General features: G+C 67.0%; 109 protein-coding genes, 2 tRNA genes and 1 pseudogene (1 of these 112 running past the window's edge). 69 read left to right on the top strand and 43 right to left on the bottom strand.

Going from position 1 to position 113,210, the window contains the following annotated elements:
- The 15 genes from OMP43_RS14040 to OMP43_RS13970 all read left to right on the top strand — a co-directional run.
- Nucleotides 1-377 carry the 3' portion of a hypothetical protein gene (locus tag OMP43_RS14040; RefSeq protein ID WP_280280156.1) on the top strand. It extends 208 nt beyond the left edge of the window, so 377 of the gene's 585 nt are visible here — the last part of the coding sequence; its start codon lies off the left edge, out of view; the stop codon is at nt 375-377.
- A gap of 80 nt (nt 378-457) precedes the next feature.
- Nucleotides 458-1,030 (top strand): hypothetical protein, encoded by a 573-nt coding sequence (locus tag OMP43_RS14035; RefSeq protein WP_280280155.1) that lies wholly within the window; start codon nt 458-460, stop codon nt 1,028-1,030.
- 1 nt (nt 1,031) lies between these two features.
- On the top strand, nt 1,032-3,050 hold the full coding sequence (nuoG, locus tag OMP43_RS14030; RefSeq protein WP_280280154.1) for an NADH-quinone oxidoreductase subunit NuoG: 2,019 nt from the start codon (nt 1,032-1,034) through the stop codon (nt 3,048-3,050).
- Nucleotides 3,047-4,102 (top strand): NADH-quinone oxidoreductase subunit NuoH, encoded by a 1,056-nt coding sequence (gene nuoH / locus OMP43_RS14025; protein WP_280280153.1) that lies wholly within the window; start codon nt 3,047-3,049, stop codon nt 4,100-4,102. The genes nuoG and nuoH overlap by 4 nt, the downstream gene beginning before the upstream one ends.
- A 445-nt stretch (nt 4,103-4,547) precedes the next feature.
- Nucleotides 4,548-5,033 carry an NADH-quinone oxidoreductase subunit NuoI gene (gene nuoI / locus OMP43_RS14020; RefSeq protein ID WP_086129650.1) on the top strand — a complete coding sequence of 162 codons (486 nt, stop codon included), beginning with the start codon at nt 4,548-4,550 and terminating at the stop codon, nt 5,031-5,033.
- Nucleotides 5,034-5,066: 33 nt separating this feature from the next.
- Nucleotides 5,067-5,678, top strand: coding sequence for an NADH-quinone oxidoreductase subunit J (locus tag OMP43_RS14015; RefSeq protein ID WP_280280152.1), 612 nt, complete (start codon nt 5,067-5,069; stop codon nt 5,676-5,678).
- On the top strand, nt 5,675-5,980 hold the full coding sequence (gene nuoK / locus OMP43_RS14010) for an NADH-quinone oxidoreductase subunit NuoK (RefSeq protein WP_280280151.1): 306 nt from the start codon (nt 5,675-5,677) through the stop codon (nt 5,978-5,980). Before OMP43_RS14015 ends, nuoK begins: the two co-directional genes overlap by 4 nt.
- Nucleotides 5,981-6,089: 109 nt before the next feature.
- A complete protein-coding gene (gene nuoL / locus OMP43_RS14005) occupies nt 6,090-8,216 on the top strand; it encodes an NADH-quinone oxidoreductase subunit L (protein WP_280280150.1) in 2,127 nt (708 codons plus the stop codon).
- The gene (locus tag OMP43_RS14000; RefSeq protein WP_280280149.1) at nt 8,213-9,790 is read left to right on the top strand and encodes an NADH-quinone oxidoreductase subunit M; all 1,578 of its coding nucleotides are present in this window, start codon (nt 8,213-8,215) and stop codon (nt 9,788-9,790) included. The genes nuoL and OMP43_RS14000 overlap by 4 nt, the downstream gene beginning before the upstream one ends.
- On the top strand, nt 9,790-11,238 hold the full coding sequence (gene nuoN / locus OMP43_RS13995; RefSeq protein ID WP_280280148.1) for an NADH-quinone oxidoreductase subunit NuoN: 1,449 nt from the start codon (nt 9,790-9,792) through the stop codon (nt 11,236-11,238). Before OMP43_RS14000 ends, nuoN begins: the two co-directional genes overlap by 1 nt.
- 47 nt (nt 11,239-11,285) lie before the next feature.
- Complete coding sequence (locus OMP43_RS13990) at nt 11,286-11,993, top strand: biotin--[acetyl-CoA-carboxylase] ligase (protein ID WP_280280147.1); 708 nt, start codon at nt 11,286-11,288, stop codon at nt 11,991-11,993.
- A gap of 11 nt (nt 11,994-12,004) precedes the next feature.
- On the top strand, nt 12,005-12,781 hold the full coding sequence (locus OMP43_RS13985; RefSeq protein ID WP_280280146.1) for a type III pantothenate kinase: 777 nt from the start codon (nt 12,005-12,007) through the stop codon (nt 12,779-12,781).
- Nucleotides 12,782-12,883: 102 nt separating this feature from the next.
- Nucleotides 12,884-14,521 carry a ribonuclease J gene (locus OMP43_RS13980; protein ID WP_280280145.1) on the top strand — a complete coding sequence of 546 codons (1,638 nt, stop codon included), beginning with the start codon at nt 12,884-12,886 and terminating at the stop codon, nt 14,519-14,521.
- A gap of 59 nt (nt 14,522-14,580) precedes the next feature.
- The gene (locus OMP43_RS13975) at nt 14,581-14,865 is read left to right on the top strand and encodes a DUF1467 family protein (protein WP_280280144.1); all 285 of its coding nucleotides are present in this window, start codon (nt 14,581-14,583) and stop codon (nt 14,863-14,865) included.
- A gap of 163 nt (nt 14,866-15,028) precedes the next feature.
- Complete coding sequence (locus OMP43_RS13970; RefSeq protein WP_280280143.1) at nt 15,029-15,319, top strand: hypothetical protein; 291 nt, start codon at nt 15,029-15,031, stop codon at nt 15,317-15,319.
- Between the two features lie 50 nt (nt 15,320-15,369).
- Here the strand turns inward: OMP43_RS13970 and OMP43_RS13965 are convergent, their stop codons facing one another.
- Both OMP43_RS13965 and OMP43_RS13960 read right to left on the bottom strand, forming a co-directional pair.
- Nucleotides 15,370-15,894, bottom strand: a complete 525-nt coding sequence (locus OMP43_RS13965; protein WP_280280142.1) for a hypothetical protein — start codon at nt 15,892-15,894, stop codon at nt 15,370-15,372.
- A 12-nt stretch (nt 15,895-15,906) separates the two neighbouring features.
- Nucleotides 15,907-18,225 (bottom strand): hypothetical protein, encoded by a 2,319-nt coding sequence (locus OMP43_RS13960; protein ID WP_280280141.1) that lies wholly within the window; start codon nt 18,223-18,225, stop codon nt 15,907-15,909.
- A gap of 73 nt (nt 18,226-18,298) precedes the next feature.
- Here OMP43_RS13960 and OMP43_RS13955 point away from each other — a divergent pair, with 73 nt between their 5' ends.
- The 3 genes from OMP43_RS13955 to OMP43_RS13945 all read left to right on the top strand — a co-directional run bounded on the left by OMP43_RS13955 (nt 18,299) and on the right by OMP43_RS13945 (nt 20,448).
- Nucleotides 18,299-18,592, top strand: coding sequence for an Hpt domain-containing protein (locus tag OMP43_RS13955; protein ID WP_167298882.1), 294 nt, complete (start codon nt 18,299-18,301; stop codon nt 18,590-18,592).
- A gap of 49 nt (nt 18,593-18,641) precedes the next feature.
- Nucleotides 18,642-19,499, top strand: coding sequence for a hypothetical protein (locus OMP43_RS13950; RefSeq protein WP_280280140.1), 858 nt, complete (start codon nt 18,642-18,644; stop codon nt 19,497-19,499).
- 76 nt (nt 19,500-19,575) lie between these two features.
- Nucleotides 19,576-20,448: a hypothetical protein gene (locus OMP43_RS13945; protein ID WP_280280139.1), complete on the top strand. Its 873-nt coding sequence runs from the start codon at nt 19,576-19,578 to the stop codon at nt 20,446-20,448.
- 12 nt (nt 20,449-20,460) lie between these two features.
- On the opposite strand, the gene OMP43_RS13940 is transcribed toward OMP43_RS13945, so the two are convergent.
- From OMP43_RS13940 to OMP43_RS13895, 10 genes are all read right to left on the bottom strand, one after another.
- The gene (locus OMP43_RS13940) at nt 20,461-21,639 is read right to left on the bottom strand and encodes a VWA domain-containing protein (RefSeq protein ID WP_280280138.1); all 1,179 of its coding nucleotides are present in this window, start codon (nt 21,637-21,639) and stop codon (nt 20,461-20,463) included.
- A 9-nt stretch (nt 21,640-21,648) separates the two neighbouring features.
- Nucleotides 21,649-23,061, bottom strand: coding sequence for a hypothetical protein (locus OMP43_RS13935; RefSeq protein ID WP_280280137.1), 1,413 nt, complete (start codon nt 23,059-23,061; stop codon nt 21,649-21,651).
- 38 nt (nt 23,062-23,099) lie between these two features.
- The gene (locus OMP43_RS13930; protein WP_280280136.1) at nt 23,100-23,678 is read right to left on the bottom strand and encodes a CHAP domain-containing protein; all 579 of its coding nucleotides are present in this window, start codon (nt 23,676-23,678) and stop codon (nt 23,100-23,102) included.
- 425 nt (nt 23,679-24,103) lie between these two features.
- Nucleotides 24,104-24,526 carry a GFA family protein gene (locus OMP43_RS13925; protein WP_280280135.1) on the bottom strand — a complete coding sequence of 141 codons (423 nt, stop codon included), beginning with the start codon at nt 24,524-24,526 and terminating at the stop codon, nt 24,104-24,106.
- Nucleotides 24,526-25,377 (bottom strand): MoxR family ATPase, encoded by an 852-nt coding sequence (locus OMP43_RS13920; RefSeq protein ID WP_280280232.1) that lies wholly within the window; start codon nt 25,375-25,377, stop codon nt 24,526-24,528. The genes OMP43_RS13925 and OMP43_RS13920 overlap by 1 nt, the downstream gene beginning before the upstream one ends.
- Before the next feature lie 70 nt (nt 25,378-25,447).
- A complete protein-coding gene (locus OMP43_RS13915) occupies nt 25,448-26,062 on the bottom strand; it encodes a hypothetical protein (protein WP_280280134.1) in 615 nt (204 codons plus the stop codon).
- A gap of 446 nt (nt 26,063-26,508) precedes the next feature.
- Entirely contained in the window at nt 26,509-26,826 is a 318-nt protein-coding gene (locus tag OMP43_RS13910; RefSeq protein ID WP_280280133.1) for a hypothetical protein, read from the bottom strand.
- Between the two features lie 246 nt (nt 26,827-27,072).
- Nucleotides 27,073-29,100, bottom strand: a complete 2,028-nt coding sequence (gene rpoD / locus OMP43_RS13905) for an RNA polymerase sigma factor RpoD (protein ID WP_280280132.1) — start codon at nt 29,098-29,100, stop codon at nt 27,073-27,075.
- 41 nt (nt 29,101-29,141) lie between these two features.
- Entirely contained in the window at nt 29,142-31,025 is a 1,884-nt protein-coding gene (gene dnaG / locus OMP43_RS13900; RefSeq protein WP_280280131.1) for a DNA primase, read from the bottom strand.
- A 1-nt stretch (nt 31,026) separates the two neighbouring features.
- Entirely contained in the window at nt 31,027-31,479 is a 453-nt protein-coding gene (locus tag OMP43_RS13895; protein WP_280280130.1) for a GatB/YqeY domain-containing protein, read from the bottom strand.
- Nucleotides 31,480-31,604: 125 nt separating this feature from the next.
- Between OMP43_RS13895 and carA the strand changes: the two genes are divergently transcribed.
- From carA to OMP43_RS13870, 5 genes are all read left to right on the top strand, one after another.
- A complete protein-coding gene (carA, locus tag OMP43_RS13890) occupies nt 31,605-32,768 on the top strand; it encodes a glutamine-hydrolyzing carbamoyl-phosphate synthase small subunit (RefSeq protein WP_280280129.1) in 1,164 nt (387 codons plus the stop codon).
- Complete coding sequence (locus tag OMP43_RS13885; RefSeq protein ID WP_280280128.1) at nt 32,765-33,013, top strand: hypothetical protein; 249 nt, start codon at nt 32,765-32,767, stop codon at nt 33,011-33,013. Before carA ends, OMP43_RS13885 begins: the two co-directional genes overlap by 4 nt.
- Nucleotide 33,014: 1 nt before the next feature.
- Complete coding sequence (carB, locus tag OMP43_RS13880) at nt 33,015-36,344, top strand: carbamoyl-phosphate synthase large subunit (RefSeq protein WP_280280127.1); 3,330 nt, start codon at nt 33,015-33,017, stop codon at nt 36,342-36,344.
- Nucleotides 36,345-36,551: 207 nt separating this feature from the next.
- Nucleotides 36,552-37,028, top strand: a complete 477-nt coding sequence (gene greA, locus OMP43_RS13875; protein ID WP_187476922.1) for a transcription elongation factor GreA — start codon at nt 36,552-36,554, stop codon at nt 37,026-37,028.
- 2 nt (nt 37,029-37,030) lie between these two features.
- Nucleotides 37,031-37,687, top strand: coding sequence for a rhomboid family intramembrane serine protease (locus OMP43_RS13870; RefSeq protein WP_280280126.1), 657 nt, complete (start codon nt 37,031-37,033; stop codon nt 37,685-37,687).
- A 106-nt stretch (nt 37,688-37,793) separates the two neighbouring features.
- Here the strand turns inward: OMP43_RS13870 and OMP43_RS13865 are convergent, their stop codons facing one another.
- The 5 genes from OMP43_RS13865 to OMP43_RS13845 are packed head-to-tail and all read right to left on the bottom strand — an operon-like array spanning nt 37,794 to nt 39,518.
- Nucleotides 37,794-38,012 carry a DUF4170 domain-containing protein gene (locus tag OMP43_RS13865; protein ID WP_137861039.1) on the bottom strand — a complete coding sequence of 73 codons (219 nt, stop codon included), beginning with the start codon at nt 38,010-38,012 and terminating at the stop codon, nt 37,794-37,796.
- Nucleotides 38,013-38,071: 59 nt separating this feature from the next.
- Nucleotides 38,072-38,383, bottom strand: coding sequence for a hypothetical protein (locus tag OMP43_RS13860; RefSeq protein ID WP_280280125.1), 312 nt, complete (start codon nt 38,381-38,383; stop codon nt 38,072-38,074).
- Nucleotides 38,383-38,715: a DUF3618 domain-containing protein gene (locus tag OMP43_RS13855; protein WP_280280124.1), complete on the bottom strand. Its 333-nt coding sequence runs from the start codon at nt 38,713-38,715 to the stop codon at nt 38,383-38,385. The genes OMP43_RS13860 and OMP43_RS13855 overlap by 1 nt, the downstream gene beginning before the upstream one ends.
- The gene (locus OMP43_RS13850; RefSeq protein WP_280280123.1) at nt 38,712-39,053 is read right to left on the bottom strand and encodes a phage holin family protein; all 342 of its coding nucleotides are present in this window, start codon (nt 39,051-39,053) and stop codon (nt 38,712-38,714) included. The genes OMP43_RS13855 and OMP43_RS13850 overlap by 4 nt, the downstream gene beginning before the upstream one ends.
- Nucleotides 39,054-39,068: 15 nt before the next feature.
- Nucleotides 39,069-39,518 carry a hypothetical protein gene (locus OMP43_RS13845; RefSeq protein ID WP_280280122.1) on the bottom strand — a complete coding sequence of 150 codons (450 nt, stop codon included), beginning with the start codon at nt 39,516-39,518 and terminating at the stop codon, nt 39,069-39,071.
- A 114-nt stretch (nt 39,519-39,632) separates the two neighbouring features.
- Here OMP43_RS13845 and eno point away from each other — a divergent pair, with 114 nt between their 5' ends.
- From eno to OMP43_RS13810, 7 genes are all read left to right on the top strand, one after another.
- Nucleotides 39,633-40,910 carry a phosphopyruvate hydratase gene (gene eno / locus OMP43_RS13840; RefSeq protein WP_280280121.1) on the top strand — a complete coding sequence of 426 codons (1,278 nt, stop codon included), beginning with the start codon at nt 39,633-39,635 and terminating at the stop codon, nt 40,908-40,910.
- A gap of 158 nt (nt 40,911-41,068) precedes the next feature.
- Nucleotides 41,069-41,332, top strand: a complete 264-nt coding sequence (locus OMP43_RS13835; protein WP_280280120.1) for a hypothetical protein — start codon at nt 41,069-41,071, stop codon at nt 41,330-41,332.
- A 173-nt stretch (nt 41,333-41,505) separates the two neighbouring features.
- A complete protein-coding gene (locus OMP43_RS13830; RefSeq protein WP_280280119.1) occupies nt 41,506-41,949 on the top strand; it encodes a hypothetical protein in 444 nt (147 codons plus the stop codon).
- Complete coding sequence (locus tag OMP43_RS13825; protein WP_280280118.1) at nt 41,946-42,686, top strand: TorF family putative porin; 741 nt, start codon at nt 41,946-41,948, stop codon at nt 42,684-42,686. Before OMP43_RS13830 ends, OMP43_RS13825 begins: the two co-directional genes overlap by 4 nt.
- A gap of 91 nt (nt 42,687-42,777) precedes the next feature.
- Nucleotides 42,778-43,125, top strand: coding sequence for a septum formation initiator family protein (locus OMP43_RS13820; protein ID WP_280280117.1), 348 nt, complete (start codon nt 42,778-42,780; stop codon nt 43,123-43,125).
- Nucleotides 43,126-43,295: 170 nt separating this feature from the next.
- Nucleotides 43,296-44,342, top strand: coding sequence for a pyruvate dehydrogenase (acetyl-transferring) E1 component subunit alpha (gene pdhA / locus OMP43_RS13815; RefSeq protein WP_280280116.1), 1,047 nt, complete (start codon nt 43,296-43,298; stop codon nt 44,340-44,342).
- 1 nt (nt 44,343) lies between these two features.
- A complete protein-coding gene (locus OMP43_RS13810) occupies nt 44,344-45,747 on the top strand; it encodes a pyruvate dehydrogenase complex E1 component subunit beta (protein WP_280280115.1) in 1,404 nt (467 codons plus the stop codon).
- Nucleotides 45,748-45,821: 74 nt separating this feature from the next.
- On the opposite strand, the gene OMP43_RS13805 is transcribed toward OMP43_RS13810, so the two are convergent.
- The 3 genes from OMP43_RS13805 to OMP43_RS13795 are packed head-to-tail and all read right to left on the bottom strand — an operon-like array spanning nt 45,822 to nt 48,909.
- Nucleotides 45,822-46,490: a pilus assembly protein gene (locus OMP43_RS13805; RefSeq protein ID WP_280280114.1), complete on the bottom strand. Its 669-nt coding sequence runs from the start codon at nt 46,488-46,490 to the stop codon at nt 45,822-45,824.
- A complete protein-coding gene (locus OMP43_RS13800) occupies nt 46,487-47,053 on the bottom strand; it encodes a TadE/TadG family type IV pilus assembly protein (protein WP_280280113.1) in 567 nt (188 codons plus the stop codon). The genes OMP43_RS13805 and OMP43_RS13800 overlap by 4 nt, the downstream gene beginning before the upstream one ends.
- A gap of 56 nt (nt 47,054-47,109) precedes the next feature.
- Nucleotides 47,110-48,909 (bottom strand): TadE/TadG family type IV pilus assembly protein, encoded by a 1,800-nt coding sequence (locus OMP43_RS13795; RefSeq protein ID WP_280280112.1) that lies wholly within the window; start codon nt 48,907-48,909, stop codon nt 47,110-47,112.
- Between the two features lie 126 nt (nt 48,910-49,035).
- Between OMP43_RS13795 and OMP43_RS13790 the strand changes: the two genes are divergently transcribed.
- On the top strand, nt 49,036-49,695 hold the full coding sequence (locus tag OMP43_RS13790) for a squalene/phytoene synthase family protein (RefSeq protein ID WP_280280111.1): 660 nt from the start codon (nt 49,036-49,038) through the stop codon (nt 49,693-49,695).
- 52 nt (nt 49,696-49,747) lie between these two features.
- Entirely contained in the window at nt 49,748-50,248 is a 501-nt protein-coding gene (locus OMP43_RS13785; RefSeq protein ID WP_280280110.1) for an EF-hand domain-containing protein, read from the top strand.
- Here OMP43_RS13785 and trmFO read toward each other — a convergent pair.
- The gene (gene trmFO, locus OMP43_RS13780; protein WP_280280109.1) at nt 50,221-51,564 is read right to left on the bottom strand and encodes a methylenetetrahydrofolate--tRNA-(uracil(54)-C(5))-methyltransferase (FADH(2)-oxidizing) TrmFO; all 1,344 of its coding nucleotides are present in this window, start codon (nt 51,562-51,564) and stop codon (nt 50,221-50,223) included. The two genes, OMP43_RS13785 and trmFO, sit on opposite strands and share 28 nt — an antisense overlap.
- Before the next feature lie 56 nt (nt 51,565-51,620).
- Here trmFO and OMP43_RS13775 point away from each other — a divergent pair, with 56 nt between their 5' ends.
- Genes OMP43_RS13775 through OMP43_RS13765 form a run of 3 tightly spaced genes read left to right on the top strand, consistent with a single transcriptional unit; the run spans nt 51,621 to nt 53,097 of the window.
- Nucleotides 51,621-52,265 carry a lysoplasmalogenase gene (locus OMP43_RS13775; RefSeq protein ID WP_280280108.1) on the top strand — a complete coding sequence of 215 codons (645 nt, stop codon included), beginning with the start codon at nt 51,621-51,623 and terminating at the stop codon, nt 52,263-52,265.
- Complete coding sequence (locus OMP43_RS13770; RefSeq protein ID WP_280280107.1) at nt 52,262-52,693, top strand: DUF488 domain-containing protein; 432 nt, start codon at nt 52,262-52,264, stop codon at nt 52,691-52,693. Before OMP43_RS13775 ends, OMP43_RS13770 begins: the two co-directional genes overlap by 4 nt.
- A 14-nt stretch (nt 52,694-52,707) precedes the next feature.
- On the top strand, nt 52,708-53,097 hold the full coding sequence (locus tag OMP43_RS13765) for a VOC family protein (RefSeq protein ID WP_280280106.1): 390 nt from the start codon (nt 52,708-52,710) through the stop codon (nt 53,095-53,097).
- A 120-nt stretch (nt 53,098-53,217) separates the two neighbouring features.
- Here OMP43_RS13765 and OMP43_RS13760 read toward each other — a convergent pair whose 3' ends face one another.
- The 9 genes from OMP43_RS13760 to OMP43_RS13720 form a co-directional block, all read right to left on the bottom strand.
- Complete coding sequence (locus OMP43_RS13760; RefSeq protein ID WP_280280231.1) at nt 53,218-55,941, bottom strand: PAS domain S-box protein; 2,724 nt, start codon at nt 55,939-55,941, stop codon at nt 53,218-53,220.
- A gap of 147 nt (nt 55,942-56,088) precedes the next feature.
- Nucleotides 56,089-57,462 (bottom strand): 3-deoxy-7-phosphoheptulonate synthase class II, encoded by a 1,374-nt coding sequence (locus OMP43_RS13755; RefSeq protein WP_280280230.1) that lies wholly within the window; start codon nt 57,460-57,462, stop codon nt 56,089-56,091.
- Between the two features lie 288 nt (nt 57,463-57,750).
- Complete coding sequence (locus OMP43_RS13750; protein WP_280280105.1) at nt 57,751-58,707, bottom strand: hypothetical protein; 957 nt, start codon at nt 58,705-58,707, stop codon at nt 57,751-57,753.
- Nucleotides 58,708-58,812: 105 nt separating this feature from the next.
- Nucleotides 58,813-59,268, bottom strand: a complete 456-nt coding sequence (locus OMP43_RS13745) for an SRPBCC family protein (protein WP_280280104.1) — start codon at nt 59,266-59,268, stop codon at nt 58,813-58,815.
- Nucleotides 59,261-59,596, bottom strand: a complete 336-nt coding sequence (locus OMP43_RS13740) for a metalloregulator ArsR/SmtB family transcription factor (RefSeq protein ID WP_280280103.1) — start codon at nt 59,594-59,596, stop codon at nt 59,261-59,263. The genes OMP43_RS13745 and OMP43_RS13740 overlap by 8 nt, the downstream gene beginning before the upstream one ends.
- Before the next feature lie 61 nt (nt 59,597-59,657).
- The gene (locus OMP43_RS13735; protein ID WP_280280102.1) at nt 59,658-60,593 is read right to left on the bottom strand and encodes an NAD(P)-dependent oxidoreductase; all 936 of its coding nucleotides are present in this window, start codon (nt 60,591-60,593) and stop codon (nt 59,658-59,660) included.
- Between the two features lie 97 nt (nt 60,594-60,690).
- A complete protein-coding gene (cysS, locus tag OMP43_RS13730) occupies nt 60,691-62,139 on the bottom strand; it encodes a cysteine--tRNA ligase (RefSeq protein ID WP_280280101.1) in 1,449 nt (482 codons plus the stop codon).
- An 83-nt stretch (nt 62,140-62,222) separates the two neighbouring features.
- The gene (locus OMP43_RS13725) at nt 62,223-62,441 is read right to left on the bottom strand and encodes a hypothetical protein (RefSeq protein WP_280280100.1); all 219 of its coding nucleotides are present in this window, start codon (nt 62,439-62,441) and stop codon (nt 62,223-62,225) included.
- Nucleotides 62,442-62,614: 173 nt separating this feature from the next.
- Nucleotides 62,615-62,688 (bottom strand) — tRNA-Cys (locus OMP43_RS13720).
- Nucleotides 62,689-62,856: 168 nt separating this feature from the next.
- Here OMP43_RS13720 and OMP43_RS13715 point away from each other — a divergent pair.
- From OMP43_RS13715 to OMP43_RS13660, 12 genes are all read left to right on the top strand, one after another.
- Nucleotides 62,857-63,537, top strand: coding sequence for an rRNA adenine N-6-methyltransferase family protein (locus OMP43_RS13715; protein WP_280280099.1), 681 nt, complete (start codon nt 62,857-62,859; stop codon nt 63,535-63,537).
- Between the two features lie 14 nt (nt 63,538-63,551).
- Nucleotides 63,552-65,141: a TolC family outer membrane protein gene (locus OMP43_RS13710; protein WP_280280098.1), complete on the top strand. Its 1,590-nt coding sequence runs from the start codon at nt 63,552-63,554 to the stop codon at nt 65,139-65,141.
- A gap of 36 nt (nt 65,142-65,177) precedes the next feature.
- Nucleotides 65,178-65,669, top strand: coding sequence for a DUF2497 domain-containing protein (locus tag OMP43_RS13705; protein ID WP_280280229.1), 492 nt, complete (start codon nt 65,178-65,180; stop codon nt 65,667-65,669).
- Between the two features lie 523 nt (nt 65,670-66,192).
- Nucleotides 66,193-68,262, top strand: a complete 2,070-nt coding sequence (locus OMP43_RS13700; RefSeq protein WP_280280097.1) for a S9 family peptidase — start codon at nt 66,193-66,195, stop codon at nt 68,260-68,262.
- Between the two features lie 163 nt (nt 68,263-68,425).
- Entirely contained in the window at nt 68,426-71,203 is a 2,778-nt protein-coding gene (locus OMP43_RS13695) for a valine--tRNA ligase (RefSeq protein WP_280280096.1), read from the top strand.
- 201 nt (nt 71,204-71,404) lie between these two features.
- Entirely contained in the window at nt 71,405-72,445 is a 1,041-nt protein-coding gene (locus OMP43_RS13690; protein WP_280280095.1) for a choice-of-anchor A family protein, read from the top strand.
- A 72-nt stretch (nt 72,446-72,517) separates the two neighbouring features.
- Nucleotides 72,518-73,966: an MATE family efflux transporter gene (locus tag OMP43_RS13685; RefSeq protein WP_280280094.1), complete on the top strand. Its 1,449-nt coding sequence runs from the start codon at nt 72,518-72,520 to the stop codon at nt 73,964-73,966.
- Nucleotides 73,967-73,984: 18 nt separating this feature from the next.
- Nucleotides 73,985-74,971, top strand: coding sequence for a porphobilinogen synthase (hemB, locus tag OMP43_RS13680; RefSeq protein ID WP_280280093.1), 987 nt, complete (start codon nt 73,985-73,987; stop codon nt 74,969-74,971).
- Complete coding sequence (locus tag OMP43_RS13675) at nt 74,968-75,504, top strand: GNAT family N-acetyltransferase (protein ID WP_280280092.1); 537 nt, start codon at nt 74,968-74,970, stop codon at nt 75,502-75,504. Before hemB ends, OMP43_RS13675 begins: the two co-directional genes overlap by 4 nt.
- Nucleotides 75,501-76,043 (top strand): GNAT family N-acetyltransferase, encoded by a 543-nt coding sequence (locus OMP43_RS13670; RefSeq protein ID WP_280280091.1) that lies wholly within the window; start codon nt 75,501-75,503, stop codon nt 76,041-76,043. The genes OMP43_RS13675 and OMP43_RS13670 overlap by 4 nt, the downstream gene beginning before the upstream one ends.
- On the top strand, nt 76,040-76,570 hold the full coding sequence (locus OMP43_RS13665) for a GNAT family N-acetyltransferase (protein ID WP_280280090.1): 531 nt from the start codon (nt 76,040-76,042) through the stop codon (nt 76,568-76,570). The genes OMP43_RS13670 and OMP43_RS13665 overlap by 4 nt, the downstream gene beginning before the upstream one ends.
- A 596-nt stretch (nt 76,571-77,166) precedes the next feature.
- Nucleotides 77,167-79,449 carry a fused MFS/spermidine synthase gene (locus OMP43_RS13660; RefSeq protein ID WP_280280089.1) on the top strand — a complete coding sequence of 761 codons (2,283 nt, stop codon included), beginning with the start codon at nt 77,167-77,169 and terminating at the stop codon, nt 79,447-79,449.
- Here OMP43_RS13660 and OMP43_RS13655 read toward each other — a convergent pair whose 3' ends face one another.
- Entirely contained in the window at nt 79,450-79,947 is a 498-nt protein-coding gene (locus OMP43_RS13655; RefSeq protein WP_280280088.1) for a hypothetical protein, read from the bottom strand. It abuts the gene before it with no gap.
- Between the two features lie 82 nt (nt 79,948-80,029).
- Between OMP43_RS13655 and OMP43_RS13650 the strand changes: the two genes are divergently transcribed.
- Nucleotides 80,030-80,106: transfer RNA gene (locus OMP43_RS13650), tRNA-Arg, on the top strand.
- Between the two features lie 61 nt (nt 80,107-80,167).
- On the opposite strand, the gene OMP43_RS13645 is transcribed toward OMP43_RS13650, so the two are convergent.
- From OMP43_RS13645 to OMP43_RS13610, 8 genes are all read right to left on the bottom strand, one after another.
- Nucleotides 80,168-80,650 carry a hypothetical protein gene (locus OMP43_RS13645; protein ID WP_280280087.1) on the bottom strand — a complete coding sequence of 161 codons (483 nt, stop codon included), beginning with the start codon at nt 80,648-80,650 and terminating at the stop codon, nt 80,168-80,170.
- 97 nt (nt 80,651-80,747) lie between these two features.
- The gene (locus OMP43_RS13640) at nt 80,748-81,989 is read right to left on the bottom strand and encodes an ATP-binding protein (protein WP_280280086.1); all 1,242 of its coding nucleotides are present in this window, start codon (nt 81,987-81,989) and stop codon (nt 80,748-80,750) included.
- 130 nt (nt 81,990-82,119) lie between these two features.
- Nucleotides 82,120-82,332, bottom strand: coding sequence for a hypothetical protein (locus OMP43_RS13635; protein WP_280280085.1), 213 nt, complete (start codon nt 82,330-82,332; stop codon nt 82,120-82,122).
- A gap of 104 nt (nt 82,333-82,436) precedes the next feature.
- Nucleotides 82,437-83,678 carry an N-succinylarginine dihydrolase gene (locus OMP43_RS13630; protein ID WP_280280084.1) on the bottom strand — a complete coding sequence of 414 codons (1,242 nt, stop codon included), beginning with the start codon at nt 83,676-83,678 and terminating at the stop codon, nt 82,437-82,439.
- On the bottom strand, nt 83,678-84,688 hold the full coding sequence (locus tag OMP43_RS13625) for an arginine N-succinyltransferase (RefSeq protein ID WP_280280083.1): 1,011 nt from the start codon (nt 84,686-84,688) through the stop codon (nt 83,678-83,680). The genes OMP43_RS13630 and OMP43_RS13625 overlap by 1 nt, the downstream gene beginning before the upstream one ends.
- The gene (locus tag OMP43_RS13620) at nt 84,685-85,893 is read right to left on the bottom strand and encodes a hydrolase (RefSeq protein WP_280280082.1); all 1,209 of its coding nucleotides are present in this window, start codon (nt 85,891-85,893) and stop codon (nt 84,685-84,687) included. Before OMP43_RS13620 ends, OMP43_RS13625 begins: the two co-directional genes overlap by 4 nt.
- Nucleotides 85,894-86,013: 120 nt before the next feature.
- Nucleotides 86,014-86,925, bottom strand: coding sequence for a DUF481 domain-containing protein (locus OMP43_RS13615; protein ID WP_280280081.1), 912 nt, complete (start codon nt 86,923-86,925; stop codon nt 86,014-86,016).
- 44 nt (nt 86,926-86,969) lie between these two features.
- Entirely contained in the window at nt 86,970-87,449 is a 480-nt protein-coding gene (locus OMP43_RS13610; RefSeq protein ID WP_280280080.1) for an RNA pyrophosphohydrolase, read from the bottom strand.
- 63 nt (nt 87,450-87,512) lie between these two features.
- Here OMP43_RS13610 and OMP43_RS13605 point away from each other — a divergent pair, with 63 nt between their 5' ends.
- The 9 genes and pseudogenes from OMP43_RS13605 to OMP43_RS13565 all read left to right on the top strand — a co-directional run.
- Nucleotides 87,513-88,565, top strand: coding sequence for a cupin-like domain-containing protein (locus OMP43_RS13605; protein WP_280280079.1), 1,053 nt, complete (start codon nt 87,513-87,515; stop codon nt 88,563-88,565).
- A gap of 8 nt (nt 88,566-88,573) precedes the next feature.
- A complete protein-coding gene (locus OMP43_RS13600; protein ID WP_280280078.1) occupies nt 88,574-89,482 on the top strand; it encodes a histone deacetylase in 909 nt (302 codons plus the stop codon).
- Between the two features lie 78 nt (nt 89,483-89,560).
- Entirely contained in the window at nt 89,561-91,504 is a 1,944-nt protein-coding gene (locus OMP43_RS13595; RefSeq protein ID WP_280280077.1) for a 2-oxoacid:acceptor oxidoreductase subunit alpha, read from the top strand.
- A complete protein-coding gene (locus tag OMP43_RS13590; protein ID WP_280280076.1) occupies nt 91,501-91,683 on the top strand; it encodes a CPCC family cysteine-rich protein in 183 nt (60 codons plus the stop codon). The genes OMP43_RS13595 and OMP43_RS13590 overlap by 4 nt, the downstream gene beginning before the upstream one ends.
- A complete protein-coding gene (locus tag OMP43_RS13585) occupies nt 91,680-92,714 on the top strand; it encodes a 2-oxoacid:ferredoxin oxidoreductase subunit beta (RefSeq protein ID WP_280280075.1) in 1,035 nt (344 codons plus the stop codon). Before OMP43_RS13590 ends, OMP43_RS13585 begins: the two co-directional genes overlap by 4 nt.
- 165 nt (nt 92,715-92,879) lie before the next feature.
- Nucleotides 92,880-94,007, top strand: a complete 1,128-nt coding sequence (locus OMP43_RS13580; protein ID WP_280280074.1) for an acyltransferase family protein — start codon at nt 92,880-92,882, stop codon at nt 94,005-94,007.
- A 274-nt stretch (nt 94,008-94,281) separates the two neighbouring features.
- A complete protein-coding gene (locus OMP43_RS13575) occupies nt 94,282-95,523 on the top strand; it encodes a cyclopropane-fatty-acyl-phospholipid synthase family protein (protein WP_280280073.1) in 1,242 nt (413 codons plus the stop codon).
- Entirely contained in the window at nt 95,520-96,701 is a 1,182-nt protein-coding gene (locus OMP43_RS13570; protein WP_280280072.1) for a serine hydrolase domain-containing protein, read from the top strand. The genes OMP43_RS13575 and OMP43_RS13570 overlap by 4 nt, the downstream gene beginning before the upstream one ends.
- A 145-nt stretch (nt 96,702-96,846) precedes the next feature.
- Nucleotides 96,847-97,080 (top strand): annotated as a pseudogene (locus OMP43_RS13565) (type II toxin-antitoxin system RelE/ParE family toxin); the annotation flags it as partial.
- A gap of 82 nt (nt 97,081-97,162) precedes the next feature.
- Here the strand turns inward: OMP43_RS13565 and OMP43_RS13560 are convergent.
- On the bottom strand, nt 97,163-97,876 hold the full coding sequence (locus OMP43_RS13560; protein WP_280280071.1) for an SDR family NAD(P)-dependent oxidoreductase: 714 nt from the start codon (nt 97,874-97,876) through the stop codon (nt 97,163-97,165).
- A gap of 7 nt (nt 97,877-97,883) precedes the next feature.
- Nucleotides 97,884-99,344: an amidophosphoribosyltransferase gene (gene purF, locus OMP43_RS13555; protein ID WP_280280070.1), complete on the bottom strand. Its 1,461-nt coding sequence runs from the start codon at nt 99,342-99,344 to the stop codon at nt 97,884-97,886.
- A 131-nt stretch (nt 99,345-99,475) separates the two neighbouring features.
- On the opposite strand from purF, the gene OMP43_RS13550 reads away from it, so the two are divergent.
- From OMP43_RS13550 to OMP43_RS13525, 6 genes are all read left to right on the top strand, one after another.
- Entirely contained in the window at nt 99,476-99,730 is a 255-nt protein-coding gene (locus tag OMP43_RS13550) for a Rho termination factor (protein WP_280280069.1), read from the top strand.
- Between the two features lie 110 nt (nt 99,731-99,840).
- Nucleotides 99,841-100,197 (top strand): phosphoribosyl-AMP cyclohydrolase, encoded by a 357-nt coding sequence (gene hisI, locus OMP43_RS13545; protein ID WP_280280068.1) that lies wholly within the window; start codon nt 99,841-99,843, stop codon nt 100,195-100,197.
- Nucleotides 100,194-100,700: a hypothetical protein gene (locus OMP43_RS13540; protein WP_280280067.1), complete on the top strand. Its 507-nt coding sequence runs from the start codon at nt 100,194-100,196 to the stop codon at nt 100,698-100,700. Before hisI ends, OMP43_RS13540 begins: the two co-directional genes overlap by 4 nt.
- A 586-nt stretch (nt 100,701-101,286) precedes the next feature.
- Nucleotides 101,287-101,706: a MerR family DNA-binding transcriptional regulator gene (locus tag OMP43_RS13535; protein ID WP_280280228.1), complete on the top strand. Its 420-nt coding sequence runs from the start codon at nt 101,287-101,289 to the stop codon at nt 101,704-101,706.
- A gap of 17 nt (nt 101,707-101,723) precedes the next feature.
- Nucleotides 101,724-103,526: an acyl-CoA dehydrogenase C-terminal domain-containing protein gene (locus tag OMP43_RS13530; protein WP_280280066.1), complete on the top strand. Its 1,803-nt coding sequence runs from the start codon at nt 101,724-101,726 to the stop codon at nt 103,524-103,526.
- A gap of 407 nt (nt 103,527-103,933) precedes the next feature.
- Nucleotides 103,934-104,290, top strand: a complete 357-nt coding sequence (locus tag OMP43_RS13525) for a UrcA family protein (protein WP_280280065.1) — start codon at nt 103,934-103,936, stop codon at nt 104,288-104,290.
- Between the two features lie 40 nt (nt 104,291-104,330).
- Here OMP43_RS13525 and OMP43_RS13520 read toward each other — a convergent pair whose 3' ends face one another.
- Nucleotides 104,331-105,071, bottom strand: a complete 741-nt coding sequence (locus tag OMP43_RS13520; protein WP_280280064.1) for a LytTR family DNA-binding domain-containing protein — start codon at nt 105,069-105,071, stop codon at nt 104,331-104,333.
- Entirely contained in the window at nt 105,061-106,248 is a 1,188-nt protein-coding gene (locus OMP43_RS13515; protein ID WP_280280063.1) for a histidine kinase, read from the bottom strand. Before OMP43_RS13515 ends, OMP43_RS13520 begins: the two co-directional genes overlap by 11 nt.
- 196 nt (nt 106,249-106,444) lie before the next feature.
- On the opposite strand from OMP43_RS13515, the gene OMP43_RS13510 reads away from it, so the two are divergent.
- The 6 genes from OMP43_RS13510 to OMP43_RS13485 form a co-directional block, all read left to right on the top strand.
- Complete coding sequence (locus OMP43_RS13510; RefSeq protein WP_280280062.1) at nt 106,445-107,155, top strand: methyltransferase; 711 nt, start codon at nt 106,445-106,447, stop codon at nt 107,153-107,155.
- 88 nt (nt 107,156-107,243) lie between these two features.
- A complete protein-coding gene (locus OMP43_RS13505) occupies nt 107,244-107,852 on the top strand; it encodes a sigma-70 family RNA polymerase sigma factor (RefSeq protein WP_280280061.1) in 609 nt (202 codons plus the stop codon).
- Between the two features lie 40 nt (nt 107,853-107,892).
- A complete protein-coding gene (locus OMP43_RS13500) occupies nt 107,893-108,768 on the top strand; it encodes a FecR domain-containing protein (protein WP_280280060.1) in 876 nt (291 codons plus the stop codon).
- A gap of 123 nt (nt 108,769-108,891) precedes the next feature.
- The gene (locus OMP43_RS13495) at nt 108,892-112,254 is read left to right on the top strand and encodes a TonB-dependent receptor (protein ID WP_280280059.1); all 3,363 of its coding nucleotides are present in this window, start codon (nt 108,892-108,894) and stop codon (nt 112,252-112,254) included.
- Nucleotides 112,255-112,355: 101 nt separating this feature from the next.
- On the top strand, nt 112,356-112,850 hold the full coding sequence (locus tag OMP43_RS13490) for a hypothetical protein (RefSeq protein WP_280280058.1): 495 nt from the start codon (nt 112,356-112,358) through the stop codon (nt 112,848-112,850).
- Between the two features lie 68 nt (nt 112,851-112,918).
- A partial coding sequence (locus OMP43_RS13485) for a hypothetical protein (RefSeq protein WP_280280057.1) occupies nt 112,919-113,210 on the top strand: 292 nt, incomplete at its 3' end.

Raw genomic sequence — 113,210 nt, 5'->3', positions numbered from 1 at the left:
GTGGCGCGATCATCGGCCGCGATCGCGGCGAGGAGATCGTTCGCGGCGCGATCGCCCGGCAGGTCTATACCGAGACCTATGCGGCTGCTCCGGCGGCGCTGGCCGGTGATCCGGCGCCTTTCCAGGGCAGCGGCGATCCGAACCTGGTCCAATATGATCTCGCCCGCTGCGCGGTGACGCGCGATCCGGTCGCGGCCGATGCGCTCGTCCGCACCGGCGAGGGCTCGGCGGAAGAGCGCGCGGCGCTCCCGGCCGTGGTCAACGCGGTTGGCCGCTGCACGCCGGGCAGCGCCAAGGTGGGCTTCAGCAAGGCGCAGCTCCGCGCCGGCGTCGCCGAGGGCCTGTGGGTCTATCGCAAGGGCAGCGCCGCGCAATGAGGCAATGCTTCGCCCTGGCTGCGGCCCTTTGCGTCTTTGCGGGCGCGAGCGCGCACGCCCAGACGCCCTGGGGCGTCGACATGGGCCAGATGTCCGCTCAGGGCAATGCGCGCCTCGATCGGCCCGTGGAAGATACCGACTGGGCCGTCAGCACGGCGGGCGAGGCGCGGCTGCACGCGCTTGCCGCCTGTGCGGTGGCGAAGGAGCCGGGCGACGCGGGCAAGGTGGTCGAGCTGGGCTTTCCGGGCGAGCGCCCTTCCGCGGATGTGCTGGGCCTGTTCGCCGAAGCGCATTGCGGCGCGCGCGCCGATGAGGTCAGCGCGGGCGGCCGCTTCGTGCGCTGGGCGCTGATCGAGCAGCTCTATCTTGCCAGCCCGGCCGTGCCGGTGCCGGCCAATGCCGTGGCGGACGGCGCGACCGGCAGCCGCGCGCTCGGCGCCTGTGTGGCGGGGCGCGATCCGGTCGCGAGCGATGCATTCGTGCGCAGCGCGCGGCGCTCGCCTGCCGAGGCCGCGGCCTTCAAGCGGATCGTGCCGGCGATCAATGCCTGTGCGGGCAGGAAGAAGCTGAACCTGAGCGGTGCCGAGATCCACGGCGTGCTCGCCGAGGGACTCTACAAGATGCGCGGTTCGGCCGCGCGGGGAACGAACTAGAATGCCGAAGCTAACCGTCGACGGAATCGAAGTGGAGGTGCCCGCGGGCGCCACCGTGCTCCAGGCCTGCGAGGCCGCGGGCAAGGAGATCCCGCGCTTCTGCTATCATGAGCGGCTGTCGATCGCCGGCAATTGCCGCATGTGCCTGGTCGAGGTGAAGCCCGGGCCGCCCAAGCCCCAGGCCTCGTGCGCGCTGCCCGCCGCCGACAATCAGGAGATCCGCACGGACTCGCCGATGGTGAAGGCCGCGCGCGAAGGCGTGATGGAATTCCTGCTGATCAACCACCCGCTCGATTGCCCGATCTGCGATCAGGGCGGCGAGTGCGACCTGCAGGACCAGTCGATCGCCTATGGTCGCGGCCACTCGCGCTACACCGAGAACAAGCGCGCGGTGACCGAGAAATACATGGGTCCGATCATCAAGACGATCATGACCCGCTGCATCCAGTGCACCCGCTGCGTCCGCTTCGGCGAGGAAGTGGCCGGCGTGGAGGATATCGGCGCGATCTATCGCGGCGAGAACATGCAGATCACCACTTATCTGGAAAAGGCGTTCAAGAGCGAGCTTTCGGGCAACGCCGTCGACCTTTGCCCGGTGGGCGCGCTGACCCACAAGCCGGTGGCCTTCGAATATCGCTCGTGGGAGCTGAAGAAGAACCTGTCGATCGACGTGATGGACGCGGTCGGCACCAATATCCGCCTCGACAGCCGCGGCCGCCAGGTGATGCGCGTGCTTCCGCGGATCAACGAAGACGTGAATGAAGAGTGGGCGCACGACAAGACCCGCTACCATGTCGATGCGCTGGTCCGCCGCCGTCTCGACAAGCCCTATGTCCGCAAGGGCGGCAAGCTGGTCGAAGCGAGCTGGGACGAAGCGTTTGACGCGATTGCCGCGGCGGCCAAGGGCGCCGGCTCGAGCGTCGCGGCGATCGCCGGCGACCTGGTCGACTGCGAGACGATGTACGCGGCCAAGGCGCTGGTGAAGGCGCTTGGTTCGGATCTGCTCGAAGGCCGCCAGACCGGCCTGGCCTATGACGTGTCGAACCTCGGTTCGGTGGCGTTCAACACCACGATCGCCGGCGTCGAGGATGCCGACGCGATCCTGCTGGTCGGCTCGAACCTCCGCTTCGAGGCGCCGCTGATCAACACCCGCGTCCGCAAGGCGATCAAGAAGGGCGCCAAGGTCTTCGCGATCGGGCCCGAGACCGACCTGACCTACAAGGTCGAGTGGCTGGGCAACGACCTGTCGATCCTCGGCAAGCTGCCCGACAATGCGGCCGAGGCGATCGACGCGGCGAAGAAGCCGGTGCTGATCGTCGGCCCGGGCGCGCTCAAGGAAGGGCAGGGCGCCACGCTGGCGATGGCCCAGGCTTTCCAGCGCCCCGCTACCGAAACGGAAGGCGCCTGGAACGGCTTCAATGTCGTCCACACCGCTGCCGCGCGCATGGGCGGGCTGATGCTCGGCTATGCCCGGAAGGGCGGCATCGCCGACATCGTCGCCGCCGCGCCCAAGCTCACTTTCTTCCTCGGCGCCGACGAAGTGAATTTCGAGAGCTTCAAGGACAGCTTCAAGGTCTATATCGGCCATCACGGCGACCAGGGCGCGCATCATGCGGACGTGATCCTGCCGGGCGCGACCTATGCCGAGAAGCCGGGCACGTATGTGAACCTGGAAGGCCGGGTGCAGCGCGCCGACCGCGCGGTGTTCGCCCCCGGCGACGCCCGCGAGGACTGGACGATCCTGCGCGCGCTCTCCGATCGCCTCGGCCACACGCTGCCGTTCGACAATTTCGAGCAGCTGCGCGCCGAGATGGCGGGCGACGTGCCGGCGCTGGGCCGCGAAGGCCTGGCCGGCTATGACTTCTCGCCGCCCAAGCTGGCCGCCAAGGCCAAGGGCGAGCTCGGCTATCCGATCGCCGACTTCTATCTCACCAACGCCATTTGCCGTGCGTCGCCGACGATGCAGCGCTGCTCGGCCGAGCTGATCCACGGCGAAGACTTCGCAGAGGCCGCAGAATGACTCCGTTTTTCCAATGGCTCGGCCTGCCCTTCGAATGGGCGTGGTTCGTGGCGACGATCGTCGGCATCCTGGTCATCGCGCTGCCGCTGATGCTCGCCGTGGCGATGATCATCTATGTCGACCGCAAGATCTGGGCGGCGATGGCGCTGCGCCGCGGCCCGAACGTGGTCGGCCCGCTCGGCCTGCTCCAGTCCTTCGCGGACGGCCTGAAGGTCTTCCTGCAGGAAACGATCATTCCGTCGGGCGCCAACAAGACGCTGTTCCTGCTCGCGCCGATCATCACCTTCACGGTGGCGCTCATCGTGTGGGCGGTGGTGCCGTTCCAGGCCGGGGTGGTGCTGTCGAACATCAATGTCGGCCTGCTTTACGTGCTCGCGGCCTCGTCGCTCGGCGTCTATGGCATCATCCTCGCGGGCTGGGCGTCCAACTCGAAATACCCGTTCTACTCGGCAATCCGCGCCGCGGCGCAGATGGTGAGCTATGAAGTCTCGATCGGCTTCGTGCTGATCTCGGTCGTGCTGTGGGCCGGCACCTTCAATGTCGGCGGCATCGTCGAGGCGCAGCGGGGCTCGGCGATCTTCGGCTGGGTCAACGGCTATTTCGCCAACCCGCTGCTCTTCCCGATGGCGGTGGTGTTCTTCATCTCGTCGCTGGCCGAGACGCAGCGCGCGCCGTTCGACCTGACCGAGGCCGAGAGCGAGCTCGTCGCGGGCTATCAGACCGAATATTCGTCGATGGCCTTCGCGCTCTACTGGCTGGGCGAATATGCCAACGTCATCCTGATGTGCGCGCTGAACGCCACCCTCTTCTGGGGCGGCTACCTGCCGCCGTTGGACTGGGCGCCGCTCTATTATGTGCCGGGCATCATCTGGCTGCTCGCCAAGATGTGCTTCTTCTTCTTCTGCTTCAGCTGGGTGAAGGCCACGGTGCCCAGGTACCGCTACGACCAGCTGATGCGCCTGGGCTGGAAGATCTTCCTGCCGCTGTCGCTGCTGTTCGTCTTCCTGGTCTCGGGCTGGCTGATGATCCAGCGGGTGGGGCTGCCGGTATGATGCTGATGCTCGCCTTGGCGATTTTCATGCCCTTGCCCCAGGAAGCTACGACACGTTTCGGCGCAGAGCAGGTGACATACAACCAGCCCGTGTTCTTTCTGTGCAAAGACAAGGGTGCTGCGACTAGCGCCGATGTACGCTTGATGCGGTTCAGCGTGAACAAGGGTAGGGGCGTCCTTCGCGTAGTTATGCCCCAGGGGATGGGCGCCCCCCGGAGTTTCGAACTTACCGATCCGGTCCGCTACGCTGATCAGCGGCTGGCCGGTGACGTTCGAACGACGGTTGTTGTCGTTGAGGGCGTATACCGGGGCGCCAGCTATAAGGGTGAGTTGACTTTCCGCGCGGTGGGGGAAGAACCACCGGAGGCGGCACTCGTAATGAATCATAGGACCGCATCAGAAAACCTTGAGTGCGGTCCCCCCATTTTGCTTCCGGAGACGACTAAGTGAACGTCGCCCATTTCATCCGCACCTGGACTCTCTGGGAATTCGTCAAGGCGCACGCGCTGACCTTGAAGTATTTCTTCAAGCCCAAGGCGACGATCAACTATCCGTACGAGAAGAACCCGATCTCGCCCCGCTTCCGCGGCGAGCATGCGCTGCGCCGCTATCCCAATGGCGAAGAGCGTTGCATCGCGTGCAAGCTGTGCGAGGCGGTGTGCCCGGCGCTGGCGATCACGATCGAGGCCGAGCCGCGCGAAGACGGCAGCCGCCGCACCACGCGCTACGACATCGACATGACCAAGTGCATCTATTGCGGCCTGTGCCAGGAGGCCTGCCCGGTCGATGCCATCGTCGAGGGGCCGAACTTCGAGTTCGCCACCGAGAGCCGCGAGGAGCTGATCTACCAGAAGGAGAAGCTGCTCGAGAACGGCGATCGCTGGGAGCGCGCGATCGCCGCGAACCTTGCCGCCGATGCACCGTACCGTTAAGCGCACGCCAATCTACAGGGGCTGTTCGATTCCGTGATCCAGATCCTCGCCTTTTACCTGTTTGCGTTCGTCGTGTGTGCCTCCGGCCTCATGACGATCCTGTCGCGCAACCCGGTCCATTCCGTCCTGTGGCTCATCCTGGCGTTCTTCAACGCCGCCGGGCTGATGGTGCTCGCCCATGCCGAGTTCATCGCGATGCTGCTCGTCATCGTCTATGTCGGTGCCGTCGCCGTGCTGTTCCTGTTCGTGGTGATGATGCTCAACATCGACTTCGCGGAGTTGCGCGCCGGCGTGATGAAGTACGCGGCCGTTGGGTTTGCGCTCGCCATTGCACTGGTCGCCGAGATACTGATTGCCGCCGGTGCCTATAGCGCCGGCGCGCTGCAACTCGGCCGTCGGGTCGCGCCCGTCGATGCCAAGGTGCCCAATATCGAGGCGATCGGCCAGCTTCTCTATTCCCGCTACCTGTTCGTGTTCGAGGGCGCCGGCCTGGTGCTGCTCGTCGCGATGATCGGCGCGATCGTGCTGACGCTGCGTCCGCGCACCGACGTCAAGCCGCAGAAGATCAGCCGCCAGGTCCAACGCCGCGCCAAGGACGCGACCCGCAACGTGAACCATCCCGTGGGGCAGGGGGTCGAGCTGTGATCGGTCTCTTCCATTATCTCGTCGTCAGCGCGATCCTGTTCACGCTCGGCGTGCTCGGCATCTTCATGAACCGCAAGAACCTGATCGTCATCCTGATGGCGATCGAGCTGATCCTGCTGTCCGTGAACCTCAACCTGGTGGCGTTCTCGAACGCGCTCGGCGACCTGGTCGGCCAGGTCTTCGCGATGTTCGTGCTCACCGTCGCTGCCGGCGAGGCCGCGATCGGTCTCGCCATTCTCGTTATCTACTTCCGCGGCCGCGGCACGATCTCGGTCGAAGACGTCAATCGGATGAAGGGGTGATGCGCGTGCCCAATTCCGTCATCCCGGCGACAGCCGGGATCTCGTGCGGCTCCTGTCCCGCGCTCTCGCCTGAGGCCCCGGCGTTCGCCGGGGGGACGAGGTTCTTCTGATGTCGTCGATCCATTTCATCGTATTCCTGCCGCTGCTCGCGGCAGCCGTGGCCGGGCTTTCGAACAAGTCCTTCGGCAACACGTTCCCCAAGGTGATCACCACGGGTTCGCTGTTCCTTGCCTGCGGGCTCAGCTGGCCGATCTTCCTCCAGTTCCTGACCGGTAATTTCGGTTCCGGAACGATGATATTCGATGCCAATGCGATCCCGGGCGGAGGATGGGTCGAGCCTGTCTTTACCTGGATGACCAGCGGCTCGATGCAGGTCGACTGGGCGCTGCGCGTCGACAGCCTGACCGCGGTGATGCTCGTGGTGGTGACCAGCGTCTCGGCGCTCGTCCACCTCTATAGCTGGGGCTATATGAGCGAGGAGCCGGACCAGCCGCGCTTCTTCGCCTATCTGTCGCTCTTCACCTTCGCGATGCTGATGCTCGTGACGGCCAACAACCTGGTCCAGATGTTCTTCGGCTGGGAAGGCGTGGGCCTCGCCTCCTACCTGCTGATCGGCTTCTGGTTCCGCAAGCCGAGCGCCAACGCCGCCGCGATCAAGGCGTTCGTGGTCAACCGGGTCGGCGACCTGGGCTTCATGCTCGGTATCTTCGGCACCTTCCTGGTGTTCGGCACGATCGACATTCCGACGATCCTCGCCGCCGCGCCGAACATGCACGGCTCGACCATCGGCTTTCTCGGCCACCGTTTCGACACGATGACGGTGCTCTGCCTGCTGCTGTTCGTCGGCGCGATGGGCAAGTCGGCGCAGCTTGGTCTGCACACCTGGCTTCCGGACGCGATGGAAGGCCCGACCCCGGTGTCGGCGCTGATCCACGCCGCGACCATGGTGACCGCCGGCGTGTTCATGGTGTGCCGCATGTCGCCGATGTTCGAGCAGAGCGCCGTCGCGCTCGGCGTGGTGACCTTTGTCGGCGCCGCGACCTGCTTCTTCGCCGCCACCGTCGGCACGACGCAGACCGACATCAAGCGCGTGATCGCCTATTCGACCTGCTCGCAGCTCGGCTACATGTTCTTCGCCGCCGGTGTCGGCGCCTATGGTGCGGCGATGTTCCACCTGTTCACGCACGCCTTCTTCAAGGCGCTGCTGTTCCTGGGTGCCGGCTCGGTGATCCATGCGATGCACCATGAGCAGGACATGCGCTTCTATGGCGGCCTGCGTAAGCACATCCCGGTCACCTTCTGGACGATGCTGTTCGGCACGCTGGCGATCACCGGCGTGGGCATCCCCGCGCTGTTCGGCAATCCGGTCGCCTTCGGCTTTGCTGGCTTCCACTCGAAGGACGCGATCATCGAGGCGAGCTATGCCGCGGGGCAGACCAGCGCCTTCTGGGTCGGCGTGCTCGTGGCGCTGCTCACCAGCTTCTACAGCTGGCGCCTGGTGTTCCTCACCTTCTACGGCAAGCCGCGCTGGGCGGGCTCGGAGCATATCCAGCACGCCGTCCATGATCATCACGGCCATGGCCATGACGAGCATCATGACAGCGAGGCGGAAGTCAGCGACCACGCGCCGACCGCGGACGAGATCCTGCACGGCCATCATGCCGAGGGCACGGCGGGCTATCATCCGCACGAGAGCCCGGTGGTGATGCTGATCCCGCTGGTGCTGCTCACGCTGGGCGCGATCTTTGCCGGCTTCGTCTTCCACGGCGCGTTCATCGAGCCGAGCGCAGGCGAGAGCTATTGGCGCGGCGCCATCGCCTTCAACGAGCATCTGATGCACGCGATGCACGAGGTGCCGGTGTGGGTGAAGCTCAGCGCGACGATCGCGATGCTGAGCGGCCTGGCCATTGCCTATGGCGCGTACATCGTGTCGCCGGGCTTCCCCGCGAAGTTCGCCGAGGCGTTCCGCCCGCTCTACCTCTTCTCGCTCAACAAATGGTATTTCGACGAGCTCTACAACTTCCTGTTCGTGCGCCCCGCCTTCGCGATCGGCCGCCTGTTCTGGAAGCAGGGTGACGAAGCCACGATCGACCGGTTCGGCCCGAACGGTGCCGCCAAGGTCGTCCAGCTCGGCAGCTTCGGCGCTGCCCGGCTGCAATCCGGATATGTCTACGCCTATGCCTTCATCATGCTGATCGGCCTCACTGCCGCGCTGACCTGGGTGATCGCGCGATGAGCGGCTTCCCGATCCTCACCGTCATGCTGGCGGTGCCCGCGTTCGCCGCGGTCGCCTGCCTGTTCCTCAACGCCCAATCGGCGCGCTGGCTGGCGCTTGCCGCCACCTTTGTCGACCTGGCGCTCGGCATCCTGCTCTGGGCCAATTTCCAGAGCGGCGACGGCGCTGCCCAGTGGCAGTTCGTCGAGCATGTCCGCCTGTTCGGCATCGGCGGCGCCGAGTTCGCCTGGGCGCTGGGCATCGACGGCTTCGCGCTGCTGCTGATCGCCCTCTCGGTCTTCCTGATGCCGGTCTGCATCGGGGCGAGCTGGCTCTCGATCGAGAAGCGCGTGCCCGAATATATGGCCGCGTTCCTCGCCACCGAAGTGCTGATGATCGGCACCTTCGCGGCGCAGGACCTGATGCTGTTCTACGTCTTCTTCGAAGGCGGCCTGATCCCGATGTTCCTGATCATCGGCATCTGGGGCGGCGCCAACCGCATCTACGCGTCGTACAAGTTCTTCCTGTACACGCTGCTCGGCTCGCTGCTGATGCTGATCGCGATCATCTACATGATCCTGACCACGGGCACGACGTCGATCCCGGCGCTGATGCAGCACGACTTCCCGCCGCAGATACAGACATGGCTATGGCTGGCCTTCTTCGCCTCGTTCGCGGTGAAGATGCCGATGTGGCCGGTCCATACCTGGCTTCCCGACGCGCACGTGCAGGCGCCGACCGCGGGTTCGGTGATCCTGGCGGGCGTGCTGCTGAAGCTCGGCGGCTATGGCTTCCTGCGCTTCTCGCTGCCGATGTTCCCGGAGGCGTCCGCCCAGTTCATCTGGCTGGTCTTCGCCCTGTCGGCCGTCGCGGTGATCTACACCTCGCTCGTCGCGCTGGTGCAGAGCGACATGAAGAAGCTGATCGCCTATTCGTCGGTGGCGCACATGGCGATCGTTACCTTCGGCCTGTTCGCGTTCAACGCGCAGGGCATCGAGGGCGCGATGATGGTGATGCTCGGCCACGGCGTGGTCTCGGGCGCGCTCTTCCTCTGCGTCGGCGTGATCTACGACCGCCTGCACACGCGCGAGATCGACCGCTATGGCGGCCTGGCGATCAACATGCCGCGCTACGCGGTGCTGTTCCTGCTGTTCACCATGGCCTCGGTCGGCCTGCCGGGCACCAGCAACTTCATCGGCGAGTTCCTGAGCCTTGCCGGCCTGTACCAGGTCTCGACGCTCTATGCGCTGCTCGGCACCACCGGCATCATCCTGGGCGCGGCATATATGCTGTACCTGTATCGCCGGGTGGCCTTTGGCGACCTGACCAAGGACGATGTGAAGGCGATGCCGGATCTCGACCTGCGCGAGTTCGCGATGCTCGGCGCGCTGGCCGCGGTGACGCTCTGGATGGGCGTCTATCCGGAGAGCTTCATGAAGCCGATGCGCGGCGACGTGCAGAAGCTGGTCGCCCGGATCGAGCGCGCCGCGCCCGCCGGTGACTCGGCTCCGACCGCCGGCAGGCCCGCGCCCGCCGCCGCTGAACATGGCGCATCCCACGCCGCTGCCCCTGTTGCGCACGGGGAGGCGCACTGATGAACTATTCGCTGCAACTGATGATGGCGCTGCCCGAGCTCGTGCTCGCCCTGGGCGCGATCCTCCTCCTGCTCGTCGCCGCATGGGGCGGCGCTCAGTCGACCAGGTTGGTCAGCTGGGCCGCGATCGCGGTGCTGATCGGCGCCGGCATCGCCCTGGCCGGCCCGGCTTCGGCCGGCGGCGAGGCCTTTGGCGGCCTCTATCGCCCGGACATGTTCGCCGCCTTCGCCAAGGCGCTGATCTTCCTGGCCGCCGGCGTCTCGATCCTGATCGCGCCGCGCTTCTTCCAGCAGACCTCGGGCGACGATCTGCGCCCGGAATATCCGGTGCTGATCCTGCTCGCGGTGACGGGCATGGGCATGATGGTCTCCGCGGGCGACCTGATGAGCCTCTATGTCGGCCTCGAGCTGCAGAGCCTCTCGGCCTATATTCTCGCCAGCTTCATGCGGCGCGACACGCGCTCGGCCGAAGCGGGCCTGAAGTATTTCGTCCTCGGCGCGTTGGCCTCGGGCATCCTGCTCTACGGCATCTCGCTGGTCTATGGCTTCTCGGGCACGACGCTCTTCTCGGGCATCGCCGACGCCTATGCCTCGGGCGACCAGAAGATCGGGCTGCTGTTCGGCCTGGTGTTCGTCTTCTCGGGCCTGGCCTTCAAGATGTCGGCCGTGCCGTTCCATATGTGGACGCCGGACGTCTATGAGGGCGCGCCGACCCCGGTGACCGCCTTCTTCGCCTCGGCGCCGAAGGTGGCCGCGATCGCGCTCGCCACGCGCGTGGCGATCGACGCGATGGGCCCGGCGATCGCCGACTGGCGCCAGATCGTGGTCTTCGCGGCACTCGCCTCGATCATCTTCGGTTCGGTCGCCGCGATCCGCCAGGAGAATATCAAGCGGCTGCTCGCCTATTCGTCGATCGCCAATGTCGGCTTCGCGCTGGTCGGCCTCGCCGCCGGTGGCGAGGCGGGCGTGTCGAGCGTGCTCTATTATGTCGCGATCTATGTGGTGATGACGCTGGGCAGCTTCCTGGTGGTGCTGCAGATGCGCGATCATGAGGGTCGCCCGGTCGAGACGATCTCGAGCCTGGCCGGCATGTCGCGCACGCGGCCCGGCCTCGCCGTGGCGCTGGCGATCTTCATGTTCAGCCTGGCCGGTATCCCGCCGCTGCTCGGCTTCTTCGCCAAGCTGCAGGTGTTCCTGGCGGCGGTGCATGCGGGCCTCTATGTCTTCGCCGCGGTGGCCGCCGCCGCCTCGACGATCGGCGCTTATTATTACCTCCGCATCATCAAGGTGATGTATTTCGACGAGCCGGCGCCCGCCTTTGGCGGCCGCACCGACCCGGTCGAGGGCGTGCTGCTGACGGTTGCCGCCGCGGTGATCTCGCCGCTGGGCTGGCCGCTGCTCGGCTATCTCGAGATCTGGACCGGCGTCGCCGCGAAGGCGCTGTTCTGACCGCGACGGTCCGGACCGTCGCGGAGACGGGATCGACCAATGCCGACATGGCCGAGCTCGCCCGCAGCGGGGCGAGCGAAGGCCTGTGGCTGCGGGCCGAGCGGCAGCGCGCGGGCAAGGGCCGTCAGGGTCGCGCGTGGCAGTCGCCGCCCGGCAACCTCTATGTGTCCACGCTGGTGCGGACGCGCCTCGGGGAGCCGGCGCCCGCGACGCTGGCGCTCGTGGCCGCGGTGGCGCTGGAAGAGACGGTCTCGACCTTCCTGTTCCCCGGCGGTGGCCCGAGCCCGGTCCCGGCGTTCCGGACTGCCGGTCCGGCCCCCGGCCAGCCGATGCTGAAATGGCCCAACGATGTCCTTATCGACGGCGCCAAGCTCTCCGGCATCCTGCTCGAGCGGGTAGGGGACGCCGTGATCCTGGGCTTCGGCGTCAACCTGGCGCATCACCCGGAGGATATCGACCGCAAGGCCACCAGCCTGGCCGCGCACGGCGTTGCCCCCGATCCGCAGCTCTTCGCGGAGACGCTGGCGGAGAGCTTCGCCCGCTGGGTCTCGCGCTGGCGGGAAGGAATCGCGCCGGTCCGCGAGCGCTGGCTCGCGCGGGCGCACCCGATCGACACCGCGCTGACCGCCCGGCTCGCCGACGGCACCAGCATGGACGGGCTGTTCGGCGGGCTCGACGGCGAAGGCGCGCTCATCCTGCGCTTGGCCGACGGCACCAGCCATGTCATTCACGCCGCAGACGTGTTCCTGCTCTGAGAGGCCCCGCCATGCTGCTCGCGATCGATGCCGGCAACACCAATGTCGTCTTCGCCCTGCTCGAAGGCGGCGAGGTTCGCGCGCGCTGGCGGATCGCCACCGATCCGCGGCGCACGGCCGACGAATATGCGGTGTGGCTCAGCCAGCTGCTCAGTCTGGAAGGCTATGACCGCGCCGACGTCTCCGGCGTGATCATCGGCACGGTGGTGCCCCGCGCGCTGCACAATCTGCAGGTGCTCAGCAGCAAATATTTCAAGACCGAGGCGGTGATCGCCGGGCAGGGCAAGGCCGAATGGGGCTTCCCGCTCGACGTGGAGGAGCCGCAGGGCCTGGGCGCGGACCGCGCGCTCAACATGATCGCCGGCCATGCCCGCCATCCCGGCGACCTGATCATCATCGATTTCGGCACCGCCACCACGTTCGAGCTGGTCGATTATCGCGGCGCCTATAAGGGCGGGATCATCGCGCCCGGCATCAACCTGTCGCTGGATGCGCTGGTCACCGCCGCGGCCAAGCTGCCGCGCATCGCGATCACCGCGCCGCAAAGCGCCAGCGTGATCGGCCGCAACACGGTGGACCAGATGCATATCGGCATCTATTGGGGCTATGTCGCGATGATCGAGGGGCTGGTCGCGCGGATGAAGGCCGAGATCGGTCGCCCCGTGAAGGTGATCGCCACCGGCGGTCTCGCGGTGCTGTTCGAGAAGCATACGGATGTGTTCGATGCGCTCGAGGCGGATCTCACCATCCAGGGGCTGGCGATGCTGTGGGAACGCGCCAGCAGATAGCCGTCATCCCGGCGGGAGGCCGGGGTCACGTGCCGCCGGCGGTGCGTTTGCCGCCTCAGATCCCGGCTTCCGCCGGGACGACGAACAGAGCATAGGATCATCGTGACTCCAGAAAACGAACTCCTCTTCCTCGCGCTGGGCGGCTCCGGCGAGATCGGCATGAACGTCAATCTCTATGGCTGCCAGGGCAAATGGCTGATGGTCGATTGCGGCATCACCTTCGGCAGCCCCGATTATCCGGGGATCGACGTGATCCTGCCCGACCTGCAGTTCATCGAGGAGCGGATCGACGACCTGCTCGGCATCGTCCTCACGCACGGCCATGAGGATCATATCGGCGCGCTGCCCTATCTCGCCGCCGATCTCGGCGTGCCGCTCTATGCCACGCCGTTCACTGCCGGCCTGATCCGCGGCAAGCTCGAAGAGGAAGGCATCGAGGAGAAGGTCGAGCTCAACGTCGTCGACGAGGAGGGGCCGTTCAATCTCGGGCCGTTCCGCATCACCTATACCCCGCTCGCCCATTCGATCCCCGAGGGCAATGCCGTCCTCATAGAGACGCCCCATGGCCGGGTCTTCCACACCGGCGACTGGAAGCTGGACGACGCGCCCGCGCTGGGCGGCGCCTCGACCGCGGAGGAGCTGACCGCGATCGGGGACAAGGGCGTGCTCGCGCTGGTCTGCGACAGCACCAATGTCTTCAATCCCGAAGCCTCGGGTTCGGAGGGGGATGTCCGCAAGGGGCTGGACGAAGTGATCGGCGCCGCGAAGGGCCGGGTGCTGGTCACCACCTTCGCCTCCAACGCCGCGCGCCTCCAGACGCTGGGCGAAGTGGCGCAGGACACGGGCCGGGCGCTGTGCGTCGCCGGGCGCTCGCTCGATCGCATCCTGCGCGTCGCCAAACAGACCGGCTATCTGCGCGACTTTCCCGAGACGGTCGATTTCGACACGGCGATGACGATGCCGCGCGACAAGGTGCTGATCGTCGCCACGGGCGGGCAGGGCGAGCCGCGCGCCGCGCTCAACCGCATCGCCGAGGGCTCGCATCCGCTCAAGCTCACCGAGGGTGATCTGGTCGTCTTCTCCTCGCGCCAGATCCCCGGCAACGAGATCGCGATCGGCCGCATCATGAACACGCTGGCCGCCGCCGGCGTCGACATCATCACCGATCGCCAGGCATTCATCCATGTCTCCGGCCATCCCGGGCGCCCCGAGCTGGCCGAGATGTACAAGTGGATCCGGCCCGAGATCATCCTGCCCGTGCACGGCGAAGTCCGCCACATGCACGAGCAGTCGCGCTTCGCGCTGTCGCTGGGCGTGCCCAGGGCAATCAACCAGGTGAATGGCGAGATCTGGCGGCTCGCCCCGGACGGCCCCGAGCGCGTGGGCCAGGCGCCGGCAGGCCGGCTCGTGCTCGACGGCGACATCATCCTGCCGGCGGACGGCACCACGATCAACGAGCGCCGCCGCATCTCCTTCCACGGCCAGATCAGCGCCGCGGTGGCGATCCGCCAGGGCCGGCTGCTCGGCGAGCCGCAGATCCGCCTCCAGGGCGTGCCGGTGGAGGAAGACCGCGAGGACTTCATCGCCGAGGCCGGCGAGGCCGCCGCGGAAGCGGTGAAGAAGGAAGGGCGGGGCGATATCGAGAAGCTGCGCGAGGCCGTGCGCCTGGCGGTGCGCCGCGCCGCCTTCCGCTACACCGGCAAGAAGCCGATCGTCGACGTGCTGATCATCGAGGCCTGATCGCCTCCCGGCGACGATGATGGCTTTCGCTCGCGCTTCCAGGGCCCTATTACCGCGCCATGCCCTGGAAATCCGCGCTCGCCATCTATTTCCTGTTCTGGGCCTTCTCGGTGTTCCTCGTCCTGCCGTTCGGCGTGAAGACGAGCGAGGAGGCGGGGGTGGCGCTGGTCCCCGGCCAGGCGCCGAGCGCGCCGCACGAGTTCAACGCGAGGCGGATCGCGTTCCGCACCACGATCGTGGCGACGATCCTCTTCGCGATCTTCTATCTCAACTACATCAATGGCTGGGTCACCACCGACATGCTCGACTGGTGGGCGCATGTGCAGCCGGGGAACGCTTCGTAGCGGCTCCCGCAGCGCGGTGCGGGGGATGAAGGATTCGCTGATGCAGTCTCGCCCTTAGGGTGTGAACCCATAAACGACAGCTTTCGGTATATCCGATTAATCGGCCGGTCTTGGGTGGGAAGCGGTCGTAGCGCGACCAGAGTTTCGCGCCTAAGGGATGTTTATGGATACAAATCTGAGCGAGCGGCTTCAGCAGATTTTTGGCGCTTATGTCCGCCAAGAGACGTTGGAAGCGGCCGCGGCGGAAATGGCAGATTTAGGGCGGGCCTATCCCGATCTAGATAATGATTTTCGGATGACTTTGGCCGAGGGCATCGAGGCGGCGCGAACCGGCGATACTGCGGCGCGCGCTGTGGTCGAAAAGAGCGGGTATCGTGCGCCGAGTCCAGCAGACGCGGAACTCACAATGACGGAGCTTCTTCGCCTATACGAAGCTGAGTTCGACAAACCGTAACGTCCGCACTTGGGGCGTTTGCCGACGGGCCGCTTCTATGAGTCTACGGCCTAGTCGAACTCGCCGCGGTTGATCTTGCCGATCCAGTCGGCATCGAGGTTGAGCAGCGCCTCCGCCGCCGCGATGTGGCCCTTGGCCACGGCCTGCGCTGCGGCGGCCGACAGCAGCAGGTCCTCGTCCCAGGGATCGTCGCGGTGAAGGCTGACCGCTTCCATCAACTGCGCGATCGCCACGTGATAGGCATCGGCGAGTTCCGGCGGAATCTCGGGCCCGCGCCCGGTGCGACGCGCGACCTCGATCGCCGCGGGCAGCTGAAAGCAGGAGAAATCGACCGGGCCCATGGCCGTGCGTGCGATCTCCACGACATGCGGGAGCGCGGCATAGGAAGCCGCATAGACATCGCCCTGATGGCACAGCGCCGACCACAGGCCGAACCAGGGCTCGGCGCGCGAACCGCCCGGGCCGCCCCTGGGCCGCGGCGATGCGGCCAGTGCCCGCAGCGGCACCGGAATATCGCCGGCATCGCCATAGGCATGCTGCAATTCTCTCCGGCGCGGATCGTCGAGCGCGAGCATGCCCGGCCGATCCTAGGTCCGCAGCCGCTCGATCGCCTGGGCGAGCGCGACATAGAGCTTGCCCATGTCCGACGAGAGCAGGGTCACCCCCATCGGCGATCCGTCGCGCAGCGCCAGGATCTGGCGGAGCATCGCCTCGAAATCATGGATGTAGCGATTGACGTTGTCGCGGAAATCCGCGTCGTCCTCATAGAGCCGGTGGATGTCGCGCGTCTCGGAGGGATCGAGCAGGCGCACGGCACGGCGAGTGAAGACGCCGCGATCGCCCTTCAGATAGGCCGACCAGGCGCTGTCGGTCACATCGGCCGAGAAGGCCTTGGTGATGTCGATCGAGGCCGAATTGAGCGCCTCGATCAGCAGCGAGACGCGGCGGGCGAAATTGTCGCTGTCCGAATCCTCGCGCTCCTTGCGCCCTTCGGCGATCCGCGCCTCGACCTGGGCAGTGGTGTCGGCGAGCGCCACCATCTGCTGGGTGAGTCGTTCGGAAGCGCGTGTGGCCGCGACCATGGCGGCCTCGGTCGTCTCGGCGAGGTCGGCGAGCTGGCGGCGGATCGCGACATCGATCGCCCGGCGCAGCGCATCGCCCGCGGCTTCCTCGATCGCGCGCTCGGCATGCGGCACGATGCTCGACAAAGTTTCGCGGGCATGGCTGGCGGCGGCGCTGGAGGTCTCGCGGACGCTCACCAGCGCCTCGACCAGCTGCGGCGCGGCGCTCTCGGCGAAGCGGCGCGTGGTGGCGATCGTCTCGTCGACCATCGCGCCCAGCTGCTCGGCCTGCTCGCCGCCGGTGGCCAGCGTCTCGAGCAGGGAAGCCTGGGTCTTGGCCAGCGTGTCGCGCTGCTGGCCGACCACATCGGCAATGGCCTCGATCGCGTCGTGCGTACTCTCGGCGGCAGTGACCAGCGCGAGCAGCTCGGGCTTGGAAGCGGCGACCACCTGGCGGCTCGCATTGATCCGGGCATCGAGCCGGGCGAGCGCCTCGGGCAGGGTCTCGTCGATCTCGCGGGCCGAAGCGTCGAGCGCGGTGAGCAGATCCTCGGAAGTGCCGATCACCCGGCGCGCCGTCTCGTCGCCGGTGTCGAGCGCCACGGTCATCGCTGAGACTGAGCCGTGCAGCGCGCTCATCGACGCGGCCAGGCTGCCGGTGCGCTCGGTGCCGGCCGCATGCAGGTCCCCCATCGCGCGGTCGAGCCTGTCGACGCCCGACGCCAGCCCCTCGAACAGCATGTCGCCGCGGCCCTGCTCCTCGGCGAGGCGGCTGCCGATGCGACCGATCGCTTCCTCGATGGCGGCCATGCGCGCGCCCATCGCCTCGGCGCTGTCGCGGCCCGCGCGGTCGAGCGCGGCCTGGTTGGCGGAAAGCATCGCGAGGATCGCCTCGCCCTGGGTGGCGATGCCCTTGCGCGCCTCGTCCACGGCATTGGCGGCACGATCGAGCACGGCATCGACCTGAGTCGACATCTCGCCGGTGACCTTTTCGAGCCGGGCGCTGGCGGTCTGGCTGGTCGCTTCCATGCGGGCGATGTGTGCGGCGAGCCGGTCGGCGGCGCCGCCGGCGATCTGGTCGGCCTCGCGGCCGCGCTCGGCAAGCGCGGAAAGCTGGGTGTCGAGGGCGGCGGCCCGCTCGCCGGCGAGCAGCCCGGCGGCGTCGACCCGGTCGGACAGGCCGCGCATCTCCTCATGCGCCTTGGGCAGCGAGGCGAGGACGACGGCGACGCGGTGCTCGGCATCGGCGGCGGATTCGCCCAGATGGCGCGTGCTGGCGTCGATCGAGCGGGCGTGCTGCGCGGCGCTGCCGGCGGCGCTCTCCAGCTTCTCGGAAGCGCGCTCGCCCATGGCGATCAGGATGTTGGTCTGTTCGGCAAGAGCGGCGCGATTCTCCTCGATCTTGCGCGAGAGCGTGGCGACGACCCGCTCGAGGCTGGCCGCCTCGGCGCGCATCGCGCGGGCGCTGGCGCCGAAGCGCTGGGCCTCGGCGCGGCTCGTGCGCAGGGCGAGGAGATAGAGGATGCCGACCAGGACCGGGGGAACGCAGAGCGCGGCGATCAGCTGGACGAGCCCGGCGGGCGCCATCGGCGCGGCGAAGGTGCCGCGCAGCAGCCAGCCCATCGCGCCGAACCAGCCCAGCACCGCGAGGATCGCGAGCGCGGGCAGGATCCGGGCGGTGCGGCGGGGCGCTTCGTCGGCCTCCTCCGCTTCCTCGATCGCTTCATCGGCGGCGGGCGCCGGCGCGATCCGCGCGGGTGCCACGGTTTCGGACAGGACCAGCTCCTCCGCGTCTTCGTTCGCGGGCAGCGGTTCGGCAGGTTTTCCCCCAATCATGACGCGCATTTACCACATTTCGGCGTCGTACCAACAGCGGCATGGAAACGCGCTATTAACGATATGCGGCTAGGGACGGATCATGGCGTACGATCCGGGTGCAATCGATGCGACGCTGGCGGCGGCGGTGGGCGACGAGCCCGCGCTGATCGCCGAGCTGCGCGAAGCCTTTCACGATGGGGTGCAGCGGTGCCTCGAGACGATGAAGACCGCCGAGAGCCCCGATGGCTGGGCGGCGGCGGCGCTGCGTCTCAAGGGCCTTTCGGCCAGTTTCGGCGCGGTCCGGCTGATGGCGCTCGCCACCGAGGCGGCCAATGGACAGGCGCATGACGGCGCGATACTCCGGCGTCTCCATCGGGCGGTCGACCGACTCTGAGAAGACGGCGCATGCGGGGTCCCGATCAGCGAGAGGGATCGACATGCGCATGCGCCACTGCCTGGCTTCACTTTTCCTGTGGTCCTTCGCCGCCGTGCCGGCCGCTCATGGGCAGGAAGCGACTCCGAACGTCGCCCACGCCCCGCAGGACGGCGGCATCGTCGTCACCGGCAAGGGGCCCGAGCCGATCCGGAAGGCCCGGCGCTATCTGCATGAGGTCCTCGAGAGCGACAGCGGCCAGCTGGCCCGCTTCGTCGATCCGGTCTGCCCGCTCGTCCTAGGCTTGCCGGAGCGGTTCCGGGCGCCGATCGAGGAGCGTTTCCGCATCGTCGCCACGGCCAGCTCGGTCCGCTTCGCCAAGGCGAAATGCCAGCCGAACCTGATGATCGTGTTCGCCGACAATGCCGATGCGCTGATCGAGACGATGCGCAAGCGCCGCAACGCGGCCTTCGCCAATCTGGACGAAGGCGCGCTGCGCGACGCGTTCACGGCAGGGCCGATCCATGCCTGGCGGCTGATCGTGACGCGCGACGACAGGGGCAACATCGCCACCGGGGACGAGGACCCCGATTTCCCGACGATCTTCGAGAGCGAGACCCAGACGGTCACGATCAATTCGGTGATCGTGATGGACAAGCGGGCCGCGCAGGGCAAATCGGTGCGCCAGATCGCCGATTATGCCGCGATGCGCACTTTGGTGGGCGCGCGGCCGCCCGCCAAGGGGTCGATCGCCGCCGCTTCGATCCTGTCGCTCTTCGATCCCGCCGTGGCACCGCCGCCGGCCGAGATCACCGACATGGACCTGGGCCTGCTCGCCGGCCTCTACCGGCTGCGGGATCCCTATGCACAGGGCGGGGACCATGCCTATCGGATCTCGCGCGCGATGGTGACGGGCAGGCAGCGCTAGCGGGCTTCACCGGCGGGGCAGCGGTGTGGTAAATTGATAGCACGCCGGGTTGGACGGGAGTGGATTGGGAGTGAATATGGTGCGCATGGTCCTGATCGGTTTCGCCCTGGCGATCGCCGCCGCCGCCGGCACGGCGCAGGCGCAGGACAGGCCCGCCGACGATCCCGGCATCGTGGTCCGCGGGCAGAAGGGGGTTCCGCCGCGCGAGGCTCGCAAGTTCGTCCGCCAGGTAGTGACCAGCACCGAGGGGCAGCTCGCCCGCTTCGTCGATCCGGTCTGCCCGTTCGTGCTCGGCCTGCCGCGGCAATATGCCTCGATCGTCGAGGATCGCATTCGCGCGGATGCCCGGCAGGCGGGGATCGAGGCGGCGGACGCGGGCAAGTGCCAGCCCAACCTGGTGGTGATGGTCGCCGACGATGCCGATGCGGTGGTCAAGAAGCTCCGCAAGCGTTTCGGAGGCCTGTTCCGGGGCGTCAGCACCGAGGAGATGAGCCGGGCGATGCGCGACGGCCCCGTGCATGTGTGGAGCACGGTGGAGGTACGCAACGAGAACGGCCAGGCGCCGCGCCAGACCGAGGCCGACGGCCCGCCAACGCTGCGGGTCTATGGCGCGTCGATCGTCGATCTCCAGACCCGGCAGGCCGTGCTCCAGTCGATCATGGTCCTCGACGCGAATGCCCTGCTCGGCAAGACGCTGACCCAGATCTCGGACTATGTCGCGATGCGCACCCTGGCCGGGGCCCGCCCGCCGCGCCAGGGCGTGGAGGCGGACACGATCCTCACGCTGTTCGATGCCCAGGTCGCGCCGCCGCCCGCGATGACCGGCATCGATCGCGGCTTCCTCACCGGGCTCTACAAGGTGCGCCCGAACGGCACGTCGGTGACGCAGATGAGCACGATCTCGCGCCAGATCGTGAAGGATTCGAAGGCGCGTACGGAAAGGGAATGAGCCGGACGGTCGTCAGCGCTTGCGGCTGAGCTCGCGCATCGCCTCGTCGAGCCCGGCCAGGGTGAGGGGGTACATGCGGTCGCCCAGCAGCTCGCGCAGGATCTTCACCGACTGGGTATAGCCCCATTGCTCGCGCGGGATCGGGTTGAGCCACACCGCGGCGGGATAGGTGTTCAGCGCGCGCTGCATCCAGACGGCGCCGGCCTCCTCGTTGAAATGCTCGACCGAGCCGCCCGGATGGGTGATCTCGTATGCGCTCATCGAGGCATCGCCGACAAAGACCAGCTTATAGTCGTGCCCATATTTGTGGAGGATGTCCCAGGTGGGCGTGCGCTCCTGGAAGCGGCGGCGATTGTCCTTCCACACGCCTTCGTACAGGCAGTTGTGGAAATAGAAGAACTCCAGGTTCTTGAACTCGCTGGTCGCCGCGGAGAACAGCTCCTCGCACAGCTTGATGAACGGGTCCATCGATCCGCCGACATCGAGGAAGAGCAGCAGCTTCACCGCATTGTGCCGCTCGGGCCGCATGTGCACGTCGAGCCAGCCCTGCTTCGCGGTGCCTTCGATCGTCGCATCGATGTCGAGCTCGTCGGCGGCGCCCTCGCGGGCGAAGCGGCGCAGGCGGCGCAGCGCCACCTTGATGTTGCGGGTGCCGAGCTCGCGGGTGCTGTCGAGGTTGCGGAACTCGCGACCCTCCCACACCTTGAGCGCGCGCTTGTGCCTGCTCTCGCCGCCGATGCGCACGCCTTCGGGATTGTAGCCGCCATTGCCGTACGGGGAGGTGCCGCCCGTGCCGATCCACTTGTTGCCGCCCTCGTGCCGGCCCTGCTGCTCCTCGAGCCGCTGCTTCAGCGTCTCCATGATCTCTTCCCAGGAGCCGAGCGACTGGATCTTCGCCATCTCCTCGGGCGACAGGAACTTCTCCGCGATCGCGCGCAGCCATTCCTCGGGGACGGCGGCGGGGGCGACGCCATAGCTGGTGGCGATGCCCTTGAAGACCTTGGCGAAAACCTGGTCGAACCGGTCGAGCAGCCCTTCGTCCTTCACGAAGGTGGCACGGGCAAGATAGTAGAAGGCCTCGGGCGTCCGCTCGATCACGTCGCGGTCCAGCGCTTCCAGGAGCACGAGATGCTCCTTCAGGCTGGCCGGTATGCCGGCGGCTCGCAGCTCGTCGAGGAAGGAGAAGAACATCCGCTGCCCCTAGGGTTGGCTGCGCCGTTCGTACAGGTTCCAGTTGGTGCCCGAAAGGCTGCGCATCCGATGCTGGGCGATCAGCGCGAAATGGCCGCCGCAGCGGTCGGCATCCGGCGGAAACGCCTCGCCCAGGAAACGGTCGACCAGCAGGAAGCGCGCCTGCGGGTCGCAGCGGCCCAATATCACCTTGAGCTTGTACTTCCGGCGCGCGGCGGCGACGTCGGTGGCCGCCTGGCCGGTGTCGCGATCGAGCAGCATCGTCGTGCCTTCTGGCGCGCGCGCCATCATCTCGCGCACCGGGCCGCCCGGATCGCCGCGCTGGTCCACCGCCAGCACATAGTCGCACCACAGGCTGCCGCCGAGCATCGCGGCCAGGCCGATGCCCGCCGCGATCCGCCGCCAGTCCGGCCTGTCCAGCCCGAAGCCGATCATCTCGCCCAGCATCAGCAGCAGCGGCAGCAGGGCGGGCATGTAGTAGCGGGCATGGCCGACATTGCCGGCGTGCAGCACCGCGAGCAGGAAGGGGAAGGCGAAGATCGCCAGCCGGTACAGCGCCATGCGCGAGCCGCCCCAGCGCGGCGCCAGGACCAGCAGGACCAGCACCAGCACGATCGGCCAGATATCCTTCCAGGGCACGCCGATCGTGTAGCCGATCGCCGTGGTGGTGCCGTTCAGGTACATCATGAAGTCGAACGGATCATAGCGCCCGAAGCGGAAGCCGGTGCCGGCGAAATGGCCGGCGGCGAGCACAAAGCCCAGCACCCCCGCCAGCACCAGCACCGGCAGCCAGAAGGTCCGGAATATCTCGATGGCGGCCGCCCGGAAGCCGTTGCGCTTCCACAGCACGAAGGACGGCCAGCCGACCAGGGCGACGGCCGCGAAGATCATGGTGAGCTGGGAGAAGGCGCCGAGGAAGAAGCAGAGCGCGAAGGTGGTCGGGCGGCGATAGCTGAGGTCGCCCGCCAGCCAGCGATCGATGAACAGGATCGCGATCAGCATCGCCAGCGACATGCCGGCATAGCCGCGCGCTTCCGATCCCATCGTCACCAGCATCGGCGAGAAGGCGAAGAGCAGGGCAGTCACCACCATGGTGGCGCGGCCGCGCGGCTCGGCGATCTTCGCGGCGACCAGGATCGCCGCGCTGCTGCTCAGGATCGAGAGCAGGCGGACCAGCGGCGGCCAGGCGCCGAAGCCGACCATCTGCATCCAGAGCGAGTTGATATGGTGGTTATTGTCGTGATTGATGCCGATGAACACGCCGATCGGCGTCAGCGCATCGCGCGCCTGCGACGCGGACCAGGCCTCGTCGAACCACAGGTCGCCCAGCGAACAGACGAAGCGCAGCGCCAGGCCCGCAAAAGCGATCGCGCAGATCGCCCACCACCAGCGCCGATTCGCGCGCAGATCCCCCCCGGTCATGCCCCGCTAGATGCCTTGCCGCTCCGCTCCCGGCAAGCTCAACGCGACGCATAGGCGTCGATCAGCGAGCCGACATAGTCGGGCTGCCTGGCGGTCAGTTCGGCCGAGGGGCGGGCCTTGCGCACCGTGGCGGGGGCGTTGCGATCCGGCGTGCCGTAGATGAAGCCGTGCGCCGGGTAGACCGAGCTGCCCAGCCCGTCGCGGTCGCGATACCAGACCTTGACCAGGCTCCAGTCGCCGCGCTCCGACACGTCGAACAGCGTCACGTCCTGTTCGGCATGGCCGCGCTCACCCTCGAAGCGCGACCAGTTGGCATGGGTGATCATCAGCACGCGCTTCTCGACGATCCGGCTGACCACGGCGACATGGCCGAGCGGCAGGCGCGCGCTCTTCGAGAAGGCGAGGACGGCGCCGACCCTGGGCACGCGGCCGCGCTGGTAGCGGCCCTCGGCCTGATCCCACCAGGTCCAGGCATCGCCATAGATCTGGATGCCGGAAGCGGCACGCGCGAACGGCACGCATTCGCCGACATAATCGAGAAGGGATTGCGCGCCGGCAGGCGCCGCGGCGGAGAGCGCGGCGGCGAGCAGCACGGGAAACGCGATACGCGGACACATACTCGGGACCCATACAAGGTCCCCCCCAAGCGGTCCGTAACCCGGGCTGGTTTAGAAGCGGTTAACCCCGTTCCCGCGAGGCCGCCAAAGTTGCTTCCAATGTTGGACTTCGCCTGAGAAACTGTCGGCGCTCTTTCTCATCGTCGCCATGCGCCTATCGCCTCGTTGCGCGACCGCGTTTCGGGATAGTAGCCAGGTCGGGGACTCATATTCTTCCTTCGTCACCCCGGCCTTGCGCCAGGGTTCCGCTGTCTCGCTGGCGCAGGAAGAAGCGGGATCCCGGCGCAAGGCCGGGATGACGGTAGAAAATCAAATACTTGTTTGGGCTATCAACCTAATCTGGGTAAATTTCCTGCCGGAAAGTCACAATTCGCAAGAGCCAGCTATCGTGACTTTTCGCGGGCCAGGTGCCCAGACCGGGTAAATCAGGCCTTGGGCGCGGGCGCCGGAGGCTGGCGCGGGAAGGTCTCCAGCGCCGGATCGATGCGAGCCCAGGCGGGGGCCTCGTCGGTCCAGATCGCGACGGTCGGCGCAAGTCCCTGCGCATCGTCGAGAAAGCCCAGGCGCAGCGTGCGGAACTGCGGGCGGGCCGAGGACTGGCCCATCACCGGCGTACCGCAGGCCCCGCAGAAGCTCTGGGTCAGGGTGTTGCCGCTCTCGGCGACATAGCTGGTGCTCGCCAGTTCGCCGCGGACGACCAGGTCGGCGGTCGCGAACATCGCGTTGGTGGTGGCCGATCCGGCGGCGAGGCGCTGGCACTGGCGGCACCAGCATTGGCGCACCGCCACCGGCTCGCCGCCGATCGTGGCGGTCACGGCGCCACAGGCGCAGCTTCCGGTATAGGGCATCAGCCCTTGCCCTGCTGGCGCCGCGCCATGAAGGCGAGCCGCTCGAACAGCATCACGTCCTGCTCGTTCTTGAGCAGCGCGCCGTGGAGCGGCGGGATCGCCTTGGTCGGGTCCTTGTTCTGCAGCACGTCGAGCGGCATCTCCTCGTGGAGGAGCAGCTTCAGCCAGTCGAGCAGCTCGCTGGTGCTGGGCTTCTTCTTCAGGCCCGGGACCTCGCGGATCTCGTAGAAGATATCCATCGCCTTGGAGACCAGGATCTTCTGGATGCCGGGGAAATGCACGTCGACAATGGCCTGCATCGTCTCGCGGTCCGGGAACTTGATATAGTGGAAGAAGCAGCGGCGCAGGAACGCGTCGGGCAGGTCCTTCTCGTTGTTCGACGTGATCACCACGATCGGGCGCTCGGCGGCGCGGACGGTTTCCCGCGTCTCGTAGACGTGGAACTCCATCCGGTCGAGTTCCTGGAGCAGGTCGTTCGGGAACTCGATATCGGCCTTGTCGATCTCGTCGATCAGCAGCACCGGCAGCCTGGGCGCGGTGAACGCCTCCCACAACTTGCCCTTGCGGATATAGTTGGCGATCTCGTGGACGCGCGGATCGCCGAGCTGGCCGTCGCGCAGGCGGGCGACCGCGTCATATTCGTACAGGCCCTGCTGCGCCTTGGTGGTGGACTTGACGTTCCACTCGATCAGCGGGGCGTCCACCGCCTTGGCGATCTCATAGGCGAGCACGGTCTTGCCCGTGCCGGGTTCGCCCTTGACGAGCAGGGGGCGCCGCAACGTGACGGCGGCGTTGACCGCGACCTTCAGGTCCTCGGTCGCGACATAGCTTTGGGTGCCTTCGAAGCGCATGGCCATGGCTTAGAGGGCCGAAGCCGCCTCGCGCAAGGGCCCGGAGCCGCCGCGCGCAAGGTCGGTGTCGTTACTGCCGGTCGCGGGCCGAGGCGCGGGCCTCGAGCAGGTCCCATAGGCCGCGATGCTGGGCGAAGAGCTGCTGCGCGCCGAACAGCATCGCGCGCTCGAGCACGCCTTCGCGAACGAGCGTGTCGACCACGGTCACCGTCTCCTCGGCCAGCGGCAGCTGCGAGGGGGGCGGGGTCAGGCCCAGGCGCTCGCCGGCGGCGTCCAGCGCCTCGCGGATCACCGCCCAGTCCATCGCCAGCGCGATCGCCGCGCCGGTGGCGCAGCCCGCGCGATCCGACTGGGCGAGCATGTCCATCGCATGGCGCTGCGCGGCGGTGGCGGCTTCCGTCTCGGCATGGCCCGGCGTGCTGGGCATCGGGCCCGCGGCCGCGACGATGCGGACGAGAAAGGCGCGCTCGATCACAAAGGCGTCGGCGGCGGCCTCCAGCCAGTCGCGCTCGATGCCGAGGCGGGCGTGGCCGAGCGCATGGTCGATCACGCCCGGGTGGCGGCCATGGAGCAGGCAGATATGATGCACCGCGTCCGACAGGTCGCGCAACGGCTCCTCGTTGCGGGCGAGGCGCTGCAGATAGGGGTGGTTGGCGCTGCCATCGGAGGCGATGAGCGCCCCCATCGAGCCCCAGGCACCGCCCAATCGCGCAACTTGTACGGAATCAAACGGCATAAGCCCCCACATCTCCTGACGGCCCCATGCCGACGGGCAGGTTTTGCAACTCGGGGTTATACCGAAGCACGTAAAGACAAGGTAAATCGCGAATTTACTGTGGATAAATGGATCGTTCCCGCGCCGTTCCGATCGAAATGAGCGAAGGCGCGGCAAGCAAGTCCGGCGGCGTCGCGATAGTATCCGCAAGTACCGGGCGGCTCCCTAGGCGCGCCGGTCGATCCGTCCACTTTCCCAGTTGCTGGTTGGGCATGTGGAAGGCGTAGTCGATCCGGGCACCAACTCCAGTGGAGCCTTTCCCGCGGCCCGGCCGCGATGCGTGGCGCGCAATGCGGTCTTCGGCGAAGCCGAGAGCGGAGCCGCGGCCGCGGCACGATTCGGTCAGGGTTGGCGCGTCAGATCACCAGCCCGAAGACCGCGGACACCCCATTGCCGTCCGCCGGGCTGCCAAGGACCTGATAATAGAGATAATTGCCGTTGTAGACGATCTGGTTGCCGGCAATGCCCGAGGCGATGTTCTGATAGCCTTCGGTCCAGGAGATCGTGACGGCATAGTGCCCGGGCTCGAGATCGTCCCAGCTCTCGCTGATCGGGCTACCCGTCGTTGCGGTACCGTTCCATTCGAAGCTCGGCCCTGGCGAAGTATATACCCAGACGCGCACATGCACTTCACCGGGATTGAAGGGGGCAACCTGCACGGACAATGTGGACATGCCGATACCTCGCGCTGATGGAAGGTGCCGCGAAGCTATAGGCCCGGCCGGGCCAGGTCGAGATCGGATCGCAACGGCGCAGCCTGTAACCTTGTGATCGAAAGGAGCTATGCGGCGTAAGGCGTCGTAAGGACAGGGCAAACAATCCATCCGGATCGGTGGCATCTATTGCCAGCCCGAAACGAAAATGGGGAAGGCGGTGCCTTCCCCATTGCCGAACTTCGCCTGTCTGCGGTCAGCGGCCGATCACTGGTCGAGGAACGACCGCATCTTCCGGCTGCGCGAGGGGTGCTTGAGCTTGCGCAGCGCCTTGGCCTCGATCTGGCGGATGCGTTCGCGAGTGACCGAGAATTGCTGGCCGACTTCCTCGAGCGTGTGATCGGTGTTCATGCCGATGCCGAAGCGCATGCGCAGCACGCGCTCCTCGCGCGGCGTGAGCGAAGCAAGGACGCGAGTGACCGTTTCCTTCAGGTTCGCCTGGATCGCGGCATCCACCGGGATCACGGCGTTCTTGTCCTCGATGAAATCGCCCAGGTGCGAATCCTCCTCGTCGCCGATCGGCGTTTCGAGGCTGATCGGCTCCTTGGCGATCTTCATCACCTTGCGCACCTTCTCGAGCGGCATGCTCAGCCGCTCGGCCATTTCCTCCGGCGTGGGCTCGCGGCCCTGCTCGTGGAGGAACTGGCGGCTGGTGCGGACCAGCTTGTTGATCGTCTCGATCATGTGGACCGGGATGCGGATCGTGCGCGCCTGGTCCGCGATCGAGCGGGTGATCGCCTGGCGGATCCACCAGGTGGCATAGGTGCTGAACTTGTAGCCGCGGCGATACTCGAACTTGTCGACGGCCTTCATCAGGCCGATATTGCCTTCCTGGATCAGGTCGAGGAACTGCAGGCCGCGGTTCGTATACTTCTTGGCGATCGAGATCACGAGGCGGAGATTGGCTTCGACCATCTCCTTCTTCGCGATGCGTGCCTCGCGCTCGCCCTTCTGCACCATGTTGACGATGCGGCGGAACTCGGCGAGCGCCATGCCGGTCGACTGCGAAATCTCGGAGATCTCGATGCGGATGCGGTCGACCGCGCCGCCCTCGTTCGCGGCAAAGGCCGCCCATTTCTTGTCGAGGCCCTGGACCGACTGCAGCCACTGCTCGTCGAGCTCATGGTCGACATAGCGATCGAGAAAGTCCTTGCGGCTCACCTTGTGGCGCTCGGCAAGGCGCAGCATCTGCCCGCCCAGCGCAGTGAGGCGCCGGTTGAAGCTGTAGAGCTGGTCGACGAGATATTCGATCTTCTGCTGGTGGAACTGGACCGATTCGACCTCGGCCGTCAGCTCCTCGCGCAGCTTCTGGTACTTCTTCTCGTCCGAGGCGACGAGCTCGCCGCCGGCAGCCATCGCGTCGAGGCGCTGGAGCTGCATCTTCGAGAATTTCTTGTAGATCGACGTGATGTTGGCGAACTTCTCGAGCGCCTGCGGCTTGAGCGTCTCCTCCATCTGGGCGAGGCTGAGGGTATTGTCCTCCTCCTCGTCGTCCGAGGGCCGCGGCGCGCGGCGCTCGGTCATCGAATCCTCGTCCTCCTCCTCGGCGACTTCCTCGACCTCTTCCTCTTCCTTGTAGGAGGGGCCGGCGGCGGCTTCGCTGATCTCGCCATTGTCGTCCTCGGCGCCCTCGACCTGTTCGGCCGACGGACCCTTGGAGAGCATCGCGTCGAGATCGAGGATCTCGCGCAGCTGCATCGTGCCTTCGTTGAGCGCGTTGGACCAGCCGATGATCGCGTTGAAGGTGATCGGCGATTCGCACAGGCCCAGGATCATCGTGTCGCGGCCGGCCTCGATGCGCTTCGCGATCGCGATCTCGCCCTCGCGGCTGAGCAGCTCCACGGCGCCCATCTCGCGCAGGTACATGCGCACCGGATCGTCGGTGCGATCGACGGTTTCCTTCTTCTTGGTCTCGAAGGCCGGGGCCGAATCGTCGTTGCCGTCGTTCGAATCGGTATCGTCGGCGCTGTCGTCCTCGGGCTCGGCATCCTCGCCGGCTTCCTCGTTCTCGACGACGTTGACGCCCATGTCGTTGAGCGCCGCCATCACGTCCTCGATCTGCTCCGAGGACATCTGGTCCTGCGGCAGCATCTCGTTGAGCTGGTCGACAGTGATGTAGCCGCGCTTCTTCGCCCGCGCGACTAGCTTCTTGATCGAACCTTCGTTCAGATCGATCAGCGGCGCGTCACCCGCCTCGCCGGTATCGGTGACGTCCGCCATGTTCGCCTTGGCCATTCAAATCCTCGAAACTTGGATGGCGGCAATTATACGCCGCCCTAATCCTCGAAATTCTCGTCGTCCGCAAGCATCAGATTCGCAAGACGTGTTTCCAGCTCTTGTCTCTGCCGGAGCAAAGCCGTCTGCCGGGCGAACGCCGCGTCGTCGAAACGCTCGAGCATCGCAGCCGTTGCCTCTGCCAGCGCCGCGTCCACCGCTGGGCGCGCCACCATCACCGCGATCGCCTCGTTCAGGTCTTCGCGCGCCTTCTTTTCCTCGGCTTCGGGCCGGGTAAAGGAGAAAGGCAGGGTATCGGCCCGGAACAGCTCGCTCGCCATCTGATCGAAACCGGACTTCGCCAATATGGTGAGCACCTTGGCGCGATCAAGCTGCCGATCCTCGAGCGCGACGTCGACCACCGCCTCGAACAGCTTGCCGAGCGCGCCGGATGCGCCGCGCAGGGAGCCGAGCACCTCCATGTGGCGCGCGATCTCGGCGGGGTGGCGGATCAGCCCGGCGAGCACCGCCTTGGCAAGGATCGGATCGAGCCCGCCGGCCTGGACCGAACGGGTCTGCTGGGTCAGCGGCGGCTCGGGCGGGAGCCAGTTGCCGCGCCTGTCGCGCTTGCCGCGGGCCGGGCCCGGGCCGGCACCACGCGGGGCGCGGTTATCGAAGGCGCGGGGCCCGCGGCCGAAATGCGCGTCGGCGCGCTCGCGGAACTCCGCGAGATATTCGTGCTTCACGTTCGCATCGCCGATGCCGCCGGCCAGCTCGCCAAGGCGCCGCTTCAGGCCCGCGCGGCGCTCGGGCGTGTCGAGCGGCTCGGCGGCGACTTCGCTTTCCCAGAGCAGATCGACCAGCGGCCGCGCCTTGCCGAGCAGCGCCTCGAAGGCGCCGGCACCCTGGGCGCGGACGAGATCGTCGGGGTCCAGTCCGTCGGGCAGGGTGACGAAGGCGAGGCTGCGCCCCGGCTCGAGCATCGGCATGGCCCGGTGCGCCGCGCGCAGCGCCGCCTTTTGTCCGGCCGAATCGCCGTCGAAGCAGAGCAGCGGGACATCGGCGATCCGCCACAGCCGCTCGAGCTGATGCTCGGTCATGGCAGTGCCGAGCGGCGCCACCGCCTCGGCGAAGCCGGCCTGGGCCAGGGCAATCACGTCCATATAGCCCTCGACCGCGATGATCCGGCCGGACTTGCGCGCCGCGGCCTGGGCGCGATCGAGATTGTAGAGCGTGCGCCCCTTGTCGAAGAGCGGCGTCTCGGGGGAGTTGAGATATTTCGGCTCGCCATCGCCGATGATGCGCCCCCCGAACGCGATCGCCCGGCCGCGCACGTCGCGGATCGGGATCATCAGCCGGCCGCGGAAGCGGTCATAGGGATCCTTCTGCTCGACCGCGATCAGCAGCCCGGCCTCGACCAGCATCGGGTCGCCATAGGATTTCAGCGCTTCCTTCAGCTTGCCGCGCGAATCGGGGGCATAGCCGATGCCGAAGGCCCGGGCGGTCTCGTCGGTAATCCCGCGCTTCCTGAGCACCGCGCGCGCCTCGGCGCCTTCGATGCCGTGGAGGCGCTCGACGAAGAACTTCGCCGCGTCCTCCATCGCCTCGTGCAGCCCCTTGGCGCGTTCCGCCCGCTCGGCACTGCGACGGTCCTGCTCGGGCATCTCCATGCCGGCGGCTTGGACCAGCTCCTTCACCGCATCGATGAAGGGCAGGCCGCGCTGGTCGGTCATCCAGCGAATCGCATCGCCATGCGCGCCGCAGCCGAAGCAGTGATAGAAGCCCTTGTCGTCGTTGACGTAGAAGCTCGGTGTCTTCTCGTTGTGGAACGGGCAGCAGGCGCGGAATTCCCGTCCCGCCTTCTGGAGCTTCACCGTCTTGGCGATCAGCCCGGACAGCAGCGTCCGGGCGCGGAGTTCGTCGAGAAAGGCGGGGGTGAGGGACACGTCAGGCGAGCGCCGCCTTCACCAGGCCGCTCGCCTTGCTCATGTCGAGCGTCGTCGCGTGGCGCGCCTTCAGCTCGGCCATCACCCGTCCCATGTCCTTCATGCCCGAAGCGCCGAGCTCGGCCTTGATCGCCTCGATCGCTGCCGTCGTCTCCGCATCGCTCATCTGCGCCGGCAGGAAACGCTCGATCACCGCGACTTCGGCCTTCTCCGTGTCGGCAAGGTCCTGGCGGCCGCCCCGCTCGAACATCTCGATCGATTCGCGGCGCTGCTTCACCATTTTCTGGAGCACTTCGATCACCATCGCGTCGTCGTCCATCTGGACGGACCTGGTGCGCTCCTCGATGTCGCGGTTCTTGATCGCGCTCAGGATCAGGTTGATCGCCTGGCGGGTCCCCTTGTCGCCGGCCTTCATGGCGGTGATCTGGGCTGCCTTGATGTCGTCTCGGATCATTTCGTCTCTCGTGAATCGGGAATTGCCCGCAATAGACCCGCGAACCGGTTGACGCGAGGGGGGTAGGGGTCTAGCGGGCGGCACTTAGCGACATTGCTGCACCTCAAATGGAGAGCCACCCCTAAATGGCCGACGCCACGCCTACGCCCATGCCTGCCGGAGCTACCGGTGTTCTGGTTTTGGCGTCGGGGGACGTGATCTGGGGCAGGGGCTTCGGGGCCGAGGGGCAGGCGGTCGGCGAGGTGTGCTTCCACACCGCGATGACCGGCTATCAGGAAATCATGACCGATCCGAGCTTCGCCGGTCAGATCATCAACTTCACTTTCCCGCACATCGGCAATGTCGGGGCCAACCCCGACGATATCGAGGCCGACGACCCCCATGCGCTGGGCATGATCGTGCGCGAGGATGTGACCGAGCCGAGCAACTTCCGTTCGACCGAGCATCTCGGTGCCTGGATGAAGAAGCATGCCCGTATCGGCCTGTCCGGCATCGATACCCGCGCGCTGACTCGCCGCATCCGCCTGGCCGGCGCGCCGAACGGCGTGATCGCGCATTCGGCGGAGGGCAAGTTCGACATCCCGCTGCTGCTCGAGATGGCGCGCGCCTGGCCGGGCCTGGAGGGCATGGACCTGGCGATCACCGTCACGGTCGAGACCCATTATGGCTGGGAAGGCGGCGTGTGGCGCCTGGGCTTCGGTTATGACGATGGCGGCCAGGAAGATGTGCGGCCGCATGTCGTCGCGCTCGACTATGGCTCGAAGCGCAACATCTTCCGCAACCTGGTCCAGGCCGGCGCCAAGGTGACCGTGCTGCCGGCGGCGGCGACGTTCGAGCAGATCATGTCGTTCAACCCGGACGGCTTCTTCCTGTCGAACGGCCCGGGCGATCCCGCCGCGACCGGCGAATATGCCGTGCCGGTGATCCGCCAGCTGCTCGAGACCGGCAAGCCGCTGTTCGGCATCTGCCTGGGCCACCAGCTGCTGGGCCTGGCGGTGGGTGCCGAGACCACCAAGATGTTCCAGGGGCACCGCGGCGCCAACCATCCGGTCAAGCGGCTGGAAGACGGCGCGGTGGAGATCACCAGCATGAACCACGGCTTCGCGGTGGAACGCGAGACGCTGCCGGAGAATGCCCGCGAGACGCATGTGTCGCTGTTCGACGGCTCGAACGCTGGCATCGAGCTGACGGATCGGCCGGCGTTCAGCGTGCAGTATCACCCCGAGGCCAGCCCGGGGCCGCAGGACAGCCTGTATCTGTTCGAGCGGTTCGTGGGGATGATGCGGTGACCGCACGAGCGGTCATGCTACTCGGCTCCCTACCGTTATTGGCGTGTGCCGAGGTTCCAGAAGGCTGGGCAACCAAGGCGCAGATTGTCGAGGCGGCCGAGCGATGCGGCATGACCGACTTTAAACCGATCAAGGCCGGTGCCGCGTGGGCGGCATATGTGCCGAAAAATGTTTCGAACCATGCCGCGAAAGAGGACTGCATTTACAATGACCTCCGTGGCCAAGGCTTGCTGGTGACTCGATAAGATGCCCAAACGCACCGACATCTCCTCCATCCTCGTCATTGGTGCCGGTCCGATCGTGATCGGCCAGGCTTGCGAGTTCGATTATTCGGGCACGCAGGCGATCAAGGCGCTCAAGGAAGAGGGCTATCGCATCGTCCTGGTCAATTCGAACCCGGCGACGATCATGACCGATCCCGAGCTGGCCGATGCGACCTATGTCGAGCCGATCACGCCGGCGATCGTCGCCAAGATCATCGAGAAGGAGCGCCCCGACGCGGTGCTGCCGACGATGGGCGGCCAGACCGCGCTCAACACCGCGCTAGCGCTGGCGAACGACGGTACGCTGGAGAAGTTCGGCTGCATCATGATCGGTGCCGATGCCGAGGCGATCGACAAGGCCGAGGACCGGCTGAAGTTCAAGGACGCGATGACCAGGATCGGGCTCGAAAGCGCCCGCTCGGCGATCGCGCATACCGAGGCCGAGGCGCTGGCCGGGCTCGAACATGTCGGCCTGCCGGCGATCATCCGCCCCAGCTTCACCATGGGCGGCTCGGGCGGCGGCATCGCCTACAACCGCGAGGAATTCATCGCCATCGTGCGGACGGGCCTCGACCTGTCGCCGACGACCGAGGTTCTGATCGAGGAGTCTCTCCTCGGTTGGAAGGAATATGAGATGGAGGTTGTCCGCGATCGCAAGGACAACGCCATCATCGTCTGCAGCATCGAGAATGTCGATGCGATGGGCACGCACACCGGCGACTCGATCACTGTCGCGCCGGCGCTGACGCTGACCGACAAGGAATACCAGATCATGCGCAATGCATCGATCGCGGTGCTCCGTGAAATCGGCGTGGAAACCGGTGGTTCGAACGTGCAGTTCGCAGTGAATCCGAGGGATGGCCGCCTGATCGTCATCGAGATGAACCCGCGCGTGTCGCGCTCGTCGGCGCTGGCCTCGAAGGCGACCGGCTTCCCGATCGCCAAGGTCGCGGCCAAGCTGGCGGTGGGCTACACGCTCGACGAGATCGACAACGACATCACCGGCGCCACCCCGGCGTCGTTCGAGCCGACGATCGATTACGTCGTCACCAAGATCCCGCGCTTCGCCTTCGAGAAGTTCAAGGGCGCGGAGGCCACGCTCGGCACCGCGATGAAGTCGGTCGGCGAAGTGATGGCGATCGGGCGCAACATTCACGAATCGATGCAGAAGGCGCTGCGCGGCCTCGAGACGGGCCTGAGCGGCTTCAACAATGTCGAGAAGCTCGCCGGCGCGCCTCGCGTCGAGATCGAGGCGGCGCTGGCCGTGCGCTCGCCGGACCGGCTGCTGATCGCGGCGCAGGCGCTGCGCGAGGGCTTCACCGTTGCCGAAGTCTGCGCGATCGCCCAGTACGACCCCTGGTTCATGGAGCGGCTGGCCGAGATCATCGCGGCCGAGGCGGAAGTGATGGCCAAGGGCCTGCCGCAGGATGCGCCGGGCATGCGCCGCCTCAAGGCGATGGGCTTCAGCGACAAGCGCCTGGCCTTCCTCGCGCTCAAGTCGGCGAACCTGCGCGAAGGCACCGATGCCATGGCGAAGTCGTCGGGCCTGATCGGCGAAGTCGTCAAGGCGATGACCGGCGGCGTGACCGAGAATGACGTGCGGGCGCACCGCCACAAGCTGGGCGTGCGCCCGGTGTTCAAGCGGATCGACACCTGCGCGGCCGAGTTCGAGGCGAAGACGCCGTACATGTACTCGTCCTATGAGGCGCCGAGCTTCGGCGAGCCCGAGAACGAAGCAGCGCCGAGCGACCGCAAGAAGGTGGTGATCCTGGGCGGCGGCCCGAACCGCATCGGCCAGGGCATCGAGTTCGACTATTGCTGCTGCCATGCCTGCTTCGCGCTGGCGGACGCGGGCTATGAGACGATCATGGTCAACTGCAACCCGGAGACGGTGAGCACCGACTATGACACGTCGGACCGCCTCTATTTCGAACCGCTGACCGCCGAGGACGTGCTGGAGATCCTGCACGTCGAACAGTCGAAGGGCGAGCTGATGGGCGTGATCGTCCAGTTCGGCGGCCAGACTCCGCTCAACCTGGCCAAGGCATTGGAAGAGGCTGGGATTCCGATCCTCGGCACCAGCCCGGACGCGATCGACCTGGCGGAGGACCGCGAACGTTTCGCCGATCTGGTCGAGAAGCTCGGCCTCAGGCAGCCGGCCAATGGCCTGGCCCGCACCCGCGACGAGGCGGTGAAGATCGCCGAGCGGATCGGCTATCCGGTGCTGATGCGCCCGTCCTATGTGCTGGGCGGCCGCGCGATGGAGATCGTCGACTCCACCCAGCAGCTCGACGATTACATCCAGACCGCGGTGCAGGTCTCGGGCGACTCGCCGGTGCTGATCGACCAGTATCTGCGCGATGCCGTCGAGGTGGACGTGGACGCGATCGCCGACGGCACCGATGTGGTGGTCGCGGGCGTGCTCCAGCACATCGAGGAGGCCGGCGTCCATTCGGGCGACAGCGCCTGCTCGATCCCGCCCTACAGCCTGCCGGCCGGGATCATCGCCGAGATCGAGCGCCAGACCGAGGCGCTGGCCCGCGCGCTCAAGGTCAAGGGCCTGATGAACATCCAGTTCGCGGTGAAGGACGGCGAAGTCTATCTGATCGAGGTGAATCCGCGCGCGAGCCGCACCGTGCCCTTCGTCGCCAAGGCGATCGGCGCGCCCGTCGCCAAGATCGCGAGCCGGGTGATGGCGGGCGAGATGCTGGCCGACCTGCCGCGGATCGATCGCGACATCGACTATATCGCGGTCAAGGAAGCCGTGTTCCCGTTCAACAAATTCCCCGGCGTCGATCCGGTGCTCTCGCCCGAGATGAAGTCGACCGGCGAAGTGATGGGCATCGACCTGGACTTCGCGACCAGCTTCGCCAAGGCGCAGCTGGGGGCGGGGACGGTGCTGCCGAGTTCGGGCCGGCTGTTCGTCAGCGTCAAGGATACCGACAAGCCGGTGATCCTGCCCGGCGTGCGCCTGCTCGCCGAGATGGGCTTCGCCATCGTCGCGACCGGCGGCACCGCCGATTTCCTCGCGAACGAGGGGATCAAGGTGGAGCGTGTCAACAAGGTGGCGCAGGGCCGCCCGCACATCGTCGACCGCATCCTGGACGGTGACATCGCGCTGATCTTCAACACGACCGAGGGCTGGCAGTCGCTGAAGGATTCGTCGGATATCCGCCGCTCGGCGCTCAATCTCAAGATCCCGTACTTCACCACGGCGCAGGCGAGCGTCGCGGCGGCGCGGGCGATCGAGGCGCTGTCGAAGCACAGCCTGGACGTGCGGCCGCTCCAGGATTTCTACGCGTCGCGCGGCTGACCCGACCCGGCGGCTTCCCGGTATTCCGCCGGGAAGCCGCGCGGATTATTCCAGCTTCGGCCCGAAGATAACTTTCCTAGCCTTGCAGTGCGGCATTGGCAGGCTTATTATTCGCGTTCGCACAATTGATCTTCCCCCATCAGTATCCATGTGCGGGCGTTCCCCCGGGGGCGCTTGTGGGACGGGGCGTTTTGAAGGACTTGGTGGATGGCGACGGTCGACAAGATGCCGATGCTTCAGGAAGGCTATGACAAGCTTACCGCGGAGTTGAAGCGCCTGAAAATCGAACGCCCGCTGATCGTGGATGCGATCGAGGAAGCGCGCGCGCATGGCGATCTTTCGGAAAATGCCGAATATCATGCCGCCAAGGAGCAGCAGGGCCAGAACGAAGCCACGATCGCGGACATCGAGGGTAAGCTCAGCCGTGCCCAGATCATCGATCCGCGGGAGCTTTCGGGCGACAAGATCGTGTTCGGCGCGACGGTGACGCTGCTCGACGAGGACGACAAGCCGATCAAGTATCAGATCGTCGGCGAGACCGAGGCCGATGTCAGCAAGGGCCGCATCTCGTACAACTCGCCGATCGGCCGCGCGCTGATCGGGCGCAAGGTGGACGAGGAGGTCGAGGTCTCGGTTCCCGCTGGCGATCGCTATTATCTGGTGTCGCAGATCGAATTCATCTGAGCGTGCGCTTCCGCGATTCTCCCGCGACGATCACGATCGCGGCGCTGACCGCGCTGGTCAGCGCCCTGATCCTGATCACGCGCTATTTTCCCGAAGCGGCAATGCTGGGTGGATTTATCCCGGCGCGCCTGCAGGCCGAGCTGCTTGCGCCGGGAACATGGGCGGTGCCAGCCTTGCTGACGCCATTCTCGACCCTGTTCATCCATGGCAGCGCGCTGCAGATCTTCTTCAACGTGCTGATGCTGGTCCTGACCGGGCAGAAGACCGAGCAGGTGATCGGCTGGCCGCAATTCCTGCTGCTCTACATATTGGGTGCGGTGGTTTCCGCCGCGACCTATTTCCTGGTCACGCCCGATGCGCTCTGGCCGCTGATCGGCATGAACGGAGCCTTGTCCGCGGTGATCGGAGCCTATGCGCTGCTCTACGGCACGCCGCGCAATCCGCCGATCGGGCCCTTTTCGGCGCGTACCGTATATGTGATGTGGCTCGCTGCGGCCTGGGCGGCGATCAGCATCGTGACGGCATTGCTGCAGCCCGCTTCTCCGGGCAGGTCGATTTGGGAGGTGCTCGCCTGGGGCGCCGCCGCGCCGATCGGCGGTTTCCTGGCCGGCCTCGCAGCTGCCCGGCCATTGTTCATGTGGCATTGGCGCAACGCCTGAGCCGCGATGCCCTGGCTGGGCCGCAGCCCGGCGGGAAGCTTGCTTGCACCGCGAAGCGCATCGCAATCGGCTCCGCCATCGCCGGAGCCGATCGCGCTCGCGGCGCTCAGCCCTTGAGATCGGGCTCGAGCAGGCGATGCAGGTGCACCACCACATAGCGCATCTCGGCATCGTCCACTGTGCGCTGGGCGGCGCTGCGCCAGGCATTCTCCGCGCTGGCGTAATCGGGATAGATGCCGACGACGTCCAGCTTGGACGGATCGACGAAATCGAGCGTCTGCGGGTCGGTCACGCGACCGCCGAAGACGAGATGCAGCTTGCTCATTGGGCCTCCGAAAGCATTTTCTGGTTTATAGAGGCCTCTAGGAAGGGGGCGCGCCGGCCTCAAGCCTTTTGCGCCGCTCCCTTTGCCGCATCGACGAGATTGCCGAACAGCGAGGTGACGCGTTCCTTGGCGTCCTCGCGGCTCGGCAGCAGCGCGTCGAACTCCGCCTTGCCGGCTTCCTTCACTGCCTGGACGGTGCCGGTGACCTTGCCGGCGAGCTGGCGCCCGGTGCCCTGGAGCAGCTCGCGCTCCTTCTTGCCGCGCGGAACCAGCATGCCGATCAGCACGCCCAGCGCGACGCCGCCGGCGACCAGCACATAGGGGTTCTCGGCCAGGCTCTCGCCCTGTTCGTTCGCGGGATTGGTGCTCATCACGAGGATCCTTTCTTGCCTTTACGCTTCAAACCCGTGGCCGGGTCGCGAGTTTCATGCCGTTTGGCGAGGATGTCGCCGATCCAGCCCCGTGCCATGACGAGGCCGATGGTAGCGGCGATGCCGGCGGCGGCGAGGGGGCGGCTGCGCACCGCCTCCGCTCCCTTGCGCGCGACGGTGGCGACGCCCTGCGCGGCGGTCTCCACCGCGTCCTGCGCCAGATTGGCGGGGCTCAGCCGCTCCTGCACCTGGCCGAGCGTGCCGAACAGCCGTGCCCTGGCCGCCGCGATGCGCGCCCTTGCGGCATCCACGTCATGCGGATTCTCGCTCACGGCTTTTCCTTGAAGATGCGCTTCACATGCGTCCAGGCGAGCCAGCCCATCAGTCCGGCGATCGCCAGGAACGCCAGGACGACGATCAGCGTCGCCAGGCCGGGGCCGACCAGCGGGGCGAGGGTGAGGACCAGCCCGACCACCAGCGCCACCGCCGCGGCCTGGGCAAGGACGAGCGCCACCGCGCCCATCCACAGCATCTCCCGCGCGTCGCGCAGCTTCGCGCGCAGCAGCGTGCGATAATAGCCGATCTCGGCATCGGCATAGGCCCTGCCGTCATCGACCAACTGCTGCAGCAGCTCGCCGATGCTCTTCTCGTCAGGCTGCGGTGCGTCCACCCCCCGTTTCGCCGCTTACGACTTGTCGCTGTCGGCCGCGTCCGCCGCCGCATCCACGCCGGACTTGATCAGGCGCGCGAGCACGAAGCCCAGGCCGGCTGCCACGCCCACCGCCACAGCCGGGCTCTTGCGGACAAAGGCAGTGACGTCGGCGACCAGATCGTCCACGTCCTTGCCGCGCAGGCTCTCCGCGAAGTTTGAGATGCCGTCCGCGGCGGAGCGGGCATATCTGCCGTAATTCTCGCCGAGCCGCGCATCGACGTCGTTGGCCGCCGACTTCATCATGCTCGCGACCTCGTCGAGCGCCCCGGTCGCCTTTTCCTTGCCTTCGCCGGCCAGGGCGCGGGCGCGCTCGGCGGCCTGGTTGCCCAGCTTGCTCGCCTCTTCGCGCAGCTTGTTGGTAGCGGCGCCACCCTCGGCCGCGGCCGGAGCATTCAGCGTATCACCCGTCGTTTCGTCAGCCATGCCAAAAAACCTCCATGCCCATTGCGAAACAACCACGGCCACGTTTGCGAGTTCCATCCGTTGCCGTTAGAGGCCGCGTCGCGCCCTCACTGCCATACCTAGGGAGACCGTTCCGTGACCGCAATCATCGACATCCACGCCCGCCAGATTCTCGACAGCCGGGGCAACCCCACCGTGGAGGTCGATGTGATGCTCGAGGACGGCAGCTTCGGCCGCGCCGCCGTGCCCTCGGGCGCCTCGACCGGCGCGCATGAAGCGGTGGAGAAGCGCGACGGCGACAAGTCGCGCTGGCTCGGCAAGGGCGTCGATGCGGCGATCGAGGCCGTCAACGGCGAGATTTTCGAGGAAGTCGTCGGCATGGAGGCCGAGGACCAGGCCGATCTCGACGCCGCGATGATCGAGCTCGACGGCACCGAGAACAAGGGCCGGCTGGGCGCCAATGCCATCCTGGGCGTGAGCCTGGCCGCCGCCAAGGCCGCTGCCGATGCGCGCGGGCTGCCGCTCTATCGCTATGTCGGCGGCGTCAACGCGCATGTGCTGCCGGTGCCGATGATGAACATCATCAATGGCGGCGAGCATGCCGACAATCCGATCGATTTCCAGGAATTCATGATCGTGCCCGTCGGCGCCGAGAACATCGTCGAGGCGGTGCGCTGCGGCTCGGAGATCTTCCACACGCTGAAGAAGAAGCTGCACGAGAAGGGCCTGGCCACGGGCGTGGGCGACGAAGGTGGCTTCGCGCCGAACATCGCCAGCACCACCGAGGCGCTGGACTTCATCATGTCCTCGATCGAGGCGGCTGGCTATACGCCGGGCGACGACGTGATGCTCGCGCTCGATTGCGCCGCCACCGAATTCTTCAAGGACGGCGCCTATCACATCTCCGGCGAGGGCAAGATCCTCTCGCCGGTCGGCATGGCGGAGTATCTGGCGGATCTGGTCGGCCGCTATCCGATCTTCTCGATCGAGGACGGCATGGCCGAGGACGATTGGGAGGGCTGGAAGGCGATCACCGACATGGTGGGCGGCAAGGTCCAGCTGGTCGGCGATGACCTGTTCGTGACCAATCCGAAGCGCCTGCTGCGCGGTATCGAGGGCGGCTATGCCAATTCGCTGCTGGTGAAGGTCAACCAGATCGGCACGCTGACCGAGACGCTGGAAGCCGTCAGCTTGGCCCAGCGCTCGTCCTATACCGCGGTGATGTCGCACCGCTCGGGCGAGACCGAGGACGCGACGATCGCCGACCTGGCGGTCGCCACCAACTGCGGCCAGATCAAGACCGGCTCGCTGGCCCGCTCGGACCGGCTCGCCAAGTACAACCAGCTGATCCGCATCGAGGAAGAGCTCGGCGACGCCGCGGTCTATGCCGGGCGCTCGGTGCTGAAGAAGTAAGGCCGTTCTTCCTTCCCCGCGGGGGAGGGGAAGGGGTTTCCCGGCCGCCGGCTCCGCCCTTGCGGGGACGGCGGCAGCAGGAGCCGATGCGGAAGGCGGCGTCGACTTCCCCGGACATTCCGGTTGCCAGCCGCCGATGCCGCTGGCACCAGATTGCAATGCGTCGCTTCTTTCTCGTTCTCGCATGCCTGTTCTGGACGCTGCTGCTCGCGATGGCCGCCTTCGCCTGGTGGCGGAACGGCGCGTTTCATCCCGATCTCTATTATCTCCTCGGCATTCCCGCCGGGATGGTGGCGGTCACTTTGCTCGTCGCCCGGTTTGCGACAAGATCGCGCGCGGGCGTCGCGCTTCTGGTCGCGACCACCGGCCTGGCGATTTTCGCCACGTCCTTGTGGGGCGGCGTCTGGGGTGCCGATGTCTAGGCTGCGATAGGTCCGCTACCCGCCAATCCGCCGCCGCGGGTTCGCCAAATCCATGCGATCATCGTGAGGAAGTGTTTCTGCCGGACTCCGGCGGTTGCGCGGCGGGGTGCGCTTCTTCATCCGCCGAGGGGACGCCGGCCGGCAGGAGCCGGTGCGCCGCAAGGAGATGATCGATGAGCATTGTTCTCGCGCTCGGGCTGGCGCTTGCAGCCCCGGAACCGGTCCATTCGACTCTGGAGCACCGCACGAGTTTCGACCATGCCGGCGAGCGTGTCGACGCGCATTACCGCGCGCGCGTCGTCCTGGCGCGGCGCCAGATCGGCTCCGTCGCCAAGCCGGGCATGCCGTCCACCTTGCGCTGTGCCTGGCGCGCGCATCTGCGCATCGAGCGCGAGGCACGATCCGGCCAGCAGCTGCGCTTGAACCGCAGCATCGAGCGAAGGGCGATGCTGGAAGGAAGCCGCCCCGGCTGGTGCGGTGCCGGCGAGAATGCGGTAACGAAGGAAATCGCCCGGCGTGCCGGGGAACTCCGGGCGCACCTGCTGGCGGTGGCGAGCGAAGACCGGGCGGTGTTGAAGGCAGAGATCGAACCGAAGGGAGTGCGCCGCGGGATATGAGAGTGACGCGTGCAATTCTGTTGCCGGCGGCGACGCTGGCCATGTCCTTGGGCGCGGCGGCGCGGGCGCAGGACCTCTCCGGCGGAGTCGAGCTGGCAACCGACGAGAGCCGCCGGGGCCTGAGCTGGAGCGACGGCCGCGCGGTGGCTTCCGCCGATGCGCTGGTCGCGATCGGCGCGGCTGAGGCATCGGTCCGGATCGTGAGCCTGCGCGGCGCGTCTAGGCATGCGGGCGCCGATGCGGTGGCGGATCTGGAACTGGGGGCCGCGACGGACGCAGGGCCCTTCCGGTTGCGCGGACATGTCGCCGCGCATCTGTTCACGGGCGCGCGGGAGCGCATGGACTATGTCGAGCTGGGCGCCCGGGCCAGCTACACGCTGGGGCCGCTCCAGCTCGGCGCCGGCGCCGTCTATGCGCCGAGCCAGCGCGCGATCGGCGGCGACAATCTCTATCTGTTCACCTCCGCCAATGCCGGCATTCCGGCAACGCCGATATCGGTTTCGGCCACGCTCGGGCGCAGCACGGGAAGCACGGACGATCCGCTGCGCGCCGCCAGGCTCAGGCCGCTGGGTGATTATACCGACTGGCGGCTGGGGATGGAGTATAACCAGTTCCCCTTCACGATCGGACTGGACTATGTCGGCACCAACCTTGCCCATGGCCCCGGCACCTCGCCATTCGCGGACCTCGGCAACAGCGGCGATCGCGTGGTCGCGCGCGTTCGCCTGGCGTTCTGAGGCCCTTGCCCGGCGCAGCTCCGTTGGAAAGGGGTTCCTCCGCACCAATACGGGCCTTGCGCGCGGCGCATGGTTAAGCGAGAAACACGGCATGCGCTCGCGTACCGCTTCTCCGTTCCAGACCCTGCTTCGCCGGGCCGGGTTGCCCGCGCTCACGCTGATCGCCATCGGCTTCTTCGGCTATAATGCGGTGCTCGGGCCGACCGGCATCATGCAGACCAAGCAGACCAGGGCGGAATATGAGCAGAAAAAGGCGGAATATGCCGCGCTCGACAAGCAGCGCGCGGCGCTGAAGAATCGAGTCGACCTGCTCGACAAGCGGCGCGGTGTCGACCCCGACCTAGCCGACGAGCTGGCGCGCAAGCAGCTCAATGTCGTTCGCCCCGACGAGGTCGTGATCCCGCTCCAGAAGCATGCGCCGGCACCCGCCGGGCGTTGATCTCTCGACGCTGCGTTGCAGCGTACGCAATCTGCACCCATGATTGCGCAGACTGCAATTGCCGTGGCGTCAACTGAACGGCACGCGCATTCCCGCGTTAGTTGCGCGGCGGGCGAAAACGCGCTTATAGGCACCCGCCTTCCCCCTCCCCGGACGAGGATTTCCTGATCGTGGCCAAAGCACCGGCTCGCAAATCGACTGAACCCGCAAAGACCAATCGCGAGCGGCCCGACGAGCCGCAGCGCTACCCGGCTTCCAAGGAGCAGCTGCTCGAGTTCTACAAGCAGATGCTCCTGATCCGCCGTTTCGAGGAGAAGGCGGGCCAGCTCTACGGCCTCGGCTTCATCGGCGGTTTCTGCCATCTCTATATCGGCCAGGAAGCCGTTGCGGTCGGCCTGCAGTCGGCGCTCGACGGCGAGAAGGATTCGGTGATCACGGGTTATCGCGATCACGGCCACATGCTCGCCTATGGCATCGATCCCAAGGTGATCATGGCCGAGCTGACGGGCCGCGCCGCCGGCATCTCCAAGGGCAAGGGCGGCTCGATGCACATGTTCTCGACCGAGAAGAAATTCTACGGCGGGCACGGCATCGTCGGCGCGCAGGTCGCGCTCGGCACCGGCCTGGCGTTCGCGCACAAGTATAACGAGGATGGCGGCGTCGCCATGGCCTATTTCGGCGACGGCGCGGCCAACCAGGGCCAGGTCTATGAATCGTTCAACATGGCCGAGCTGTGGAAGCTGCCGATCATCTATGTGATCGAGAACAACCAATATGCCATGGGCACCTCGGTCAACCGCTCCTCGGCGGAAGACCAGCTCTACAAGCGCGGCGAGAGCTTCCGCATCCCCGGCATCCAGGTGGACGGCATGGACGTGCTCGCCTGCCGCGGCGCCGCCGAGGAGGCGCTGGCCTGGGTCCGTTCGGGCAAAGGCCCGATCATCCTCGAGATGAAGACCTACCGGTATCGCGGCCACTCGATGTCCGATCCGGCCAAGTATCGCAGCCGTGAGGAGGTCCAGTCGGTTCGCGACAAGTCGGATCCGATCGAGCAGGTCAAGCGCGAGCTCGAGGACATGAAGGTCACCGAGGCCGAGCTGAAGACGATCGAGACGGAGATCCGCAAGATCGTGAACGAAGCGGCGGACTTCTCCGAGCAGACCCCCGAACCCGATCCTTCCGAACTGTATACCGACGTGCTGGTGGAGTCCTACTGAGATGGCGATCGAACTGAAGATGCCGGCGCTGTCGCCCACCATGGAAGAGGGCACGCTCGCCAAGTGGCTCGTCAAGGAAGGCGACACGGTGAAGTCGGGCGATATCCTCGCCGAGATCGAGACCGACAAGGCGACGATGGAGTTCGAGGCCGTCGACGAAGGCACGATCGCCAAGATCCTCGTCGCCGAGGGTACCGACAATGTGAAGGTCGGCACCGTGATCGCGACGATCGCGGGCGAGGGTGAGGACGCGTCCGCGCCGGCTCCCGCCGCCGCTCCGGCTCCGACTCCGGCGCCCACGCCGGCGGAGCCCGCCGCGGGCGAGGATGGCGGCCCGAAAAAGGCCGATAGCGGCACCAAGCAGCTTGCCAGCGAGAAGGCTGCCACCGTCAAGGATCCGGCGATCCCCGAAGGCACCGAGATGGTCAAGACGACCGTCCGCGAGGCGCTGCGCGACGCGATGGCCGAGGAGATGCGCAAGGATCCGCGCGTCTTCGTGATGGGCGAGGAAGTCGCCGAATATCAGGGTGCCTACAAGGTCACCCAGGGCCTGCTCGAGGAATTCGGCGCCAAGCGGGTGATCGACACGCCGATCACCGAGTACGGCTTTGCCGGCCTCGGCTCGGGCGCGGCGATGGGCGGCCTCAAGCCGATCGTCGAGTTCATGACCTTCAACTTCGCGATGCAGGCGATCGACCACATCGTGAACTCGGCGGCGAAGACCAACTACATGTCCGGCGGCCAGATGCGCTGCCCGATCGTGTTCCGCGGGCCCAACGGCGCCGCTTCGCGCGTCGCCGCGCAGCACTCGCAGAACTACGGCCCGTGGTATGCCAGCGTGCCGGGCCTGATCGTGATCGCCCCCTATGACGCGCAGGACGCCAAGGGCCTGCTCAAGGCCGCGATCCGCAGCGAAGACCCGGTCGTCTTCCTCGAGAACGAGTTGATGTACGGCCGCACCTTCGAAGTGCCGAAGCTCGATGATTACGTGCTACCGATCGGCAAGGCGCGCATCGTCCGCGCCGGCAAGGACGTGACGATCGTCAGCTACTCGATCGGCGTCGGCGTCGCGCTGGAAGCCGCCGAGAAGCTGGCGGCCGAGGGTGTCGACGCGGAAGTCATCGACCTGCGCACGCTGCGCCCGCTGGACACGGCGACCGTGCTCGAGAGCCTGAAGAAGACCAACCGCATGGTGGTGGTCGAGGAAGGCTGGCCGGTCTGCTCGATCTCGTCGGAGATCGTGGCGGTGGCGATGGAGCAGGGTTTCGACGATCTCGACGCGCCGGTGCTGCGCGTGACCAACGAGGACGTGCCGCTGCCCTATGCCGCCAACCTCGAGAAGCTGGCGCTGATCACCGCCGACAAGGTGGTCGCGGCGGTCAAGAAGGTCACCTACAAGGGTTGAGACGGGGGCCGAGCCCCGCGGAACCGCATCGGATATGGGAGAGGCCGGGGGAAACCCCGGCCTTTTTCATGCGGTCAGCACGATGCCTTGGCGACGTTCTCGGCATTGTAGATCTGGCTGAGGTCGCGCCGGTCGCGCACCATCATCGACGCGATCTCGGTGATGGTCCCGCCCGGCGTGAGCGAGCTCCTGATCAGCGGCTTGTAGTTGTAATAGACCTCGACATACATGGTCGCGCCGCCATCGGGCGCGATCACCTGCCGGTTCTGGGGCCCCATGCCGTCCATGTTGGACGTCGTGGTGCTCGCATCCCGGAGATTGCCATATTGCGGCGAGAAGCCGGTGACGGCGCCCTTGCAGCGCTGCCAGACGATCTTGTATTTCCCGCTGGTATTGGGATTGGCCATCGGCTCGAGGTCCGAGATGATCACCCGGCCGTTGGTGAACAGATCGAGCTCCCCGGATTGCAGCTGCGCGCCGGTCAGCAGGTCGTTGATGTCGATCTCGCTGATCGTCTTGGCCTGGAGCTGGCTGCCGCTGCCGATCCGCGAGGCGTTGTCGGCCAGGTGCAGCGCGATCTGGCTGATGCGCATCTTGGTGATGATGTAGTTGGTCATCTCCGCACCGGCCAGGCTCAGCGTCAGCACCACCGGCAGGATGAAGGCGAACTCGAGCAATGCCAGTCCGCTGGTGTCGCGGCCCAGGCGGCGCAGGAGCGCGGGGCGGGGAAGGGCGCGGATCATGGGCAGTACCGGACCACGGGGGCGCTGTAGCTGCCCTGGTCGCCATAGGGCTGGTTCTTGAGCACCGTCGATGCCGTCACTGTCGTGGTCCTCGATCCGCCAATGAAATTGTAGATCGGGAAGAAGCGGGGATAGGAAACCTTCACCGTGTAGAGCACGGCATCCTTGGCGCCGCCCTGGCCGCTATTGCCGCCGTCCTTGTCCCAGGTGCCGTTCTGGTTGGCGTCCTCATAGGGTTCGCCATTGTTGCAGGTGCCGTTGCGATCGGTGTCCGTCCAGGCTTCCGCCCGCGCCGCCGACGCATCGGAGAAGGTCCGGTAGAAGCGCCGGCTGATCACCACCACGGCATTGTTCGCGAGCGCCTTGGCCTGCCCGGTGACGGCCGCGTCCAGCCGCGACTGCTCCGTGGGATCCGCGGCGTCCTCGAGCGTGGAATCGCGCGCGGTCTTCTGGACGATGCCCTGCAGCACCGCCCGCATGTACAGCGTGTGCGCGATGTCGAACGCGCCGAGCAGCATCAGGCCCATCACCGGCGCGACGATGGCGAATTCCACCACAGTCACGCCGCGCTCGTCGCGCGCCAGGGGGCGTGCCCGCCGGAGAAGGGAAGGCAAGCGCGTCATTTGGTGAGCCTGAGCTGGGAGATCTGGTCGGCGATCGTCTTGAAGGTCTGCTGCAGGGCCGCCGAGTTGCGCGCGGTGAAATAGCGCCCGTCGCTCGCGCAGGTCTGCAAGCGGCCCTCCGTGGTCGCGTTGGAGCCGCTGCCGAACGAGATCACCCACAATGTGATGTTCTTGTTCTTGACCGCGGTGCACAGCGCCGTGAAGCGGGCATTGACCTGGTCGTCGAACGACTGGCGCTCATTGGCGCAACTCGACGCGCTGCCGACATCGGTGGTGGTCCGCTTGTCGAAGAAGCCGACGCCATAGGCCGTATAGTCGCAGGGCGCCGACACGGCATCGCCGTCGGTCATGAAGATCATGTGCCGCTCGATCTCGCCGCCCTGCGGGGTATAGGCGTTCTCCGTTCCGAAGATGCCCGTCGGCGACATGAAGCGCGCGCCCCACAGGATGCCGATGTCGTGATAGGTGTTGCCAGTGGGATAGAGGCTGTCGACATAATTGTCGAAAGCATCGGCGCTCGGCCATTGCTGCAGCTTCTTCGCCTCGGCGGGGCAGTAATAGGGGATCGAATTATAGTAATTGTCGGTGCTGGTCGTGGGGGTGGCGTCGAGCTGCGACCAGCTGCTGGTCATGCTCCGCGCATAGATGAGCGCGGGAAGCGCCGGCCCCCATAGCGTCGTGCTGTCGCCCTGGCTGGGCATCAGGTCGATGTTCAGGTCATTGGCGCCGCTCGGGATCGGGTAATAGTTCGACTGACGCACCGTTGGCCGCCGCTCCTCGATGCAGCCGTCCCAGGTGATTGACCGGTTCGAGCCGTCGTTGTTGAGCGGCATCGTGAAGCTGTTGTTCCACAGGGTGCCGTTCTTCAGGCCGCTTATGTTTGTGCTGATCTGATCGTATTTCCACTGCGGCACATAATTGCGCACCTGTTCGAGGCAGGCGTTGTTGCCGCTCCGCCCGGTCGCGCTCGACTGGTATTGCGTGGTCGCGTTGCTCGCCTGCGGCACGCAGGAATTGTTGGTCTTGCTGTGATAGCGATTGTCCCGCCACGCGCTCCAGTCCATCCCGACCTTGACGCGCGACTGATAATCCCAGCTGTTGGCTAAGAAGCTGGTCGGCAGCAGCTTGCCCACGTTCACATTGGTCGAATAGGGCACGAAGCCGAAGCGGAGCTGCACCTGGCTGCCGGTGCCGCCGCTGGGCGCGCCGGTGGTGCAGTTGGCATCGGTGTCGAGCCGCGCCACGATCTCGTAGAAGCACTTCACCGCGGTCTTCAGCGAGTTGATCTTGGTATCGGAATCGGTGCTGACGGCCTTGCTGCCCATCGATCCGGTGACGTCGAGCACGAACATCACATCGGTGTTGGGCAGGCGCATTTCGGCGTCGCAGGTCACCGACAGCGTTTCGCTGGTCTTGCCGAAGATGCGCATCAGCGTCATCGGCAGGTCGGCGGAGGCGGTGCCGCTCACCTTGCCGGCATTTTCGGAAAAGGCGCGCGAGCGCGCCGTCACGCCATAGGCGGACGCGTTGTAGTTCGCGTCGAAGAACCGCTCGGCCTGGGTGCGGGCGTAGTAATTGTTGAAGTTCCACACGCCGCCGCCCATCGCCTTGCGGCCGGCGAGCGCGCCCGCATCGCAAGCATGTTGCAGGCGCGTCTTGACGATGTACATGCGGCTGATGTCCACGCCGCCGCCCACCATGCCCGCCAGCGGGATCAGCGCCACGGTCATGATGGCGAGCGTATTGGCGCGTACGTCGCGCGCAAGCCTGCCCAGAAAGGCGCGCGCGGTCGCCAAATTCAGCCGTCCTTCGTGCATGGAAGGGCCCCCCGTCCCCGATCAACGAGGCACCTTGGATCAATTGTCGCTAATTACGTATAAATCCGGATGGTTAACGCTACCCTTATGCGCCGGAGGGCCGGCATGACGGGGATCGTGGAGGATCCCGAGCGCGATCTGATCCTCACCTACGCGCCGATCGAGCGCCGGGCCGGGCTGCTCGCGCTACTGGCGCTCGACGATGCGCTGGCCCGGCTGCTGCGCACCACGCGGGAGCCCGCGCTCGGCCAGATGCGGCTCGCCTGGTGGCGCGAGGCACTGGAAAAGCTCGATCGCGCGCCGGCACCCGCCGAGCCGGTGCTGCGGGCGCTGGAGGTGGAGGTGCTGCGTCATGGCGTCACCGGCGCATCGCTGGTGCCGATCGTCCATGGCTGGGAAGTGCTGATCGAGGAATCTACTCTCGACGCCGATGCGATGCGTCGCTTCGCCGAGGGGCGAGGGCAGCTGTTCGTCGCCGCGGGCCGGCTGCTCGGCGGCGGGAACGACCCGTTGCCGGCGGCGGGGCAGGGCTGGGCGCTGGCCGATCTCGCCCATAACCTGCAGGCCGAGGAGGAAAGGGCCATGGCCCGCGACCTCGCGCGGCCGCTGCTCGATGCCGCCGCCGGGGCACGCTGGAGCCGCCCGGCGCGGGCGCTCGGCGCGCTCGCGCACCGGGCGCGGCTGGACCTCGCGGAAGCGCCGAAGCCGGCGGGTGCGCCGGGGCGGGTGGGCCGGCTGCTATGGCACCGCCTCACTGGACGCTGACCCGGCGCTCGGGCTAGCCTTGCTCCCGTCTCAGAGGGGGGAGAGAGAAGGGATGTGGCGCTATCTCGTGGGCGCGGCGGGCGCGTTGTTGCTGGTCGTAGCCGGATTGTTCCTGTTTCGCGGCTCCGCGAGCACCGAAACCAGGCTCCCGCCGGCCCCCGCCGCGACAGTTGCGTCCGAAACGGAGCAGGATCTCCCGGCCGAGCCGCCCAGCGCCGCCGCGAAGACGCGCGAGCAGAAACGGTTCGACCGGATCGACAAGGACAAGAACGACACCATCACCAAGGACGAGTATTTCGCCCTGCGCCGCAAGCTCTTCGCCAAGCTCGACACCGATCGCGACGGCAAGCTGAGCTTCGAGGAATGGTCGGTAAAGGCGGTCGAGCGTTTCCAGGGGGCCGACAAGGACAAGTCCGGCACGCTGACCCGCGCCGAGTTCGCCACCACCGCGGTGAAGCGCAATGCCAAGCCGCGCTGCGCCTGCGCCCCGGCGAAGACGCAGGCGCAGGCGCCGGGCAGCCCCCGTCAGGAAGCCGGCGACAGCGAGGACTGAGTCATCCAGCCCTGCATCGCTTCGCGGGCGCGGCCGGTGTACATCTGCTTGCGATCGGCCTTCTTGGTCTTGCCGGGGATCGGTGGGAACAGCCCGAAATTGACGTTCATCGGCTGATAGGTCTCGGCCTCCGCCTCCCCGGTGATGTGCGAGAGCAGAGCGCCCAGCGCCATTTCGCGCGGAGGCGCCGCCAGCGTCTCGCCCGCCAGCTCCGCGGCCGCGAAGCGCCCGGCGAGCAGCCCGATCGCCGAACTCTCGACATAGCCTTCGCAGCCCGTGATCTGCCCGGCGAAGCGGATATGAGGCGCGCTCTTCAGGCGCAACTCGCCGTCGAGCAGTTCGGGCGACTTGATGAAAGTGTTCCGATGCAGCCCGCCAAGGCGGGCGAACTCCGCCTTCTCCAAGCCGGGAATGGTCCTGAAAAGAGCAACCTGCTCGGCATATTTCAGCTTCGTCTGGAAGCCGACCATGTTCCATAGCGTGCCGGAGGCATTGTCCTGCCGGAGCTGGACCACCGCATAGGGCCAGCGCCCGGTCCTGGGATCGTCGAGCCCCACGCCCTTCATCGGCCCGAAGCGCAGCGTGTCGACTCCCCGCTCGGCCATCACCTCGACCGGCATGCAGCCTTCGAAATAGGGGACGTTCTCCCATTCGCGGAACTCGGCCTTCTCCCCCGCGAGCAAGGCCGCATGGAAGGCGAGGTACTGCTCCTTGGTAATCGGGCAGTTGATATAGTCCTTGCCCGTGCCGCCCGGGCCGACCTTGTTCCAGCGCGACTGGAACCAGGCGGTCTCCATGTCGATGCTCTCGCGATGCACGATCGGGGCGATCGCGTCGAAGAAGGCGAGCTGGTCCTTGCCGGTCGCCGCGCCGATGCTCTCGGCAAGACCCGGGGCGGTGAGGGGGCCGGTGGCGACGATCGTCAGCCCGGCCTCCGGCAGCCGGTCCACTCGCTCGCGGACGATCTCGATGTTCGGATGGGCCGCCAGCGCCGCGGTCACCCCCGCGGAGAAGCCGTCGCGGTCCACCGCCAGCGCCGAGCCGGCGGGGACCTTGTGCCGGTCGCCCTCGGCCATGATCAGCGAGCCCAGGTCGCGCATCTCCTGGTGGAGCAGGCCGACCGCGTTGTTCTGCGCGTCGTCCGAACGGAAGCTGTTGGAGCAGACCAGCTCCGCGAGCCCGTCGGTCTGGTGCGCGGGGGTCATGGTGCCGCTGCCGCGCATTTCGGAAAGGCGGACCTTGAAACCCCGGTTCGCGAGCTGCCAGGCGGCTTCCGAGCCGGCAAGGCCCCCGCCGATGATGTGGATGTCGTGCATCGGCTTCCGATAGAGCGATGCTTGGCAGAGCGCCAGTCACGCGGCATCAAGGGCGGATGGACCGCAATCGCATCGAACCGCTCTTCGCCGCCGCGATCATCGCCGGCGCCAGCTACTACGCCAATTACTGGCTGGAGGCCGGCGGCATCGCCGCCATCGTCTGGAAGGGACTCGGCGTCGGCCTGCTCGCCCTCTGGGCGCGCGGCAAGGCCGTGAACCAGGATGGGCGGATCATCGGCGCGGTGCTCGCGCTGGGTGCGCTCGGCGACGTGCTGCTCGAACTGCACGGCTTCACCATCGGCGGGGTGGCGTTCATGGCCGGCCATCTGCTCGCGAGCTATCTCTATCTGCGCCACCGCCGCCTTCCCGCGGCCAACTGGATCGCGCCGCCGATCGCCGCCGGCGTGGCAGTCCTCGCCTGGTATCTGTTCGCGACGCTGCCTAACCCGGAGCTGCTCGGAGTCTATGTGTTCGGCCTCGCGCTGATGACCGCCTCGGCCATGCTCAGCCGGCTCGGCGCGCTGGTCGCGGCGGGGGCGCTGCTGTTCTTCGCCTCCGACTGGCTGATCTTCCTGCGCATGGGGCCGCTCGCCGGCTCGCCGATCCCGCAGCTGCTGGTATGGCCGACCTATTTCGCCGGCCAGGCGTTGATCGCCTGGGGCGCGGTCCATGCGCTCCGGGGAGAGAAGGCGATCGCATGAGGATCTTCACCATCGGCTATGAGGCGACGACGATGGACGAGTTCCTCGCCGCGTTGCGGACGGCCGGGGTGGAGCGCGTGATCGACGTGCGGGCGGTGCCGCTCTCCCGGCGGCCGGGTTTCTCGAAGAACATCCTTGCCGCGAGCCTGAAGGCGGCGGGGATCGATTATGTGCTGCTCAGGCATCTGGGCACGCCCAAGCCCGGCCGCGACGCCGCGAAAAAGGGCGACGTGAAGACGCTGCGCCAGGTCTATGCCGGGCAGCTCCATCTGCCCGAGGCGCAGGCGGAGGCGGCGGCGATGCGCGCGTTGGCCGCGGAAAGGCCGAGCGCGTTGCTCTGCTTCGAGCGCAATCCCGAACATTGCCACCGGACGCTGCTGCTCGCGGCGGAGGGCGAGGGTGCGGAAATCGTCGATCTCTATCCCTGAGCAGGAGAAGGCAGATGCTCGATCATGTCGGATTCGCGGTTTCGGACGCCGAGGCCTCGAGGCATTTCTACGCGGCCGCCCTGGCTCCGCTGGGCATCACGCTGCTGATGACCGTGCCGGCGCACGAGAACGGCTCGGGCGGCACCGCCCATGGTTTCGGACGGGGCGACGATCCCTTCTTCTGGATCGGCGACAATGAGCGGGTGGGGGAAGGGACGCACATCGCCTTTCGCGCGGCCACCCGCGCCGAAGTGGATGGTTTTCACGCGGCGGCGCTGGCGGCGGGCGGACGCGACCATGGCGCGCCCGGGCTCCGGCCGCACTATCACGCGAACTATTATGCCGCCTTTGTGCGCGATCCCGACGGGCTCAACATCGAGGCCGTCTGCCATGCGCTCGCCTGAGAAAGGCCAGGGCGACCGGAGGTCGTTCTCCGGTCGCCCCGTAGTTTGGGGAGCCGGCGGCACAGAGGGGCAAGGCGCCGGCTGAGGTCGCTCTTGCATGTCGGGTCTTGCAACGGTGTTTCAGTATGTTTCGCCGTGGAGCGGCTCGGTTTCCTCCGTCGCCGCGGTCGGCAGCGCGAAGCTGAAGATCGCGCCGCCACCCGGGCCGTTCTCGGCCCAGAGCCGCCCGCCATGCGCTTCCACGATCGTGCGGCAGATCGGCAGGCCGAGCCCGGTGCCGCTCTCCTTCGTGGTTCGAAACGGCTCGAACAGATTGTCGAGCATCGCTTCGCTGAGGCCGCCGCCGCTGTCGGCGACCTGGACGACGACTTCCTCCGGCCCGACCCGGGTCGTCACGCTCACCTCGCGGCGGACGCGTCCCGCGGTGGCCTCCACGCCGTTGCGGATCAGGTTGCTCAGCACCTGCTCGATCTGAAGGGCATCGCCGACGAGATTGGCCGGCGCCGGATCGAAGTCGCAATCGATCCTCGCCTCGCGCGCGATCTTGAGCTGCCGTACCGCCGCGCAGGCCGAGTAGATCACCGCGTTGAGGTCGAGGCGCGTCTGGACGATCTCGCCGCTGACCGTGAAGGAGCGGATCTTGCGGATGATGTCGCCGGCCCGGAGCGCCTGCACCCGGGCATGGTCGAGCGCGTCGAGGATGTCATGGTCCGGCTCCCCGCGCGAGCGCGTGAGATAGCGGCAGGCCTCGAGATAGTTGGTGATCGCCGCGAGCGGCTGGTTGAGCTCGTGCGCCAGCGTCGATGCCATCGCGCCCATGGCGTTCAGCCGGGCAAGCCGGAGCAGCTTCTCGTGCACCTCGCGCAGCTGGGCATCGGCTTCCACGTCATGCGTGATGTCGATCACCAGGCCGAGCAGCCGCGGCTGGCCGTCATGCGGGTCGTAGCGGCCCTGCAGCGTCACCCAGCGTATCTCGCCTCCGGGCATGGTCAGCCGCAGCGTCATGTCGAGCGGGCCCCTGATCCGCCTGGCGCTGGCGATCGCCTTGCGCAGCTCGGCCACCTGTTCGGTGCCGAGCCGTTCCGCGACATCGGCCATGCGATACTCGCCCTCGCGCCATTCGAGGCCGAACAGGCGCGCGCTCTGCGGCGAATGGCGCGAGCCGCCGCGCTCCAGGTCGATTTCCCATACGCCCACGCCGGCGGCTTCCTGGGCGAGGCGGAGCAGCCTCTCGCTCTCCTCCAGCGCGCGCTGCGCGGCGATGCGCGGCGAGATGTCCTGGAGCACGACCGCGATATAGTCTTCGGTGCCGTCGCCCGAGCGGACGAGATTGGCGGTGCAATGGACGGGACGTAGCGCGCCCTCGTGCGTCACCACCATGCGGTCGTCCGAATAATAGGCGACCTCGCCCCGCGCCAGTGCCCCGATCCCCTCGATGGTCGCGGGCCATTCCTCGGCGGTGCTGGTCTTGCGGCAGCTCTCGCCAATCAGCGCCTCGCGCGGATGACCGGTGAGTTCGCAGATCCGTTCGTTGACTTCGAGGAACACGCCCTCGAGCGAGAGCCGGCCCACGCCCACGCCGGCCTGCTCGAACACGGCGCGATAGCGGCGCTCGGCCTCTTCCAGCTTGCGGCGCGCCTCCATCTCGGCGGTCACGATCTCGCTCGCGAGCACGATGCCCGCGATGCGATCGTCCTCGTCATACCAGGGGCGATGGCTCCAGCGTACATAGTCGACGCTGCCATCGGCATGCAGCAACGGGTCTCCATCGCCGGAGAGCTGCTCGCCGTCGAGCACGCGCGCGAACATGGCGCGGCGCTCGGGCGAGCAATCGGGGAAGACCTCGAAATGGCTGTGCCCCTCGAGCGCCATCCCCTCGGGCAGGTGATGATCGGCGACATAGCGTTGCGAAGCGGCGACATAGCGCATGTCCCGATCGAGGATCGCCACCGCGGTCGCGGCATCGCGCGCCATGTTGGTGAGGTTGCGCCGCGAGACCTCGATCCGCTTGGCGGCGATGCGAAGCTTGTCCTCGGCATGGCGTTCGTCGGCATGGGCGGCGAGCAGGGCGATGGTCGCGCAGGTAACCGCGACGAACATCTGGGCGAGCAGCACGCGATTGTCGGGCGCGGCGAGCGCGAACGGCCCGGTCGCGATCTCGGTGCTCCACAGCACGATCACCGCGCAAATGGCCATGGCGGTGGTCGCGCCGCGCAGGTGCCAGCCCAGCGCCGCGAGCACGAGCGGCGGGAAGATCGCCCAGGCGACGGGATCCTCGCGGGGCAGCAGGAAGACGACGGTCGTCACCACGGCGCAAAGCAGCATGGCGGCGACGAAGCCGGCCCATCGGAGCAGCGACCAGCGCTCGCGCAGCGGCCTGGCCCAGACGAGCACGAATGGCGCGGCCAGGATCATGCCCAGGCCCTGCTGCGCGAACTTCTCGACGAAGTTGGTCGGCCGGCCCGCCGCGATCGTGCCGAGCGCCACGATCCCTGCGGCCAGCAGCGATCCCGCCAGCGCCGCGGCGAACACCCAGAGGATCGAGCGCGGATCGAGCAGCTCGGTGGGCCGGACGCCGCGCCGGCGGATGATCGACGCGGTCAGCAGTGCGCCGAACGCCAGGCCCAGCGCGGCGGCGAGCTTGGCGACCAGCGGATATTGCGGCTCGAATATCTCATAGGTGGCGAGCACGGCGATCGCGAGCAGCGGCCAGAGCCGCGTGCTGCTCAGGATCAACCCGCTGACCGAAACTCCGATGGCGATGCCGATCGGGGGATTGCGGCCGGTGAAACGGTGCCACAGGGCCCAGCTAATGCAGCCGATCAACGCGCCCGCAAACAGCATTAGCGCCGGACGCACCGACGCAGCCCAGTTCTCTGGCAGACGCTCCCTCACCGTTGCCAACTAAAACTCCGCGTAAAGCGCAGTCCATCCAAGATGCTGACAGCGATGTAAATCCGCTAAATTACGGATGTGTTCCGCAACAATTGATCAAGCAGCGGCCTTGCGGCGTTCCGCCATTTCCTCGTTGAGCATTTCGGCCAGCAGGAAGGCGAGTTCCAGGCTCTGTCCCGCATTGAGACGTGGGTCACAATGGGTGTGGTAGCGATCGGCAAGGCCCTGCTCGGTGATGTCGATGGCGCCGCCGGTGCATTCGGTGACGTTCTGCCCAGTCATCTCGGCATGGATGCCGCCCGCGAACGTGCCTTCGGCGCGGTGGACCGCGAAGAAGCCGCGCACTTCGGCCAGTATCCGCTCGAACGGCCGGGTCTTGTAGCCATTGGCCGCCTTGATCACGTTGCCGTGCATCGGATCGCAGCTCCACACCACCGGATGCCCCTCGCGCTTCACCGCGCGGACGAGCTTGGGCAGGCCGGCCTCGATCTTGTCATGGCCATAGCGGGTGATCAGCGTCATCCGCCCCGGCGTCCGGCTCGGGTTCAGCGTGTCGAGCAGGCGCAGCAGCGCGTCGGGCTCGAGGGTGGGTCCGCACTTCATGCCGATCGGATTGCCGATGCCGCGCAGGAATTCGACATGGGCCGAACCCTCGAAGCGGGTGCGGTCGCCGATCCAGAGGAAGTGCGCGCTGGTGTCGTACCAGTCGCCGGTCAGGCTGTCCTGGCGGGTGAGCGCTTCCTCATAGGGCAGGAGCAACGCCTCATGGCTGGTATAGAAATTGGTGGCCTTGAGCTGCGGCACGCTGTCCGCATCGATGCCGCACGCGGCCATGAAGTCGAGCGCCTCGCCGATCCGGTCGGCCAGATCGGCATATTTCTTCGCCCAGGGGCTGCGGCCCATGAAGTCGTGGGTCCATTTGTGGACCTGGTGCAGATTGGCATAGCCGCCCTGCGCGAAGGCGCGCAGCAGGTTGAGCGTCGCCGCCGACTGCGAATAGCCCTGCAGCATCCGCTGCGGATCGGGCGTGCGCGCCTCCGCCGTGAAGGCAATGTCGTTGACATTGTCGCCGCGATAGCTGGGCAGCTCGACGCCGCCGATCGTCTCGGTATCGGCGGAGCGCGGCTTGGCGAACTGGCCGGCCATGCGCCCGAGCTTCACCGTCGGCAGCTTCGAGGCGAAGGTAAGCACCACCGCCATCTGGAGAATGACGCGGAACGTGTCGCGGATGTTGTTGGGGTGGAACTCGGCGAAGCTCTCGGCGCAGTCGCCGCCCTGGAGCAGGAAGGCCTCGCCGCGCGACACCTTGGCGAGTTCGCTGGTCAGCTCGCGCGCCTCGCCGGCGAAGACCAGGGGAGGGAAGGAGGTGAGCTGGGTCGTCGCCGCGTCGAGCGCGCCCTGATCGGGGTAATTGGGCAGCTGACGCGCCTCGGCTGCCTTCCAGCTCGACGGGGCCCAGCTCGCATGCATGTCGTTCTCCGCATCGCGCACGGTGACGTTCCAGTCGGCGGCGCCGGCAATGCCGTGGGCGGCGATCAGGTTCATGACCTTGGCGTTCGCCCGCTTGCCGTCCTTCTCCCAACCCTGGACGGTGGAGCCGGGAATGTCGAACCACGCGCCGAACGCAGCGCGGGTGAGGGAGCGTTCCTCGCGGAAGCGGCGGATCTTGGTGCCTGCAAGTGTGGTCATAGCCCAGGCGGCTTACCCCGACTGGGTAAAATCTTGCAAGCAGAAAATTTCCCTTCCAGGGTAAATCGTTCAGCCCCGGCGGAACGACCAGTTCACGCCGCCCGGCCCGGAGAGCCGCAGGCCGCCACCGGCGTTGCTGTAGCTATAGGTCTCGCTACGCGGCGAGATCGTGCCCGATCCGCCCTTGCCGCAGCCGCTCCAGCTCTCCTGCCCGCCCTGGATCGCGAAGGTCATCTTGCCGCCCGCCGTCTGGATGCGGCCCAGCTTCTCCTGGGTGATCGTCTTGGAGCAGCTCTTGCCCTCCGGCTGGACCTTGGTGATCCGCCAGGTGAAGGTGCCGTCCCGGCGGATGACGAGGTGCATCTGGCGCCGCACGGTCACCGGCATGGACTCGGTCACGATCGTGGTGTTGGTCGCCGAGCCGGGGCCGAAGGTGCCGCCCAGATTGGTGCCATAGCCGGTCGCCATGCTTGGCTGGAACTTGATCTTGGAACCGATCACCAGCTCGGTGCCGGTCGAGGATTGCGACCAGCTTCCAGCCAGCCCGGGAATGTCGCCGTTCGAAGCCTTGGCCGCGGTCTGGTCTCCTTCGACTCGCTTCACCGCGATGCGCACCGCGCTGGCCGGGGCCGTGATCTCGGCGCCGTCGCGGGCGATCCCCAGATAGTCGCCCGGCGAAGCCTCGTCGTCGCCATCGACATCCTTCCATGCGATGAGCTGCCACGGCCCGCGATCGGGCAGTGCCAGCGCATAGGTCCAGGTCGAGCCGCCTGCCTGGCGCAGCGGCGCCTCGATCTTGGTCTTGCAGCTCTGATAGGGCGAGGAGCAGGCAACGACCTTGCCGCCCGCCATCGGCGCGCCCGCCGGCACCTGGACGTCCCCGGTGATGGAGAGGCTCTGCGGCGAGGGCCCGGCAGCCGCTTCGGTTGCATTGGCGGCGGCCTTGTCCGGCGTGCCGGCGAAGCAGGCGGACGCGGCGAGCAGCAATGCGGGCGCGAGGACGATGGGGCGAGCGGCAAAGGGCATGGCGGTCCTCCTGAACCCGGGGAAGGGACAGGCGCCGTGCTGGCGTGCCGAGAATGGCGGGCATAGCGTTCCGCGACGAATGCCCGCCCTGGCGCAACGAAGCCGTCAGCCGGGCAGCGTCTCGGCCAGCTTGTCATATTGGAGGCCGATCCCGTGTAGGCGGGATCCATTGTCCTCATAGCCGTCCAGATAGATGCCGTGCTCGGTGTGGAGCAGGCGAGTGCCGTCGCCGTCGGGCAGCAGCTCGATCGAGCAGAGGCTCACCGAGATCGGCTTGCCGTTCAGCTTCATGCGATAGGCATAGACGATGCGGCCATCCGGCACGATGTCGTGATAGGAGCAGTCGAAGCGCGTGACCGTGCCGCTTTTCCAGCGGCCTTCCAGATGCTCGGTGCCGCCCACTCGGAAATCGAAATGGCGATCGACCATGTCCCAGGTCTCGTTCGGCCCCGAGAACCAGCGCGCCTTGCCCTCCTCGGTGGCGAACGCCGCGAACACCTTTGCCGGTGCCTGCTTGAAACGGCGCTCGATGACGAACTTGTCGTGGACGGCTTCAGCCATGGTCCTTCTCCTTCTCCTGCGCGTCGAGGAAATGGGCGAGGCGGTCATAGCGCGCCTCGGTCGCGCGGCGGCGCTCGACGATCCATTGCTCCACCGCGGCAAGGGCGAGCGGCTCGAGCGTGCAGGTGCGCACCCGGCCCTGCTTCGCCGTGCGCACCAGGCCGGCGCCCTCGAGCAGGCGGATGTGCTGCAGGAAGCTCGGCATCGCCATGGGAAAGCCGGCGGCGAGCGCGCTCACGCTGGCCGGCCCTTCGCCCAGCCGCTCGACCACCGCGCGGCGGGTGGGATCGGCGAGCGCGGCGAATGCGGCATCGATTTTATTAGGCATTTGCCTAACTAATGGCCCGCCAAGGCCTGATGCAAGCAAAACCGAGGCGGGCGGGAAAATTTCAATAGCCCGCGATGAGATCGACTTCGTTCCGGAGCGGGCGCCCTTCCACAAAGGCCCGGGCATTCTCGACGAACAGCGCGGCGGCGCGCAGGAACATCCGCGTCTGGCTGCGGCCGGATAGGTGCATCGAGTGGATGATGTTCGCCGTGCTCCACAAGGGGTGCTCGGGCGGCAGCGGCTCGGGCGTGACCGTGTCGAGAAACGCGCCGGCGATCCGTCGCCGGGTACAGGCCTCGATCAGCGCATCCTGGTCGATCAGCTCGCCGCGGCCGACATTCACGATCCAGGCGCTGGGCTTCATCGCGGCCAGTTCCTCGGCGCCGATCATCGCGCGGCTCTCCGAGGTCGCGGGCGCGGCGAGGAACAGCCAGTCGGTCTCGGGCAGCAGCGCGCGCCAGGCATCGGGCCGCACCGTGCCCTCGGCGCCCGAGCGCGTGACGCCGGTCACCTCGACGCCGAATGCCGTAAGCCGTTCCCCGATCAGCCGCCCGATCGTGCCATAGCCGATCACCAGCGCCTTGCTCTCGAACAGCTCGAGCTTGCCCGGCGCGTCGGTCGGCCATTCGTGGCGGTCGGCGGCGCGCACCACCTGGTCGAAGCGCTTGGCGGCGACCAGCGCGCCCATCACGGCATATTCGGCAACGGCATGCGCGTTGACGCCGCTGCCATTGGTCACGCGGGTGCCGCGGGCCTGCAACAGATCGGTATCGAGCGCGTCGAGCCCGGCATAGATGGTCGACAGCCATTGCAGCCGCCCGGCCGCCGCCACGGCACGCGCCCATTCGCGCGGATCATTGTGGTCGAGCCAGCCGATGTCCGCGTCGGCGACGAGCGCGACCGCCTCGTCGGCGCTCGTGAACCAATGGATGTCGAGCCCGGCCGGGAGCTGCGGCTCCACCAGCGGGCGGGCGAGGGCGGGAAGCACGGCCTTCATGGACCGGAGGCTAGCGCGCGCCCGGCCCGGGTCAAAGGCCTAGATTGCGATCCCGGTCGGGATTCGGGCCGGGCGGCGGGGAGCGCGGCTTTCTCCGTCAGTCGAACACCGGTTTCCAGTCCCAGCCCAGCGGATCACCGTCCATCACCTCCACGCCGGCGGCGGCGAGTTCGTCGCGGATCGTGTCGGAACGCTGGAAGTCCTTCACCAGCCGGGCTTCCTTGCGCTCGACCAGCCGGTCCTCGATCTCCTGCACCGTGATCGCGGCGCTCACGGGCCGCACGCGGAGCTCCTCGCGAGTCAGCTCGAGCAGCCGCAGGCCGAGCACCGCATCGAACGCCGCGAGCCCTGCCAGGCGATCGGCGGGCGCCAGCTTCTTCTCGGCGAGCAGCTCGTCGAGCGCCGGCAGTGCCCTGGGCGTGTTGAGGTCATCCGACACGGCTTCGTCGAGCCGTGCCAGCCAGGCCTGGGGCGCCGTGCCTTCGCCCTCGGCCCGGGCCTTGAGCGCGGTCACCGTCATCACCAGCCGCTTGAGCCGGGTCAGCGCCGCGGCCAGGTTTTCGGCCGAGAATTCCAGTTCGCTGCGATACTGGGCGGAAAGGCACATCAGGCGATAGGCGAGGGGATGCACGCCCGCGTCGATCAGCGACTGGAGCGTGGTGAAGCCGCCCTTGGACTTGCTCATCTTCCCCTGGCGATCGACCAGGAAGTTGTTGTGCATCCAGAAATGCGCGCCCGAATCGCCGCAGCCGCAAAAGGCCTGGTTCTGCGCGATCTCATTGGGGTGGTGGATCTCGCGGTGGTCGATCCCGCCGGTATGGATGTCGAAGGGAGCGCCCAGATACTTGATGCTCATCACCGAGCATTCGAGGTGCCAGCCCGGCGCCCCCTTGCCCCAGGGGCTGTCCCATTCCATCTGGCGCTGCTCGCCCGGCGGCGACTTGCGCCAGATGGCAAAATCCTGCGGATGGCGCTTGCCGGCCACCGGATCGATCCGGCCTTCCGCGGCATCGTCCCGATTGCCGGCGAGGCGGCCATAGTCGGGAACGGTGGTCACATCGAAATACAGGCCCGAATCGAGCGCGTAGCAATGATCCGGCGCGATCTTCTCCGCGAAATCGATCATCTCGGCGATATGGTCGGTCGCGACGGACCAGCGCGAAGGCTGGCGGATGTTGAGGTCGGCGATGTTCTGCTTGAATGCCGCGGTATAATGCGCCGCGATATCCCAGATGCTCTTCGCCTGGGCGCGGGCCGCCGCCTCCATCTTGTCGTCGCCCGCATCGGCGTCCGACGTCAGATGGCCGACATCGGTGATGTTGATCACATGCGTGAGGGGCCCCCACGCATTTTCCCCGGCCTTCCAGCTCAGCACCCGGCTCAGCGTGTCGGTGAACACATAGGCGCGCAGATTGCCGAGATGGGCATAGTTGTAGACCGTCGGCCCGCAGGAATAGACGCGCACGCCCCGTTCGGGATCGAGCGGCCGGAAAACCTCCAGGCTGCGGGTCAGCGAATTGTAGAGCGTAAGTTGGGCGCCGGTCATAGGGGCGGCATAGCGGCTCGTCGGCACGCTGCAAGTCTCGGGCGGGTCCGTTGCCGATCCCGCGCATGTCCCGGCGCCAGGGTTCAGGCGGCCAGCGCGGCCTCGCCCCGCTGGCGGATCAGCCCGCTGCCGGTGCTTCCGCCCACTATCAGCGGCAGGGCGGTGGCGCAGAAAGCGCATTCCGCCGTGAACCGGCCGATCACCCAATGGGATCCGCCGCAGCCCGGGCAATAATTCTGCTGCTGCGGACGGTACGCCACGCGATAGCCGGTAAGAGCGTGTCGGATGCCGAAATCGTACATGCCTCGTCTCCCGATAAGCGCGGGATCAACGGCGGTGAATCGCGATTTGTTCCGCATCCGAGCCGGTTCGGCGTCGATGTTCCGTGCGATTCGATCGATGAGTTGCGGGAAAGACACAGTTTTGCCGGCGTGCCGGCGCGCTGGGTGAGAGGATGGTGGTGCGGGGAAGGAAGTGGAGGCCCGAGCCGGAATCGAACCGGCGTGCAAGGATTTGCAGTCCTCTGCGTCACCACTCCGCCATCGGGCCTCGGAGCGAGCGGCGGCAATGCGCAGGTGCTTCGCCCGCTGTCAACATTGCAGTGCAAAAATAGCTGCGCGCATTGCTTGGCGAAGGGTTGCGAAGGGGATACAAGCCGCCCTACATAATCAGTGTATTGCACAACTAATACGGTTGTGCCAGATAGCCGGGGTAATGATGGCTCTTACGGTAGATTCCGCGCCTGCCGAGGCGAACCGCTTCGAAGTGATGCGCCACGCGATGGTCGCCAGCCAGCTGCGCACCAACGCGGTCAACGACGCCCGCGTGGTCGAGGCTATGGCGCGCCTCCCGCGCGAGGATTTTCTTCCCGAGGCGCATCGCGCGATCGCCTATCGCGACACGTTGCTGCCGCTTGCCGGCGGGCGCAGCCACAACCTGCCGCTCGCGACCGGCCGGCTGCTCACCGCGGCCGAGATCCGGCCCACGGACAAGGTGCTGCTGATCGGTGCGGCGGGCGGCTATGCGACGGCGCTGCTCGCCGGCCTCGCCGGGTCGGTGGTCGCGGTGGAGGAGGAGCCCGGCCTCGCGGCGCTCGCCCGCACCGCGCTCGCTGCCTATGCCAATGTCGAGCTGGTCGAGGGGCCGCTCGCCGCCGGCCATGCTCCGGAAGGCCCTTATGACCTGCTCGTCGTCGACGGCGCGGTCGAAGCGCTTCCCACGGCACTGCTCGACCAGGTCGGGCCCGATGGTCGGGTGGTGACCGGCCTCCTCGATCGCGGCGTGACGCGCCTTGCGGCGGGCCGCCGCACCGAAGGCGGCTTCGGCCTCGTCGATTTCGCCGATATCGAATGTGCAGTTCTTCCCGGTTTCGAGCGCCTACGAACCTTTCAATTCTGATCTGAAAGAGGCTCATGCGAATTTCCTCTCTGCTCCTGGGCGCCAGTCTTGTCGCGATCGCCGTGCCTGCCGCCGCGCAGACCACGACAACGCGCGCCGGCACCGATATTCCCGTGCAGGTGGTGGGCACCGGCGCGCCGGCCCAGACGGCGCAGCCGACCACTACGCTGCGCGATGCGCTGGTGCTTGCCTACAACACCAATCCGGGCCTCCAGTCGGAACGCGCCAACCAGCGTGCCAATGACGAGAACGTGCCGATCGCCAAGGCCGCCGGCCGTCCCGGCTTGAACGGCACCGGTTCGTTGAACACCAGCCCCTATAACAGCGACGCGACCATCGGCCCGAGCCGCAACGGCAATCTCGGCCTGAACCTCTCGGTGCCGATCTACAGCGGCGGCGCGGTGCGCAACTCGGTGCGCGGTGCGGAGACTCGCGTCGCCGCCGGCCAGGCCAGCCTGCGCGGTGCCGAGGCGCAGCTCTTCACCGATACGGTGACCGCCTATGTCGACGTGCTGCGCTTCGAGGCGATCGTTCGCCTCAACCAGCAGAACGTCCATGTCCTTGAGGTCAATCTCCAGGCGACTCGCGACCGGTTCGAGGTGGGCGACCTTACCCGCACCGACGTTGCCCAGTCGGAGGCGCGGCTCGCGCTCGCCGAGAGCCAGCTGCGCACGGCCGAGGCCGGGCTGATCGGTTCGCGCGAGAATTACATCCGCATCGTCGGCGCCGCGCCCGGCGTGCTCGCCCAGCCGCCGGCGCTGCCGGGCCTGCCGGTCGACGTCGCCGATGCCGAACAGGCCGCGATTGCCGGCAATCCGAACCTCGAAGCCGCGCAGAAGCAGCGCGATGCCTCGCGCTTCGACGTCAGCGCGGCCAAGGCCGGCCGCTCGCCGCAGGTGAGCATTGGCGTCGGCAGCAGCTATTATAATTACCTGGGCTCGCTCACGCCGCAGGCGCGCTCGGTCATGGGCCTCAATCCGGACGGGATCTCGACCACGCTCGGCGCGCAGCTCAGCCTGCCGGTGTTCCAGGGCGGCCGCCCGGCCGCGCAGGTCCGCCAGGCCCAGGCGCGCGAGGCGTCGGCGATCGAGACCGTCACGCTCACCGAGCGCGGCGTGATCGCCCAGGTGCGCTCGGCCTATGCCAGCTACCAGTCGGCGCTGCGCGTGATCGAATCGTCGCGTGTCGCCGTCGATGCCAACAAGCTGAGCCTCGAGGGTGTCCGCGCCGAGAACAGCGTCGGCACCCGCACGATCCTCGATATCCTGAACGCCGAGCAGGAACTGCTCAACAGCCAGGTCAATTATGTCACCGCCGAGCGCGACGCCTATGTCGCCGGCTTCACGCTGCTCGCCGCGATGGGCCGGGCCGAGGCACAGGATCTCAACCTGGACGGCGGCCCGCTCTACGATCCGGGCATCAACTACAAGCGGGTGAAGAATCGCTGGTCGGATCGCAACGACGATCCCGAGCCCCAGGCCGTTGGCACGCGCACCAACCAGACGCCCGCCCAGACGCCGGCCGTCACCACCACGTCGCTCGATCCCGTGCTTCAGCGCGGCGATACCACGCGGCCTGTTGACATTAACCGTAAAAATCCCTGATGACGCGCCTCCGGGGCTTTCAGGAGTAGCCGGTTGATGGGGGACATCAGTAGCGAGCCGTCGATGGAGGAGATTCTATCCTCCATCAAACGCATCATCGCCGAGGAAGGCGATGCGGCCATCGCGACGCGTGCGCGCCGCGGCGGACGTGCGACGACGGTGGCGGACAAGCCCGCCGCCATCGACGAAGTGCTCGAACTGAGCCAGCCGGTCGACGAGGACAGACTGGAGACGCCGACGCCGATGTCGATGGGTTCCCCTACGCCGCCCGAAGCCGCCCCGAAGGCCGCGGCCGAGGTGCCCGCCGATCCGATCCTGTCCGACCGCGCCGCCGAAGCGACGCGCGGCCCGCTCGAGGCGCTGTCGCGCATGGTGGTGAAGCCCGAGGTCACCGGCACGGACACGCTCGAGGGCATGGTGCGCGAGATGCTGAAGCCGATGCTGCGAGACTGGCTCGACGCCAATCTGCCGCGGCTGGTGGAAGAGATGGTCGCCCGCGAGATTTCGCGGATCACCGGGCGGCAATAGGTCGGGCCATTATTTCCAGCCCCGTCGTCGCCTCGGTTGCCTGTTAAGGCGGGCAAGGGGCGAAGGCTTGGATTCAGCCGCCATATCCGTCATCCCGGCCTTGAGCCGGGGTTCACAGTGCCTCAAGTCCAGCATTAGGGTCACGACTCAATCAGCAAGGCCCGTCATCCTCGCGCAGGCGGGGATGCAGGGTAGCGCGGGACAAAGAGGCTACCAGGCCGGCGCTCCCTGGAGGGCGCGGGACGCGATTGAGCGCAATCCGCTCCTGGCCCTGGATCCCCGCCTGCGCGGGGATGGTGAAGGGAATCGCGGAGATGGCGAAAGAAATCAAAGCCTTGATCGGATTTCTACCCTAGGAGCCTCTTGCCTCCCGGTGGACCCCGGCACAAGGCCGGAGCGACGGGGTGTAGAAGGAGCCATCGCGGTGCCCGCATCCCAACTTTCGATTGGACCTGGGGCTTTGTCGCCGGTCTAGTGCGCTGACCGATTGTAACGGCCGCAACCTTCCGGCTATCCTCGCGGCATGAAATATATCCTGCTCGCGAGCGTCACGCTCGCTTTCGCCGCGGCGCCCGCGCTGGCGCGTGATCTCACCATCCAGGACGTCGCCACCCTGTCGCGCGTCGGCGCCCCCGCGGTCTCGCCCGATGGCCATTGGCTCGTCTGGCAGCAGCGCGAGACCGATCTCGCCGCCAATCGCGGCCGTTATGACCTGTGGCGCCTCGATCTCACGGTGAAGGGCGCCAGGCCCGAGAAGCTCGTCGCCGAGGCCGATGTCAACGAGACCAGCCCGCAATTCTCGGCGGACGGCAGGACCGTGTGGTTCCAGTCGGACAAGGGCGGCGAGGATGCCGTATGGGGCATCGCGATCACCGGCGGCACCGCAACGCAGCTCACCCATATCCCGGGCGGGTTCAACGGGTTCAAGGTCTCGCCCGACGGCAGCAAGCTGCTCGTCTGGGCCGATCGCAAGCCCGGCGCGCCCAGCCTGGAGCCGGCGATGGTCAAGAAGGATCCGAACGCCGGCTCCGGGCGCACCTATGACCAGCTCTTTGTCCGCCATTGGGATACATGGTCGAACGGCGAGCGCTCGCAGCTCTTCGTGCTGCCCTTCGGCCCGAACGGTGCCACCGGCAACGGCGTGCCCATCGTCGGCGGGCTGATCGGCGACACGCCTTCGAAGCCCTTCGGCGGCGGCGAGGAAGTGTCGTGGAGCGCGGACGGCAAGACCGTCTATTTTGCTCTGCGCGAGGCCGGCCGGATCGAATCCAAATCGACCAATCTCGACATTTTCGCCGCTCCCGCGGACGGCAGCTCGGCGCCGGTGAACCTCACCAAGGCGAACGAGGGAATGGACAATCTCCCCACCGTCTCGCCAGACGGCAAGTGGCTCGCCTATTTCTCGATGGCGCGCGCCACCTATGAGGCCGATCGCCAGGTGCTCCAGCTGCGCAACCTCGCCACCGGCGAAGTGAAGGCACTTACCCAGGCCTGGGACCGTTCGGTCGCCTCCATCGCCTGGGCGCCGGATTCCAAGGCGCTGTACGTCACGGCCGAGGATACCCAGGAGACTCCGATCTGGTCGGTCGATCCGCAGACCGGCAAGGTCGCCCGGCTCACCCAGCTCGGCAACGTCACCGCGGTGGTGCCGACCAGGGGCGGCATCGTCTATTCGATGAACAGCCTCACCGCGCCGGACGATTTCTACCAGCTCAAGGGCAAGGCCAGCACCCGGCTGACTTCGGTCAATGCGGAGAAGCTCGCCGGCATCGACCTGCCGAAGGTCGAGCGCTTCAGCTTCGCCGGTGCCAACAACGACACGGTCTGGGGCTATGCGGTGCGCCCGGCCAGCCTGGCGGTGGGCAAGAAGGCGCCGATCGCCTTCATCGTCCATGGCGGCCCGCAGGGAAGCAGCAACAACAGCTGGTCCTATCGCTGGAACCCCGCGGTGTTCGCCGGTGCCGGCTATGCGGTGGTCGCGGTCGATTTCCACGGCTCCACCGGCTATGGTCAGGCCTTCACCGACGCGATCCGCAACAATTGGGGCGGCTGGCCGCTCGAGGACCTGCAAAAGGGCCTCAAGGCCGCGACGGACAAGTTTGCGTATCTCGATGCCGGCAATGCCTGCGCGCTGGGCGCCTCTTATGGCGGCTATATGATGAACTGGATCGAAGGCCAGTGGCCGGACCGGTTCAAGTGCATCGTCCAGCATGACGGCGTGTTCGACGCCCGCGCCATGGCCTATGAGACCGAGGAGCTGTGGTTCGACGAATGGGAACATGGCGGCAAGGCCTATTTCGAGGACCCCGCGGCATTCGAGAAGTGGAACCCGGTCAACCATGTCGACAAATGGAAGACCCCGCAGCTGGTGATCACCAGCGAGAAGGACTTCCGCATTCCCTATACCCAGGGGCTCGCTGCCTTCACCGCGCTCCAGCGCCGCGAGATTCCGTCCAAGCTGCTGGTGTTCCCGGACGAGAACCACTGGGTGCTGAAGCCGAAGAACTCGATGCAATGGTATGGCACCGTGCTGGGCTGGCTGGATCGGTATACCGGCAAGCAGCAGGATGCCGGCGCGACTGCCGTCAAGTAAGGCCATAGCCGCAATAAGCTTCCGTCATGCTGAACTCGTTTCAGCATCCAACTTTCCACCGGCGATATCGCTTGCGGCGCGTTGGACCCTGAAACGAGTTCAGGGTGACGGAAGTGGGGCGAGGGAGTTTGCACCACGCAAACACCTCGCTAAGGGCAGGGGCATGACCACCGAACTGCCCAAGACCTTCGACCCCGCCGAGCTCGAATCCCGCTGGTACCGGCATTGGGAAGCCAACGGCCTGTTCCGCCCCGAGCGTGACGGCGCCGACCCCTGGACGCTGGTGAACCCGCCGCCCAACGTGACGGGCAGCCTGCATATCGGCCATGCGCTCGACAACACGCTGCAGGACATCCTGGTCCGCCACGCCCGGCTGAAGGGCAAGGACGCGCGTTGGGTGGTCGGCACCGATCATGCCGGCATCGCGACCCAGATGGTGGTCGAGCGCCAGATGAACCTCAGACAGCAGAAGCGCACCGACTTCACGCGCGAGGAGTTCGTCGCCAAGGTCTGGGAGTGGAAGGAGGAGAGCGGGGGCGAGATCACGCAGCAGCTCCGCCGCCTCGGCTGCTCGATGGACTGGTCCGACGAGCGCTTCACCATGGACGAGGGCTTCTCCAAGGCCGTCCTCAAGGTGTTCGTCGAGCTGCACAGGCAGGGCCTGCTCTACCGCGACAAGCGGCTGGTGAACTGGGATCCGGGCCTGGGCACCGCGATCAGCGACCTCGAAGTCGAGACCAGGGACGTCAAGGGCAGTTTCTGGCACCTGAAATACCCGCTAGCCGACGGCTCGGGCTTCATCGAGGTCGCGACCACGCGCCCCGAGACGATGCTCGCCGACATGGCGGTGGCGGTGAACGCCGAGGACACGCGCTACACCGCGCTGGTCGGCAAGATGGTCAAGCTGCCGATCACCGGCCGCCTGATCCCGATCGTCACCGACGAGCACGCCGATCCCGAGCTCGGTTCGGGCGCGGTGAAGATCACGCCGGGGCATGATTTCAACGACTTCGAGGTCGGCAGGCGGGCCGGGATCGAGGCGCGCGACATGCTGAACATGCTCGACGCCAAGGCCCGCATTACCCAGACCGCCGACGGGCTGATCCCCGCCGAACTGCTCGGCATCGACCGGTTCGAGGCGCGCAAGCTGGTGGTCGCGCGGCTGAAGGAAGAAGGCTTCCTGATCCCGCACATCGACAAGGAAGGCGCGGCGCATGACGCCGAGCCACGCACGATCGCGACGCCGTTCGGCGATCGCTCGGGCGACGTGATCGAGCCCTGGTTGACCGACCAATGGTATGTCGATGCCGCTACCTTGGCCAAGCCGGCGATCGAGGCCGTGCGCTCGGGCGCCACGAAGATCGTGCCGAAGAGCTGGGAAAAGACCTATTTCAACTGGATGGAGAACATCCAGCCCTGGTGCGTGAGCCGCCAGCTCTGGTGGGGGCACCGGATTCCGGCCTGGTTCGCACTGGATGGCCGTATCTTCGTCGCGGAGAGCGAGGAAGAACTCGCAGGGCTCGTAACGTCGGGCAGCCCCGGCACCGGCGTCGACCTTGCGGGCGGAGCCATCCTGATCGTCGAAAATGAGCAGGCAGCCCGCGAAATGCAGGCCGGGAACCCCGATGCCGTCATCCTTTGGCAGGACAATGACGTGCTCGACACCTGGTTCTCCTCCGCCCTCTGGCCCTTCGCGACGATGGGCTGGCCGGAGAATCCCGATGCCACGCTCGGCGGCCGCTATCCGAACGACGTGCTGATCTCGGGCTTCGACATCCTGTTCTTCTGGGATGCCCGCATGATGATGCAGGGCTTGCACTTCATGAAAGCAGTGCCCTTCAAGACCCTGTATCTACACGGTCTTGTCCGTGCGGCGGACGGGCAGAAAATGTCCAAGTCCAAGGGCAATGTCGTCAATCCGCTCGGGCTGATCGACAGCTATGGCGCCGATGCGCTGCGCTTCTTCATGGCGGCGATGGAAAGCCAGGGCCGCGACATCAAGATGGATGAGCGCCGGATCGAGGGCTATCGCAACTTCGCGACCAAGCTGTGGAACGCCGCGCGCTTCGCCCAGTCGAACGGCATCTCGGCCTCGACCACGCTCGAGCCGCCTGCGGCGCAGCTGGCGGTCAATCGCTGGATCGTCGCCGAGGCGGTCGCCACCGTCCAGGCGATCGACCTCGCGCTGGCCGATCTGCGCTTCGACGAGGCGGCGAACAGCATCTACCAGTTCGTCTGGAGCCGTTTCTGCGACTGGTATCTGGAGCTGATCAAGCCGGTCCTTCAGGGCGAAGGCGCCGAGGGTGCCGAAGAGACGCGCGCGGTGGCGGGCTGGGTGCTCGACCAGATCCTGGTCATGCTCCACCCGTTCATGCCCTTCATCACCGAGGAGCTGTGGTCGAAGATGGGTCCGCGCGATCACGAGCTGATCGTGGCGAGATGGCCGATGGCCGATGCCCGCGCGCTCGATCCGGCGGCGGCGCAGGAGGTGGACTGGCTGATCCGGCTGGTGAGCGAGATCCGCGCCGCCCGCACCGAGCTGAACGTGCCGCCGGGTGCGCGCCTGCCGGTGTTCGTGCGCGACGCCTCGGCCGAGACCAGCGCGCGCCTGGGCCGCCAGGAAGCCGCGCTGGCGCGCCTCGCCCGTGTCGATCAGGCCGCGGGCGAAGTACCTGCGGGCGGCTCGCTGCAGATCATCGTCGACGAGGCGACCTTCGTGGTGCCGCTCGGCGATGTGGTCGACATCGAAGCCGAGAAGGCGCGCCTCGCCAAGGCGATCGCCGCGGCCGAGAAGGAGCGCGACGGCCTGGCGGGCCGGCTGGGCAATGCCAGCTTCGTCGAGAAGGCCAAGCCCGAGGCAGTCGAGAAGGCCCGCACCGACCATGCCGAAAAGGCCGCCGAGGCGGAGCGGCTGTCGGCCGCGCTGGCGCGGCTGGGCTGATCCAGATCGTCATCCCGGCGAAAGCAGGGGTCTCGTGCACTGGGCTTTTCGCTCATGATCGCATGAGATCCCGGCTTTCGCCGGGATGACGGAAATGGGCGAGCCTCCCGATACGGGACGCCGTTAACCATAGTTCTCAATATCCTCCGGGCATTCCAGCCCCTTTAACCAACTCCGAGTCGCTAATCCCTCGGAGTCGCCATGAACCGCCTTCTGCTTTCCGCCGGCATTGCCGCAGCGGCGCTGTTCGCCGCCATGCCCGCGTCCGCCCAGTCCATCGCCGGGCTCGATGCGCTGCGCACCTGGAACCTCGTCGTGCTCGGCGACCTGACCTCCTCGTCGGAAGTCGAGGGGCGGACCTTCGTCGGCGGCAACCTCAACGGCAATTCCTCCAACTATCAGATCGGCAATCCCGCCCCGAGCCCGCTCGGCGTGCCTGGCCTCACCGTGGTGGGCGATGTCAACGGCTCGACCAAGAACCTTAACAACGGTTCGGGCGCGGTGATCGGCGGCAACGTCAACAGCGGCTTCAACCTCAACGGGCCGGCGCAGACGGTGAAGGTCGGCGGCACGATCGCCAACACCAACGTCAACCAGAACACCGTGCAGTCGGGCCTGACGGCGAGCGATCCGGCCTTCTCGGTCAATCTGAAGCAGCAGGGCAGCCTGCTCACCAGCAGCCTGACCGACCTGTCGCGCACGCTGGGCGGGCTCGATGCCAACAGCAACCTGGTGATCGCCGGCAATCGCGGCACTTTCAACGCGGTGCCGAACGCGGACGGCGTGGCGGTGTTCAACATCAGCGCCGCCGATCTCGACAAGATCGGCGAGATCCAGTTCAACCTGAACGGCGCCGACACCGCGATCGTCAACGTCAGCGGCGCGAACGTGACGCTCAACGACAATTTCCTGGGCGGCACCCAGGGGCTGGGCCAGCACGTGATCTGGAACTTCCCCGATGCGAAGACGCTGAACGCCACCACTGCCTGGGGCGGATCGGTGCTCGCGCCGAGCGCGGCGGCGACCACCGGCAACTATATCCAGGGCTCGGCGGTGTTCGGCAGCCTCGTCCAGAACGGCGAGTTCCACCTCGGCACCTATACCGGCACCTATACGCCGCCGGGCACCACCAATCCGGGCGGCGGCGATCCCAGCCCGATCCCGGAGGAGGCGCTGGGCCTGTTCGCGCTGGGCACGATCGCGCTCTGGGTGATGCGCCGCCGGCGCGCCCAGCCGGCTTGACCTGACCGCCGCCGGGTGCTGGTGAGGAGCGGCGGGAGGTCCTTTCCGCCGACTCCAACCAGAGCGAGCGCCATGGCCGGTCCTCCCCAACGCCACGACCTGACCCAGGGCCCGATCAGCCGGACGCTGCTGCTGTTCGCGCTGCCCACGCTGGGCTCGAACATCCTCCAGTCGCTGAACGGCTCGATCAACTCGATCTGGGTCGGCCGCTTCCTGGGCGAGCAGGCGCTGGCGGCAACCGCCAATGCCAACATCATCATGTTCCTGATGTTCTCGGCGGTGTTCGGCTTCGGCATGGCGGCGACGATCCTGATCGGCCAGTCGATGGGGCGGCGCGACGTCGAGGCGGCGCGGCGCGCCTTCGGCTCGGCGATCGGGCTGGTAATGGGCGGCGCGGTGGTGATCGCGATCCTCGGCTGGCTGTTCGCCCCGCAGATCCTCCGCCTGCTCGCCACCCCCGGCGAGGCGCAGGACATGGCGCGCGACTATCTGCGCGTCATCTTCCTCGGCCTGCCGTTCAGCATGCTCGGCGTGCTCATCCAGATGAGCCTGCGCGGCACCGGCGATTCGATCACGCCGCTCTGGTTCATGGTGCTGAGCGTCACGATCGACGCGGGGCTGAACCCGCTGCTGATCCAGGGCATCGGCCCGTTCCCCCGCATGGGCATCGCCGGCTCGGCCACCGCGACGCTGCTTGCCGGGCTGGTCTCGTCCTTCGGCCTGCTCCTCTACGTCTATTGGCGCGACTTGCCGGTGCGGCTGCGGGGCCATGAGCTGCACTATCTGATCCCGGAAAGGGCGCTGGTCCGCACCATTGTCGCCAAGGGATTGCCGATGGGCGCGCAGATGCTCGTCATGTCCACCGCCGGCCTCACCATGATCGGGCTGGTCAACCGGCTCGGCGTCGACACCGCCGCAGCCTATGCCGTCTCGCAGCAGCTCTGGACCTATATCCAGATGCCGGCGATGGCGATCGGCGTCGCCGTGTCGAGCATGGCCGCGCAGAATATCGGCGCGGGGAGATGGGACCGGGTGAACGCGATCACCCGCGCCGGGCTGGCCTACAACACCGTCATAACCCTGGTCGTGATCGTCGCGATCCTCCTGTTCGATCGCCCGGTCATGGCGCTGTTCGTCGGCGGCGACAGCCCGGCGATCCCGATCGCGCGCCACATCCAGCTGCTCGCCAGCTGGACCTTCGTGATGTTCGGCGCGACCATGGTGCTGTTCTCCACCGTCCGCGCCAACGGCGCCACCGTGCCGCCTTTGGTCATCCTGGCGATCACGCTTTTCCCGATCCGCTTCGGTTTCGCCGTCCTCGGCCAGCGCTGGTTCGGCAGCGACGCGCTGTGGCTGGCCTTTCCGATCGGGTCTGCCTGCTCGCTGGCGCTGGCGGCGCTCTACTATCGCTATGGCCACTGGCGCAGCGAAGTGCTGGAAGTGCCGCCCGAGCCCGTCGCGGTGGAGGAGGAGGCGCTCGCCGCCACCGAGCCCGCGGGGCGCTTGCAACCCAATTGCTGAGGGCGCATCAGCGCGGCCATGAGTCAGTATCCCGCGCTCCGCCTCCGCCGCACCCGCGCCTCCGAATGGAGCCGCCGGCTGCACGCGGAAACCGTGCTCACCCCGGCGAACCTGATCTGGCCGCTCTTCGTCACCGAAGGCGCGGCGGAAGAGCCGATCGCCTCGCTCCCCGGCGTCTCGCGCTGGGGCGTGAAGGACATCGCGGCGCGCGCGCGCGAGGCCCGCGAGCTCGGCATTCCCTGCCTGGCGCTCTTCCCCAACACGCCGCGGGAGCTGCGCACCGATGACGGGCGCGAGGCGCTCAATCCGGACAATCTGATGTGCCGGGCGATCCGCGCGATCAAGGACGCGGTGCCCGATATCGGCGTGCTCACCGACGTGGCGCTCGACCCTTATACCGCGCATGGCCATGACGGCATCGTCGATGCTCAGGGCTATGTCCTCAACGACGAGACCAGCGCCGTGCTGGTCGACCAGGCGCTGCTCCAGGCCGAGGCGGGGGCGGACATCGTCGCCCCGTCGGACATGATGGACGGCCGGGTCGGCGCGATCCGCGGCGCGCTCGAAGCCAATGGCCATGTCAACGTCCAGATCATGGCCTATGCCGCCAAATATGCCTCGGCCTTTTACGGCCCCTTCCGCGACGCGGTGGGCAGCCGCGGGCTGCTCAAGGGCGACAAGAAGACCTATCAGATGGATCCGGCCAATGCCGAGGAAGCGCTGCGGGAAGTCGCGCTCGACCTGGCCGAGGGCGCGGACAGCGTGATGGTGAAGCCCGGGCTGCCCTATCTCGACATCATCCTGCGCGTGAAGGACGCGTTCCAGGTGCCGGTGTTCGCCTATCAGGTCTCCGGCGAGTACGCGATGATCGAAGCGGCCGCGGCGGCCGGGGCAGGGGAGCGCGAGGCGCTGGTGCTCGAGACGCTGATGGCCTTTCGCCGGGCCGGCTGCTCGGGCGTGCTCAGCTATCACGCGCCGCTGGCGGCAAGGCTGCTCGCCGGATGATCGCGACGGCGCGCCTGATCCTCCGTCCCTGGCGCGAGACGGACAAGCCCGTCTTCCATGCGCTCGCCAACACGCCGGCGATGATGGAGCATTTCGGCGGCCCCGTACCCCGGGCGAAGCACGACGCGATCATCGACAAGATGATGGCGCAGCAAGCGCGCCACGGCCATTGCATGTGGGTGGTCGAGATCGGCGAGACCGGCGAGCTGGCCGGCGTCTGCGGCGTGCGCATCGGCGGCCATCCCGGCACGCCGGTGCCCGAGGAGCTGGAGATCGGCTGGCGCATCGGCGAGAAATTCTGGGGGCAGGGCATTGCCCGCGAGGCGGCCGAGGCGAGCATCGCCTGGGGCTGGGCCAATACCGCCCGCCCGCGCATCGCCGCCTGGACGGTGATCGGCAACCGCCGCAGCTGGGGGCTGATGGAGCGGCTGGGCATGCGCCGCCGCGCCGATCTCGATTTCCGGCACCCCGATTATGCGCCCGGCGACCCCTTCGGCGCGATGATCGTCTACGCGATCGACCGCCCGGCATGATCGAGACCGCGCGCCTCAGCCTGCGTCCCTGGACGCCCGCCGACCGTCCGGCATTCGAAGCCCTGGTCAACACGCCCGCGATGATGGCGCGGCTCGGCGGGCTGAAGGCGCCGGCGGACATCGACGCGATGTTCGCGCGGCGGCTCGAGGATCAGGCGCGTTACGGCTTCTGCTATTGGGCCACCATGCTCCGCGAGACCGGCGAGCTGATCGGCAGCTGCGGCCTCCGCATCGCCAGCAACTATGGCCCCGAAGCGCCGGTTGCCGGCATGCCGGAGATCGGCTGGCGCATCGCCGAGGCCCATTGGGGCAAGGGCTATGCCCGCGAGGCGGCCGCGGCGAGCATCGCCTGGGGCTGGGCCCATCTCGATGCGCCGGCGATCGGCGCCTGGACCACGATCGCCAACGATCGCAGCTGGGGGCTGATGGAGCGGCTCGGCATGCGTCGCCGCCCCGATCTCGACTTCCACCTCCGCGCGCATGCGCCCGACGATCCCGTGGGCGCGATGATCGTGTATATCCTGGAGCGCCCCGCATGATCGAGACCGAACGCCTGGTCCTGCGTCGCTGGCGGGAAAGCGACCGGCCGGCCTGGCACGCCATGGGCCGGGACCCCGCGGTGATGGAGTTCCTTGGTCCGCCGTTGAGTCCCGAGGCCGCCGATGCCGCGATGGCGCGGCAGAATGCCCTGCTCGACGCCCATGGCCATTGCTTCTGGGCGGTGGAGCGCAAGGAAGACGGCGCGTTCCTCGGCTTTTGCGGCCTCAAGCCCGGGCCGGAGGGAACACCGCTCTTCGGAGAGACCGAGATCGGCTGGCGCTTCGCGGCGGCTCATTGGGGCAGGGGCTATGCCCGCGAAGGCGCGCAGGCGAGCCTCGACTGGGCCTGGGCCAGCCTCGACGTGCCGACGGTCGCGGCGATGACGGTGCTCGGCAACGCCCGCAGCTGGGGGCTGATGGAGCGGCTGGGCATGGTGCGGGTTCCCGCCGAGGATTTCATCCATCCCCAGGCACCCGACTGGCTGAACCCGCACATCACCTATCGGATCGCACGGCCCGGCGGGTGAGGCGCCGGGTCGGCCGGCGCTTTCCGCCTTGCGATCCGGAGATTTCACCATTCCCGGATTGTGGCAGGGGCCTGGGTCACGGGCTCATACTCTCCACCATCATCCCGCATCCATCGTCATCCCCCGCGAAGGCGTGGATCCAGGATAATATGGGACAATCGAAGCGGTTGTCGGAGACGGTAACGCGACCCACGCGGCCCTTGCGCATGGCCCTGGATCCCCGCCTTCGCGGGGATGACGGAGAGAGGGAAGCGGGGGCTGACGGAGAGGGGGACGGAGGGGGGTATGCGTCCCCGATCGGGCCCAATCGACATCTGGAGTAATGGAGCCGCGATGGCCCCATCTACCCCGATAAGTTCCAGGTCGAACCGAGATCGGGACTGTCGGCGCACCCGGACCCTTTACTAGTAGGGTTTCCTCTGCTTGCGTCCACGGCATGATCGTGTCGCACATCCCGCAGCCCGCCATATCCGGACAGGGCCCAAATTCCGGGGAGGGAAATCGGGCCCCCCATAGCCTAGGCTTCGTAAACTTCCGCGCCTGGTTCATCCATCGGCAAGCCGAATCGCTGCACAGCGGCGCGGAGGCCTGAAGCGATGGAGAATGCAATCGACGACGGGACGCCGCAGCCCGGCACGCGGACCACGCGCTGGCTGTTCGTCGCCGCGATCCTCGCCGGCTCCTTCCTGCTCTTCCTCGTCCAGCCCATGGTCGCGCGCATGGCGCTGCCGCAACTGGGCGGCGCGCCGGCGGTGTGGAACAGCGCGATGCTGGTCTATCAGGCGCTGCTGCTCGGCGGCTATTCCTATGCGCATTGGCTGGGCCGGGTGTCGCCGCGGGCCCAGGGGACGATCCATCTCGCGGTGCTCCTGATCGCGGCACTGTGGCTGCCGATCGGCGTGATCGCGATGGAACTGCCCGGCGACGCGGAGCCGGCGCTCTGGGTACCCTGGCTGCTCGTCGCCTCGATCGGTCCGCTGTTCTTCGCCGTCTCTGCCCAGGCGCCGCTCCTCCAGCGCTGGTACAGCATCGCCAGTCACGGGCGCGACCCCTATGCCCTTTACGCCGCCTCCAATATCGGCAGCTTCGGCGGGCTGATCGCCTATCCGCTGATCGTCGAGCCCAATCTGGCGCTCAAGGGCCAGAGCTGGCTGTGGACCGGCGGCTATATCCTGGTCCTGATCCTGGTCGCGGGCTGCACCGCGCGCCTGCCGCGCCGGGCGGAAGGCGAGCCGCATGTCGCGCACCATACGCCCGCGCCGCCCTGGCGCCGGGTGTTCCACTGGATCGCGCTGGCGCTGGTCCCCTCGGGCCTGATGCTGGCGACGACGACCTTCCTCACGACCGACATCGTCGCGGTGCCGATGCTGTGGGTGCTGCCGCTCGGCCTCTATCTGCTCAGCTTCTCGGTGGCCTTTCGCGACAATGCGGTGCTGCCCGAGATCCTCACCAAGTTCGCGCCGGTCATCATCCTGATGTTCGGCGCGACGCTGATCGCCGGCCACCAGCAGCTCGCCTATCTCAACGCGATCATCGGGCTGTTGCTGCTCTTCACCGTATCGGTGACGCTGCATGCCCGCATGTATGCCCTGCGCCCGGCGCCGGACCGGCTCACCGGCTTCTACCTCGCCATGTCGGTGGGCGGCGTGCTCGGCGGCGTGTTCGCCGGCCTGATCGCGCCGATCCTGTTCGACTGGACCTATGAATATCCGCTGCTCGTCCTCGCGGCGGGCGCGCTCTGCCCGCAGATGTTCCTCCTCGCGGCGATCGGGGATTTCTGGCGGCACGGCACCCGCGGCAAGACGATCACGCTGGTCGTGCTGGTCGCGCTGCTGGTCTGGCTCGGCGCGGTCAATCCCGGCAACCTGCTCGGCATCATGCACGAGCAGATCGCCTTTGTGCTCGTCGCGCTGCTCGGGCTGTTCGCGGTCGGGCGCCGCCCGGCCTATCTGGCAGCGCTGGCGGGCGGCCTCATCCTGTTCGGCGGCTATCGCTCGATCCAGCTCTCGCTCACCGATGCCCGCACGCGCAGCTATTTCGGTGTCTATACCGTCACGGACTATGACGATGAGCGCCAGCTGGCGCACGGCACCACGCTCCACGGCATCCAGCTGAAAGGGGCGCTCTCGACCCGGCCGACCACCTATTACGTGCCGGGATCGGGCGTGGGGCAGGCGATGCAGGCGCTGCCCGATCTCTATGGTCCCGCCGCGCGCGTCGGCGTGGTCGGCCTCGGCACCGGCACGCTCGCCTGCTATGCCCGGCCCGGCCAGAGCTGGCGCTTCTTCGAGATCGATCCGGCGATCGTCCATCTCGCCCGCGATTCGGGCAAGTTCACGTTCCTGCGGCAATGCGCGCCGCAGACGCGCATCTCGATCGGCGATGCGCGCGTGCGCCTCACCGAGACGCAGAGCGCCAGCCTCGACCTGCTCGCGCTCGATGCCTTCTCGTCGGATACGGTGCCGATGCACCTGCTGACGCGCCAGGCCTTCGCCACCTATGGCCGGGTGCTTGCCCCGAACGGGCTGCTGCTAGTCCATATCTCCAACCGGTTCATGGCGCTGGCCCCCGTGGTGTCCGCCGCCGCGCGCGATGGCGGCTGGAAGGCGGTGCGGCTGTCCTACGAGCCGGAGCCGCATTTCGTTGCCACGCCGCAGCCGGGCGGCGGCACGAAGGTGGATCAGGTGGAGCCCAGGGCCGAATCGGCGTCGGAATGGATCGCGCTCAGCCATGACCAGGCGGTGCTCGACCGGCTGGTGGCGCGGGGCGGAGGCTGGCGGCGGCTACGGTCCTGGCCCGGCTTCGAGCCCTGGACCGACGATTATGCTTCGGTGATGCCGGTGCTCCGGGTGCTGCACCCGGAGCTGGCGGGGAACTGACTAGCCGCCCGTGCCGCCCAGCGCGGCCTCGAGCGAATCGATCCGGGCCTGTTGCGCGGTGGCGGCGCGGTCGGCGTCGGCCAGGGCGGCATCGAGCGCCGGATAGGGCGGCAGGCCGTCGACGCCGCGCTGGGTCGCCAGCTCGTCCAGGTCGGACAGGGCCGTCACGGCCGGGCGGCGCAGCTCGGCAAGCTGGCCCATCGCCACTTGCGCCTGCAGCCACGCCTCGGAGCCCTGGGGCAAGCCGCGCGACACGGCGATCCGGGCCTCGGCATCCTGGGCGCCGGCGGTGAAGGCCCTGGCGCCGGCGTCGAGCCCGGCGCGGATCTCGGCGATCCGCTTGTCGAGCGCGGCGTCGGGCGTCGCGACCGGCACCGGCCGCTCGGGCTCGGCGAGGCTCGTCGATTCGATCGGGCGGGGCAGCAGCGAGGGGTATCGCCCCGTCGCCTGGGTGCAGCCGGCGAGCCCGGCGAGGCTGAGCAGCAGAATAAATCGCATGTCAGCGCCTTATGCCTGTGGAAAACTGCACGCAACGGCTTGCGCGATCCGAAAACCGCTTCTAAAGGCACCCCTCCACAGCGCGCCCGTAGCTCAGCTGGATAGAGCATCAGACTACGAATCTGAGGGTCGGACGTTCGAATCGTTCCGGGCGCGCCATTAAAAACCCCGCTAGGCCATCGGCTTAGCGGGGTTTTTATGTTTTGGGGCTCGGGCGCGCTCACCGCCGAGCCGAAAGCTCCCGAAGCTGAGCATTTTCTTTCTGGGTCACTTGCGACCAGGCTTTCGACTGGCCGCAATTATAGTTGACCCACAACGCCCCCCTGGCTGCCGGCGGATCGGAGCGAGGCCAGGGCCGGCGCGTGAGAAACAATAGATAGTCTCCGTCCAGATCAGGCACTCCGCCATCGCCATCCATGTAGAATCCGCCGCTGTTCCGCATTGTGAAGAAAGTGAATCTCCGCGGAAGATCGCCCTTGAAGCTCTGGACGACTTCGAGCCGGTAGAGGACCCACGATTCGTTTTCGTCGGACCAATGATAGTCTGCGGAAACCACATGGGCACGAACAACCCAGCGAGAATCCTTGAACTCCTGGGCGACAGTGGTCTTTGCGTTATCCACGCCACGGTAGCTGCAAAGTGCATGAGCGGGCGATGTCAAAATCGCCGCGATGCCAAGACTCATCAGAGCACGGATCAACATCAGCCATCGTAACAAATGCGCCCCGCATCTGCTACGCCGCGCACGTCGATTGCGTGGACGCGGCGACCGCGACGCAAATCGAGTCCGGCTGACCGAATCAGGCCGTGGGCGGGTTGCCCGGCAGGATCACCGTGACGCGCAGGCCGCCGATCGGCGAACGGCTCGCCTCGATCCGTCCGTGATGCGCCTCCACGATTGCCCGCGCCGTCGCCAGGCCCAGGCCGGAAGCCGCCGATTCGTCGGCGCGGTCCGAGCTGCGATAGAAAGGCTCGAACAGGCGCTGGGCGAGCATCACGTCGACGCCGGGCGCATTGTCGTCGATGATCAGCCGCCAGGCGTCGCGCGAGCTCTCCAGGCCCAGCACGATCCGGCCGTTGCGCGGCGTGTAGCGCAGCGAATTGTCGATCAGCGCGCCGAACAGCTGCTCGATTCGCGCCCCGTCCCATTTCACGATCACCGTATATTCGGGGAGCGTGCTCGTCTCCAGCCGCACGCCCTGCGCCTCGGCGCGCTTGCGATCGGCATAGATGGCATTGTGGATCAGCGCGCGCGGATCGACCGAGGCGAAAGTGACGGGCAGGCGGCCGAGATCGGCGAGCGCCACCGCGTTCAGATCCTCCGCCATGTGGATCAGCCGGCGCGTGTCCTCCTCGATCGCGCCGATCAGCGCGGGCGGAAGCGGCGGCTGCACCTCGCACAGCTTGATGAAATGCTCGCCCATATTCTCGGTCGGGCCCTTGAGCTCGCCCGAGATCGAGACCAGCCAGGTGCGCCGCGCCGTCTCCAGCCGGCTGAACTGGCTGGCGATGCGGCGCAGGTTGCGCATCGTCGCCACGACCTCGGCCGGGCCTTCCTCGTCGAAATAGAGATCGAGGTCGCCGTTCACCACGTCGCGGCTCATCCGGTAGAGCTGCAGCTGCGGCCGCGACCAGCGCCGCGCGAAGACATAGGCCATCACCAGCAGCAGCACGAACAGCACCACCAGGATCGCCGCCACGCCGATATATTGGGTGGCGAGGACCCGCCGGTCCTGATCGGACAGCTCGGGCGGGCGGACCACCCGTGCCGTCGCCACGGTGCGGCCATCGACCTGGACGGGGCGTTCGGCGCGCGCGGGCAGGGAAGTGGTGGGGCCGGCGATCGCATGGCCCTGCGGATCCACGAGCAGGACCCGGCCGGCAAGCGGCCCGGGCAGGTTCGCGGCCTGATCGAGCGGGCGCCCGGCACGGGCCGCTTCGGCGACCGTCTGCACGAAGGCGTCAAGCCGCTCGCGGTCGCGCTGGACGAGCTCGGCCTGCTGGCTCTCGTGCATCACGAACACCATGAGTCCACCCGGCACGACCGCCGCCAGCAGCGCCTGCGCCGCCAAAGAGGAAAAAATGCCTCGAAACAACCGCACGCGCTCAGAACCTCCCCACAGGCCAGCTCGCCGGCCCTAGCCCCCGACTATTACAGACGCAATTCCCCGCTCAATCCGGAACATCGAAGCTGTCCAGTATCTTGGCGCCCGCCATGAATACAGCAATCGGGCACAACGCGAAGAGCATCCAGCCACCCCAGCCCGGAAACTTCCCCAGATAATGGACCCCGCGCTCGGTCGCGCCACAGGCAAGACCATAGATGACCAGAAAGGCCTCGAACTTGGTCTTGATCGTGAACAGGCGACGGACGCGATAGAGCATGGGAAAGGTTAAGCAAGCGCCGGGCCAAGCGCCAAAATACGTAGTTTCGCGTTAAATTAGATAGTTAACTGTCAATTATCCCGACACTTCGGCTGCTCGTGCCGCTAGAGAAGCTCCGGGATCTCCAACGCCTCCAGCAACGCCCGGCGCGCGGCCTCCACCCGGGCGATCAGCGCCGGATCGGCGATCGAGTCGAAGGGTATGGCCTCGGGCCAATGCGCCTCGATCACTCCGGCGATGCGATCGAGCTTGCCATCGTCCACCAGGAAGCGCGGATCGACCGTCGCGGGATCGCAGACCACGCGCAGGCGCAGACAGGCAGGCCCGCCGCCATTGGCCATGGACTGGCGCACATCGACCACCTCGAGCCGCCGGATCGGGCCGTTGCCCGCGACATGCTCCTGCAGCCAGCGCCATACCGAAGGCGTGTCGCGTGCCTCGCCCGGCAGCACCAGCGCCATCTCGCCCGAGGGCAGGGTGACCAGCTGCGCGTTGAACAGATAGGATCTGATCGCATCGGCCAGGCTCACCTGCGCGGCAGGCACCTCGACGATCTCGACCTGCGGCAGCATCGCGCGCAGATCGGCATAGAAGCGATCCTTGCCAGCAAAGGCCAGTTCGTGCGTGAACAGCACGGGACCGTTCGCCACCGCGACCACGTCGTTGTGGAACGCGCCTGCCGCGATCGCTTCCTCGGATTGCTGGACGAACAGCACGCGCTCGAGCCGATGCTTCCGCGCCACCGCCGCGCTTGCATCGGGATGCTGGCGCGCGGGGAAGGGGCCGCCCGAAATGCCATAGACGAACACTTCCACGCCCGGCGCGTCATGGCTGGCGGCGAGCCGCATGTGATTGGCCGCGCCTTCGTCGCCGAACGGCGCCGGCACGGGGGCGTGCACAGTGAAGGCGGGGCCGGCAAAGGCGAGGCGGAGCTGTGCCAGCGTCTCGGGCCATTCATGGCTGCGATGCGGCATCGTCACCAGATTGGCGACGCTCAGATGGCATTTGCCGTCCGCCGTGTCGGGCGCGGGCGAGACAGTCGCGGCATTGGCGGCCCACATCGGCGAAGCGGACAGCGCCTGGGCCTGGCTATGCGGCGGAGCATCCTCGAAACGAGTGCCGAGGCTGGCGAGCCAGCGATGGTCGGGCCGGGCATGGGGAAGCAGGATGCCCTGGGCGAGCCCGAGCGCCAGGTTGGCGCGCATCTTGGCGACTCCCTGCAGCGCCGCGGCACGCGGGAACGAAGTCTCGCCCCGATTGCGCGTCGCCGCCAGGTTGCCATGGCTCAGCCCGGCATAATTGTGGCTCGGGCCGATGATCCCGTCGAAGTTGATCTCGACGAGCATCAGCGCGCCACATGCATGATTTCGTCGCCAACGCCCACACCGAGCAGCTCGGCGGTTTGCGGGTCGATCGCCGCGCCCCCCTCCCGCTCGGCCACGCGGCCCTGGGTGGCGCGGAACTGCTGGAGCCTGCCCGTGGCCACCAGGGCAGGCTCGCCACCGGCTTCCACCGCCACCACGCGAGCGATCCTGGCGTCGCGCACCGTCTTCACCTGATCGGTGCGCGCGGTCATCGTCGGGCCGCCGTCGAAGATGTCGACATAGCGCTCCCAGGCGAAGCCCTCGCTCTCCAGCATGCGCATCGCGGCGCGGCCGGAGGGGTGGGGCAGGCCGATCACGCCGCGCGCGCTCTCCTGCAGCATCGCGGTATAGATCGGGTGCTTGGGCATCAGATCGGCGATGAACTGGTTGCCATGGACGGCATTGAAGCTGTCCGCCTCCTGGAAGTTCATCCCGAAGAAACGCCCCGCGACGCCGTCCCAGAAGGGGGATCCGCCCGCCTCGTCGATCACGCCGCGCAGCTCGGCCAGGATCCTTTCGGCGAAACGCTGGCGGTGGCGGGCGATGAAGAGATAGCGGCTGCGCGCCAGCAGCATGCCGAGGCCGCCGGCCCGCTCGCCCGGATGCAGGAACAGCCCGCCGACCTCGCTGGCCCCTTCCAGGTCGTTGACCAGGCTGAGCGTCTCGGCACGGAAGGTACGGCCCAGCTCCTCGCTGTGCTTGGTCTCGGTGGCAAGGCGATAGGAGTAGAAGGGCCAGCGCTGCCCCACGGCGGTGAAGATCTGGCAGGTGCCTCGCACCTCGCCGGTATCCCTGTTCTCGAGCACCAGCACGAACACGTCGTCGCCGCTCTCGTCCTCGCCGCGCTCGAAGGCGGCATGGCTGCGCGCGAGCTTGGCCCGCAGCACTTCCTTCTCGGGCTGGAGATTGGTGAAGCCGCCGCCGGTCAGCTTCGCCATCTCGTAAAGCGCCTGCAGATCCTCGTCGCGGGCGGCACGGATCACGAAACTCATAATCTTCCCTTCTCGGCGATACGCAGCATGGTGACGGCGGAGAGCGCGGCACGCTCGGCCAGGCTCTCCGGAATGAGGAATTCATCGGCGCTGTGGATCAGGCCGCCGCGCGCGCCCATGGTGTCGACCACCGGCACGCCGACGGCGGCGATGTTGTTGCCGTCGCACACGCCGCCGGAGAATTTCCACGCGACGGGAATGCCCAGATCGGCGCCGGATGCCTTCACCAGCGCGAACAGCTTCTCGGCACCGGAGTCGAGCGGCTTTGGCGGGCGGTTGAAACTGCCATGGACGTGGATGCGCACGTCATGCTTGACCGACACGATCGCGACGGCCTGGTCGATCGCGATCCGCGCCAGGGTGATCGCCTCGCTGTCCCGGGGCCGGAAATTGACCCGCAGGATCGCGAGCTCGGGCACGACATTGTTGGGGCCGCCGCCGTCGATCCTGGCGGGATTGACCGCCAGGCCGGGAGCCTTGGCGTCATTCAGCCGCATCGCCAGGTCGGCCGCGGCGACAAGCGCGTTGCGCCCCTCATCCGGATTGCGCCCGGCATGGGCCGACTTGCCATGGACCAGGATCGAGAAATTGCCGGTGCCGCCGCGCGCGCCGGCCAGCGTGCCGTCGGGCAAGGCGGGCTCATAGGTTAGCGCCGCGACCTTGCCCTTGGCGGCGCCCGCGATCAGCCCGGCCGAGGAGAAGGAGCCGGTCTCCTCATCCGAATTGATCAGCACCTCATAGCCCAGGCGGCCCGCCAGCGGGCTCCCCTCCACTGCCTCCAGCGCGGCGAGCATCAGCGCGAGCCCGCCCTTCATGTCGGCTGCGCCGGGCGCGTTCAGATTGCCGTCGGGCAGCCAGCGGTTCGCCTGGAAGGGGTGATCGGCGCCGTAGACCGTGTCCATATGGCCGGTCAGCAATATCTGTACCGGCGCTTCGGGCCGCACGGCGAGATGGAGGTGGTGGCCATGCGCCAATGCCTGCACCTGCCCGTCCGCCGTCATGCTCTCGGCGGGCTCGGGCTCCACCAGCGCGAGGTGGCCGGGCAGGGCGGAAAAGGCATCGGCCAGGGCATCGGCCATGCGACTCAGCCCCGCCAGGTTGCGAGTGCCGCTGTTGATCGCAGTCCAGGCCTCGGTGCGCGCCAGCATGGGCGACGCCGCGGCTCTCTCCACTGCCGCGCATTCTGTCTTGGAAAGCTCGGTCATCCTGGGCACCTAGCGCGTAAAACCCCCTGCGTCATCCCGCCGAGCGCTGGGATGTCATGCAATCCGGGCATGATCTTCGGAGTCCGGGCCCGGGTCTTTGCCGGAAGGACGGCCCCGCCGTCAGAAATCGACGACGAGCGCCGCGCGGCTGGTCGTGTCGGTGGTCCTGCGCCCGAGCGGCGGCATGCTTTCATATTGGAGCGAATAGCTGAACTGCGCCGAGAGCGGCCCGATCAGCCGGGTGAGCAGCGCCGATTTGGACGATACGGTGCTGTTCGAATCCTGCACATAGGCCGAGGCGACCTGCGTCACCGAGATGCCCTTGGTGATCTTCCAGCCGAAATCGATGCTGCCGCGCGCCGCGGCATTCTTCTCGGCGGTATCGTTGATGAAACGCGTATACCGGAAAGCGGGGCCGACCTCGAGGTCGAGCTTCACCGCCGGCGACTTGACGGCGCTGTAGCCGATGCCGCTCGACAGCGAGACGCGATCGGTGAAGCCCGAGAAGCGATCGCTTTCATATTGCGCGGCACCGTAGAGATAGGCGCGGTCGTCGAACTTCCAGTTGGGCTCGTAGGCGGCGAGATAGCGTTCCCGCGTGGTGATGCCCAGGCTCTCCTGGTAATCGGCCTGCACCCGCAGCTTGTGGCGCCATTGCAGCGCCTCGCGCTTGAGCTCCAGCGCCGCGGTGACGCCGATATTCTCGGTATTGCCGGTGGTGACGTAACCGCCGAGTTCGGCATGGCCCTTCACCAGCGCGAAGAAATCGGCGCTGCGGATCTTGGCCTGGGCCTTCTTCGTCCGCTCGTTGCGCCAGTCGGTCGCGATCTTCACCACCTGGTCGGCCGTGGCGGGCGAGGCGGAGCGGGCATATTTGACGATGACGGCGACGTCGCTCTCGCTGCCCGATTCCATCGCCGCATCGAGCATGGCCCTGATCGTCGCCGGGATCACCGTGGGATCGACCGTCGCGGAATCATCGTCCGATGCGTTGGCGAGCAGCAGCGGCAGGGCAAGGAGCAGGGCGCGCATGAGAGGGTCCGTATCGCCGTTATGGGAGCGAAACTAGGGCAGGATCAGACGAGATGTTGTCCAAAGACGGTCAACAGTTCCTTATAGAGCACGCGCTTGAACGGCACGATGATGTCGGGAAGGTCCCGCGGGGCGGCCCAGCGCCAGGCCCGGAATTCGGGCTCGGCGGTCCGGATGTTGACGTCGGCATCCTCGCCCAGGAAGCGGAACAGGAACCAGCGCTGCCGCTGCCCGCGCCACTTGCCCTTCCACACCTTGCCCACCAGGTCCTCGGGCAGGTCGTAATAGAGCTCCTCGGGCGCCTCGGCGATCAGCTCCGCCAGGTCGCGGCGCACCCCGGTCTCCTCCCATAGTTCGCGCCAGGCGGCCTCGATCGGCGCCTCGCCGGGATCGATCCCGCCCTGCGGCATCTGCCAGGCCTCGAGCACGGAATCGAGCCGCTGGCCGACGAACACCTGGCCGGCGCGATTGAGGAGCATCACGCCCGCGCAGGGGCGATAGGGGAGGGAGGCGATGTCGGTCATGGCGCACCCTCTAGCGCCCGCGCCCGGCTTGCGCCATCAGGCAAGCAGCAAGGGAGAGGCGGCATGGCCAACAAGCGGAAGAACGGCTCCGGCGGCGGAACGGCGCTCAACGACGCGTTCCGCCAGGCGGTCGCGGAGCAGCTGCTCGACGGCGCCGATCCGGAGGCGCTCGCGCGCCAGTTCGCCAGCAGTGCCGGCCTTGGCCTCGGCCTGGTCCAGGCGGAGGTCGCGCGGGCGGCGAAAAGCCCCTATCTGCTCGCGGCCCAGGGCCTGCGCACCCGGCTGCACGAACGGCTCGGCAAATGGGAATGGGTGCTGCAGAACGGCGCCCGCCTTGCCGCGCGCGATCCCGCCGCGCTGGCGATCCCGGTGCTCGACAGGCCCGACGGCGAGGCCCTGTATCGCGACCATTATCGCGCGCACCGGCCGGCGTTGATCCGCGGCCTGTTCGATCATTGGCCGGCGCGGCGGCTCTGGTCGCTGGCGCATGTTGCCGCGGCCCTTGGAGATCGGCCGGTGCGGGTCCAGTGGAACCGCGAGGCGGACTCGGATTATGAGGGCAATTCGGACGCGCATGGTGCTTTCCGGCCCTATTCTGAGATCGCTGCGCGCCTTGCCGCGCCGGGCGACAGCAATGATTTCTACGTCACCGCGAACAACAGCGACGCCAACCGCGCCGCGTTCGCGCCGCTCTTCGCCGAGGCGGGGGAGATTCCCGGCATCCTGTACGAGGGCACGCCGCGCGGCATGGGGCATATCTGGATCGGCCCGCGGGGCACGATCACGCCCTGGCACCATGACCTGACCAACAACCTGCTGATCCAGCTGGTCGGCCGCAAGCGCGTCCGCATGGTCGCCAGCCACGATACGCCGCTGATGCGCAACTGGCGGCATTGCTTCAGCGCCTGGGGCACGGACGACCTGCCGCCCGGGCCGGCCGCGCCCGGCAAGCCGGCGGTCCTCGAATGCGAGATCGGGCCGGGCGACGCGATATTCCTGCCGGTTGGCTGGTGGCACCATGTCGAAGGGCTCGAGCCGCATATCGGGATGTCGTTCACCAGCTTCGTGTGGGACAACGACTTCTACTCCGACTATCGGAGCTATGGTCCGCTCTGAGTGCGCGCGTGATCCACCTCGTCCATCATCCCGACTATGTCGCGCCCGCCCCGGCGCGCAGCCGGTATCAGTGGAACAAGAACGGCCTGGTCCGCGACCTGCTGCGCGAGGAAGGGCCCGTCTTCGCCTGGCACGAGCCCGAGCCGATGCCGCGCGCCTGGCTCGAGGCGGTGCATGATCCCGACTATGTCGACGAAGTGCTGCGCGCCGCGGTGCCGCCCGAGAAGGAGCGGCGCATCGGCTTCCCGGTCACGCCCGAAGTCGCGCGCCGGTCCCAGGCGGTGCCCGGCGGCACCTATCTGGCGGCGCGGCTCGCACTGGAACATGGCTTCGCCGCCAACACCGCGGGCGGCAGCCATCACGCGCTGGCCGGTACCGGCGCGGGCTTCTGCGTGTTCAACGACCTCGCCATCGCCGCGGCCCGGCTGGTGGAGGAGGGCCACCGCATTCTGATCGTGGACTGCGACGTGCACCAGGGCGACGGCACCGCGGCGCTGACCGCCGGCCGGCCCGAGATCGCCACCTATTCGATCCATGCGGAGAAGAACTTCCCCGTCCGCAAGGCGCGCTCGACGCTCGACGTACCGCTGCCCGACGGAGTGGGCGACGCGGAATATCTCGAAACGCTGGAGCGCACGCTCCTGCCGCTGCTCCGCGGATTCGCCCCCGATCTCGTCCTCTACCAGGCCGGGGTCGACCCGCTCGCCGGCGACCGGCTGGGCCGCCTGTCGCTCAGCTATGGGGGATTGATCGCCCGCGACCGCTGGATATCCGGCGTCATGACGTCACACGGCATCCCCTTCGCCAGCGCGCTGGGCGGCGGCTATGGCGAGGACGCGCTCGAGGTCTCGCGGCGCCATGTCGCCTCCATCCTCGCCCTGGGCGGCCTGGCCGCAAAGGAGCCTTTGCAGGGCTGAGGGCATTTTCTACTTTGGGTTGGGGGAAATTGGGGCGTACACACCCTTGTAACGATAGAGAACCGCAGGATACCGGCCATGGCGACTGCCGCGCACACGCTCACGCCCGAAGAGGCGTCGGCGCATCCCGCACCCGAAGCGATCGTGGTTCGCTTCGCCGGCGATTCCGGCGACGGCATGCAGCTCACGGGCGGGCAATTCACGCTGTCCACCGCGCTGGCCGGCAACGACCTCGCCACCTTCCCGGATTTCCCCGCCGAGATCCGCGCGCCCCAGGGCACGCTGTTCGGCGTCTCCGCCTTCCAGATCAATTTCGGCTCGGCCCGGATCGACACCGCGGGCGACCAGCCCGACGTGCTCGTCGCGATGAACCCGGCGGCGCTCAAGACCAATGTCGATGCGCTCAAGCCCGGCGGGCTGATCATCGCCGACGAAGGCGAGTTCGGCCAGCGCAACCTCGACAAGGCGAAATACGCCGCCAATCCGCTCGAGGACGGCAGCCTCGCCAAATGGCAGCTGCTCAAGCTCAACATCTCGCAGCTCACGCTCGACGCGGTGAAGCCCTTCGGCCTTGGCAACAAGGAGGCGCTGCGCTGCAAGAACATGTGGACGCTGGGCCTGGCGCTCTGGATGTTCGACCGCGACCGCCAGCCGCTGGTCGACTGGCTCAAGGCCAAGTTCGCCAAGGCGCCCGAGCTGGCCGAGGCGAACATCGCCGCCCTCAACGCCGGCCATGCCTATGGCGAGACGGCCGAGCTGGGCGCGATGGGCATCACCCAGCGCCAGGTCGCCGCCGCCCCCGCCGAGCCGGGGCTGTACCGCACCGTCACCGGCGCCGAGTCGATCTCGCTCGGCCTGGTCGCCGGCGCGCAGCTGGCCAGCCTGCCGATGTTCTTCGGTGGCTATCCGATCACCCCGGCCAGCGCGATCCTGCACACGCTGTCGCGCTACAAGGAATATGACGTCACCACCTTCCAGGCGGAGGACGAGATCGCTGCGGTCGCCTCGGCGCTCGGCAGCGCCTATGCCGGCAGCCTTGGCGTCACCTGTTCCTCGGGCCCCGGCATCGCGCTGAAGACCGAGGCGATCGGCCTGGCGATCATGACCGAGCTGCCGCTGGTGATCGTCAACGCCCAGCGCGGCGGCCCCTCGACCGGGCTTCCCACGAAAACCGAGCAATCGGATCTATATCAAGCAGTTTACGGCAGAAATGGCGATGCGCCGGTGCCGGTGATCGCCGCGCGCTCGGCCGCCGATTGTTTCGACGTCGCGATCGAGGCGGTGCGCATCGCCACGCAATATATGACCCCGGTGATGCTGCTCACCGACGGCTATCTCCAGAATGCCGCCGAGCCCTGGAAAGTGCCGGACATGTCGGCGTACGCGCCGTTCCCGGTGACCTTCCATACGGAGATCCCGCCCGAAGGCGAGAAATTCGAGCCCTATGGCCGCGACGAGAAGCTCAAGCGCCCCTGGGTGAAGCCGGGCACGCCGGGCCTGCTCCACCGCATCGGCGGCATCGAGAAGGCGCAGGGCAGCGGCAATATCGACTATTCCCCCGCCAACCACCAGGCGATGACCAACATCCGCCGCGACAAGGTGATGGGCATTCAGGTGCCCGATCAGGCGATCGAGCAGGGGCAGGCCGGAGGGAAGCTCGTCGTGGTCGGCTGGGGCTCCACCTATGGCCCGATCGCCCAGGCGGTGCGCCGAGCGCGGGCCAGGGGACATGACGTCAGCCATGTCCATATCCGCCACATCTGGCCGCTACCCAAGAATCTCGGTGATTTGCTAAGTAGTTATGAGCATATTCTCGTACCGGAAATGAACACCGGCCAGCTGAAGACGCTGCTGCGCGACCAGTATCTCGTCGATGCCCGGTCGCTCACCAAGGTCTCGGGCCAGCCCTTCCGCATCGCCGAGATCGAAGCCGCCATTGCCCAGCATATCGGCGCGGACTTCGACCAGGAACTGCCGCCCGACGACCGCCAGCTTCCCAGCCCGGAGGCGGTGAATCCGTGATTTGTCCGGTTTGCGACATGGAGACGCCGGAAGCCGACGGCATCGCTGCCTGTCCGGCCTGTGGCTGGGTCGCGGATCCCGACGCTGCCTATGTGCCCGAACAGGGCTTCCGAAAGAACGTGATGTCGCTGCTCGAGGCGAAAGAGCATTGGCGGCTTAGTGGGAAGACTGTCGAATGAACGAGATCACCACCATCCGCCCGAGCACACCCAAGGACTGGGAGACCGACCAGGAGGTCCGCTGGTGCCCCGGCTGCGGCGACTATGCGATCCTCAAGGCCGTGCAGCGCACCATGCCCGAACTGGGCGTCGCGCCGGAGAACACCGTGTTCGTCAGCGGCATCGGCTGCTCGTCGCGCTTCCCCTATTACATGGAGACCTATGGCTTCCACACCATCCATGGCCGCGCGCCGGCGGTGGCGACGGGAGTGAAGCTCGCCAATCCGGAGCTCGACGTCTGGATCATCACCGGTGACGGCGACGCGCTGTCGATCGGCGGCAACCACACGATGCACCTGCTCCGGCGCAACCTGGATTGCCAGTTCCTGCTGTTCAACAACGAGATCTACGGCCTCACCAAGGGCCAGTATTCGCCGACGAGCCGCGAGGGCACGCGTTCGCCTTCCACGCCCTTCGGCTCGGTCGACCACCCCGCCAAGCCCTGTGCCTTCGCGCTGGGGGCGGGGGCCCGCTTCGTCGCGCGCGGGATCGACGTGCACAAGAACCTGCCGAGCGTCCTCAAGGCCGCCCACGCCCATCGCGGCGCGGCGTTCGTCGAGATCTTCCAGAACTGCATCGTCTATAACGACGAGGTCTTCGAGCCCTTCACCGCCAAGCCCAATGCGGCGCTGGGCCAGCTCTGGGTCGAGCATGGCCAGCCGATGCTGTTCGCCGGCGGTGCCAAGGGCATCGCGCTCGACCGGGAGCGGCTCACGCTCAAGGTGGTCGACGTGGCCGATGGCGACTGGCAGGGGGCGGAGGTGATCGTCCACAACGTCACCAACCGCGCCATCGCGCACATGCTGGTCGAGATGCCCTTCGGGCCGTTCCCGATGGCGCTGGGCGTGCTCTACGACGATCCCGCGCCGACCTTCGAAAGCGCGGTCGTCGCGCAGAACAAGGCCGCGAGCGAGGGCAAGACCGCCGACCTTCAGAAGCTGGTTTCCAAGGGCCAGACCTGGATGGTCGACAAGGAACCGCACAAGCTCTGAGAACCGCATAAACCCGGGCTGTTATCGCTATCGGCTTGCATTGAGCGCGGGCGGCCCTATCGCACCGTTCATGTTGACCCGTGCCAGCGCCGGCCGCATCCCGCATGCATTTGCGCCGTTCGGGCGCTTCCGGCGGCAATGACTCCCGGCACCGGCGCCTCCAGCATGTTCCGCGCACCCGAGGAGCGCGCCCGGCGGCATGACCTCGATGCGCTGCGGGCGGTGTTCCTGCTGTTCGGCATTCCCTATCACGCCGCGCTCACCGTCCGCCCGGGGCCGTGGATCGCCAACATGCACGATCGGTCGCGCGACTTCGTCCAGCTCGCCGATTATCTCCACCTGTTCCGCATGCCGGGATTCTACATGATCGCCGGCTATTTCGCGGCGATGCTGCTCCAGCGCCGTCCGGTGGCAAGCTATCTGCCGTCGCGCCTCCACCGGCTCGTCCCGCCCTTTCTGGCGGGCACCCTGCTGCTGGTGCCGGCGATGCACTTCCTGCTTTTGCTCGAGACCGGCCATCCGCAGCCCCTGGCGCGCTGGTGGGAGATCATGACCTGGGCGGAGCGCAATCCGTTCGAGCATCTCTGGTTCGTGCAGGTGCTGCTCTACTACACCGCCGGGCTTGCCGGCCTGGTCTGGCTGTTCCCCGGGCTCGCCCATGCCGGGATCGAGGGGCCGCGACCGGGGCTCGTCCGCTGGTTCGTGCCGATCATGCTCGCCACCGGCATCGTCCTCGGCCTGTGCGCCCTGGGGGCGCTGCAGCTCGAGCGCTATCGCTACCTGGACAATTTCGCGATCAACTTCCTCTCGGCGCGCTATGCGCTCGATTATCTGCCCTGGTTCGTCCTGGGCGCGATACTCCAGCGCATTCCGGCGCTCGACCGGCGTTTCGCCCGCTTCTCCTGGCCCTTGTTCCTCGCTGGGCTCGCCGCGAGCGTGGCGGTGGTCTTCGCCACGCGCTCGATCCAGCTGGTCTGGCGTCCGGTGCTCACCGGCGTCGCGGCGATCTGCCTCACCCAGGCCTCGCTCGGCGCGCTCGCCTATTTCATCGACGGCGAACGCCGCTGGGTGAAGGCGCTCGTCTCGGCTTCCTTCGTCATCTATCTGTTCCACGAGCCGTTGATCGTGCTGGCGACGCCGTGGATCGACCTGCTCCCGATCCCGATCTGGCCCAGATTCATCCTGCTCTGCCTGGCGGCCTTTCTCGGCTCCTACGGAATCTGGAAGCTGATCCGGCTGAGCCCGGCATTGCGCTATCTGTTCAACGGCGAGCGCGTGAAGCGCCGCGCCTAGCGCCGCGTCGAGAACTCGAACGGGCCGTCGAAGCTATTTCCGCCATCCCCGCGCAGGCGGGGTTCCAGGGCCGGGGGCAATGGCCGGGAGGCCCGCCTTGCCGTCTCCGGCGACCCTGCGCGGGATCGCGTCGATTGTCTCAAACTACCCGGGATCCCCGCCCGCGCGGGGATGACGGTGGAGAAGCGGGAATGACGGCGGACAATATGAGTCTCCAACCTGCACCGAGCTTGGGCTTGCCCGACTCACCGGCGCGTGCATTGTGCGCTTCACGATGCATGCGCCACTGAGCCAGCCCCCATCGAACGACCCCGCACCGCGAAGGGGAGGGTGGTTCTCGCGAGCGCTCGCGCCTCTCTTCCGCCGCCAGCTGGACAGGATCGATGCCGGCATCGCCAGCGGCAGCCTGTCACTTCGCCTGCCCGACGGCGCCACGCGCCTGCTCGGCGGCCGGGAAGCCGGGCCCGCCGCGATCGTCGACCTGCGCAGCTGGCGCGCGCTGCTCCGGCTCGCGCTCGGCGGCTCGATCGGCTGGTACCGGGCCTGGGCCCTTGGCGAATGGGCAAGCCCGGATCCGGTGGCGCTCTTCGCGCTGTTCGGCCGCAACCGGGCCGAGCTGGCCCGCCAGGCCCGGGCAACCGGCCCCTCGCTGCGCATCAAGCGCCTGATCCACGCGATGCGGCGCAACGATCGCAACGGCTCGCGGCGGAACATCCATTTCCACTATGACCTGGGCAACGACTTCTACCGGCTCTGGCTCGATCCGGGCATGACCTATTCGAGCGCGCGGTTCACCGCGCCCGGCCAGTCGCTGGAGGAGGCCCAGCGGGAGAAGCTCGCCGCCATCCTCGCCCGCACGGCCACGCGCCCGGGCGACGAGATCCTCGAGATCGGCTGCGGCTGGGGCAGTTTCGCGGAGCTGGCGGTGCGCGAGGGGCGCAGGGTCCATGGCATCACCCTGTCGACCGAGCAAAGGGCCTGGGCCGAGGCGCGCGTCCCGCAGGGCGCGCGCTTCACGCTTACCGATTATCGCGACGTCACGGGACGCTATGACGCGGTCGCCAGCATCGAGATGGCCGAAGCGGTGGGACGGGAATATTGGCCGGCCTATCTGGACGCGATCGCCGGGGCGCTGAAGCCGGGCGGCCGCGCGGCGCTGCAGATCATCACCTTCGACGACGCGTTCTTCGAGGACTATGCCGCGAACGTCGATTTCATCCAGGCCTATGTCTTCCCCGGCGGCATGCTGCTCTCGGAAACGCGGCTGCGCGCGCTCGCCGAGGCCCGGGGCCTGTCCTGGCGCGACCGCACCAGCTTCGGCGCCGACTATGCCGAGACGCTGCGGCGCTGGCGCGAAACATTCGACACGGTGGTGGAATCGGGTGAGCTTCCGAGTAAATTCGATAGCAAATTCATAAATTTGTGGCGTTATTATCTCATGTATTGCGAAGGTGGGTTCAGAGGCGGCGGGATCGACGTCGTCCAGCTCACCTTGGTGAAGGAGGAGGGGGTATGAAGAACTGGCTTCTGGCGGGCGCGCTGGCGCTCGGGGCGTTCGCGGGGCAGGGCGCGATGGCGCAGGCGGTCGCCTCGCCCGAGGTGCAGATGCAGCCGGGCGACAATTCCGGGCTGCGCAAGGTGGGCGCCGAAGTGCTGTTCTGGAGCCAGGCCCAGCGCGACCAGAATTTCCCGCACATGGAGAAGCTCTTTCCCGGCCATGTCGTCCAGGCCGGCGGCAAGGTCCATCCGCTGCCCGCCGGCAAGCCGCTGGCCTTTCCCGATGCCGATATCGACGCGTTCATCGCCCAGCAGAATGTCGCCGGGCTGATCGTGCTCAAGGACGGCAAGATCGTGCTCGAGCGCTATGCCCGCGGCTATTCGCGGCAGGGGCGCTGGACCAGCTTCTCGGTCGCCAAGTCCTTCACGTCGTCGCTGGTCGGCGCCGCGATCGGGGACGGCTTCATCAAGTCGGTCGACGAGCCGGTGACCCAATATATCCCCGAGCTGGCCGGCAGCGGCTATGACGGGGTGACGATCGCGCAGCTCCTCACCATGACGTCGGGCGTCAAGTGGAACGAGGATTATACGGACGCGAAGTCCGACGTGGCCCGGATGTTCCTCGAGCCGGTGCCGGCGGGGGAGGATCCCACCGTCTATTACATGAAGAAGCTCCCGCGCGAGTTCGCGCCCGGCAGCAAATGGGTCTACAAGACCGGCGAGACCAATCTGATCGGCGTGCTGGTGATGCGCGCCACCGGGAAGCCGCTCGCCACCTATCTCAGCGAGAAGATCTGGAAGCCCTATGGCATGGAGCAGGACGCGTTCTGGATGGTCGATCCGTCCGGCCACGAAGTCAGCGGCTGCTGCCTCTCGGTGTCGTTGCGCGACTATGCCCGGATGGGCCAGTTCGTGCTCGAGGGCGGGAAGGGCGCCGTGCCCGCCGGCTGGTATCGCCAGTCGACCGCCGCCCATGCCGATATCGGCGTGCCGGGCCGCGGCTATGGCTATCAATGGTGGACCTATCCGGAGGGCCGCTTCGGCGCCCAGGGCATTTTCGGCCAGACGATCCGCATCGATCCGAAGTCGAAGGTGGTGATCGCCGTCTCGGCCGCCGCACCCAAGGCCTCGGACGAAGCCTATGGCAAGGCGCGCACGGCATTCCTTGACCGCCTGTTCGAGGCGGCGGCGAAATAGGCGTTACGGGCGGCCTCGGGCAGGATCAGGAGACGCTCGCGCTGCTCAAGATCCTGGCGCTGGAGCAGAAGGACATCGAGGCCGGGCGCTATCGCCTCGCGGATGAGGTCTTCGCCGATCTCAAGGCCAAGCTCGCCAAGCGCTGATGGCAACGTCCAGTTTCACGGTCTTCCTGACACATGAAGCCCGGAACGACCTTGAGGTGATCGGCGATCATATCGCGGATCACCATTCGGGCGAGGAAGCCTTCGCGACAGTCGAGAAGATCGAGGCACGCATAGCCTCGCTCGCCGAATTTCCCTTTCGGGGCAGCGTTCCACGCGAGCTTGAGGAGATGGGCGACCGCGACCATCGGCAGCTTCTCGTCGCGCCATATCGTCTCGGCTATCGGGTGCTCGACAATGCGGTTTTCGTCTTGCTCATCGCCGACGGGCGCCGCGCCACCGGCTGCTCGCCGCGCGCTAGCCCTCGACCCGCTCGAAATGCCCGGTCTCGAAGCCGGAGACCGCCAGCGCCGCGATCCGCGCGGCGACGGCCTCGGGCGCCTTCACCGTCGCCGGATCCTCGCCGGGAAAGGCGCGGGCGCGCATCCTGGTGCGGGTCGCGCCCGGATCGACGATGCCGACGCGCACCTTGCTGATATGCGCGACTTCCTCGCCATAGGTGAGCAGCAGATTCTCGAACGCCGCCTTGGACGCGCCATAGACGCCCCAATAGGCCCGGGCCGTGCGGCCCACGCTCGAGGAGACGCCGATCACGCGCGCACCGTCCGATGCCTTGAGCATGGGATCGAACGCCGCGAGCATCGCCGCCTGGGCAGTGACGTTGAGCGTCAGCACCTTGGCGAATTCCTTGAAGTCGATCGCCGGCACCGCGCTCAGCGTGCCGAGCGTCGCCGCGTTGAGCACGAGCAGGTCCAGTGCCGCCCAGCGCCCGGAGATCGCCTCGGCAAGGCGGGCGATGCCGTCATTCTCGGTCAGGTCCAGCGGCGCGATCGTCGCCGAGCCACCGGCCGCGAAGATCGCCTCCTCGACTTCCTCGAGCCCGCCCGCGGTGCGCGCAGTCAGGATCACATGCGCGCCCTGCCTGGCCAGCTCCAGCGCCGTCGCCGCGCCGATGCCGCGGCTCGCGCCGGTGACGAGCGCCGTGCGCCCGGAAAATGCCCCCTCGCGCATGCCTGGATCAGCCCACCCGCTCGTGGAGCAGCGCGAACTGGTCGGCCGGCGGGCCGTTCTCGTCCTGGTCGGTCAGCGCGGTCGGATATTCGCCGGTGAAGCAGGCATCGCAATATTTCGGATGGATGTCCGCGCGGCGCGCCTCGCCCAGCGCCTTGTACAGGCCGTCGATCGAGATGAAGGCCAGGCTGTCGGCATGGATGAAGTCGGTCATCCCGCCCACGTCGAGCTTGGCCGCCAGCAGCTTGGCCCGTTCCGGCGTATCGACGCCGTAGAAGCACGAATGCCGCGTCGGCGGCGAGGCGATGCGCATGTGCACCTCGGCCGCGCCGGCCTCGCGCATCATCTGCACGATCTTCAGCGAAGTGGTGCCGCGCACGATCGAATCGTCGATCAGCACCACGCGCTTGCCCTTGATCAGCTCGCGATTGGCGTTGTGCTTGAGCTTCACGCCCAGGTGGCGGACCTTGTCGCCCGGCTGGATGAAGGTGCGGCCGACATAGTGCGAGCGGATGATGCCGAGCTCGAACGGGATGCCGCTCTGCTGGGCATAGCCGATCGCCGCCGGCACGCCCGAATCGGGGACGGGGACGACCAGATCGGCCTCCACCGGTGCCTCGACCGCCAGCTGCGCGCCGATCGCCTTGCGCACCGAATAGACCGAGCGGTTGTCGCTGATCGAATCGGGGCGCGAGAAATAGACATATTCGAAGATGCAGGGCCGCGGCCCCACCGGCGCGAAGGGCTTGTGCGAGCTGATCTCGCCGCCCTTGACGATCACCAGTTCGCCCGGCTCCACGTCGCGGACATAGTCGGCGCCGACCACGTCCAGCGCTACCGTTTCCGATGCGAACACGATCGTATCGTCGAGCTTGCCCATCACCAGCGGGCGGATGCCCAGCGGATCGCGGCAGGCGATCATGCCCTCGGGCGTCATCACGATCAGCGAATAGGCGCCCTCGACCTGCTTGAGCGCGTCGATGAAGCGATCGATCAGCGTGCGGAACTGCGAAGTGGCGACGAGGTGGATGATCACCTCGGTGTCCGAGGTCGACTGGAAGATCGCGCCGCGGCGGATCAGGTCGCGGCGCAGGCGCATTGCGTTCGAGATATTGCCGTTGTGCGCGATCGCGAAGCCGCCGCTCGCCAGCTCGGCATAGAGCGGCTGCACGTTGCGCAGCGCGGTCTCCCCCGTGGTCGAATAGCGGACATGGCCGCAGGCGACATTGCCGTGCAGCGCGCGGATCACTTCGTCGCGGTCGAAATTGCCCGCGACATGGCCCATCGCGCGGTGCGTATGGAACTGGTGGCCATCGAAGCTGGTGATGCCCGCCGCCTCCTGGCCGCGGTGTTGCAGCGCGTGCAGGCCGAGCGCGACCGCGGCGGCGGCGCCGTCCATGCCGGATACGCCGAAAATGCCGCACTCTTCGCGCAGCTTGTCGTCATCGAACGGGTTCGTGGTAAGCATCAGCCCTCGAGGGGGTTGGGAACTGTCGAGCGGGCATATAGGCGCTTCGGCGCGGTTTGTCGCCGGTCTGTCACAAAGAAATGAACTTGCTGGCTTTTTCGTTGGTTTTTCAGGGCAGAAGGAGACGATCCATGCCCGGGCACGACCACGGACCGCAGATAAAGAACGGCGAACTCTACGAGAAACTCCGCGACGAAGGCGCCTCGAAGGAAAAGGCGGCGCGAATCGCCAACGCCCAGGCGGCGGGGACGCTCGACCATCCCGGCGGAACGCTGGAGAGCCGCTCGAAGGCGCAGCTCTACGACGAGGCGAGGAAGATCGGCATCGCGGGCCGCTCGGAAATGGACAAGGACGCGCTGGTGAAGGCGATCCGGGATCATAAGTGATCGTCATCCCGGCGGCCCGGAATGGATCCGGGGCGGGATCCCAGGCCGCAAGCGCCAGCGCAGGAGGCCCCGGCTTTCGCCGGGGTGACGAGTTGGGCTAGAACGTTCCGGTGGACACCAATCGCGAAACGGGCGCCCTGCTCGACCCGAAATATGACGCCGCCGGCCTGATCACCGCCGTCTGCACCGCGCCCGACGGTTCGGTGCTGATGGTCGCGCACATGAACGCCGAGGCGCTCCAGGCCACGCTCGACACCGGCGAGGCGACCTTCTGGTCGCGCAGCCGGGGCCGACTCTGGAAGAAGGGCGAGACTTCGGGCCATGTCCTCAAGCTGGTCGAGGCCCGCATCGATTGCGACCAGGATTGCGTCTGGCTCAAGGTCGAGCCGCAGGGGCCGGCCTGCCACACCGGCGCGCCGAGCTGCTTCTATCGCGTGATCGAAGGCGGAAAGCTGGTCCGGAAGTGAAGCGCGCCGGGCTGCTCCTCATGCTGCTCCTGGCCGCCTGTTCGGGCGGCACCAAGCAGGCCGACAAGGCCCAGCCTCCCCAGGACCTGGAAAAGGCCGCGATCGAGCGCGGCCTGATCCGCAACCCCGCCGATACCGATATCGCCGGCCTCTATGCCCGCGACACCGATCGCATCTGCATCGTTCCCGACGAGCAGCTCGGCTATCGGATCGGCGCGTTCGTCGATTATGGCGACCGCATCACCTGCAGCGGCTCGGGCCGGGCGAGCCGGGTGGGGGAGTCGCTCCATGTCGAGCTGGGCGAGGATGGCAGCTGCTCGTTCGACGCGAAATATGATGGCGACAAGATCGCCTTTCCCGGCGCGCTGCCCGATGGCTGCAACCGGTACTGCGCCAAGCGCGCCTCCTATGCCGGCCTGGAAGTCGTCCGGCTGAGCGAGTCGGCCGCCGAGGCCTCGGCGATGCGCGACGCCAATGGGCGCAGGCTCTGCGGAGGAGGCTAGGGCAGGGCTTTGTTCCCCACCGCCGTCCCGGCGTCCTGGTGCTCCGGCATATTCTACCATCATCGTCCCGCGAGCTCTCCCCGTATATTCTCCACTGTCATCCCCGCGAACTCTCCCGTCATCCCCGCGAAGGCGGGGATCCAGGGTAGCGCGGGACAATCGAAGCAATCGCGCTTGGGCTTGCCGGATACGGCAAGGCGAGCTTCGCGTCCTTGCTCCTGGCCCTGGATCCCCGCCTTCGCGGGCGTGACGGCGGAGAATATGCAGGGACGACGGGAGAGTTCGCGCGGGCAGGGGTGACCGTGGAGAGCAGCGATGCCGATGGAGGAACAGGCGTCCGCCAATCCGGCTCATACCCGAGGGCAGCCGGCATTTCCCCGCCGCTTCCAATGTTGGATTTCCCCTGAAACACTCGCGTCATGTCGATGCGCGAACATAGCCCATGTCACGCCCCTTGCGGGCGGCGCGCCGTCGCGGGCGCCGAACGGGGGCGAGGGGAGCCGCGCGCGATGGGGTCGGTACTTTCGCGACTTTTCGGCGCCCGAAGAGTTGACGTTCACGTAAAGGGAAGGTAATTTCCATGCCCATGAACGCACCAGCCTTTCCGCTCGAGGCCCTGGCGCCGATCGAATCGCGTCCGGACCGCGAATCCTTCACCATTTCGGACCTGTGCGCCGAATTCTCGGTCACCCCGCGGGCGCTGCGTTTCTACGAGGACGAGGGGCTGATCGGCCCCGAGCGCCGCGGCACCACCCGCATCTATTCGCACCGCGACCGCGCCCGGCTCGCCTGGATCCTGCGCGGCAAGCGCGTCGGCTTCAGCCTGGCCGAGATCCGCGAGATGATCGACCTCTACGATGTCGGCGACGGCCGCAGCACCCAGAAGCAGGTCACGCTCGAGCGCTGCCTCGAGCGGATCGGCCTGCTCGAGAACCAGAAGCGCGACATCGACGCGCACATCGCCGAGCTCCAGCAATTCGTCGAGCTGCTCAAAAGCAGCGACTAGCCCCCGAGGAACCTGAAATGCCCCAATATACTCCGCCGGTGCGCGACACGCGCTTCATCCTCGAGCAGGTGATCGGCCTCGATCGCTACGCCAATCTTCCGGGCTTCGAGAATGCGACGCCGGACACGGTCGACGCGGTGCTCGAACAGGGCGGCCAGTTCGTCGCCGAAGTGCTGTTCCCGCTCAACCATTCGGGCGACCAGCAGGGCTGCACCCGCCATGACGACGGCAGCGTCACCACGCCGGACGGCTACAAGGCGGCCTATGCCCAGTTCGTCGAGAGCGGCTGGGGCACGCTCAGCTTTCCCGAGGCGTTTGGCGGGCAGGGGATGCCGCACGTCATCTCCACGGCCTTTCAGGAGTTCATGATCTCCTCGAACATGGCGTTCGCCATGTATCCGGGGCTCACCCATGGCGCGGTCGCCGCGCTGCTGGTCAAGGGCTCGCCCGAGCAGCAGGAGAAATACGTCCCCAAGATGGTCGCGGGCACCTGGGGCGGCACGATGAACCTCACCGAGCCGCAGTGCGGCACCGATCTCGGCCTGATCCGCACCCGCGCCGAGCCGAACGCCGATGGCAGCTACGCCATCACCGGCACCAAGATCTTCATCTCGTCGGGCGAGCATGACCTGACCGAGAACATCATCCACCTCGTCCTCGCCAAGACGCCGGGCGCGCCGGAGAGCAGCAAGGGCATCTCGCTGTTCGTGGTCCCCAAGTTCCTGGTCAATGACGACGGCTCGCTCGGCGCGCGCAACGCCGTCTCGTGCGGCTCGATCGAGCACAAGATGGGCATCCACGCCAATTCGACCTGCGTGATGAACTATGACGGCGCCACGGGCTGGCTGGTCGGCGAGGAGATGAAGGGCCTTGCCGCGATGTTCATCATGATGAACGCGGCGCGGCTCGGCGTGGGCCTGCAGGGCCTGGGCGTTGGCGAAGTCGCCCTCCAGAACGCCGTCCAGTATGCGCATGACCGCCGCCAGGGCCGCGCGCTCACCGGTCCGCAGGAGCCGAACGAAAAGGCCGACACGCTGTTCGTCCATCCGGACGTGCGCCGCATGCTGATGGAAGCCAAGGCGCAGACCGAGGCGCTGCGGGCACTCTGCCTGTGGGGCGCGCTCCAGGTCGATCTCGAGCATGCCGCGGCTACCGAGGAGGAGCGCCAGCTCGCCGCCGATCTGGTCGGCCTGCTGACGCCGGTGATCAAGGGCGTCGGCACCGATATCGGCTACAAGGTCGCGACCGACAGCCAGCAGGTCTATGGCGGCCATGGCTACATCGCCGAATGGGGCATGGAGCAATATGTCCGCGATGCCCGCATCTCGATGATCTACGAGGGCACCAACGGCGTGCAGGCGATGGACCTGGTGGGCCGCAAGCTCGCCATGAACGGCGGCCGCGCCGTCCAGGCCTTTTTCAAGCTGGTCGCCGAGGAAGCGGCCGCGGCCAAGGGCGACGAGAAGCTCGCCGCGCTGGCGGAGGGCCTGGAAAAGGCGCTGGGCCATCTCCAGGGCGCGACCATGTGGCTCGCCCAGAACGGCTTCAAGAACCCCAATGACGTGGGCGCCGGCGCCTATCCGTACATGCAGCTCACCGGCACGGTGGCGCTGGGCCTGATGTGGCTGCGCATGGCCCGGGCCGCCACGGCCGCGCTGGCCGCCGGCGGTGGCGACACCGGCTTCTACGAGGCCAAGCTGGTCACTGCGCGCTTCTATGCCGAGCGCTTCCTTCCGGACGCCAGCGGCCTGCGCCGCAAGATCGAGGCGGGCAGCGAGACGGTGATGGCGCTCGATCCGGAGCTGTTCCGGGCCGCGTGATCGCGCTTCCAAGGGCCTCCGGCTGCGGCCGGGGGCCTGTGGGCGATGCGAGGGGGCTCGAAGGGCCCGATGCCGTCGGTTCCGGTGTCGTCGGCATTTTACATAATGTATATTATCGATCTCGCGGGAGGCGCTTCCCCCCATGGCGGCGTTCCGGCTAAAGGCCATGGAATAGCGCCGAGTTCATCCATGCCAGGGCAATCCCCGGGAGTACTCAGCCCGTTTGCAGGGAAATCCGGACCGCTCGTCGAATCCCGTCTGTCGTTCATCGCGCGCCGCGGCGATTGATAGAATGCTGCCCGCGGCCGGTCGAAGAGGACGACGCCCGGCCCGCTCCATCGAATATCCATGCGTCATCGCCCTCCTCCGGAGCGCGCGATCGGCCTGAACAACATGGGAATGATGTGATGCGTATAGCATATCTGGGATTGGCGTCCCTCGCCCTTCTGGGCTCGTCGAACGTCGCCGGCGCAACTATGATCGATTCCGGCACCGGCATGCATGGATCCAGCAGGATCATCGTCTCCACGCGCGATCTCGACCTTGCAAGCGATGCCGGCGTCAGGACGGCGCGCGCACGTGTCCGCCAGGCGGCGGCGCGTGCCTGCGACGCATATCCGCATATCGGCATCCTGCCGTCGGCCGAAAGCGAGCGCTGTCGCATCGCCGCGGTGCGCCAGGCCGACGCCAGGATCATGACATTGGCATCCCGCGTGCGTCAGGATCGTCTCGCTTCGGCCGGCATGGACAGCCGCATGCGGTGAGCGCGCTCCCCCGCCCTGCCACCGAACGGCTCTGGCGGGCTCACCGGCCCGCCAGGGCCTTCACGGCAGCCAGATAGGAACGGCCTATCCGGACATCCGCACCGTCGGCCAGCACCGCGTACCAGATGCCGAGCCCGTCATGGCGCAGCCTGGCGATGAAGTCCCGCCTGACCATGGTCGAGCGGTGGACGCGGATGAACCTGGCCGGATCCAGCCGGCGCTCGAGATCGCCCAATGTGCGATGGAGCAGGAAGCTGCGCGACCCGACCTGCAGGGACATATAGTCGCGCATCGCGTCGATCCGGTCGATATCGATTGCCGCGATGCGCACCATGTCCGAGCGATGGGGAACCCAGAATTCCTCGATCCGGTCGGCCTCGGCGGTGGCGCGGCGTTCGGAGCCGGCCACCTGCGTGCGCGCGCGCGCAACTGCCCGTACCAGCCCTTCGGACGTTACCGGCTTCAGCAGATAATCGACCGCCGCGACATCGAATGCCGCCAGGGCAAAGCCGTCAAAGGCCGTGCAGAAGACGATGGCGGGCGGCCGCTCCCCGGCACAGAGCGCCTTGGCCACATCCATGCCGTCCACCTGCGGCATGGCGATGTCGAGCAGCACAAGGTCGGGCGCCAGCGATTTTGCCAGCCGCAGCGCGACCTCTCCATCCGACGCCGTTCCCACCAGCGCGAGATCGGGAATGTGGGAGCAGAGCATCACCAGTCGCTCGATCGCGAGCGGCTCGTCGTCGACGATCAACGTCCGCAGGATGGGCTCAGCGTACATCGAAGGTCAGCGGCATTGCGAGGTCGACACGGAATCCCTCGGGATCGAGCGGGTGCACGCGGCAATAGCCCGCATCGCCGAACCGCGCGGCGATGCGATCGGCGACATTGCGCAAGCCCAGCCCCGTCCCTTCCTCCATCGCCTTGCCGGCCGCGCCCGGCTCGCCATCGTCCTGCACCGTCAGAAGCAGGAGGCCGAGCCGCTCGCTCGCGCGGATGCCGATCGTGACCGGGCGGCGCGACCGCGACACGCCATACTTCACCGCATTCTCGATCAGCGGCTGCAGGATCAGTCCGGGGACAAGCGCATCGCGCAGATCGTCCGGCAGGTCGATGGCCAGGCGCAAGCGATCGGGGAACCTGACCTGCTCGATCTCGAGATACAGGCGCTGGAGCCGAATTTCCTCCGTCAGCTGCACATCCTCGCTCGGATCTCCGACCAGGCTGGCCCGGAAGAAGCTCGAGAGATTGATGATCATCCGCTCGGCGGCGGGGCGCCTGCCGGCCATGACCAGCGTGGACAGCGAATTGAGCGTGTTGAACAGGAAGTGCGGGTTGATCTGATACCGCAATGCCCGAAGCTCGGCGGCTTGCGCCGCGGCGCGGAACGTGGCGTTCTTGCGCTCCAGCGCACCGACTTCCGCGGCATAGCGCAGCGCCAGGTAGAGCGCCGCCCAGCCGACGAAGAAGAAATAGCTGTTGACCGCGCTGTCCGCGATCATCTTGACCACCGCCATGTCGGCGTCGTCGGCGTTCGTCCCCCCAACCTGCACCATCATCCGGCCGGACCGCTGCCGCGCCGCGCCGGGCGGGTTGGCCGGGCTGTTCGCGGTCGCTGTCCAGGGGGATTTCAGAACGTCGAACACCACCCAGCTGACGGAAGAGAAGGCGAGCGCCGCGGGCGCGGCCAGCAGGCCCGCCGCGATCATGCCACGCCGCAGCGAGCTTGTCGGAATTCTGCGCAGGATCAGGTAGAGCAGGCAGGTGAGCCCCATGCTGAAGAGCATGATCGCCAAGCGCCGGGCCAATATGTCGAGTTGGCCGGCCTGCCCGATGACCGCCGAGCGCAGGGTCACGATGGCGCAATAGAACAGCCAGAAACCGGCGATCGACAGCAAGGCGACGCGTGGCGAAAGCGCGGGTTCTTCGTGCGGATCCGCGACATGTTCCTCGACCATGACGGATCATAGCGTCGTGGCCGCAGCCGTAGAAGAGGGCGCCGTGTCGCTGATCGAAGGCTGTCGGACGTTCATCGAAACCCGGAAGCGCCAGGCTCGCGGCCAGGTTCTGTTCGGATGGAACCAGATGAAAGGACTTGCCGTGATTCTTCCTACCGGCCGACGGCCACGGATTCTGCTGGCCGCCGCAACGCTGATGGCCGCCCTCGCCCCCTGCGCCGTCGCGGCGCAGGTCTCATGGCATGCCATCCTGGCCGATTCGGGCCGCCCGGATGCCGACAAGGCGCGCGATGCGGACCGCAAGCCGGCCGAGATGCTCGCCTTCGCCAAGGTGCGGCACGGCCAGATGATCGTCGATTTTCTTCCCGGGAAGGGCTATTTCACGCGGCTGTTCAGCCTGGCGGCCGGCCCGCATGGCGCGGTCTATGCCGTGACGCCCCAGATATTGCTCGACCGCGCCAAGGGCCGCCCGCTCCCGCCCCCCGTGTCCGGCGAGCCCGGCCGCGGCAATGTTCATGAGATCGTCGCCAACGACCGGCCGTTCGACCTGCCCAGCAAGGCCGACCTGATATGGACGTCGCAGAATTATCACGATGTCCATATCTGGCTTGGCGCCGCGGGCACGTCGATGCTGAACAAGCAGGTCTTCGATGCGCTCAAGCCCGGCGGCCTCTACGTCATCCTCGATCACGCCGGTGCGGCCGGCCTGGATGATGCCGGAATGGCCAAGCTGCACCGAATCGACGAGGCTCTGGTCAAGAGCGAGGTGGTCAAGGCCGGGTTCGTCCTCGACGGCGAATCCGATGCCCTGCGGAATCCGGCGGATTCCCGCGGGGCGAATGTCTTCGATCCCTCGATACGCGGCAAGACCGACCAGTTCGTCCTGCGTTTCCGCAAGCCGGGATAATTCCCTGCGCTACCGATGGAGCCGCCATTCCGCGAGGCTCGCTTCAGAGCCGGGCCGATCTCTCCAGGACGGACCATGAAGCGCTGGCATGGCGGCTCCCGTCCGGGTATCGGCGCATGCCCAAAACTGCCGGGCCCAACCGAAACCCCCATGTCATATCGGGCGCATATGCATCTGCCCGATGGTTTCGAGCCCCGCCCATTTGAGCGCGCAACGCACTGGCCTGCTTGAATATGTCGGGCGGCAGGTGCACGACTCGGCACTCAGCGAGGACATTGTCCAGGAAGCCTATCTCCGGCTGCTGATCTTCGAGGCGAAGCCCGACAGCAGCGTGAAGAATGCTCCCGCGCTGCTGCGTCGCATATCGCTGAATCTGGTCCGGGATCATTTCCGCCGCACCGGCAGGGCTCCGCTCGTCGAACTGTCCGACGCGATCCCCTGCCCCCAGCCGATGATAGATCAGCAATTGGCGCGCAAGCAGTTGATCGAGCTGATCGCGGGCATCCTCAAGACGATGCCCTCGCTCAGGCGGGAAGTCTTCATCCGCCGGCGGGTCCGCGGACAGTCGGCGGGGGAAGTCGCCCAGGCCTTGGGCCTTTCCCCCAGCGCCGTGAGCAACCATGTTGCGCGCGCCATATTCGATCTCGATTCGGCTATCGAGAAGATCGAGAAGAGAGGCGGCCCTGTCCGAGACTAGCGCCATAAAATGGGAAGCAGCCCAATGGATCGAGCGGCGCATGGGCGACGAGGCCTTTGACGAGGCCGCCTTCGACGCGTGGCTCGCCGGCGATCCGCGTTGCCGGCCTGCCTATGACACCATGTGGCGGCGCATCATGGGGTCGGACATGGACGCGGCGCTGCAAGCCTATGGCCGCGCGGGCGGATCGGGCAATGCCTGGCTGGTCGGCGGCGTGGCGGTCCTGCTCGTCGTGCTGGGCGGCTACAAGTCGCTGCCGCTGATCGCGCTGCATTTCGCCCAGCCGCAGGACTATGCTGTGGCGGACGGCAAGGTCCGTTCCGTCACCCTTGCGGACGGTACGCGGCTGACCCTGGGTGGCGGCGCGCGGGTGAAGGTCCGCTATACGCGTCATGACCGCGTGGTCGAGCTGACCCAGGGCGCGCTCTTCGCCAATGTCGTGCACGACGCGCAGCGCCCCTTCCGGATCGATACTGGAAACGCGCGTATCGTGGATGTCGGGACCAGCTTCGAGGTCTCGACCAAGCCGGGGAGCATCCGTGTCACTGTCGCATCCGGAGTGGTCCGGTTCGGCCGGAACGGGTGGTTCGACGCGCCGATCCAGCTTCGCGCCCGACAGGCCGCCATTCTGGACAAGGCGGGCCTGAACCGGGCCGCCGATGTGGCGCAGGACGAGGTCGCCCGCTGGCGCGGCGAGTGGATGGAATATAGGGGCACGCCGCTGCGGCAGGTTATCGCCGATCTGCAAAGCCTCTCGCCCCTGCCCATTGCCATCGCCGACGAGAGCCTGGCCGAGAAGCCGGTGAGCGGCCGGATCAGGCTGACCGATCCGGCCGGCCAGCTCGAGAACCTGTCGATCACCCACGCATTCCGGGTCCGCAAGTCCGAGGGTGCGCTGACGATATCGAAGCGCTGATCGTTCCGGCTTCCCTGCTCACGTCGCAACAAGGCTGAAGCAAAAAACTCTGTGAAGTTTCGGCGCGCGTCGCGTCTTTCCCCTGAGGTCGCTCAATCCGAGCCCAAAAGGGGGGAACAGATAGTGCCGAAGTCCAAGGGGTCGCTTAGTACGGGCGTTGCCGTTTTCGCTTTCGCCATCGGCGCCATTTGCGCCGCTCCGCCAGCACTGGCGCAACATGGCATCACGCTTCCGGCAGCCAGCCTGGAGGATTCGCTGAACCTGCTCTCGCGCCAGTCCGGCGTGCAGATCCTGGTCGACCAGAATCTGGTGCGCGGGAAGAAGGCGCGTCCGATCAAGAGCGTGTCATCCGTCGAAGCGGCGCTGGCGCAGCTCCTGCACGGAACCGACCTGACCTATCAGAAGCGCGGCGATGCGTTCCTGATCCTTCGCGGAGGCAATATCCAGCGCGCCAGAAAGGTGGCCGCCGGTCCGCGGCCCGAGGCTGTGAACCATAGACAGGGCCCGACCCTCGCCGCCGATGAGGGGCAGGAATCCGGAGATGCCGGCAGCGGCAACGACATCGTCGTCACCGCGCAGAAAATGTCCGAACGCCTGATTGACGTGCCGGCCGCCGTATCGGCTTTCACGGCGCAGGACCTGTCGGACCAGAAGATCGAGGGCGGCCCCGAACTGCTGCGCGCCATCCCGAACGTCTCCTTCTCGAAGGACAATTTCTCCGGCTATAATTTCACTGTCCGCGGGATCGGGACCAAGGCGATCTCCGTCACCGCCGACCCGGCCGTCGCGATCAGCTTCAACTACACGCCATTGATCCGCAACCGACTGTTCGAACAGGAATATTTCGACGTCGAGCGCGTCGAGGTGCTGCGTGGGCCGCAAGGCACGCTCTATGGCCGCAACGCGACGGCGGGTGTCGTCAACATGCTGCCGGCCAAGCCCAGGCTCGGCGCATGGGCCGGCGAAATCCAGGGCGAGGTCGGCAATTATTCCACCACCCGCCTGCGCGGGTTCGTCAACATCCCGCTTGGCGACACCCTGGCCTTCCGCGCCGCGGCCGCGTGGACGAAGCGCGACGGCTATGACTACAACACGGTGACGCAGAAGAATGTGAACGGCCGCGATCTCTATTCGACGCGGCTGTCGGCGCTGTGGGAGCCCGATCCGGCGCTGCGCTTCAGCTTCTTCTGGGAGCATTTCAACGAGAACGACGACCGCGCGCGCACCGGCAAGCAGCTGTGCACACGCGGCGAGACGCCGCAGAAGATCGACTATACCGACCGGAACGGCACCGCGCAGTCGCAGCCCGTGGTCGGCGCGTGGAGCATCGGCGCGCTGACGCCGGGATGCCAGCAAAAGACGCTGTATTCCGATGCCGCCTATGGCGTGCCCAATGGCCGCGGATTTCCGATCGTGACGGCGCTCACCCTGGCGCTGGCCGGAAACCGGGGTCCCTATGGCAGCTATTACACGCCGATGGGGCTCGATCCCTTCGGCACCGCCAATGGGCAGCAATCCCATGACCTGCGCGAGATCGGCACCTTCTACGACCCGAAATACCGGGCCCGGAACGACCTGTTCCAGTTCAATGCGGAGATCGACCTCACCGATCGCCTGCATTTCACGGGCCAGGTCCTGTACACGAAGGACTATTACAGCGCTTCGCAGGACTTTTTCCGGTTTCAGGCGGTGCCCTATTTCATCGCGCCGGAGCAATACGCTACCGGCGTCAAGGCAGCCTGGAAGCCCTATCTCGGCTCCCGGAACGGCCTTGGCACGTTCAAGGATCCGCAACTCGGCGAGCTGACCACGCCGGCGGCAATCGATCGTTCGGAGGCGCGCAGCGAGCAATGGGCGCAGGAGATCCGGTTAAGCTCATCCTTTGACGGACCGCTCAACTTCAACCTCGGCGCCAACTACCTGTCCTATGAGACCACCGAGAACTACTACGTCTTCAGCAACCTCTTCACCATCGCAGCGCTGTCCGAAGGTCCATATTGCGATGCCAAGGGCGTCGGCTGCGCCTATATCGATCCGAACCCCATCGACAAGATCAATGGCGAGGGGCACAATTATTTCCGAAGCATCCAGCAGCTCAAGACCAAATCCTGGGCGACCTTCGGAGAGATCTACTGGAAGCCCGCTCAGAACCTAAAGGTGACCGCGGGGCTGCGCTACACCGACGATCAGAAGCTGATCATACCCTATGCCACCCAATTGCTGAGCGATACCCGGGGGCTCAATAGCGGTACGGTCGATCGCGGCTATCCGGCGGATCCCGCCGAGACGATGCGATGGCGGCGCGTTACCGGCCGGCTAGCGCTGAACTGGAAGCCGCATCTGGCGTTCACCGACGAGACCGCGCTCTACGCTTCCTATGCGCGCGGCTACAAGGGCGGTGGCGACAATCCCCGGGGGCAGGCCGACAAGCCCTGCGGCCCGAACGGGCTGCCGGTGGCACCGGCACTGGTGTGCGGAACCTACACGCGGCTCCCCACCAACTTCAAGCCGGAGGAACTCAACACCTTCGAAATCGGCATGAAGAACAAGATTGCCGGCGGAAAGATCCTGCTGAACTTCTCCGCCTTCTTCAACGACTACAAGAACTACCAGATCTCGCAGCTGATCAACCGGGCGATCAATACCGAGAATCTCGACGCCATCACCTATGGCGCGGAGCTGGAAGCCGCCTGGATACCTTCGCGGCACTTCAAGGTCGGCGCGACGCTCGGATATCTCCGGACCAGGATCGGCAACGGGCAAAGCTCGATCGACGTGATGGACCGCGTGCAGGGCCATGACGAATGGATGACCGTCAACCCCTGGGCACAGAGCCCGAATACCTGCATCGCGCCCAAGGCGCTGGTCGCCGCCTATCTCAAGAAGGTCAATCCCAAGGACATCAACAGCACTTCGGATTCAGGGATCAACTTCTTCTGCGAAGCGCCTCACGTATTCGGATCCGCCGGAAATCCGTTTGCGCCCGGCGGGATAGGCCAGGCCCTTTACGGATTTACCTACAGCCCGACCGCGCCTTACGATCCGAGCAAGCCGGCGAACTATTACGGCCCCAACCCCTCCAACTACGGCGCCCCCAATAACGGCTATGGCTTCGCCGCCGATCTGAGCGGCCACGAGCTGCCCAACGCACCGCACCTCACCTTCAACATCGGTGCGGAATATACCGTGTTCCTCGACGATTGGCGGCTGTCGCTGCGTGGCGACTATTATCGCCAGTCGGCGAGCTTCGCCCGTGTCTACAACACCGACTACGACCGCCTGCGCGCCTGGGGCAACGCCAACCTGGCGATCACGCTCAGCCGCCCGGCCTCGGACCTGACGTACCAGTTCTACGTCAAGAACGTCTTCAACAGCACGCCGATCACCGACGCGTTCACCGGCCCGAACGAAGTCGGCACCTTTTCCAACGTGTTCACGCTCGATCCGCGCATCATCGGCTTCAGCGTGCGCGTCGGTATCAAATAAATACCCGCAAATTCAAAGATGTGGTCGCACATATAACCAGAAACTACCCGTGAAGGACGTGCCTTGTTTCAAATTCATCTCCATTGAAAAGGAAACTCACGATGAACATCTTCACCAAGTCTGTCGCCGCTCTCATCAGCATCGTTGCCTTCCAGTCGGCGGCCATGGCCCAGACCCTGTCGCCCGCCAACACCGCGGTGACGGCTTCGGGCCAGCTGACCCAGGACCTGAACGGCACCCTGACCACGGTGTGCAACGTCACCCTGAGCGGCACCACCGACTCGACGGGCATCACCTTCACCAGCTACACCGGCAGCGCCGCCAGCGGCCCGCTGGCGTGCGACGACGGCCTGGTGCTGCCGCTGCGCGTCCAGGCGACGTCGTCGACCAGCGTGACGATCAAGGACATGGCCGTCTCGACCCGTCTCGGTGACTGCGGCCCGCGCGACGTCGTCGGTCCGTGGAGCAACCTCACCTCGACCGCCGGCCCGCTCTCGGCCGCCCTGCCCGGCACCACCGGCTTCCTGGCGCTGATCGGCGGCGTCTGCAACGCCTCGGGCAGCCTCACCGTCTCGCCGGCCGTCACGATCAACTAACCCCCCAACTGGGCGATGCGGCGGCTCCACTCGCCGCATCGCTCCTTTGCTCAGCAAGGACAGCATGGATGCGCACGGGTTTTCGAATCTTGCAGCTCGCCATCGCCCTGCAGGCGATGGCCGCGCCGCTGCACGCCGCCGCCGGCCAGGACAAGCCCGCGTTCAGCGCCAGAACGCCGATCGAGCAGCTCGCCGCCAACCCCGCGGCAAAGGCGGTGCTGGAACGCGAGCTGCCGGGTTTCACGGCCCATCCGCAATATGACCAGTTCAAGGCGATGAGCCTGGAGACGCTCGAGGCGATGTTTCCCGACGCGGTGCCGCATGCGCGCGTGAAGGCGATCGACGCCGCGCTACGTGCCA

It is taken from the genome of Sphingomonas sp. CBMAI 2297, assembly GCF_029870595.1.
Lineage (GTDB): Bacteria > Pseudomonadota > Alphaproteobacteria > Sphingomonadales > Sphingomonadaceae > Sphingomonas.
This window is presented reverse-complemented; position numbering and strand designations above follow the sequence as displayed.

Bases quoted from the DNA above. Each gene is read 5' to 3' on its own strand.
- OMP43_RS14035 (WP_280280155.1), top strand. From the start codon at position 458: ATGGGCCAGATGTCCGCTCAGGGCAATGCGCGCCTCGATCGGCCCGTG.
- nuoG (WP_280280154.1), top strand. From the start codon at position 1,032: ATGCCGAAGCTAACCGTCGACGGAATCGAAGTGGAGGTGCCCGCGGGC.
- nuoH (WP_280280153.1), top strand. From the start codon at position 3,047: ATGACTCCGTTTTTCCAATGGCTCGGCCTGCCCTTCGAATGGGCGTGG.
- nuoL (WP_280280150.1), top strand. From the start codon at position 6,090: ATGTCGTCGATCCATTTCATCGTATTCCTGCCGCTGCTCGCGGCAGCC.
- OMP43_RS14000 (WP_280280149.1), top strand. From the start codon at position 8,213: ATGAGCGGCTTCCCGATCCTCACCGTCATGCTGGCGGTGCCCGCGTTC.
- nuoN (WP_280280148.1), top strand. From the start codon at position 9,790: ATGAACTATTCGCTGCAACTGATGATGGCGCTGCCCGAGCTCGTGCTC.
- OMP43_RS13990 (WP_280280147.1), top strand. From the start codon at position 11,286: ATGGCCGAGCTCGCCCGCAGCGGGGCGAGCGAAGGCCTGTGGCTGCGG.
- OMP43_RS13985 (WP_280280146.1), top strand. From the start codon at position 12,005: ATGCTGCTCGCGATCGATGCCGGCAACACCAATGTCGTCTTCGCCCTG.
- OMP43_RS13975 (WP_280280144.1), top strand. From the start codon at position 14,581: ATGCCCTGGAAATCCGCGCTCGCCATCTATTTCCTGTTCTGGGCCTTC.
- OMP43_RS13970 (WP_280280143.1), top strand. From the start codon at position 15,029: ATGGATACAAATCTGAGCGAGCGGCTTCAGCAGATTTTTGGCGCTTAT.
- OMP43_RS13965 (WP_280280142.1), bottom strand. From the start codon at position 15,894: ATGCTCGCGCTCGACGATCCGCGCCGGAGAGAATTGCAGCATGCCTAT.
- OMP43_RS13960 (WP_280280141.1), bottom strand. From the start codon at position 18,225: ATGCGCGTCATGATTGGGGGAAAACCTGCCGAACCGCTGCCCGCGAAC.
- OMP43_RS13955 (WP_167298882.1), top strand. From the start codon at position 18,299: ATGGCGTACGATCCGGGTGCAATCGATGCGACGCTGGCGGCGGCGGTG.
- OMP43_RS13950 (WP_280280140.1), top strand. From the start codon at position 18,642: ATGCGCCACTGCCTGGCTTCACTTTTCCTGTGGTCCTTCGCCGCCGTG.
- OMP43_RS13945 (WP_280280139.1), top strand. From the start codon at position 19,576: ATGGTGCGCATGGTCCTGATCGGTTTCGCCCTGGCGATCGCCGCCGCC.
- OMP43_RS13940 (WP_280280138.1), bottom strand. From the start codon at position 21,639: ATGTTCTTCTCCTTCCTCGACGAGCTGCGAGCCGCCGGCATACCGGCC.
- OMP43_RS13935 (WP_280280137.1), bottom strand. From the start codon at position 23,061: ATGACCGGGGGGGATCTGCGCGCGAATCGGCGCTGGTGGTGGGCGATC.
- OMP43_RS13930 (WP_280280136.1), bottom strand. From the start codon at position 23,678: ATGTGTCCGCGTATCGCGTTTCCCGTGCTGCTCGCCGCCGCGCTCTCC.
- OMP43_RS13925 (WP_280280135.1), bottom strand. From the start codon at position 24,526: ATGCCCTATACCGGAAGCTGCGCCTGTGGCGCCGTGACCGCCACGATC.
- OMP43_RS13920 (WP_280280232.1), bottom strand. From the start codon at position 25,377: ATGCGCTTCGAAGGCACCCAAAGCTATGTCGCGACCGAGGACCTGAAG.
- OMP43_RS13915 (WP_280280134.1), bottom strand. From the start codon at position 26,062: ATGGGGGCGCTCATCGCCTCCGATGGCAGCGCCAACCACCCCTATCTG.
- OMP43_RS13910 (WP_280280133.1), bottom strand. From the start codon at position 26,826: ATGTCCACATTGTCCGTGCAGGTTGCCCCCTTCAATCCCGGTGAAGTG.
- rpoD (WP_280280132.1), bottom strand. From the start codon at position 29,100: ATGGCCAAGGCGAACATGGCGGACGTCACCGATACCGGCGAGGCGGGT.
- OMP43_RS13895 (WP_280280130.1), bottom strand. From the start codon at position 31,479: ATGATCCGAGACGACATCAAGGCAGCCCAGATCACCGCCATGAAGGCC.
- carA (WP_280280129.1), top strand. From the start codon at position 31,605: ATGGCCGACGCCACGCCTACGCCCATGCCTGCCGGAGCTACCGGTGTT.
- carB (WP_280280127.1), top strand. From the start codon at position 33,015: ATGCCCAAACGCACCGACATCTCCTCCATCCTCGTCATTGGTGCCGGT.
- greA (WP_187476922.1), top strand. From the start codon at position 36,552: ATGGCGACGGTCGACAAGATGCCGATGCTTCAGGAAGGCTATGACAAG.
- OMP43_RS13865 (WP_137861039.1), bottom strand. From the start codon at position 38,012: ATGAGCAAGCTGCATCTCGTCTTCGGCGGTCGCGTGACCGACCCGCAG.
- OMP43_RS13860 (WP_280280125.1), bottom strand. From the start codon at position 38,383: ATGAGCACCAATCCCGCGAACGAACAGGGCGAGAGCCTGGCCGAGAAC.
- OMP43_RS13845 (WP_280280122.1), bottom strand. From the start codon at position 39,518: ATGGCTGACGAAACGACGGGTGATACGCTGAATGCTCCGGCCGCGGCC.
- OMP43_RS13835 (WP_280280120.1), top strand. From the start codon at position 41,069: ATGCGTCGCTTCTTTCTCGTTCTCGCATGCCTGTTCTGGACGCTGCTG.
- OMP43_RS13830 (WP_280280119.1), top strand. From the start codon at position 41,506: ATGAGCATTGTTCTCGCGCTCGGGCTGGCGCTTGCAGCCCCGGAACCG.
- OMP43_RS13825 (WP_280280118.1), top strand. From the start codon at position 41,946: ATGAGAGTGACGCGTGCAATTCTGTTGCCGGCGGCGACGCTGGCCATG.
- OMP43_RS13820 (WP_280280117.1), top strand. From the start codon at position 42,778: ATGCGCTCGCGTACCGCTTCTCCGTTCCAGACCCTGCTTCGCCGGGCC.
- OMP43_RS13810 (WP_280280115.1), top strand. From the start codon at position 44,344: ATGGCGATCGAACTGAAGATGCCGGCGCTGTCGCCCACCATGGAAGAG.
- OMP43_RS13805 (WP_280280114.1), bottom strand. From the start codon at position 46,490: ATGATCCGCGCCCTTCCCCGCCCCGCGCTCCTGCGCCGCCTGGGCCGC.
- OMP43_RS13790 (WP_280280111.1), top strand. From the start codon at position 49,036: ATGACGGGGATCGTGGAGGATCCCGAGCGCGATCTGATCCTCACCTAC.
- OMP43_RS13785 (WP_280280110.1), top strand. From the start codon at position 49,748: ATGTGGCGCTATCTCGTGGGCGCGGCGGGCGCGTTGTTGCTGGTCGTA.
- trmFO (WP_280280109.1), bottom strand. From the start codon at position 51,564: ATGCACGACATCCACATCATCGGCGGGGGCCTTGCCGGCTCGGAAGCC.
- OMP43_RS13775 (WP_280280108.1), top strand. From the start codon at position 51,621: ATGGACCGCAATCGCATCGAACCGCTCTTCGCCGCCGCGATCATCGCC.
- OMP43_RS13770 (WP_280280107.1), top strand. From the start codon at position 52,262: ATGAGGATCTTCACCATCGGCTATGAGGCGACGACGATGGACGAGTTC.
- OMP43_RS13765 (WP_280280106.1), top strand. From the start codon at position 52,708: ATGCTCGATCATGTCGGATTCGCGGTTTCGGACGCCGAGGCCTCGAGG.
- OMP43_RS13760 (WP_280280231.1), bottom strand. From the start codon at position 55,941: ATGCTGTTTGCGGGCGCGTTGATCGGCTGCATTAGCTGGGCCCTGTGG.
- OMP43_RS13755 (WP_280280230.1), bottom strand. From the start codon at position 57,462: ATGCATGCGAGCTGGGCCCCGTCGAGCTGGAAGGCAGCCGAGGCGCGT.
- OMP43_RS13750 (WP_280280105.1), bottom strand. From the start codon at position 58,707: ATGCCCTTTGCCGCTCGCCCCATCGTCCTCGCGCCCGCATTGCTGCTC.
- OMP43_RS13745 (WP_280280104.1), bottom strand. From the start codon at position 59,268: ATGGCTGAAGCCGTCCACGACAAGTTCGTCATCGAGCGCCGTTTCAAG.
- OMP43_RS13740 (WP_280280103.1), bottom strand. From the start codon at position 59,596: ATGCCTAATAAAATCGATGCCGCATTCGCCGCGCTCGCCGATCCCACC.
- OMP43_RS13735 (WP_280280102.1), bottom strand. From the start codon at position 60,593: ATGAAGGCCGTGCTTCCCGCCCTCGCCCGCCCGCTGGTGGAGCCGCAG.
- cysS (WP_280280101.1), bottom strand. From the start codon at position 62,139: ATGACCGGCGCCCAACTTACGCTCTACAATTCGCTGACCCGCAGCCTG.
- OMP43_RS13725 (WP_280280100.1), bottom strand. From the start codon at position 62,441: ATGTACGATTTCGGCATCCGACACGCTCTTACCGGCTATCGCGTGGCG.
- OMP43_RS13715 (WP_280280099.1), top strand. From the start codon at position 62,857: ATGGCTCTTACGGTAGATTCCGCGCCTGCCGAGGCGAACCGCTTCGAA.
- OMP43_RS13710 (WP_280280098.1), top strand. From the start codon at position 63,552: ATGCGAATTTCCTCTCTGCTCCTGGGCGCCAGTCTTGTCGCGATCGCC.
- OMP43_RS13705 (WP_280280229.1), top strand. From the start codon at position 65,178: ATGGGGGACATCAGTAGCGAGCCGTCGATGGAGGAGATTCTATCCTCC.
- OMP43_RS13700 (WP_280280097.1), top strand. From the start codon at position 66,193: ATGAAATATATCCTGCTCGCGAGCGTCACGCTCGCTTTCGCCGCGGCG.
- OMP43_RS13695 (WP_280280096.1), top strand. From the start codon at position 68,426: ATGACCACCGAACTGCCCAAGACCTTCGACCCCGCCGAGCTCGAATCC.
- OMP43_RS13690 (WP_280280095.1), top strand. From the start codon at position 71,405: ATGAACCGCCTTCTGCTTTCCGCCGGCATTGCCGCAGCGGCGCTGTTC.
- OMP43_RS13685 (WP_280280094.1), top strand. From the start codon at position 72,518: ATGGCCGGTCCTCCCCAACGCCACGACCTGACCCAGGGCCCGATCAGC.
- hemB (WP_280280093.1), top strand. From the start codon at position 73,985: ATGAGTCAGTATCCCGCGCTCCGCCTCCGCCGCACCCGCGCCTCCGAA.
- OMP43_RS13675 (WP_280280092.1), top strand. From the start codon at position 74,968: ATGATCGCGACGGCGCGCCTGATCCTCCGTCCCTGGCGCGAGACGGAC.
- OMP43_RS13670 (WP_280280091.1), top strand. From the start codon at position 75,501: ATGATCGAGACCGCGCGCCTCAGCCTGCGTCCCTGGACGCCCGCCGAC.
- OMP43_RS13665 (WP_280280090.1), top strand. From the start codon at position 76,040: ATGATCGAGACCGAACGCCTGGTCCTGCGTCGCTGGCGGGAAAGCGAC.
- OMP43_RS13660 (WP_280280089.1), top strand. From the start codon at position 77,167: ATGGAGAATGCAATCGACGACGGGACGCCGCAGCCCGGCACGCGGACC.
- OMP43_RS13655 (WP_280280088.1), bottom strand. From the start codon at position 79,947: ATGCGATTTATTCTGCTGCTCAGCCTCGCCGGGCTCGCCGGCTGCACC.
- OMP43_RS13645 (WP_280280087.1), bottom strand. From the start codon at position 80,650: ATGTTGATCCGTGCTCTGATGAGTCTTGGCATCGCGGCGATTTTGACA.
- OMP43_RS13635 (WP_280280085.1), bottom strand. From the start codon at position 82,332: ATGCTCTATCGCGTCCGTCGCCTGTTCACGATCAAGACCAAGTTCGAG.
- OMP43_RS13630 (WP_280280084.1), bottom strand. From the start codon at position 83,678: ATGCTCGTCGAGATCAACTTCGACGGGATCATCGGCCCGAGCCACAAT.
- OMP43_RS13625 (WP_280280083.1), bottom strand. From the start codon at position 84,688: ATGAGTTTCGTGATCCGTGCCGCCCGCGACGAGGATCTGCAGGCGCTT.
- OMP43_RS13620 (WP_280280082.1), bottom strand. From the start codon at position 85,893: ATGACCGAGCTTTCCAAGACAGAATGCGCGGCAGTGGAGAGAGCCGCG.
- OMP43_RS13615 (WP_280280081.1), bottom strand. From the start codon at position 86,925: ATGCGCGCCCTGCTCCTTGCCCTGCCGCTGCTGCTCGCCAACGCATCG.
- OMP43_RS13610 (WP_280280080.1), bottom strand. From the start codon at position 87,449: ATGACCGACATCGCCTCCCTCCCCTATCGCCCCTGCGCGGGCGTGATG.
- OMP43_RS13605 (WP_280280079.1), top strand. From the start codon at position 87,513: ATGGCCAACAAGCGGAAGAACGGCTCCGGCGGCGGAACGGCGCTCAAC.
- OMP43_RS13595 (WP_280280077.1), top strand. From the start codon at position 89,561: ATGGCGACTGCCGCGCACACGCTCACGCCCGAAGAGGCGTCGGCGCAT.
- OMP43_RS13585 (WP_280280075.1), top strand. From the start codon at position 91,680: ATGAACGAGATCACCACCATCCGCCCGAGCACACCCAAGGACTGGGAG.
- OMP43_RS13580 (WP_280280074.1), top strand. From the start codon at position 92,880: ATGTTCCGCGCACCCGAGGAGCGCGCCCGGCGGCATGACCTCGATGCG.
- OMP43_RS13575 (WP_280280073.1), top strand. From the start codon at position 94,282: ATGCATGCGCCACTGAGCCAGCCCCCATCGAACGACCCCGCACCGCGA.
- OMP43_RS13570 (WP_280280072.1), top strand. From the start codon at position 95,520: ATGAAGAACTGGCTTCTGGCGGGCGCGCTGGCGCTCGGGGCGTTCGCG.
- OMP43_RS13560 (WP_280280071.1), bottom strand. From the start codon at position 97,876: ATGCGCGAGGGGGCATTTTCCGGGCGCACGGCGCTCGTCACCGGCGCG.
- purF (WP_280280070.1), bottom strand. From the start codon at position 99,344: ATGCTTACCACGAACCCGTTCGATGACGACAAGCTGCGCGAAGAGTGC.
- OMP43_RS13550 (WP_280280069.1), top strand. From the start codon at position 99,476: ATGCCCGGGCACGACCACGGACCGCAGATAAAGAACGGCGAACTCTAC.
- OMP43_RS13535 (WP_280280228.1), top strand. From the start codon at position 101,287: ATGAACGCACCAGCCTTTCCGCTCGAGGCCCTGGCGCCGATCGAATCG.
- OMP43_RS13530 (WP_280280066.1), top strand. From the start codon at position 101,724: ATGCCCCAATATACTCCGCCGGTGCGCGACACGCGCTTCATCCTCGAG.
- OMP43_RS13525 (WP_280280065.1), top strand. From the start codon at position 103,934: ATGCGTATAGCATATCTGGGATTGGCGTCCCTCGCCCTTCTGGGCTCG.
- OMP43_RS13520 (WP_280280064.1), bottom strand. From the start codon at position 105,071: ATGTACGCTGAGCCCATCCTGCGGACGTTGATCGTCGACGACGAGCCG.
- OMP43_RS13515 (WP_280280063.1), bottom strand. From the start codon at position 106,248: ATGGTCGAGGAACATGTCGCGGATCCGCACGAAGAACCCGCGCTTTCG.
- OMP43_RS13510 (WP_280280062.1), top strand. From the start codon at position 106,445: ATGGCCGCCCTCGCCCCCTGCGCCGTCGCGGCGCAGGTCTCATGGCAT.
- OMP43_RS13505 (WP_280280061.1), top strand. From the start codon at position 107,244: ATGGCGGCTCCCGTCCGGGTATCGGCGCATGCCCAAAACTGCCGGGCC.
- OMP43_RS13500 (WP_280280060.1), top strand. From the start codon at position 107,893: ATGGGCGACGAGGCCTTTGACGAGGCCGCCTTCGACGCGTGGCTCGCC.
- OMP43_RS13490 (WP_280280058.1), top strand. From the start codon at position 112,356: ATGAACATCTTCACCAAGTCTGTCGCCGCTCTCATCAGCATCGTTGCC.